At 67.8% G+C, this 113,806-nt stretch carries 107 protein-coding genes, 1 tRNA gene and 4 pseudogenes (2 of these 112 running past the window's edge); 69 read left to right on the top strand and 43 right to left on the bottom strand.

From position 1 onward, the window contains the following. The 3 genes in view from qcrA to ctaE are tightly spaced (at most 11 nt apart) and all read right to left on the bottom strand, a layout consistent with a single transcriptional unit that may run on beyond the window. Positions 1-214 carry the start of a cytochrome bc1 complex Rieske iron-sulfur subunit gene (gene qcrA / locus K0O64_RS18180; RefSeq protein ID WP_071949738.1) on the bottom strand. 983 nt of this gene lie to the left of the window's left edge, so 214 of the gene's 1,197 nt are visible here — the first part of the coding sequence; it begins with the start codon at positions 212-214; its stop codon lies beyond the left edge, outside the window. Then, complete coding sequence (gene qcrC, locus K0O64_RS18175; RefSeq protein WP_071943549.1) at positions 211-1,056, bottom strand: cytochrome bc1 complex diheme cytochrome c subunit; 846 nt, start codon at positions 1,054-1,056, stop codon at positions 211-213. Before qcrC ends, qcrA begins: the two co-directional genes overlap by 4 nt. An 11-nt stretch (positions 1,057-1,067) precedes the next feature. Beyond that, positions 1,068-1,679, bottom strand: a complete 612-nt coding sequence (gene ctaE / locus K0O64_RS18170) for an aa3-type cytochrome oxidase subunit III (RefSeq protein WP_071943551.1) — start codon at positions 1,677-1,679, stop codon at positions 1,068-1,070. A 112-nt stretch (positions 1,680-1,791) separates the two neighbouring features. On the opposite strand from ctaE, the gene trpD reads away from it, so the two are divergent. Then, positions 1,792-2,874 (top strand): anthranilate phosphoribosyltransferase, encoded by a 1,083-nt coding sequence (trpD, locus tag K0O64_RS29945; RefSeq protein WP_071943553.1) that lies wholly within the window; start codon positions 1,792-1,794, stop codon positions 2,872-2,874. Here trpD and K0O64_RS18165 read toward each other — a convergent pair. Continuing rightward, a pseudogene (locus K0O64_RS18165) lies at positions 2,812-4,614 on the bottom strand (DEDD exonuclease domain-containing protein); the annotation flags it as partial. The gene trpD and the pseudogene K0O64_RS18165 overlap by 63 nt on opposite strands. A 104-nt stretch (positions 4,615-4,718) precedes the next feature. Here K0O64_RS18165 and K0O64_RS18160 point away from each other — a divergent pair. The 5 genes from K0O64_RS18160 (at position 4,719) to K0O64_RS18140 (ending at position 9,411) form a co-directional block, all read left to right on the top strand. Next, entirely contained in the window at positions 4,719-4,940 is a 222-nt protein-coding gene (locus K0O64_RS18160) for a hypothetical protein (protein WP_096312909.1), read from the top strand. A 165-nt stretch (positions 4,941-5,105) separates the two neighbouring features. After that, positions 5,106-6,260 (top strand): peptidoglycan hydrolase RipC, encoded by a 1,155-nt coding sequence (gene ripC, locus K0O64_RS18155; RefSeq protein ID WP_071943555.1) that lies wholly within the window; start codon positions 5,106-5,108, stop codon positions 6,258-6,260. A gap of 43 nt (positions 6,261-6,303) precedes the next feature. Continuing rightward, on the top strand, positions 6,304-7,104 hold the full coding sequence (locus K0O64_RS18150; protein ID WP_425574766.1) for a hypothetical protein: 801 nt from the start codon (positions 6,304-6,306) through the stop codon (positions 7,102-7,104). Between the two features lie 11 nt (positions 7,105-7,115). After that, complete coding sequence (locus K0O64_RS18145; RefSeq protein WP_096311704.1) at positions 7,116-8,255, top strand: glycosyltransferase family 4 protein; 1,140 nt, start codon at positions 7,116-7,118, stop codon at positions 8,253-8,255. A 31-nt stretch (positions 8,256-8,286) separates the two neighbouring features. Continuing rightward, a complete protein-coding gene (locus K0O64_RS18140) occupies positions 8,287-9,411 on the top strand; it encodes an acyltransferase family protein (protein ID WP_096311703.1) in 1,125 nt (374 codons plus the stop codon). Here K0O64_RS18140 and K0O64_RS18135 read toward each other — a convergent pair. Both K0O64_RS18135 and K0O64_RS18130 read right to left on the bottom strand, forming a co-directional pair. Then, the gene (locus K0O64_RS18135; RefSeq protein ID WP_174714132.1) at positions 9,382-9,834 is read right to left on the bottom strand and encodes a hypothetical protein; all 453 of its coding nucleotides are present in this window, start codon (positions 9,832-9,834) and stop codon (positions 9,382-9,384) included. The two genes, K0O64_RS18140 and K0O64_RS18135, sit on opposite strands and share 30 nt — an antisense overlap. 4 nt (positions 9,835-9,838) lie before the next feature. Continuing rightward, on the bottom strand, positions 9,839-11,638 hold the full coding sequence (locus K0O64_RS18130; protein ID WP_096311702.1) for an AMP-dependent synthetase/ligase: 1,800 nt from the start codon (positions 11,636-11,638) through the stop codon (positions 9,839-9,841). 65 nt (positions 11,639-11,703) lie between these two features. Here K0O64_RS18130 and K0O64_RS18125 point away from each other — a divergent pair, with 65 nt between their 5' ends. From K0O64_RS18125 to K0O64_RS18105, 5 genes are all read left to right on the top strand, one after another. Further along, on the top strand, positions 11,704-12,093 hold the full coding sequence (locus K0O64_RS18125) for a polyketide cyclase / dehydrase and lipid transport (protein ID WP_071943567.1): 390 nt from the start codon (positions 11,704-11,706) through the stop codon (positions 12,091-12,093). Positions 12,094-12,188: 95 nt separating this feature from the next. Beyond that, on the top strand, positions 12,189-12,623 hold the full coding sequence (locus tag K0O64_RS18120; protein WP_071943569.1) for an SRPBCC family protein: 435 nt from the start codon (positions 12,189-12,191) through the stop codon (positions 12,621-12,623). After that, positions 12,624-13,877: an ArsA family ATPase gene (locus K0O64_RS18115; protein ID WP_071943571.1), complete on the top strand. Its 1,254-nt coding sequence runs from the start codon at positions 12,624-12,626 to the stop codon at positions 13,875-13,877. It begins immediately after the preceding gene. Next, on the top strand, positions 13,874-14,248 hold the full coding sequence (locus tag K0O64_RS18110; protein WP_071949741.1) for a hypothetical protein: 375 nt from the start codon (positions 13,874-13,876) through the stop codon (positions 14,246-14,248). The genes K0O64_RS18115 and K0O64_RS18110 overlap by 4 nt, the downstream gene beginning before the upstream one ends. Before the next feature lie 77 nt (positions 14,249-14,325). Then, entirely contained in the window at positions 14,326-15,069 is a 744-nt protein-coding gene (locus K0O64_RS18105; protein ID WP_071943573.1) for a lysophospholipid acyltransferase family protein, read from the top strand. On the opposite strand, the gene K0O64_RS18100 is transcribed toward K0O64_RS18105, so the two are convergent. After that, positions 15,011-16,294, bottom strand: coding sequence for a glycosyltransferase 87 family protein (locus tag K0O64_RS18100; RefSeq protein ID WP_071943575.1), 1,284 nt, complete (start codon positions 16,292-16,294; stop codon positions 15,011-15,013). The two genes, K0O64_RS18105 and K0O64_RS18100, sit on opposite strands and share 59 nt — an antisense overlap. 147 nt (positions 16,295-16,441) lie before the next feature. Here K0O64_RS18100 and K0O64_RS18095 point away from each other — a divergent pair, with 147 nt between their 5' ends. The 3 genes from K0O64_RS18095 to K0O64_RS18085 are packed head-to-tail and all read left to right on the top strand — an operon-like array spanning position 16,442 to position 19,198. Continuing rightward, positions 16,442-17,257: a hypothetical protein gene (locus tag K0O64_RS18095; RefSeq protein ID WP_071949742.1), complete on the top strand. Its 816-nt coding sequence runs from the start codon at positions 16,442-16,444 to the stop codon at positions 17,255-17,257. 10 nt (positions 17,258-17,267) lie between these two features. After that, positions 17,268-17,777, top strand: a complete 510-nt coding sequence (locus K0O64_RS18090; RefSeq protein ID WP_071949743.1) for a polyadenylate-specific 3'-exoribonuclease AS — start codon at positions 17,268-17,270, stop codon at positions 17,775-17,777. A gap of 32 nt (positions 17,778-17,809) precedes the next feature. Then, the gene (locus tag K0O64_RS18085) at positions 17,810-19,198 is read left to right on the top strand and encodes a class II 3-deoxy-7-phosphoheptulonate synthase (protein WP_071943577.1); all 1,389 of its coding nucleotides are present in this window, start codon (positions 17,810-17,812) and stop codon (positions 19,196-19,198) included. Here K0O64_RS18085 and K0O64_RS18080 read toward each other — a convergent pair. Then, the gene (locus K0O64_RS18080; protein WP_071949744.1) at positions 19,154-20,788 is read right to left on the bottom strand and encodes an FAD-dependent monooxygenase; all 1,635 of its coding nucleotides are present in this window, start codon (positions 20,786-20,788) and stop codon (positions 19,154-19,156) included. The two genes, K0O64_RS18085 and K0O64_RS18080, sit on opposite strands and share 45 nt — an antisense overlap. A 67-nt stretch (positions 20,789-20,855) precedes the next feature. Beyond that, a complete protein-coding gene (locus K0O64_RS18075) occupies positions 20,856-22,076 on the bottom strand; it encodes a protein kinase domain-containing protein (protein ID WP_071943578.1) in 1,221 nt (406 codons plus the stop codon). Between the two features lie 37 nt (positions 22,077-22,113). Between K0O64_RS18075 and K0O64_RS18070 the strand changes: the two genes are divergently transcribed. Continuing rightward, positions 22,114-22,518, top strand: a complete 405-nt coding sequence (locus K0O64_RS18070) for an Rv2175c family DNA-binding protein (RefSeq protein WP_071943580.1) — start codon at positions 22,114-22,116, stop codon at positions 22,516-22,518. Here K0O64_RS18070 and K0O64_RS18065 read toward each other — a convergent pair. The 4 genes from K0O64_RS18065 to K0O64_RS18050 form a co-directional block, all read right to left on the bottom strand. Beyond that, entirely contained in the window at positions 22,436-23,995 is a 1,560-nt protein-coding gene (locus tag K0O64_RS18065; protein ID WP_071943582.1) for an alpha-(1->6)-mannopyranosyltransferase A, read from the bottom strand. The genes K0O64_RS18070 and K0O64_RS18065 overlap by 83 nt on opposite strands. 4 nt (positions 23,996-23,999) lie before the next feature. Continuing rightward, entirely contained in the window at positions 24,000-25,058 is a 1,059-nt protein-coding gene (idsA2, locus tag K0O64_RS18060) for a bifunctional (2E,6E)-farnesyl/geranyl diphosphate synthase (protein WP_198044408.1), read from the bottom strand. Positions 25,059-25,156: 98 nt separating this feature from the next. Then, positions 25,157-25,843, bottom strand: a complete 687-nt coding sequence (locus K0O64_RS18055; RefSeq protein ID WP_071943584.1) for an LppM family (lipo)protein — start codon at positions 25,841-25,843, stop codon at positions 25,157-25,159. Between the two features lie 23 nt (positions 25,844-25,866). Further along, positions 25,867-26,445, bottom strand: coding sequence for a GNAT family N-acetyltransferase (locus K0O64_RS18050; RefSeq protein ID WP_071943586.1), 579 nt, complete (start codon positions 26,443-26,445; stop codon positions 25,867-25,869). Between the two features lie 273 nt (positions 26,446-26,718). Between K0O64_RS18050 and K0O64_RS18045 the strand changes: the two genes are divergently transcribed. The 21 genes from K0O64_RS18045 to K0O64_RS17945 all read left to right on the top strand — a co-directional run bounded on the left by K0O64_RS18045 (position 26,719) and on the right by K0O64_RS17945 (position 49,587). Continuing rightward, on the top strand, positions 26,719-27,129 hold the full coding sequence (locus K0O64_RS18045; RefSeq protein WP_071949746.1) for an SCO2097 family morphological protein: 411 nt from the start codon (positions 26,719-26,721) through the stop codon (positions 27,127-27,129). A gap of 311 nt (positions 27,130-27,440) precedes the next feature. Beyond that, a complete protein-coding gene (gene mraZ / locus K0O64_RS18040; RefSeq protein WP_071943588.1) occupies positions 27,441-27,872 on the top strand; it encodes a division/cell wall cluster transcriptional repressor MraZ in 432 nt (143 codons plus the stop codon). Then, positions 27,847-29,007 (top strand): 16S rRNA (cytosine(1402)-N(4))-methyltransferase RsmH, encoded by a 1,161-nt coding sequence (rsmH, locus tag K0O64_RS18035; RefSeq protein WP_071943590.1) that lies wholly within the window; start codon positions 27,847-27,849, stop codon positions 29,005-29,007. Before mraZ ends, rsmH begins: the two co-directional genes overlap by 26 nt. Next, positions 29,007-30,062 carry a cell division protein FtsL gene (gene ftsL, locus K0O64_RS18030; protein WP_071943592.1) on the top strand — a complete coding sequence of 352 codons (1,056 nt, stop codon included), beginning with the start codon at positions 29,007-29,009 and terminating at the stop codon, positions 30,060-30,062. Before rsmH ends, ftsL begins: the two co-directional genes overlap by 1 nt. After that, complete coding sequence (locus tag K0O64_RS18025) at positions 30,059-31,978, top strand: peptidoglycan D,D-transpeptidase FtsI family protein (RefSeq protein ID WP_071943594.1); 1,920 nt, start codon at positions 30,059-30,061, stop codon at positions 31,976-31,978. Before ftsL ends, K0O64_RS18025 begins: the two co-directional genes overlap by 4 nt. A gap of 37 nt (positions 31,979-32,015) precedes the next feature. Beyond that, complete coding sequence (locus tag K0O64_RS18020) at positions 32,016-33,554, top strand: UDP-N-acetylmuramoyl-L-alanyl-D-glutamate--2,6-diaminopimelate ligase (RefSeq protein ID WP_071943596.1); 1,539 nt, start codon at positions 32,016-32,018, stop codon at positions 33,552-33,554. Continuing rightward, positions 33,551-35,032: a UDP-N-acetylmuramoyl-tripeptide--D-alanyl-D-alanine ligase gene (locus K0O64_RS18015; protein ID WP_071943598.1), complete on the top strand. Its 1,482-nt coding sequence runs from the start codon at positions 33,551-33,553 to the stop codon at positions 35,030-35,032. Before K0O64_RS18020 ends, K0O64_RS18015 begins: the two co-directional genes overlap by 4 nt. Then, positions 35,029-36,108, top strand: coding sequence for a phospho-N-acetylmuramoyl-pentapeptide-transferase (gene mraY, locus K0O64_RS18010; RefSeq protein ID WP_071943600.1), 1,080 nt, complete (start codon positions 35,029-35,031; stop codon positions 36,106-36,108). The genes K0O64_RS18015 and mraY overlap by 4 nt, the downstream gene beginning before the upstream one ends. 1 nt (position 36,109) lies before the next feature. Next, positions 36,110-37,570, top strand: coding sequence for a UDP-N-acetylmuramoyl-L-alanine--D-glutamate ligase (gene murD, locus K0O64_RS18005; protein WP_220045644.1), 1,461 nt, complete (start codon positions 36,110-36,112; stop codon positions 37,568-37,570). Positions 37,571-37,576: 6 nt separating this feature from the next. Beyond that, a complete protein-coding gene (gene ftsW, locus K0O64_RS18000; RefSeq protein ID WP_220045643.1) occupies positions 37,577-39,232 on the top strand; it encodes a putative lipid II flippase FtsW in 1,656 nt (551 codons plus the stop codon). Further along, complete coding sequence (murG, locus tag K0O64_RS17995) at positions 39,208-40,329, top strand: undecaprenyldiphospho-muramoylpentapeptide beta-N-acetylglucosaminyltransferase (protein ID WP_425574765.1); 1,122 nt, start codon at positions 39,208-39,210, stop codon at positions 40,327-40,329. The genes ftsW and murG overlap by 25 nt, the downstream gene beginning before the upstream one ends. Further along, the gene (gene murC, locus K0O64_RS17990; RefSeq protein WP_071943605.1) at positions 40,326-41,789 is read left to right on the top strand and encodes a UDP-N-acetylmuramate--L-alanine ligase; all 1,464 of its coding nucleotides are present in this window, start codon (positions 40,326-40,328) and stop codon (positions 41,787-41,789) included. Before murG ends, murC begins: the two co-directional genes overlap by 4 nt. Further along, complete coding sequence (locus K0O64_RS17985) at positions 41,783-42,751, top strand: cell division protein FtsQ/DivIB (RefSeq protein WP_220045642.1); 969 nt, start codon at positions 41,783-41,785, stop codon at positions 42,749-42,751. Before murC ends, K0O64_RS17985 begins: the two co-directional genes overlap by 7 nt. A 165-nt stretch (positions 42,752-42,916) precedes the next feature. Next, positions 42,917-44,086, top strand: coding sequence for a cell division protein FtsZ (gene ftsZ, locus K0O64_RS17980; protein ID WP_071943609.1), 1,170 nt, complete (start codon positions 42,917-42,919; stop codon positions 44,084-44,086). A gap of 30 nt (positions 44,087-44,116) precedes the next feature. Then, positions 44,117-44,821: a peptidoglycan editing factor PgeF gene (gene pgeF, locus K0O64_RS17975; RefSeq protein ID WP_220045641.1), complete on the top strand. Its 705-nt coding sequence runs from the start codon at positions 44,117-44,119 to the stop codon at positions 44,819-44,821. Continuing rightward, the gene (locus K0O64_RS17970) at positions 44,818-45,564 is read left to right on the top strand and encodes a YggS family pyridoxal phosphate-dependent enzyme (protein WP_220045640.1); all 747 of its coding nucleotides are present in this window, start codon (positions 44,818-44,820) and stop codon (positions 45,562-45,564) included. The genes pgeF and K0O64_RS17970 overlap by 4 nt, the downstream gene beginning before the upstream one ends. 64 nt (positions 45,565-45,628) lie before the next feature. Continuing rightward, the gene (locus K0O64_RS17965) at positions 45,629-46,297 is read left to right on the top strand and encodes a cell division protein SepF (RefSeq protein WP_071943615.1); all 669 of its coding nucleotides are present in this window, start codon (positions 45,629-45,631) and stop codon (positions 46,295-46,297) included. A 112-nt stretch (positions 46,298-46,409) separates the two neighbouring features. Then, positions 46,410-46,700, top strand: coding sequence for a YggT family protein (locus tag K0O64_RS17960; RefSeq protein ID WP_047331178.1), 291 nt, complete (start codon positions 46,410-46,412; stop codon positions 46,698-46,700). Between the two features lie 203 nt (positions 46,701-46,903). Continuing rightward, positions 46,904-47,722, top strand: coding sequence for a DivIVA-like cell division protein Wag31 (gene wag31 / locus K0O64_RS17955; RefSeq protein ID WP_220045639.1), 819 nt, complete (start codon positions 46,904-46,906; stop codon positions 47,720-47,722). Positions 47,723-47,748: 26 nt separating this feature from the next. After that, positions 47,749-48,132 carry a hypothetical protein gene (locus K0O64_RS17950; protein WP_220045638.1) on the top strand — a complete coding sequence of 128 codons (384 nt, stop codon included), beginning with the start codon at positions 47,749-47,751 and terminating at the stop codon, positions 48,130-48,132. A 102-nt stretch (positions 48,133-48,234) separates the two neighbouring features. Continuing rightward, complete coding sequence (locus K0O64_RS17945; RefSeq protein ID WP_220045637.1) at positions 48,235-49,587, top strand: TIGR01777 family oxidoreductase; 1,353 nt, start codon at positions 48,235-48,237, stop codon at positions 49,585-49,587. 1 nt (position 49,588) lies between these two features. Here K0O64_RS17945 and K0O64_RS17940 read toward each other — a convergent pair whose 3' ends face one another. Genes K0O64_RS17940 through K0O64_RS17920 form a run of 5 tightly spaced genes read right to left on the bottom strand, consistent with a single transcriptional unit; the run spans position 49,589 to position 55,469 of the window. After that, positions 49,589-51,403: a pyruvate kinase gene (locus K0O64_RS17940; protein WP_220045636.1), complete on the bottom strand. Its 1,815-nt coding sequence runs from the start codon at positions 51,401-51,403 to the stop codon at positions 49,589-49,591. A 57-nt stretch (positions 51,404-51,460) separates the two neighbouring features. Then, complete coding sequence (locus K0O64_RS17935; RefSeq protein WP_096311683.1) at positions 51,461-52,177, bottom strand: type 1 glutamine amidotransferase; 717 nt, start codon at positions 52,175-52,177, stop codon at positions 51,461-51,463. A 26-nt stretch (positions 52,178-52,203) separates the two neighbouring features. Then, positions 52,204-52,953 carry an SDR family NAD(P)-dependent oxidoreductase gene (locus K0O64_RS17930; RefSeq protein ID WP_220045635.1) on the bottom strand — a complete coding sequence of 250 codons (750 nt, stop codon included), beginning with the start codon at positions 52,951-52,953 and terminating at the stop codon, positions 52,204-52,206. After that, positions 52,950-54,152 carry an alkyl sulfatase dimerization domain-containing protein gene (locus K0O64_RS17925; RefSeq protein WP_071949749.1) on the bottom strand — a complete coding sequence of 401 codons (1,203 nt, stop codon included), beginning with the start codon at positions 54,150-54,152 and terminating at the stop codon, positions 52,950-52,952. The genes K0O64_RS17930 and K0O64_RS17925 overlap by 4 nt, the downstream gene beginning before the upstream one ends. Before the next feature lie 48 nt (positions 54,153-54,200). Continuing rightward, the gene (locus K0O64_RS17920) at positions 54,201-55,469 is read right to left on the bottom strand and encodes a sulfotransferase family protein (protein WP_071943627.1); all 1,269 of its coding nucleotides are present in this window, start codon (positions 55,467-55,469) and stop codon (positions 54,201-54,203) included. A gap of 40 nt (positions 55,470-55,509) precedes the next feature. Here K0O64_RS17920 and K0O64_RS17915 point away from each other — a divergent pair, with 40 nt between their 5' ends. Continuing rightward, the gene (locus tag K0O64_RS17915; protein WP_071943629.1) at positions 55,510-56,406 is read left to right on the top strand and encodes a helix-turn-helix domain-containing protein; all 897 of its coding nucleotides are present in this window, start codon (positions 55,510-55,512) and stop codon (positions 56,404-56,406) included. On the opposite strand, the gene K0O64_RS17910 is transcribed toward K0O64_RS17915, so the two are convergent. From K0O64_RS17910 to K0O64_RS17895, 4 genes are read right to left on the bottom strand one after another with little or no spacing between them, the layout of a single operon-like run. Continuing rightward, positions 56,403-56,801: a RidA family protein gene (locus K0O64_RS17910; RefSeq protein ID WP_071943631.1), complete on the bottom strand. Its 399-nt coding sequence runs from the start codon at positions 56,799-56,801 to the stop codon at positions 56,403-56,405. The two genes, K0O64_RS17915 and K0O64_RS17910, sit on opposite strands and share 4 nt — an antisense overlap. Continuing rightward, positions 56,798-57,832, bottom strand: coding sequence for an acetamidase/formamidase family protein (locus K0O64_RS17905; protein ID WP_071943633.1), 1,035 nt, complete (start codon positions 57,830-57,832; stop codon positions 56,798-56,800). The genes K0O64_RS17910 and K0O64_RS17905 overlap by 4 nt, the downstream gene beginning before the upstream one ends. 46 nt (positions 57,833-57,878) lie before the next feature. Beyond that, the gene (locus tag K0O64_RS17900; RefSeq protein WP_071943635.1) at positions 57,879-58,544 is read right to left on the bottom strand and encodes a response regulator; all 666 of its coding nucleotides are present in this window, start codon (positions 58,542-58,544) and stop codon (positions 57,879-57,881) included. Beyond that, a complete protein-coding gene (locus K0O64_RS17895; protein WP_425574764.1) occupies positions 58,537-60,150 on the bottom strand; it encodes a sensor histidine kinase in 1,614 nt (537 codons plus the stop codon). Before K0O64_RS17895 ends, K0O64_RS17900 begins: the two co-directional genes overlap by 8 nt. A gap of 84 nt (positions 60,151-60,234) precedes the next feature. Between K0O64_RS17895 and K0O64_RS17890 the strand changes: the two genes are divergently transcribed. The 5 genes and pseudogenes from K0O64_RS17890 to K0O64_RS17870 all read left to right on the top strand — a co-directional run bounded on the left by K0O64_RS17890 (position 60,235) and on the right by K0O64_RS17870 (position 64,672). Beyond that, on the top strand, positions 60,235-61,227 hold the full coding sequence (locus tag K0O64_RS17890; RefSeq protein WP_220045633.1) for a Bug family tripartite tricarboxylate transporter substrate binding protein: 993 nt from the start codon (positions 60,235-60,237) through the stop codon (positions 61,225-61,227). Beyond that, positions 61,224-61,742 (top strand): tripartite tricarboxylate transporter TctB family protein, encoded by a 519-nt coding sequence (locus tag K0O64_RS17885; RefSeq protein ID WP_220045632.1) that lies wholly within the window; start codon positions 61,224-61,226, stop codon positions 61,740-61,742. Before K0O64_RS17890 ends, K0O64_RS17885 begins: the two co-directional genes overlap by 4 nt. Before the next feature lies 1 nt (position 61,743). After that, on the top strand, positions 61,744-63,285 hold the full coding sequence (locus tag K0O64_RS17880) for a tripartite tricarboxylate transporter permease (protein WP_071943641.1): 1,542 nt from the start codon (positions 61,744-61,746) through the stop codon (positions 63,283-63,285). Further along, positions 63,282-63,667: pseudogene (locus K0O64_RS17875) on the top strand (universal stress protein). Before K0O64_RS17880 ends, K0O64_RS17875 begins: the two are co-directional and overlap by 4 nt. Before the next feature lie 18 nt (positions 63,668-63,685). Then, positions 63,686-64,672, top strand: coding sequence for a TerC family protein (locus K0O64_RS17870; RefSeq protein WP_071949750.1), 987 nt, complete (start codon positions 63,686-63,688; stop codon positions 64,670-64,672). 64 nt (positions 64,673-64,736) lie between these two features. On the opposite strand, the gene K0O64_RS17865 is transcribed toward K0O64_RS17870, so the two are convergent. The 3 genes from K0O64_RS17865 to K0O64_RS17855 are packed head-to-tail and all read right to left on the bottom strand — an operon-like array spanning position 64,737 to position 66,348. Next, positions 64,737-64,961 (bottom strand): anti-sigma factor family protein, encoded by a 225-nt coding sequence (locus K0O64_RS17865; RefSeq protein WP_071949751.1) that lies wholly within the window; start codon positions 64,959-64,961, stop codon positions 64,737-64,739. A gap of 11 nt (positions 64,962-64,972) precedes the next feature. Then, a complete protein-coding gene (locus tag K0O64_RS17860) occupies positions 64,973-65,611 on the bottom strand; it encodes an RNA polymerase sigma factor (RefSeq protein ID WP_071943643.1) in 639 nt (212 codons plus the stop codon). A 20-nt stretch (positions 65,612-65,631) separates the two neighbouring features. After that, positions 65,632-66,348 (bottom strand): flavodoxin family protein, encoded by a 717-nt coding sequence (locus tag K0O64_RS17855; protein ID WP_071943645.1) that lies wholly within the window; start codon positions 66,346-66,348, stop codon positions 65,632-65,634. A 137-nt stretch (positions 66,349-66,485) separates the two neighbouring features. Here K0O64_RS17855 and K0O64_RS17850 point away from each other — a divergent pair, with 137 nt between their 5' ends. Beyond that, entirely contained in the window at positions 66,486-66,974 is a 489-nt protein-coding gene (locus tag K0O64_RS17850; protein WP_071943647.1) for a YkgB family protein, read from the top strand. Here K0O64_RS17850 and K0O64_RS17845 read toward each other — a convergent pair. Together K0O64_RS17845 and K0O64_RS17840 are read right to left on the bottom strand one after the other, a co-directional pair. Continuing rightward, positions 66,971-67,900, bottom strand: a complete 930-nt coding sequence (locus K0O64_RS17845) for an alpha/beta hydrolase (protein ID WP_071943649.1) — start codon at positions 67,898-67,900, stop codon at positions 66,971-66,973. The two genes, K0O64_RS17850 and K0O64_RS17845, sit on opposite strands and share 4 nt — an antisense overlap. 18 nt (positions 67,901-67,918) lie before the next feature. Further along, the gene (locus tag K0O64_RS17840) at positions 67,919-68,941 is read right to left on the bottom strand and encodes an alpha/beta fold hydrolase (RefSeq protein ID WP_071943651.1); all 1,023 of its coding nucleotides are present in this window, start codon (positions 68,939-68,941) and stop codon (positions 67,919-67,921) included. Positions 68,942-69,024: 83 nt separating this feature from the next. On the opposite strand from K0O64_RS17840, the pseudogene K0O64_RS17835 reads away from it, so the two are divergent. Further along, positions 69,025-69,489, top strand: a pseudogene (locus tag K0O64_RS17835) (LysR family transcriptional regulator); the annotation flags it as partial. A 46-nt stretch (positions 69,490-69,535) separates the two neighbouring features. On the opposite strand, the gene K0O64_RS17830 reads toward K0O64_RS17835, so the two are convergent. Next, positions 69,536-70,771: an IS256 family transposase gene (locus tag K0O64_RS17830; RefSeq protein WP_071942665.1), complete on the bottom strand. Its 1,236-nt coding sequence runs from the start codon at positions 70,769-70,771 to the stop codon at positions 69,536-69,538. Between the two features lie 159 nt (positions 70,772-70,930). On the opposite strand from K0O64_RS17830, the pseudogene K0O64_RS17825 reads away from it, so the two are divergent. Beyond that, a pseudogene (locus tag K0O64_RS17825) lies at positions 70,931-71,386 on the top strand (LysR substrate-binding domain-containing protein); the annotation flags it as partial. Here K0O64_RS17825 and K0O64_RS17820 read toward each other — a convergent pair. Together K0O64_RS17820 and K0O64_RS17815 are read right to left on the bottom strand one after the other, a co-directional pair. Continuing rightward, positions 71,368-71,453 (bottom strand) — tRNA-Leu (locus K0O64_RS17820). The pseudogene K0O64_RS17825 and the gene K0O64_RS17820 overlap by 19 nt on opposite strands. 45 nt (positions 71,454-71,498) lie before the next feature. Further along, positions 71,499-72,188 (bottom strand): sensor domain-containing protein, encoded by a 690-nt coding sequence (locus K0O64_RS17815; protein WP_071943655.1) that lies wholly within the window; start codon positions 72,186-72,188, stop codon positions 71,499-71,501. Positions 72,189-72,248: 60 nt separating this feature from the next. Here K0O64_RS17815 and K0O64_RS17810 point away from each other — a divergent pair, with 60 nt between their 5' ends. Then, positions 72,249-73,628: a M20/M25/M40 family metallo-hydrolase gene (locus K0O64_RS17810; RefSeq protein WP_225933480.1), complete on the top strand. Its 1,380-nt coding sequence runs from the start codon at positions 72,249-72,251 to the stop codon at positions 73,626-73,628. Positions 73,629-73,649: 21 nt separating this feature from the next. Next, a complete protein-coding gene (locus K0O64_RS17805; protein ID WP_071943657.1) occupies positions 73,650-74,180 on the top strand; it encodes a YbhB/YbcL family Raf kinase inhibitor-like protein in 531 nt (176 codons plus the stop codon). 1 nt (position 74,181) lies between these two features. Here K0O64_RS17805 and K0O64_RS17800 read toward each other — a convergent pair whose 3' ends face one another. Genes K0O64_RS17800 through K0O64_RS17790 form a run of 3 tightly spaced genes read right to left on the bottom strand, consistent with a single transcriptional unit; the run spans position 74,182 to position 76,492 of the window. After that, entirely contained in the window at positions 74,182-75,240 is a 1,059-nt protein-coding gene (locus K0O64_RS17800) for a quinone-dependent dihydroorotate dehydrogenase (protein ID WP_071943659.1), read from the bottom strand. Then, positions 75,240-75,494, bottom strand: coding sequence for a DUF5703 family protein (locus K0O64_RS17795; protein WP_071943661.1), 255 nt, complete (start codon positions 75,492-75,494; stop codon positions 75,240-75,242). Before K0O64_RS17795 ends, K0O64_RS17800 begins: the two co-directional genes overlap by 1 nt. Further along, positions 75,491-76,492, bottom strand: coding sequence for a YncE family protein (locus tag K0O64_RS17790; RefSeq protein ID WP_071949753.1), 1,002 nt, complete (start codon positions 76,490-76,492; stop codon positions 75,491-75,493). Before K0O64_RS17790 ends, K0O64_RS17795 begins: the two co-directional genes overlap by 4 nt. 183 nt (positions 76,493-76,675) lie before the next feature. Here K0O64_RS17790 and K0O64_RS17785 point away from each other — a divergent pair, with 183 nt between their 5' ends. From K0O64_RS17785 to K0O64_RS17750, 8 genes are all read left to right on the top strand, one after another. After that, positions 76,676-76,963, top strand: coding sequence for a hypothetical protein (locus K0O64_RS17785; protein WP_071943663.1), 288 nt, complete (start codon positions 76,676-76,678; stop codon positions 76,961-76,963). 46 nt (positions 76,964-77,009) lie between these two features. Beyond that, on the top strand, positions 77,010-77,843 hold the full coding sequence (locus tag K0O64_RS17780; RefSeq protein WP_071949754.1) for an undecaprenyl-diphosphate phosphatase: 834 nt from the start codon (positions 77,010-77,012) through the stop codon (positions 77,841-77,843). Beyond that, the gene (locus tag K0O64_RS17775; protein WP_071943665.1) at positions 77,840-78,532 is read left to right on the top strand and encodes a histidine phosphatase family protein; all 693 of its coding nucleotides are present in this window, start codon (positions 77,840-77,842) and stop codon (positions 78,530-78,532) included. Before K0O64_RS17780 ends, K0O64_RS17775 begins: the two co-directional genes overlap by 4 nt. 47 nt (positions 78,533-78,579) lie before the next feature. Beyond that, positions 78,580-79,164 carry an Rv2134c family protein gene (locus K0O64_RS17770; protein ID WP_071943667.1) on the top strand — a complete coding sequence of 195 codons (585 nt, stop codon included), beginning with the start codon at positions 78,580-78,582 and terminating at the stop codon, positions 79,162-79,164. After that, on the top strand, positions 79,161-79,979 hold the full coding sequence (locus K0O64_RS17765; protein ID WP_071943669.1) for an Rv2133c family protein: 819 nt from the start codon (positions 79,161-79,163) through the stop codon (positions 79,977-79,979). The genes K0O64_RS17770 and K0O64_RS17765 overlap by 4 nt, the downstream gene beginning before the upstream one ends. An 18-nt stretch (positions 79,980-79,997) precedes the next feature. Further along, positions 79,998-80,759 carry a 3'(2'),5'-bisphosphate nucleotidase CysQ gene (locus tag K0O64_RS17760; protein WP_071943671.1) on the top strand — a complete coding sequence of 254 codons (762 nt, stop codon included), beginning with the start codon at positions 79,998-80,000 and terminating at the stop codon, positions 80,757-80,759. 100 nt (positions 80,760-80,859) lie between these two features. Further along, the gene (gene mshC, locus K0O64_RS17755; RefSeq protein ID WP_071943673.1) at positions 80,860-82,098 is read left to right on the top strand and encodes a cysteine--1-D-myo-inosityl 2-amino-2-deoxy-alpha-D-glucopyranoside ligase; all 1,239 of its coding nucleotides are present in this window, start codon (positions 80,860-80,862) and stop codon (positions 82,096-82,098) included. 17 nt (positions 82,099-82,115) lie between these two features. Continuing rightward, the gene (locus K0O64_RS17750; RefSeq protein ID WP_071943675.1) at positions 82,116-82,994 is read left to right on the top strand and encodes an SDR family oxidoreductase; all 879 of its coding nucleotides are present in this window, start codon (positions 82,116-82,118) and stop codon (positions 82,992-82,994) included. A gap of 11 nt (positions 82,995-83,005) precedes the next feature. Here the strand turns inward: K0O64_RS17750 and K0O64_RS17745 are convergent, their stop codons facing one another. The 3 genes from K0O64_RS17745 to K0O64_RS17735 all read right to left on the bottom strand — a co-directional run bounded on the left by K0O64_RS17745 (position 83,006) and on the right by K0O64_RS17735 (position 86,321). Continuing rightward, the gene (locus tag K0O64_RS17745) at positions 83,006-84,109 is read right to left on the bottom strand and encodes an acyl-CoA dehydrogenase family protein (RefSeq protein WP_071943677.1); all 1,104 of its coding nucleotides are present in this window, start codon (positions 84,107-84,109) and stop codon (positions 83,006-83,008) included. Between the two features lie 9 nt (positions 84,110-84,118). After that, positions 84,119-85,294, bottom strand: a complete 1,176-nt coding sequence (locus K0O64_RS17740; RefSeq protein WP_071943680.1) for an acyl-CoA dehydrogenase family protein — start codon at positions 85,292-85,294, stop codon at positions 84,119-84,121. Positions 85,295-85,430: 136 nt separating this feature from the next. Beyond that, the gene (locus tag K0O64_RS17735; protein WP_071949755.1) at positions 85,431-86,321 is read right to left on the bottom strand and encodes a PAC2 family protein; all 891 of its coding nucleotides are present in this window, start codon (positions 86,319-86,321) and stop codon (positions 85,431-85,433) included. 218 nt (positions 86,322-86,539) lie between these two features. On the opposite strand from K0O64_RS17735, the gene metH reads away from it, so the two are divergent. Further along, positions 86,540-90,280, top strand: coding sequence for a methionine synthase (metH, locus tag K0O64_RS17730; RefSeq protein ID WP_220045628.1), 3,741 nt, complete (start codon positions 86,540-86,542; stop codon positions 90,278-90,280). On the opposite strand, the gene K0O64_RS17725 is transcribed toward metH, so the two are convergent. The 3 genes from K0O64_RS17725 to gnd form a co-directional block, all read right to left on the bottom strand. Further along, complete coding sequence (locus tag K0O64_RS17725; RefSeq protein ID WP_220045627.1) at positions 90,262-92,145, bottom strand: MGH1-like glycoside hydrolase domain-containing protein; 1,884 nt, start codon at positions 92,143-92,145, stop codon at positions 90,262-90,264. The two genes, metH and K0O64_RS17725, sit on opposite strands and share 19 nt — an antisense overlap. Before the next feature lie 778 nt (positions 92,146-92,923). After that, positions 92,924-94,315, bottom strand: a complete 1,392-nt coding sequence (gene zwf / locus K0O64_RS17720) for a glucose-6-phosphate dehydrogenase (RefSeq protein ID WP_220045626.1) — start codon at positions 94,313-94,315, stop codon at positions 92,924-92,926. Next, positions 94,315-95,328 (bottom strand): phosphogluconate dehydrogenase (NAD(+)-dependent, decarboxylating), encoded by a 1,014-nt coding sequence (gnd, locus tag K0O64_RS17715; RefSeq protein WP_071943688.1) that lies wholly within the window; start codon positions 95,326-95,328, stop codon positions 94,315-94,317. The genes zwf and gnd overlap by 1 nt, the downstream gene beginning before the upstream one ends. A gap of 77 nt (positions 95,329-95,405) precedes the next feature. Here gnd and K0O64_RS17710 point away from each other — a divergent pair, with 77 nt between their 5' ends. The 3 genes from K0O64_RS17710 to K0O64_RS17700 all read left to right on the top strand — a co-directional run bounded on the left by K0O64_RS17710 (position 95,406) and on the right by K0O64_RS17700 (position 99,265). Continuing rightward, complete coding sequence (locus tag K0O64_RS17710) at positions 95,406-96,089, top strand: HAD family hydrolase (protein WP_071943690.1); 684 nt, start codon at positions 95,406-95,408, stop codon at positions 96,087-96,089. Positions 96,090-96,176: 87 nt separating this feature from the next. Then, positions 96,177-97,646, top strand: a complete 1,470-nt coding sequence (locus K0O64_RS17705; RefSeq protein WP_071943692.1) for a sugar porter family MFS transporter — start codon at positions 96,177-96,179, stop codon at positions 97,644-97,646. Between the two features lie 248 nt (positions 97,647-97,894). Next, a complete protein-coding gene (locus K0O64_RS17700; protein ID WP_071943694.1) occupies positions 97,895-99,265 on the top strand; it encodes a serine/threonine-protein kinase in 1,371 nt (456 codons plus the stop codon). Here the strand turns inward: K0O64_RS17700 and K0O64_RS17695 are convergent. Further along, positions 99,257-100,096, bottom strand: coding sequence for a serine hydrolase (locus tag K0O64_RS17695; RefSeq protein WP_156909737.1), 840 nt, complete (start codon positions 100,094-100,096; stop codon positions 99,257-99,259). The two genes, K0O64_RS17700 and K0O64_RS17695, sit on opposite strands and share 9 nt — an antisense overlap. A 92-nt stretch (positions 100,097-100,188) precedes the next feature. Here K0O64_RS17695 and K0O64_RS17690 point away from each other — a divergent pair, with 92 nt between their 5' ends. Next, the gene (locus K0O64_RS17690; protein WP_071943696.1) at positions 100,189-100,656 is read left to right on the top strand and encodes a hypothetical protein; all 468 of its coding nucleotides are present in this window, start codon (positions 100,189-100,191) and stop codon (positions 100,654-100,656) included. Between the two features lie 30 nt (positions 100,657-100,686). Here the strand turns inward: K0O64_RS17690 and K0O64_RS17685 are convergent, their stop codons facing one another. Then, complete coding sequence (locus tag K0O64_RS17685) at positions 100,687-101,790, bottom strand: AfsR/SARP family transcriptional regulator (protein WP_071949757.1); 1,104 nt, start codon at positions 101,788-101,790, stop codon at positions 100,687-100,689. A 95-nt stretch (positions 101,791-101,885) separates the two neighbouring features. On the opposite strand from K0O64_RS17685, the gene K0O64_RS17680 reads away from it, so the two are divergent. Further along, the gene (locus K0O64_RS17680; protein ID WP_225933479.1) at positions 101,886-103,157 is read left to right on the top strand and encodes a hypothetical protein; all 1,272 of its coding nucleotides are present in this window, start codon (positions 101,886-101,888) and stop codon (positions 103,155-103,157) included. A gap of 10 nt (positions 103,158-103,167) precedes the next feature. Further along, positions 103,168-103,815 (top strand): DUF3298 domain-containing protein, encoded by a 648-nt coding sequence (locus K0O64_RS17675; protein WP_220045625.1) that lies wholly within the window; start codon positions 103,168-103,170, stop codon positions 103,813-103,815. Here K0O64_RS17675 and K0O64_RS17670 read toward each other — a convergent pair. Then, positions 103,812-104,399, bottom strand: coding sequence for a hypothetical protein (locus tag K0O64_RS17670; RefSeq protein WP_220045624.1), 588 nt, complete (start codon positions 104,397-104,399; stop codon positions 103,812-103,814). The two genes, K0O64_RS17675 and K0O64_RS17670, sit on opposite strands and share 4 nt — an antisense overlap. Before the next feature lie 54 nt (positions 104,400-104,453). Between K0O64_RS17670 and K0O64_RS17665 the strand changes: the two genes are divergently transcribed. From K0O64_RS17665 to K0O64_RS17650, 4 genes are all read left to right on the top strand, one after another. Next, positions 104,454-104,735, top strand: coding sequence for a phosphoribosyl-ATP diphosphatase (locus tag K0O64_RS17665; protein WP_071943700.1), 282 nt, complete (start codon positions 104,454-104,456; stop codon positions 104,733-104,735). 11 nt (positions 104,736-104,746) lie between these two features. After that, entirely contained in the window at positions 104,747-105,601 is an 855-nt protein-coding gene (hisG, locus tag K0O64_RS17660) for an ATP phosphoribosyltransferase (RefSeq protein ID WP_071949760.1), read from the top strand. A 66-nt stretch (positions 105,602-105,667) separates the two neighbouring features. Then, positions 105,668-106,168 (top strand): DUF4126 domain-containing protein, encoded by a 501-nt coding sequence (locus K0O64_RS17655; protein ID WP_220045623.1) that lies wholly within the window; start codon positions 105,668-105,670, stop codon positions 106,166-106,168. Further along, a complete protein-coding gene (locus tag K0O64_RS17650) occupies positions 106,165-107,532 on the top strand; it encodes an FAD-containing oxidoreductase (protein ID WP_220045622.1) in 1,368 nt (455 codons plus the stop codon). The genes K0O64_RS17655 and K0O64_RS17650 overlap by 4 nt, the downstream gene beginning before the upstream one ends. Here K0O64_RS17650 and K0O64_RS17645 read toward each other — a convergent pair. Continuing rightward, positions 107,529-108,350, bottom strand: a complete 822-nt coding sequence (locus tag K0O64_RS17645) for a hypothetical protein (protein WP_096311668.1) — start codon at positions 108,348-108,350, stop codon at positions 107,529-107,531. The two genes, K0O64_RS17650 and K0O64_RS17645, sit on opposite strands and share 4 nt — an antisense overlap. 84 nt (positions 108,351-108,434) lie before the next feature. Here K0O64_RS17645 and K0O64_RS17640 point away from each other — a divergent pair, with 84 nt between their 5' ends. The 3 genes from K0O64_RS17640 to gltB form a co-directional block, all read left to right on the top strand. After that, entirely contained in the window at positions 108,435-108,830 is a 396-nt protein-coding gene (locus K0O64_RS17640; RefSeq protein ID WP_071943708.1) for a TM2 domain-containing protein, read from the top strand. After that, positions 108,823-109,233 carry a DUF2752 domain-containing protein gene (locus tag K0O64_RS17635; protein ID WP_220045621.1) on the top strand — a complete coding sequence of 137 codons (411 nt, stop codon included), beginning with the start codon at positions 108,823-108,825 and terminating at the stop codon, positions 109,231-109,233. The genes K0O64_RS17640 and K0O64_RS17635 overlap by 8 nt, the downstream gene beginning before the upstream one ends. Before the next feature lie 150 nt (positions 109,234-109,383). Beyond that, positions 109,384-113,806, top strand: the 5' portion of a protein-coding gene (gltB, locus tag K0O64_RS17630; RefSeq protein WP_220045620.1) for a glutamate synthase large subunit. 122 nt of this gene lie beyond the right edge of the window; the window shows 4,423 of its 4,545 coding nt (coding positions 1-4,423); its start codon is at positions 109,384-109,386; its stop codon lies beyond the right edge, outside the window.

Genomic DNA, 113,806 nt, shown 5'->3' with positions numbered 1-113,806 from the left:
GCCAGATCGACACCAATCGTGCGGCACGCTTCTCGGCCTTGGTTCCCTCAACCGGCCAGCGGGGCTCCTTGAGGATGGTCTCGACGCCGTCGATCCGGCCACCGAGGTCGACCAGTTGCTCGCGCGTCATCGTGGCCAGCTCCGCGTCGGTGGGCTGACCCGGCACGCCGGCGTGCTCGGGCACGTCGGTTCCCTTGTTCACGTCGTCACTCATGATGATCTTGCTCCGATCCACAGAGCCGCCGCGATGACGGCGACCATGCCGATGATCCAGGCCGCCATGCCCTCGGAGGACGGTCCGAAGCCGCCGAGGCCGTAGCCGCCGGGATCCGGCGCGCGGGTCGCCATCCGCACGTAGGCGACGATGTCCTTCTTCTCCTCGGGGGAGAGCTGGCGGTCACCGAACTTGGGCATGTTCTGCGGACCGGTCAGCATCGCGGTGTAGATCTGGGCCGGGGTGGCCGGCTCGAGCTCGGGTGCGTACTTGCCCGACGACAGCGCGCCGCCCTTGCCGGTGAAGTTGTGGCACGAGGCGCAGTTCAGCCGGAACAGGTCGCCACCGCGGGCGACGTCATTACCGAGCAGCGAGTGGTCGGCGATCTGACCGTTGGCATCCCGGGGAACCTCCGGGCCGCCGCCATTGGCCTGCACGTAGGCGCCGAGTGCGTCGATCTGGGCCTCGTCGAAGATCGGGTCCTTACGCGGAGCCTGGGCCTCACCGCGCATCGCCGGCATGCGACCGGTCGAGACCTGGAAGTACACCGCGGCCTCGCCGACGCCGATCAGGCTGGGCCCGCGGCCCTCGACACCCTGGAGGTTGGCGCCGTGGCAGGTAACACACGAGGTGTCGAACAGCTGCTTACCGGTGCGCAGCAGTGCGGACTGCGATTCGTCGGCCACCGCCACCTGGGGCGTGGGCGTCAGCGTGGCGGCCAGGCCACCGGCGACACCGAGGCCGACGAGCAGAAGTACCGCACCGGTCAGGCGGCGACGAAGCCGGCGACGCGACTTGTCGCTCCTCGGTGCCTTTCGCTCTTCGCCCGATCTCTTGAGCATCGAACCCCTTCTCATCGGATGAAGTAGATCGTCGCGAACAGGGCGATCCACACGATGTCGACGAAGTGCCAGTAGTAGGACACGACGATGGCAGCGGTCGCCTGGGCAGGCGTGAACTTGCTCATCGCGGTGCGCAACAGAAGCAGGATGAACGCGACCAGACCGCCGATCACGTGCAGACCGTGGAATCCGGTCGCGAGGTAGAACACGCTGCCGTAGGCACTGCCCGGGATCGTCGTGCCGTGGGTGACGAGGTGGTAGTACTCGTAGCCCTGGCCGAGGACGAAGAACAGACCCATCAGGAACGTGATCACGTACCAGCGGCGCAGCCCGTAGACATCACCACGCTCGGCCGCGAACACACCCATCTGGCAGGTGAACGACGACGCGATCAGCACCAGCGTCACCGGAACCGCCTGATACAGGTTCAGTTCGGTCGGCGGCGGCGGCCATACCCCGCCGGCCTGAGCACGTGCAGTGAAGTACATCGCGAACAGTCCAGCAAAGAACATCAGCTCACTGGAAAGCCATACGATGGTGCCAACACTGACCATGTTCGGCCGGTTCAGCGAATGTACGCGCGATGTGATCGCAGTTCCCGAAGTGCCAACAGCGCTCGTCACAACTAGAAGTATGACGCTTTGTAGTTGTCGAGGTACAGCCAGGGGGCCAATTGGTCACATCTGTCGGGAAACTGACGTGTGGAGATGCGCTGCGGCATGGGAACATCGGCGCGTGACTCACCCGCTTTCCTCGCCCGGCGCCGACTCGCCGGATACGTCATGGCCGCAGGTCCTGGACCGGTTGACGGCCAGCCTCGAACTCCTGCCCGGACAGGCGAGCTGGGCGATGGACCAGATCATGAGCGGCGTCGCGACCCCGGCTCAGATCGCGGCCTTCGGCGTGTCGATGAAGATGAAGCGACCGACCGCCGCGGAGGTGCGTGAGCTCGCCGACACGATGCTGCGGTACGCGCGCATGGTGCCCACCGATCAGATCGGCCCCGAGACCGTCGACATCGTCGGCACCGGCGGCGACAAGGCGAACACCGTGAACCTGTCGACGATGGCGGCGGTCGTGGTCGCCGCGGCCGGCGTGCCGGTGGTCAAGCACGGCAACCGCGCGGCGTCGTCCAAGAGTGGTGGCGCCGACATGCTGGAGGCGCTCGGCGTGCGCATCGACCTCGGTCCCGAGGAGGTGGCCCGCTGTGTGGCCGAAGTGGGGATCGGGTTCTGCTTCGCGCCGGTCTTCCACCCGTCGTACAAGTTCGCCGGGCCGCCGCGCCGCGAGATCGGCACCCCGACGGTGTTCAATCTGCTTGGGCCACTCACCAATCCGGCCAGCCCGCGGGCGGGCCTGATCGGGTGCGCGTTCGGCGATCTCGCCGAGGTGATGGCCGGGGTGTTCGCCGCCCGCCGCAGCAGTGTGCTCGTGGTGCACGGCGACGACGGTCTCGACGAACTCACCACCACGACGACGAGCACCATCTGGCGGGTGCAGGCCGGCACCATCGACAAGCTCACCTTCGACCCGATGGGGTTCGGTTTCGCTCGGGCCCGCATCGAGGAACTCGTCGGCGGCGAGGCCGAGGAGAACGCCGCGGAGGCGCGCGAGGTACTCGGCGGCGCCAAGGGGCCCGTGCGGGACGCGGTGATCCTCAACGCCGCGGGCGCGATGGTCGCCCACAGCGGCCTATCCAGCCACGCCGAATGGCTGCCGTCGTGGGAGGACGGGCTGGCCCGTGCCGCGGAGGCGATCGACTCCGGCGCGGCCGAGCAGCTCCTGGCGCGTTGGGTGCGGTTCAGCCAGCAACTCTGAGCTGACCTGCTCGGCCGCCAGCCGGGCCGATCGAGCCGTCGCCGCCCACTGGGCCCACGGGCCCGCCGAGGCCAGAGGGGACGCCAAACCTGTTGTGGCGCCGACGATTCGCACGCCTTGCGCGTTGAGCCAGCGGGCGATCAGGGCGGTCTCTTCGACCAGCGCGCCGCCCAGGGGTGCAGCCCGGGGGAGCACCACCTGCGCGCCGGCCTGCAGGGCCTCGACCACCGGCATCGGTGGGACGCGACGGGGCGCCACTCCGGCTGCGGCGAGCTGCCCGTGCCGGATCACCGCCAGCTGCCAGCCGCCCGCGCCATCGGGTGCGGCGGCAACCAGCTCCTCGACAGCGCTGAGCGAGCGCAGGCGCTGGCCCCGCCACAACACGTCGACGGCCGCGGCGATGTGGTCGCGCAGCCGCGCCGCGCTCTCGTAGCGGGACTTCTGCGCCAGCTCGCCGACCTGATCGACCGCTGCGCCCAGCGCATCGTTGTCCAGGCCCTCGATGAGCGCGGCCGCCCGCTGCGGGGCGGCCGCATAGTCCGCCGCGGTGATGCCGCGCGGTGCCGGACAGGGGGAGACCTCGCGGTCGGGACAGGCGGGCCCGTGCTCAGCGGCGCGGCCGATACGGCTGGTACAGGTGCGCACCCCGGTGAACCGCGCGATCAGGTCGGCGGTGTCCACGGCGTCGGCCCGCGACCGGAACGGGCCGATCGCGCGGTCGTGACGGGGCTCGCGAACCACCGACAGCCGCGGGAACGCCTCGTCGGTCAGCACCACCCACCACCACCGATGCGGGAAGCGGGACCGGCGGTTGTACGGCGGCGCGTGCGCGGCCAGCAGCCGCAGCTCGCGCACCCCGGCCTCCAGCGCGTGGGCGCATTCGACGTGGTCGACCGCCGTCGCCAGCGCCACCATCTCCTTCATCCGTCCGCGCGGATCCGCGCCGTTGAAGTACTGGCCCACCCGGCGGTGCAGATCCGTAGCGGTGCCGATGTAGAGCACCTCGGCGGCAGGTCCGCGAAACAGGTACACCCCGGGCCGGCGCGGCAGGTGGCGGGCCAGAACCCGCTTGCCGCGTTGGGCATTCGAGATGTTGGGCAGATACCCGCGCAGATCGGAGTAGGTGTGCACGCCCTGATTGCCGACGCGCTCGATCAGCGCGTGCAGCACGTCGACGGTGGCGCGGGCGTCGTCGAGGGCGCGGTGGGTCGGTGTGGTGGCTGAGCCGACGAGTGCGGCCAGCGTGGACAGCCGCACGCTGGGCGCCTCCTCGCGGGTCAGCACGCGGCGGGCCAGCTTCACCGTGCACAGCACCGACGGTCGGGGCCAGGGGATGCCGCACTGTTCGGCGGCGGACTTCAGAAAGCCGATGTCGAAACCGGCGTTGTGGGCGACCAGCACTGCGCCACGGGCGAATTCGAGAAACATGGGCAGCACCGAGGCGATCGTCGGCGCGTCGTGAACCATCGCGGTGGTGATCCCGGTGAGCCGGACGATCTGCGGTGGGATGGACCGCCCCGGGTCCACCAGGGTGGCGAACTCGCCGAGCACCTCGCCGCCGCGGACCTTGACCGCGCCGATCTCGGTGATCGCGTCGCGGGAGCCGTCCGCCGACGCGGTGGCCCGGCCGCCGGTGGTCTCCAGGTCGACGACCACGAACGTGGTGTCCCGCAGCGATACGTCGGCGGCCGGATCGACGTCGGCGAAGCTCAGCTGCGCATCGATCGGTGAGCCCGCCACAGCGATTGACGGTAAGCAGACCCACCGACAGCGTGGCGGCGACACTCCGGACTTGTCGGTGGCCGGCGATAGCGTGCGGCCAACTCGATGAGAGGAGTCCCGAGATGGGAATGGAGCCAGCCGAACCGGTCGTCATCGACTGTGACGACTGTGCGGTTCGCGGCCCGGGGTGCCGTGACTGCGTGGTGAGCGTGTTACTCGGCGTCCCGGAAACTTTGCTGGAAGACGAACGAGCCGCGTTGGAGGTGCTCGCTGAGGTGGGCTTGGCGCCGAAGTTGCGGCTGGTGCCCATCCACCGCGACGGCGGACGGGGGCTGGCTAGCTAGTTCCTGCTAGGTTGGTTGGCAGGTTGTGACTGGTGTGGCTGACGTGCCTGAGATTCTGCTGAATTTCCGCCCCACGTTTGGACAACGCCGATGCCATTTCGTAACCTATTCGAGACCTAAGGCACTCGATGCAACAACGTCGACGGCACTTAAAGGAACGCAATTTTGAGCTCTGACCGCAGATACCTGACTAAACGCGTTCTTAAACGTCCTCTAGTTGGTGGGATTGCGGGTCTGACCCTCCTGTCCGCCGTTATCTCCGGGGCCTCGCATGCCGACCCTGCCGAGGACGGCGTCGCCAAGCTGAATGAACTGTCACGACAGGCAGAACAGCTCACCGAGGCGATGCATTCCGCTCAGCTTGATCTTGACCAGAAGCTGCGCGCCGAGAACGTTGCCGAGAAGAAGCACACCGACGACCTCGCCGCAGCTGACAGCGCTAAGGCCCAGCTGGCGACCTACCAGGGTGCGGTCGACAAATTTGCTGCCGCGGTCTACATGGGTGGCCGCACCGACGGCCTGAACGCCATCCTGACCGCCGAGTCGCCGCAGGGCCTGATCGACAAGATGGCCGTGCAGAAGGTCATGGCCGCCGAGATGGCCGCCCAGATGCAGAGCTACCGACGAGTGACCGACGAGCTGCACCAGGCGGAGGCCGAGTCGGCCAAGTCCGCGGCTGACGCCAAGACCGCCGCCGAGCAGGCCGCGGCGGTGCGCGCCGACCTGCAGCGCAAGCAGTCCCAGCTGCAGGTGCAGATCGCGGTCGTGAAGTCGCGTTACCAGACCCTCACCCCGGATCAGCGCACCGCGCTGGCCGCTCCCGGACCGGTGCCGCCGGCCGAGATCCTGGCCGCGCCCGCGCCCGAAGGGCTGCCGCCGCTGAACGACGTGCCGCCGCCCGATGCGCCGCCGCCTACGCCGGACGCCGCCCAGGTGATCCCCATGGCCGCCGTTCCGACGCCGGGCTCCGGTAGCGAGCAGGGTGCCGTCGCCGTGCAGGCCGCTCTGACCCGGATCGGCGATCCCTACGTGTGGGGTGGCTCGGGTCCGAACCAGTTCGACTGCTCCGGCCTGGTGATGTGGGCCTTCCAGCAGGCCGGCATCTTCCTGCCGCACTCCAGCCAGGCCCTGGCCCACGGCGGCCAGCCCGTCTCCCTGGACCAGATGCAGCCCGGCGACGTCGTGAACTACTACTCCGACGCCTCGCACACGGCGATCTACATTGGCGACGGGATGATGGTTCACGCCTCGACGTTCGGCCGGCCGGTGATGATCTCTCCGGTCAACAACGCCCCGATCTACAACGTCCGTCGCTACTGACCCACCGCGGCGGCGCGCACTCGCCGCCGTCCTCTCGGTCGTTCTGATCGCCGAACTTCTCGGTGGCTCGGCGCTGATCGCCGCACCGTCCGCGCCGGTACCGCCTCGCTCCGCCGTGCCCGCCCCGGCCCCACTCGTGGTCGGTGACGGTCGGACCGTGCGACTGATCAGCCTGGGCGGGGAGCTGACCGACGGCTTGCTCACCCGGGTCGCCGGCGATATCGGCGATGCCGTCGCCGCCGTCGAAAAATTCTGGGGCACCGACTGGGATCGCGAGATCGTCATCATCGCCACCGGTTCCCAGCAGGAATTCCTCGCCCAGGCCGGCCTCGATCCGAACCGCCAGTGGCAGGACATCGCCGCGGTGTCGGTCGCCGACCACGTCGACCTGGCCCACCACCGCGCCAGCGGGCAGCGCATGGTGTTCGCCCCCGGTGCGGCCGCCATGAGCGATCAGTCGCTGCGAATCGTGTTGACCCACGAGCTTTTTCACCTCGCCGCCCGCGCCGACACCGCCCTGGACGCGCCGCGCTGGCTGGTCGAAGGGGTAGCCGACTTCGTGGCCCGCCCGGCTACGCCACTACCGCCGGGGGCCGCCGCGGACACCGCACTGCCCACCGACGCCGACCTGGACGCCGCCGGGCCGCAGCGGGTGCGCGGCTACGACCGGGCCTGGTGGTTCGCCCGATTCGTCGCCGACAGCTACGGCGTCGACGCGTTGCGCCGGCTCTACGTCGAGGCCTGCGGACCCGGCCACGGCGACTTCGAGACGGCTGTGCATCGCGCGCTGAACACCGACACCGCCGCGCTACGTGCCCGCTGGGCGCAGTGGCTGACCGGCTAGCGTGTACGGCGATGACGCGAGTCCTGCTGGTCACCAATGACTTTCCGCCCCGGCGCGGCGGTATTCAGTCCTACCTGGAGCAGTTCGTCGGACGGCTCGCGGACAGCGGCGAACACCAGCTCACCGTCTACGCCCCGAAATGGAAGGGCGCGCCGGAGTACGACCGGGCGGCCGGCTATCGCATCGTGCGCCACCCCGGCACGCTGATGCTGCCCGAACCGGGTGTGGACCGCCGGATGCGCGAACTGATCAGCGACCACGACATCGAAACGGTGTGGTTCGGTGCGGCCGCGCCGCTGGCGCTGCTGGCCGGCCGGGCCCGCGGCGCGGGTGCGCGCCGGGTGCTGGCCAGCACCCACGGCCATGAAGTGGGCTGGTCGATGCTGCCGATCGCCCGTTCAGCGCTGCGGCGCATCGGCGACACCACCGACGTCGTGACATTTGTCAGCCACTACACCCGCGGACGGTTCGCCTCTGCCTTCGGTCCGAACGCCGCCCTCGAGCACCTGCCGCCCGGCGTCGACGCCGACCGGTTCCGTCCCGACCCGGCCGCCAGGGCCGACCTGCGCGCCCGCTACGACCTCGGTGAGCGACCGACTGTGGTCTGTGTGTCCCGGCTCGTTCCCCGCAAGGGCCAGGACATGCTCATCAAGGCGCTGCCGGGCATCCGTGCCCGGGTGCCTGACGCCGCGCTGGTGATCGTCGGCAATGGGCCCTACGCCGACGATCTGCACAAGCTCGCCGACCAGGTCGGTGTCGCTAGCGACGTCGTGTTCACCGGTGCGGTGCCCAGCGCCGAGCTGCCGGCCCACTACGCGATGGCTGATGTCTTCGCAATGCCTTGCCGCACAAGGGGTTCCGGTCTGGATGTGGAAGGACTCGGCATCGTGTTCCTCGAGGCGTCGGCGGCCGGGGTGCCCGTGGTCGCCGGCAACTCCGGCGGTGCCCCCGAGACGGTGCGGGACGGTGAAACCGGCCGGGTGGTCGACGGGCGCTCGATCGAGGAGATCACCGACGCGGTGTCGGGCATTCTCGGTGACCCGGAGCTGGGCGCCCGGATGGGTGAGGCCGGCCGGCGGTGGGTCGAGGTGGACTGGAACTGGGCGGCGCACACCGCACGGCTGTCCGAACTCCTACGCACGACTCAGTAGTTTCACGGGTTAGTTAGCTACCCTCGCCAACGTGCTGGCCGGCCCCGCTCTCGACCGACGCAGCGGCCAGTCGCAGCCGGTGCGTGGGCGGCTGGCGTCCCTGACCGGGTTACGCGCCGTGGCGGCGCTGCTGGTGGTCGGCACCCACGCGGCATTCGCGACGGGCAAGCTCAGTCACGGCTACCTCGGGCTGGTGTGGGCGCGCCTGGAGATCGGGGTGTCGATCTTCTTCGCGCTGTCGGGCTACCTGCTGTTCCGCCCGTGGGTGGTCGCGGCGGCCGACGGGGCGGCGGTGCCGTCGACGCGGGCCTACGCCCGACGGCGGCTGCGACGGGTGATGCCCGCCTACGTCGTCACCGTGCTGGTGGCCTACGGCGTCTACACCTTCTATTCGACCGGGCCCAACCCCGGACAGAGCTGGTCCGGCCTCATCCGCCACCTCACGCTGACGCAGATCTACACCGACAACTATCTGCTGACCTACCTGCACCGTGGGCTGTCGCAGACCTGGAGTCTGGCCGTCGAGGCAGCGTTCTACGTCGCGCTGCCGCTGCTGGCCTATGTGCTGCTGGTGGTCGTGTGCGGTGATCGGTGGCAGCCGGCGCGGTTGCTGGCCGGGCTGGCGGGTCTGGCCGCGATCAGCCCGCTGTGGCTGTTCGTGCTGACAACGACCGACTGGCTGCCCAACTCGGCGGGTATGTGGCTGCCCGCGCAGCTGGCTGCCTTCGCCGGCGGGATGGCGGTAGCGGTGCTGCAGATGATGGGGGTGCGCTGGCGGGCGGGCCTGGTCGTCCCGGTTGCGGTGGCGCTGTTCTCGAGCACGGTGTCGGTGGCGGAGCCGCTGAGCAAGGCAGTGCTCTACGCCGTGATCGCGATGCTGGTTGTGGCAGCGCCGACGCTGGCCGCGGGTGGCCTGTCCGACCGGCTGCTCAGCAGCAGGCCGATGGTCTGGCTCGGCGAGATCTCCTACGAAATCTTCCTGGTGCACGTGCTGGTGATGGCCGTCGTCCATGGCGCGGTGCTCGGCTGGCCGTTGTTCACCGGCTCGCTGGCCGGTCTGTACCTGCTGACGCTGGCCGTCACGATCCCACTGGCCTGGCTGCTGAACCGGCTCACCGGTCGGCGGCTAGGTGCCGGGGCAGCCGGCCCACGCTGAGGAATTCCAGTCCGGGTGCGCCTTCATGTTCTCCGCGCACCACTGGGCGCCCTCTTCGGTCGTGCTCTTCCACTCATACGCCCGCTCGTCTTTGAGCGCCTGCTGACCTTCCGGGCTGGCCGCGGAGTTACCGGGCTTGCCCGCCGACGCGACGGCCTGGTTGCAGTTCAGGAACAGCAGCATGGTGTTGTTCACGGGTTGGAAGCTGTCTCCCTTCACCCACGGCGCCTTCTGCGAGCGGGTGACGGTGCACTTCTCGGTGGGCAGGTCGGAGCCGACCCGACCGCCGACGACGACGGTCATCCCCGCACCGCTCAGCGAGCTGGCGGCGTCGCCGTAGGTCTCGCCGGCATACGGATCGGCCGACGCGACCCCGGAGTCGAAGACCGACGCCGCGAGCACGCCCACGGCACCGGCAACCACACACCTATTTCGCATAGATCGCTCCGATCTCGTCGGCGAACCGTTCCGCCACCACATTGCGCTTGACCTTCAAAGTCGGGGTCAGCTCACCGGTCTGCACGGTGAAGTCACACGGCAGGATCCGGAACTTGCGGATCGATTCCGCATGGGACACATGCTGATTGGCGTCCTTGACGGCGAGCTCGATCTCGGCGATCAGATCGGGATCCTCCCGCAGGTCACCGACGGACGCGCTGGCGGCCTTGCCGTGCTGGGTCTTCCATCCGTCGAACGCCTCGGGATCGATCGCGATCAGGGCGCCGATGAACGGCTGGTTGTCGCCGACGGCCATCGCCTGGCTGATCAGGGGATGGGCGCGCAGCGCGTCCTCGAGCACGGCGGGGGCGACGTTCTTACCGCCCGCGGTGACGATGATCTCCTTCTTGCGGCCGGTGATGGACACGAACCCGTCGGCGTCCACGCTCGCCAGATCGCCGGTGTGGAACCAGCCGTCGATGATCGCCTCGCTGGTCGCCTTCTCGTTGCGCCAGTAGCCGTGGAACACGACGCCGCCCTTGACCAGTAACTCGCCGTCCTGGGCGACCGCCATGCTGTTGCCCGGCACCAGCTTTCCGACGGTGCCGACCTTGAGCTCGCCGATCCGGTTCACCGTGATCGCCGCGCTGGTCTCGGTCAGCCCGTAGCCCTCGTAGATCGACAGCCCGGCCCCGCGGTAGAAGTGGCCCAGCCGCTTGCCCAGCGGCGCGCCGCCGGAGATCGCGGCATGGCAGTCACCGCCGAGGGCGGCCCGCAGCTTGCCGTAGACCAACCGGTCGAACACGGCGTGGCCGAGCTTCAGCAGCAGGTTGGGCCCACCGTTCTCCAACGCCTCGCTGTAGGCGATCGCGGTCTTGACGGCCAGCTCGAAGACCGGCGCCCGCCCGCTGTTGCGGGCGTTCAATTCGGCTGTGTTGTAGACCTTTTCGAACACCCGGGGTACCGACACCACAATGGTCGGCTTGAAGGCCTGCAGCATCGGCACCAGGTTCTTGATGTCGCTGGTGTAGCCGAGCGTCACCTTGTTGGCGAACGCCGTCATCGACAGGGCGCGGGCCAGCACGTGTGCCAGCGGCAGAAAGACCAGCAGCCGTTCGTGCTGGCGCAGCAGCGTCGGGAAACACGCTGTCGTGCCGCGGGTTTCGTAGAGCAGGTTGGCGTGGGTGAGCTGGACACCCTTGGGCCGGCCGGTGGTGCCCGACGTGTAGATCAGGGTCGCCGGGTCGGCCGACCGCAACGCCGCCAGTCGGCGCTCCAGTTCCGCCGGATCAGTGCCTTCGGCGGCCTGCGCCAGCTCGTCGAGCGCGCTCATGCCCGCGGACTCGATCCGCAGCGTCTTGCGCAGGGCGGGCAACTCGTCGTGGAGTTCCTTGACCATCTGCGCATGCGCCTCGGTCTCGGTGAAGACCAGCACGGCACCGGAATCCTCGAGCACCCAGCGGACCTGATCGGTCGACGACGTCTCGTAGATGGGCACGGTCACCCCGCCGACCGACAGGATCGCGTAGTCGAGGATCACCCACTCGTAACGGGTTGCCGACAGGATCGCCACCCGGTCACCGGGCTGCACACCTTCGGCGATCAATCCCAGCGCCGCCGAGCGGATCTGGGCGGCGACCTCGGCGCACGTCACGTCCGTCCAGCCGCCGTCGACTTGCCGCTGGGCGATCACATAGGTCGGGTCCGTGCGCTCGTGGTCGTACACCGAGCTGACGACATTGTCGTGCTCACCGACGGTGAACGCCGCCGGAACGCTGTACTCACGCATGTCAACAGCCTAGTCACCGGCGGGCAGGCGGCCCGCGCTTGGACCCGATATGTGAAGCTGTTGGCATGAACAGCATCCAGGTCGCCGACGAGACGTTCGTCGCGGCTGATCCGGCGGCCGTCGGGCGTGCGGTCGCGGACCGGGCGAGCTGGCGGCGGTGGTGGCCGGACCTGCGGCTCGAGGTCGTCGAGGACCGCGCCGACAAGGGCGTGCGCTGGACGGTCACCGGCCCCCTGACCGGCACCATGGAGATCTGGCTCAAGCCGGTGCTCGACGGCGTGCTGCTGCACTACTTTCTGCACGCCGAGCCCTCCGGGGTGGCGGCCTGGCAGCTGGCCAAGATGAACCTCGCCAAACTGACGCATCAGCGCCGGGTGGCCGGAAAACGGATGGCCTTCGAAGTGAAATCCACGCTGGAGGCGTCCCGTCCCGTGGGCGTCGCACCCGGCATCTGATATCAGGTCAGACCCTTCGGCGGGAGGGTACCTTTGTGGCCGAGGGAGCGGACCCTCACGAGGTCACGCAGTGCAAGCGATGGGAATGGGCAACAGTGGCGGACAAGACGGCGCAGACCATCTACATCGACGCGGATCCCCGCACCGTGATGGACGTCATCGCCGATATCGGGTCGTATCCGCAGTGGGTGTCGGAATACAAGGAGACCGAAGTTCTCACCTCCGACGATTCCGGTTATCCGCTGACCGCCAAGCTGGTTCTGGACGCCGCCGTCCTCAAAGACACCATGGTGTTGTCCTATGACTGGCCGGCCGATCGCAAGTCGGTGCGCTGGTCCCTGGTTTCGAGCTCGCTTTTGCGGGCACTCGATGGCGCATACACGTTGCAACCCAAAGGTTCTGGTACCGATGTCACCTACGAGCTGTCCGTGGATCTGATGATCCCGATGATCGGGCTGCTCAAGCGCAAGGCCGAGCGACGGCTGACCGACACCGCGCTCAAGGACCTGAAGAAACGGGTCGAGGGCTGAGTGACTGATCGGGCACGGATCAGTTTCTTCGTCGGCAAAGGCGGCGTGGGTAAGTCGACGCTGGCCTCGGCGACGGCGGTCCGGGCGGCCTTGGCCGGGCAGCGGGTGCTGGCCGTGTCCACCGATCAGGCTCATTCGCTGGGCGATGTGCTCGGCGTCGCCGTCCCGCCGACCGGCACCCGAGAGCCGGTCCGGATCCTCACCGAGGAGGGCACCGACGACTCCGCGGGCGGCCATCTCGACGCGCTGGCTCTGGACACCCTGGCGCTGCTGGAGGACCGTTGGCGCGCGATCGCGCCGGTATTGGCCGCCAGATTCCCCGACTCTGACCTCAAAGATGTTGCTCCCGAAGAGCTTTCGGCACTGCCTGGAATCCAGGAGGTGCTCGGGCTGGCCGAGGTTGCCAAGCTGGCCGACTCCGGCCAGTGGGACTACGTCGTCGTGGACTGCGCCTCGACCGCCGACGCGATGCGGATGCTGACCCTGCCTGCGACCTTCGCGATGTACGTCGAGCGGGCCTGGCCCCGGCATCGCCGCCTCAGTGCCGCCGTGGACGGGGTGCACGCCGCGGCCACCGTGGCGGTCGTCGAGGGCATCAGCGGAGCCGTCGAAGGACTGTCCGCCCTGCTCACCGATGCGGAGCGGGTCAGCGCCCACCTGGTGCTGACCGCCGAACGGGTGGTGGCCGCCGAGGCGGTCCGCACGCTCGGCTCGCTGGTGTTGATGGGCGTGCAGGTCGCCGAACTGATCGTGAATCAGGTTCTGCTTCAAGATGATTCGTACGAGTACCGCAACCTGCCGGACCATCCGGCGTTCGGCTGGTATGCCGAGCGGATCTCCGAACAGCAAACGGTGCTCGACGAACTCACCGCCGCGATCGGTGACGTGCAACTGGTGCTCGCGCCGCATCTGGCCGGCGAGCCGATCGGACCCAAGGCGCTCGGACAATTGCTCGACAGTGTCCGGCGCCGCGACGGTTCGGCGCTGCCCGGGCCGTTGAAGCCCGTGGTGGACCGCGAATCGGGCTCGGGACTCGAAGCCGTCTACCGCATGCGGCTAGAGTTGCCGCAAATCGATCCGGGCACGCTGACGCTGGGCCGGGTCGACGACGACCTGATCATCGGCGCCGCGGGGATGCGACGCCGGGTACGGCTGGCGTCGGTTCTGCGGCGGTGCATCGTGGTGGATGCGGCGCTGCGCGGCACCGAACTCACCGTGCGCTTTCGACCCAACCCGGAGGTGTGGCCCGCGTGAATGGCCCGCATCCCGATCTGGGGCCCGAACTGCGCGCGCTGGCCCAGGCCATTCTGGACCGGCTCGACCCGGCGGTGCGGGCCGGCGCCGCGATGGCGTCCGGTGGCGGGCAGGGCAAGTGCCAGCAGGTCTGGTGCCCGGTGTGTGCGCTGGCCGCGCTGGTCAATGGTGAGCAGCATCCGCTGCTGACGGTGGTTGCCGAGCACAGTGTGGCGCTGGTCACGATGATCCGGGCGGTCATCGCCGAGGACGGGGCTGGGGCAGGGCCCCCGCCCGGGCCGGACGGCCCATCGCCGACTCCGCCCGATCCGGATTCGCCGGAACGCCCGACCAGCCGCTATCAACACATTCCGGTCAGCGTCGAGGACTGAGGCCACCGCGACCTGTGGTCGGTCTCCGCTGGCCTGGGTACAGTTGCACGAAAGCGCGTAGGTGATCGGGAGGCTCCATGTGGTACTGGCTGTTCAAGTACATCTTCATGGGGCCGTTGCTGTCACTGCTGGGTAGGCCCAAAGTCGAAGGGCTGGAACACGTTCCGACCAACGGCCCGGCGATCTTGGCCAGCAACCACCTCGCGGTGGCCGACAGCTTCTACCTCCCGCTGGTGGTCCGGCGGCGGATCACCTTCCTGGCCAAGGCCGAATATTTCACCGGCACCGGCATCAAGGGCTGGTTCACCCGGTGGTTCTACACGGTGGCCGGCCAGGTCCCGATCGACCGCACCGACGCCGACGCCGCGCAGGCGGCGCTGACCACCGCCCAGCGTCTGCTGTCGCAGGGCAAGTTGATGGGGATGTATCCCGAGGGCACCCGGTCACCGGACGGCCGGCTCTACAAGGGCAAGACCGGGCTGGCCCGTCTGGCCCTGGAAACCCAGGTTCCGGTGATTCCGGTCGCGATGATCGGAACCGACGTCGTCAACCCGCCGGGATCGAAGATGTGGCGCTTCGGCCGCGTGACGGTCCGCTTCGGCAAGCCGATGGATTTCTCCCGGTTCGACGGCCTGGCCGGCAACCGGTTCATCGAGCGGGCCGTCATCGACGAGGTCATGTACGAGCTGATGGAACTGTCCGGTCAGGAGTACGTCGACATCTACGCCGCGACGCTGAAGAACAGCGAGGCCCCCGCGGACCCTAAGCAGGGTGGACCAGGTCAGCCACCGGCGCGGATCCCGGAGACCGCCGCCGGTTAGCGATCGGGGTGATCACCGTCAGCCCCGCGACGATGATCACCGCCAGCGCCCACCAGACGTACGACATCCCGAGCAGCTGGCGCCACCACGACGCCGTCTCCTCGTGATGCTGGGGCAGCAGTTCTAGCGGAATCCACACCATCAGTGCCACGCCGACGGCGGTCGCCAGGCCCAGGGCCATATTGCGCCGTCGATAGGCGGCCACGGCGGCGGTGAGCACCGTCGGCAGGGCCCACACCCAGTGGTGGGACCACGAGACCGGCGACACCACCAGCCCGAACAGGGCCACGCACATCAGCGCCAGCGTCGGTTCCCCCGCGGCCAACACGCGGCGGACCGCCCAGACGGTTAGGGCCAGCACCGCGAAGCAAGCCAGCGTCCACAGGATGAAGTGGGTGCTCTTGTCCAGGCCCAGCCGGGCCAGCGCCCCGGCGATGTTCTGGTTGGTGTTCAGTGCGGCGCTGCCGATGCGGTCGGTGTGCCGGATCGTGGTGGTCCAGTACTCCAGCGAGTCCCGCCAGGCCAACGCGCAACCCAGCAGGCTGGCCGCGACGAAGGTGCCTGCCGCGGTCAGGGCGGCGCGGCCGTCGCGGCGCAGCACGAAGTACAACAGGAACACCGCTGGGGTCAGCTTCAGCGCGATCGCCACCCCGAGCAGCATCCCGCGCGGCCACGGCGTCCGGCGCGGTACGCAATCGGCGATCACCAGCGTCATCAGCACGACGTTGATCTGACCGAACGCGAAGTTGGCGTCGATCGGTTCCAGGTACATCACCGCCAGCGCCACGATTCCCGCTGACAGCCAGGCCCGACGCAGCCACGCCGGCTCCCGGGTGAGCGCCGAGTCCTGCCACACCTCCAGGCGGGTCAGCACGATCCAAGTACTCACCAGCACCAGCACCAGGGTGATGACCGTGATGATCACGCTGGCCGCCGACAGCGACACCCAGGCGAACGGACTGAACATGATCGCAGCGAGCGGGGGATAGGTGAACGGCAGGCCCAGCCCGATGGTGGTGCGGAAGGTCGCGTCGCCGGAATACAGCGACTGACCGTGCAGCCACGCCTGGCCGCCCATCCGGTAGACCTCGATATCGATGCGGTAGGGGATATGGCCGAACAGCAACCAGCCTGCGTAGACGCCCAGCGCAACGATCGCGACCTGGGAAACCCGCCACCCGGCGACCAGCCAGGGCCGCGTCGTACTGCCCACGTCGCTACTCATCTCGCAAACCAGACTATCGGGGCGCTGCGACGCGCCGGGGGATATCCCGGCCGTGCCGGGCCCATCGGCGTGCGTCGGCGCGTATCTTCACGTCCCGTGTCCTACCACCTGCACTTCGACGTCGTCGCCCCCGGGCGCGTGCCGCTGATGTGGTGTCTGATCGCGTTCATCTGCACGTTCTTCGTGACCCGAACGATCGTCCGCTATATCCGGCACAACGCAGGCAACGACGCTCCCCGCAAATGGTGGCAGCCGCGCAATATCTCCGGTAGCGGCGGACTGCACATCCACCACGCGGTGTTCGGCGTGGTTTTGGTGATGATCTCCGGGGTGGCGATGGTGACGATGGCCACCGAGGGTGGCAGCGGTGAGTTCACCGCTGCCGCAATCGTTTTCGGTATCGGCGCGGCCTTGCTTCTCGATGAGTTCGCGCTCATCTTGCACCTGCAGGATGTGTACTGGGCCGAGGACGGCCGGGCATCGGTGGATGCGGTGTTCGCCGCGATCGCCGTCGCCGGGCTGTTGATCGTGGGATTCAACCCGCTGTCGTTCTTCGATATCGGGATCTGGCGGGCTGACGATTCGTTCGGCGCCCGCACGCTCGTCGTGGTGCTGGCCGTGTTGACGCTGGCCTTGGCGGTGGTGGTGTTGCTCAAGGGCAAGGTGTGGACCGGCCTGATCGGGATGTTCATCACGCCGCTGTTGTTCATCGGCGCGATCCGGCTGTCCCGGCCGCACGCGCCATGGGCGCGCTGGTTCTACCAGGACCGCCCCCGCAAAATGCACCGCTCGCTGGAGCGGGAGCGCTATATGCGGCGCCCGGTCGTGCAGGCCAAGCTGTGGCTGCAGCACATCATCGCCGGTGAGCCGAGCTTCCCCGCCGACGCCGAGGTGGACGCCGAGTTGGACAAGGAGATCCACGCCGCTCCCGCGCCGCCGCACCGCATCGAGGCGAAGGGATAGGGTGCGGCCGGTGCGGTTCTTCTACGACACGGAGTTCATCGACAACGGCCGAATCATCGATCTGATCTCGATCGGTGTGGTGGCCGAGGACGGTCGCGAGTTCTACGCGATCTCCACCGAGTTCGACCCGGACTCCGCCGGAAAGTGGGTCCGCACCAACGTCCTGCCGAAGCTGCCGAGCCCATCGTCGAAGCTGTGGCGCTCCCGCAGGCAGATACGGGAGGGCCTGGAGGAGTTTCTCGGCATCGACGGCGACGAGCCGATCGAGCTGTGGGCCTGGGTGGCCGCGTACGACCATGTCGCGCTGTGTCAGTTGTGGGGCCCGATGACCAGCCTGCCGCCGCAGATCCCACGGTTCACCCGCGAGCTGCGCCAGTTCTGGGAGGACCGCGGCAGCCCGCGGATGCCACCGCGACCCCATGACACCCACGACGCCCTGGTCGACGCCCGTCACAACCTGCGCCGGTACGTGCTGATGACCACCGGCGTCGACGTGGGTGCGGCCCCGGTCAGCCGGTAAAAGGGAGTGCGCGGCCCGGTTACCATGGACGGGTGAACTGGACCGTTGACGTACCGATCGAGCAGCTGCCGTCGCTGCCGCCGCTCCCGGCTGACCTGCGCGGACGGCTCGATGCGGCGCTGACGAAGCCGGCCGTGCAGCAGCCCAGCTGGGATCCCGAGCAGGCCGCCGCCATGCGGACCGTGCTGGAGAGCGTGCCGCCGGTCACCGTGCCGTCGGAGATCGAGAAGCTGAAGGCGCAGCTGGCCGATGTGGCCCTCGGCAAGGCGTTTCTGCTGCAGGGCGGCGACTGTGCCGAGACCTTCGTCGACAACACCGAGCCGCACATTCGTGCCAACATCCGCACGCTGCTGCAGATGGCGGTGGTGCTGACCTACGGCGCGAGCATGCCGGTGGTCAAGGTGGCCCGCATCGCCGGCCAGTACGCCAAGCCGCGCTCCTCGGACACCGACGCGCTGGGGCTGAAGTCCTACCGTGGCGACATGGTCAACGGTTTCGCCCCCGATGCCGCGGTGCGCGAACACGATCCGTCGCGTCTGGTCCGCGCGTACGCCAATGCCAGCGCCGCGATGAACCTGGTGCGGGCGCTGACGTCGTCCGGGCTGGCGTCGCTGCACGCGGTGCACGACTGGAACCGCGAGTTCGTCCGCACCTCGCCCGCCGGTGCTCGCTACGAGGCCCTGGCCGGCGAGATCGACCGTGGCCTGCGCTTCATGACGGCCTGCGGGGTCAACGACCGCAACCTGGACACCGCCGAGATCTACGCCAGCCACGAGGCTCTGGTGCTGGACTACGAGCGGGCCATGCTGCGGATGGACGCCGAAGCGGTCGGCGGCCCGAAGCTCTACGACCTGTCGGCACACTACGTCTGGATCGGCGAGCGCACCCGCCAGCTCGAAGGCGCGCATGTCGCGTTCGCCGAGGTGATCGCCAACCCGATCGGCGTGAAGATCGGCCCGACCACCTCACCGGAACTGGCGGTGGAATACGTCGAGCGCCTGGACCCGAACAACGAGCCGGGCCGCCTGACGCTGGTCAGCCGGATGGGCAACGGCAAGGTCCGCGACGTGCTGCCCGCCATCATCGAGAAGGTGCAGGCCTCCGGCCACCACGTGATCTGGCAGTGCGACCCGATGCACGGCAACACCCACGAGTCCTCGACGGGTTACAAGACCCGCCACTTCGACCGCATCGTCGACGAGGTGCAGGGCTTCTTCGAGGTGCACCGCGCGCTGGGCACCCATCCCGGCGGTATCCACGTCGAGATCACCGGCGAGAACGTCACCGAATGCCTTGGTGGCGCGCAGGATATCTCGGATTCGGACCTGGCCGGCCGCTACGAGACGGCCTGCGATCCGCGCCTGAACACCCAGCAGTCACTGGAGCTGGCGTTCCTGGTAGCGGAGATGCTGCGCGACTAGCTCGACGGGCCTGCCGCGGTAGCTGATGTACTTGTCCGGTCTGACCACGAAGGCGCTGGGCGCGCTGACACCGTACTGACGGTGTGCCGATCGAGTACTGACCACGTGGGCTTTCACCAGCCCGGGGTGATCTTGCTCGAATTGGTCGGCGAGTCCTCGTAATTCGACCTCGGGCCGGGCGTCGTCGTCGAGTCCGGTGAAGAGCAGCACCGTGTGGTGCGTGCCGCGGAACAGGTCGTAGAGGCGTCCCGGCTGACCGTCGATCAGGACGTCGGCCTCCCGGGCGCGGTCGCCCGGCGCGGGCGCGTCGTGCCAGCCGGAACCGTCCTCGGCATTGAGCGGGCTGTCCGGATAGTGCAGACGCAGTTGCGCCAACATGCCGATGAACCTTCTGCGCACCCACTCGCGGGTCAGCACTTGGCCCGCGAGCACCGGCGCGACTCGGCCACGGGCCAAGCGCGCCAACGGATTCTGGCCGCCGAAGACCGAAAACAGCCGGTCGGTGGTCTTGAGAAGTTGGACGCCGATCGGATGGCGTTCGGCGTTGTAGCTGTCGACCAGTGATTCGTCGGCGAGCCCTCGCAGCACGTAGGCCAGCTTCCAGCCGAGGTTGTACGCGTCCTGGATGCCGGTGTTCATGCCCTGCGCACCGGCGGGGCTGTGCACGTGGGCGGCATCGCCGACCAGCAGGATCCGGCCGTCGCGGTAGCGCGGCACCGTGCGGCTGTGCACCCGGTAGCGGGTGACCCAGAACTCCTTGATCACCGTGGCGGGGAACGGAACTCGTTCGTCGACCATGGCCTGGAACTCGTCGTGCGTCGGCTCGCTGTATTCCGCGCTCGGACCGTCCGGGCCCGGAGCCGCCGGGCCGGCGACATCGGACTGGGGCGGGAAGTTGCCGAAGATGCGGTAGCGGTTGGTGCCCGGCATCGAAAATGCCGCGAAAATGCCTGCCGGACTGGGGAATCCGTAGAGTCCGCCGTGTGGCAGCTTCCAGTCGAGTTCGGCGTCGGCCATGATGAACTCGTCGCGGTAGGTGTCACCGGAGAACGGGATGCCGCTGGATTTGCGCACCGCGCTGTGCGCGCCGTCGCAGCCGACGACCCAGTGGCAGCGCTCCGTTTCGGTCGAGCCGTCGGCGTGCCGCAGGGACGCGGTGACCGTGTCGCCGTCCTGAGTCAGACCGGTGAGTGCGACGCCGCGTTCGATCTCGACGCCGTGACTGGTCAGCAGGTCGGTGAGGATGCGTTCGGTTTCGTGCTGGGAGAGGATGCGCGGCTCGGAATAGGCGGTGTAGTTCTGCGGCCCGGTCAGCTGGCCCGCGAAGTCGAGGTCGATCGTCTTGTCGGCGAAGGTGATCGTCAGCTGCGAGGCCGGCGTGCCCGCCGCGAAGGCCTGCTCGATCACACCGAGGTCGTCGAAGATCTCGAGCGTTCTCGGTTGGACGACGAGCGCGCGGGAGGTGGTCGCCGGTTGCTCCGCCCGGTCGATGATGCGCGGTGTGACGCCGTGTCGCGCGAGTTCGTTGGCCAGCAGGAGTCCGGTCGGGCCCGCGCCGACTATCAGGACGCCGAGATCGGATGTGCTCATGTCCATCACCTCACAATTCATCACGAGATGAATTGAGTATCACTACGATCGTAGTGACTGTCAAGGGCTAGAGCAGACCCTGCAGATTGCTCCCCAGCGTCCAGCCCGCGGCCGCCATGCCGCCGGTGAGCAGCAGCACGATCAACATCCAGAACATCAGAGACCGCCTGGCGCGCTGCCGCTCCCAGATGAATTCACCGATGTCGATGCCGGCGAATTGGCTTGCCATCTCGTGGGTTTCGTCATCCTCGTCGGCGGGTTGCCAGTCCTGTGGGTCGCGGATGAGCTGACGGGTGGGATTCTTGACCGGGGCCGGCGCCGGTATCGGCCCCGGGGCCGGGGCGGGCACGGCGGCGCGGTGCTCGACCGTCGGCCGACTGTGCACAGCGGTGGCCGCGGCGTGCTGCGCGGAGTTCCTCGGCGCCGGCACCCGGAACTTCGGCAGCCCCAACTCCATAGCGATCGCGTCCAGGTCGCCGGCCATCTCCTCGGCGTCGGCGAAGCGCGCGTCGGGGTTGCGGGCCGTCGCGCGGCCGATGAACTCGTCGAACTGGGGCGGCACACCACTGATCGCCGCGCTGGGTGGCGGGACGTCGTGGTCCATCCGCTGATAGGCCACGGTCAGCGGATTGTCACCGGTGAATGGTGTTGCCCCGGTGAGCAATTCGTAGGCCAGGATGCCGACGGCGTAGACGTCGCTGCGCGCGTCGGCGGCGCCGGTGCTGACCTGCTCGGGCGACAGATAGGCCGCGGTGCCCAGGATCACGCTGGTGGAGGTGATCCCGGCCTCGGCCACCGCGCGGACCAGACCGAAGTCGACGAGCTTGACCTCGCCGTCGTCGGAGATCAGCACGTTCTCCGGCTTGACGTCGCGGTGCACCAGCCCGGCGCGGTGCGCGGTGGCCAGCCCACCCAGCACCGGGCGCAGCACCGCCGCCGCGGCGTGCGGGGGCATCGGGCCGCGCTCGCGCAGCAACTCGCGCAGGGTTCCACCCTCGATCAGCTCCATGACGAGGAACGGATGGCTGCCGTCCAGACCTTGGTCGTACACCGCGACGAGACCGGGATCCTTCAATCGCGCCACCGCGCGGGCCTCCCGCTGGAAGCGGGTCAGGAACTGGGAGTCGTTGGCGTAGCGCGCGTCCATCACCTTCAGCGCGACCGGGCGGTCCAGGCGCACGTCCAGACCGCGGTACACCGTGGACATGCCGCCGGTGGCGATCCTGGCCTCGACGCGGTACCGGCCTTCCAGCAACACGCCGTTGAGTGGGTCCGACGTCACCGACACATGGTATGCCGAGGCGCAGGAGTTCTAGACTAGGCCGGTGAGCAGCATCCCCGCCGGCGAGGACGTATTGGATCCCGACGAGCCCGTGTACGACCTGCCTGCAGTCGCCCAGCTGTTGGGTATCCCGGTGACCAAGGTGCACCAGCAGTTACGGGAAGGTCACCTGGTCGCGGTCAAGCGCGGCGGCGTGCCGATGATTCCGAAGGCCTTTCTCACCGAGCGTGGCGAGGTGGTCAAGAGCCTGCCCGGCCTGCTGGCGGTGCTGCGCGACGGCGGCTACAAGGACACCGAGATCCTGCGCTGGCTGTTCACCGCGGACCCGTCACTGACGATCACCCGCGACGGGGCGCGCGAGGCGGTCAGCAACGCTCGCCCGGTGGATGCGCTGCACGCTCACCAGGCTCGTGAGGTGGTTCGGCGCGCTCAGGCGATGGCCTACTGACCTTCAGCGAATACCAGGCCGCCAGCGCACAGGCGGTGGCCAGCAGCACGTGGATCCACGAGTACATCCCGTGTGAGCCATCGGGCTTGAAGATCACCATGATCCACGTCGAGAACCCGGCGATCAGTGCGATCGCCGCCCGCGACTGTGCCAGCGCCGAGAGCACCGCGAGCGGCCAGGTGTAGTACCAGGGCAGCGCGGCGGGAACGAACAGCACCACCACCAGCATCGCCCACGCGATGCCGAGGAGCGCCTCGCGGTCGTCGTGCCGAAATCGCCACCACAGCAACGGAAGTGACACCGCGATGATCACGATCCCGGCGATCCGGGTGGCGTCGAGGACCGCGTAGAAGTTCACCGGCATGAACAGTCCGCCGATCGCGTTGGTGAGGTTCGCGATCGCGGTCGGAATGGTCAGCCAGTTGATGATCTTCACCGACCCGGCTAGCGCCGTCAGCCAGCCCAGCCCGACCCCGGCGACCCAGGACAGCACCGCGAAGACCGCGACGAAGATCGCCACCGACGCAGCCGAGGCTGTCGCGAAAGCCCTTATCGCCCCGATTTTCTCGCGCTCACGGAGATGTCGCATCCACACCCACACCATGAACGGCAGCGCCAAGACCGCGGTGGCCTTGACCGCGACGGCGATTGCGATCAACGCAGCGCCGGCCGTGTGATGACGGGCGAACGTCAGCGCGATGCCGGCCATCATCAACCCGACCATCAGCATCTCGTTGTGCACGCCGCCCATCAGATGGATGATCACCAGCGGGTTGAGCGCGCAAATCCACAGTGCCACCGCGCCGTTGGCGCCGATGTGGCGGGCCACCCGGGGCGCGGCCCAAATCAGCAGCGCCAGACCGGGGAGCATGCACAGCCGCAGCAGCATCGTGCCTGCCACCACATGGTCGCCGACCAGAGTGGTGACGAACCGGGCAACCAGGATGAACGCCGGCCCGTAGGGGGCGGTGGTGGTGGTCCAGATCGGACTCACGTTGTCCAGCAACGAGTTCTGGTTCTCCACCGGCCCCACGGCGTACGGGTCGAGGCCGTCGCGCAGCAGCGCACCCTGAGCCAGATACGAGTACGTGTCGCGGCTGAACAGCGGAACGCTCAACAGCAGGGGAGCCAACCAGAACCCGGCGGTCGCGATCATCGTGAACTCGCTGACCTCGGCGTCCGGATCGACAACCCGCCGGCCCACCCACAGCCACGCCACCAGCATCAGCACGACACCGACCCACAGCAGCACCGACGAGACCACCAGGCCGTGGCCGAACCGCAACCAGGACAGGTGCATCGTCTCGAGCAGCGGGTCGTGCTGACGTGTGCTGCCCGCGCCCAGCCCGCCGAGCGTCAGCAGGATCGCGCCGAGGAAACCCAGCAGGGCCGGGCGGCCCTCATCGGCGGCGGTGAACGCCGTCAGGCGCGCGAGGCCGGCCCGGCTGGTCGATGTGGTGGGTGTGGTGGCGGACATGGGCCTAGGCGGACCGGTTGGCGGCCAATCTGGCGAGTTCGGTCAGCCCGGCCTTGGCAGGCGCGTTGATCGGCGCGCTCTCCAGCAGGCTCAGCGCGCGGTTGGTCAGCAGTTCGATGCGGCCCTCCACCGCGGCCAGCGCGCCTACCGACTCGATCACGTCGCAGAGTTGACGCACGTCGGCGTCGGACAACTCGGTGCCGATCCCGGCGCGCAGCCGGTCCGCGGCGGCCGGATCCGAGGCGGCCGCCCGCTCGACGGCCTCGGCGAGCAGCACGGTCCGCTTGCCGGAGCGCAGGTCATCGCCGGAGGGCTTGCCGGTCACCGCGGGATCACCGAACACGCCGAGGACGTCGTCGCGCAGCTGGAATGCGACACCGAGGTCGGTGCCCAGTTCGTAGAAGATGCGCTGCACATCGGGACGGTCGGCGGCGGCCGCGGCGCCCAGCTGCAGCGGCCGCGAGATCGTGTACGACGCGGTCTTGTAGGTGTTCACCTTCATCGCGGACTCGATCGACTCGGCGCCGCTGGATTCGTTGACGATGTCGAGATACTGGCCGCCGAGCACCTCGGTCCGGATGTCCGACCACACCCGCCGCACGCGCCGCCGGCCGTCGGCGTCCAGATCCGCCGCGGCGACGATGTCGTCGGCCCACACCAGCGAGAGGTCACCGAGCAGGATCGCCGCGGACCGGCCGAACTGCTCGGACCCACCGCGCCAGCCGCCGCTGCGGTGCAGGTCGGTGAAGTGGACGTGGACCGTCGGCCAGCCGCGCCGGGTCGCCGAATCGTCGATGACGTCGTCGTGGACCAGCGCGCAGGCGTGCAGCAGCTCCAGCGCCGAGAACAGCAGGAACATGTCGTCGTCCACCGGCAGATCGGGATCGGCGGTCACCGCACGGTAACCCCAGTAGGCGAACGCGGGCCGCACTCGTTTACCGCCCCGCAGCACGAAATCCTCGAGGGTCGCGATCAGACCGTCGTAGTCGGTGCCGATGTAGGCGGCGTCGGCGCGGCGGCCGGCCAGATACTTCCGAAGTTGATCGGTGACGGCGCCGGCCAGCTGGACGGCAGACGGAGCTGCTTCGACGCTCAGCGCAGCGCCCCTTTCTGTGTACGACCCGCCGGGGAGATCCGGGTGCAACCAGAGTAGAACGTCTGCTAGCTGTCGGCCTGATCGGAGCTGGCGAACCGCGGAGACCGGTCCCGGCTGACCCAGGCCAGGCTGCCGATGACACCGCAGACCACCAGCGCGCCGAGGCCCAGCCACAGCGCCGCGCCGGTGAAAGACCTGGTACTGGGGTCGGTATAGCGGGCCTGGGCGCTCATCGTCGAGACCACACCCGGCTTGAGCTTCCACTCGACGACGTCGGTGTCGAGGCGATCGCCGTTGGTCGACGTGACCTCGCCGGGAAAGGAGACCGTCAGGGAAACGTCAGCGTCGGTATCGGTGACGCTGGTCAGGTCGACGCGACCTTCGAGGATCACCAGGTTGCCGGCGCGCCGCAGCGAGATGTCCACCCCGGCGGCCTCGCGGTTGAGGTTGGCCAGCTGGGGCACCTCGGAGAAGCTCAGGTTCGAGAACACCGCCTCGGAGCCGACGAAGTCGTCCGATTTGTACTTCGACACCGAAATCTTCTGGCTGAACGGCACATTGAGGTCGAACTGCGGCCCCTGGTCGTCGGAGTCGCGAGCCTTCGCCGCGGCGATGATCTGCCCGGATACCTGGTCATCCGGCGACACCGTGATCGAGGCGTGCACCCGCACACAGCCGACCGCCAACGGCGCAACGAGGAGCAGCAACAACGCCAGGGCGCGTAAGCGCAGGCGGCGGGAACGGTCGCGCACGTGGGTATCGTGCCAGATCCGCCTCAGAGCGGGAGGCTGCGACCCAGAATGGCGAACGCCCGCGGATCGCCGGCGAAGTGGTAGCCGCGGATGACGTCGGTGAAGCCGAGCCGCCGATACAGCCGCCAGGCGCGGTTGGCCTCGCCGATGATCTCGGGGGTCGACAGCAGGACGTGCGACTCGCCGCGGCCGTCCAGCAGCCGCCGGGCCAGCGCCTCGCCCAGCCCGCGGCCCTGGGCGCTCGGATGGATGTGTAGCTCGGTCAGCTCGAAATAACTGCTGGTCAAGCGGCTGATCTCCTCGGCGGGCACGCCGATCCGGTGCAGCCCCGACACCACCTGCTGCTGCCACCACTGGTCCGGGGCCCCGCAATACCCGTAGGCGATACCGAGCAGGGGAGCGCCGTCCAGCTGCTCCGTGCTGTCGGTCTCGACGGCGGCGACGGCCTTCCAGCCGTGCCTGCGGGTGTGCTCGAGCCACATCGCCGCACGCTGACCCTCGGTGCCACGCGGGTAGCGCATAGCGTCGACATACACGCTCAAAGCGTCGTGAAGGCGCTGCGCCATGTCGGTGGGCGACAGATCGATGAGGAAAGTCGCCAACGCCTAGATGCCCTTCTCGTCTGCGGATCGGTCCTTGTAGGTGCATGGCCATTATCAGTGCAGTCGCGGCCCATGCTCGCCGGCGCCGGGTGACCAGGCCATTACGCGGTGATGGCGGGGACTGAACAACGCCTGGACACAGCTACAATCGGGTGGACCAACTAGGTGGTACGCGGCAACTTCTGCTCGTATCATTTGGTTAGTTGCCCCGTAATCGCTGGGCAGCCAAGTTCTATCGGAATCGTGACCGGCCGTGTCGGCAAGGAGGGACGAATGCCACTCTCCGATCATGAGCAGCGCATGCTCGATCAGATCGAGAGCGCTCTCTATGCCGAGGACCCCAAGTTCGCCTCCAGTGTGCGGGGCGGAACTCTGCGGGCCCCCTCCACGCGCAGACGATTGCAGGGCGCAGGCCTGTTCGTGATCGGTCTGGCGATGCTGGTTGCTGGGGTTGCGTTCAAGGCCACGATGATCGGAAGCTTCCCGATTCTGTCGGTGGTGGGTTTCGTGGTGATGTTCGGCGGTGTCGTGTTCGCCATCACCGGCCCGCGCGTTGCCGGCGGCCGGGACCGCTCGGGCCCGTCCTCGTCGGCGGGCGGCCAGCGTCAGCGCCGGCCGAAGGGCGGCGGGGGTTCGTTCACCAGCCGGATGGAGGATCGCTTCCGGCGTCGTTTCGACGAGTGACCGCCTGCGTCTCGCATACGGGGTAGCCGTTTCGGCTGCCCCGTTTTTGTTTGCCGGGGGCTTCGGCGTGGCGCGACCGATACGTGCTGCCGTCGGCCGCGGCCCTATGCCCGCCCCACAACGCCCCACCCCCGGCTGAGCTGCGCTTTTGCAGGCCACGGCGGCCCTGGCAGCGGTCCAGAACTGTTTTCGGTGGCAGAAAGTGGTGGAGCATTGCCAAAATCAAGCCAATCGGTGGAGCAAAGTGGGGGATTGTGGGGTATTGTGGCGGCTAACGGAGCGACGGCTCCGGGGGCGTAGGAGGTGCAGCCGTGTTTCTCGGCACCTACACGCCCAAGCTCGACGACAAGGGGCGGCTAACACTGCCCGCCAAGTTCCGCGACGCACTGGCAGGAGGGTTGATGGTCACCAAGAGCCAAGATCACAGCCTTGCCGTCTACCCGCGTACGGAATTCGAACAGCTGGCCCGGCGGGCTTCGCAGACCTCGCGCAGCAATCCGGAGGCGCGTGCATTCCTGCGCAACCTGGCGGCCGGCACTGACGAACAGCATCCCGACTCCCAAGGCCGGATCACGCTGTCGGCCGACCACCGGCGCTACGCCAACCTGTCCAAGGAATGCGTGGTGATCGGCGCCGTCGACTTCCTCGAGATCTGGGACGCCCAGGCCTGGCAGGACTACCAGGAGACCCACGAAGAGAACTTCTCCGCGGCCAGCGATGAAGCACTCAGCGACATCATCTGAGCTGGCCGCCCAGCCGGAGGTAGCCCGTGCATCGTGGTCTCTGCCCGAACCGACCCTGACGTACTTCCCCAACGCCAGGTTCGCGCTTTCGGACAGGGACCTCGATGCAGGGGCACACCCTGATTCACCCGGAGGTCCCGTCGTGGTTGACGAATCCGACCACGGGCACATCCCCGTCCTGCTGGACCGCTGCGTCGAGATCCTCGGCCCGGCGCTGACCCGGCCGGGCGCCGTCCTCGTCGACGCGACGCTGGGTGCCGGTGGGCATTCCGAACGCTTCCTGACCGAATTCCCCGAGTTGCGCCTCATCGGCCTCGACCGCGACCCCGGCGCGCTGGCCGGCGCCCGAGCGCGGCTGGCCCCCTTCGCGGACCGGATCACCCTGGTGCACACCCGCTACGACGGCATCGCCGACGCGCTCGTCGAAGCGGGTTGCGGGACAACCGAATCCATCGACGGCGCGCTGTTCGACCTGGGTGTCTCGTCGATGCAGCTCGATCAGGCCGAGCGCGGATTCTCCTACGCCAAAGACGCGCCGCTGGATATGCGGATGGACACCGATGCCCCGCTGACCGCCGCGCAGATCCTGAACACCTACGAGCGCGCCGAACTGACCGACATCCTGCGCCGCTTCGGTGAGGAGAAGTTCGCCCACCGCATCGCGGGTCTGATCGTCGAGCGCCGCCAGAAAGCGCCGTTCGCCACCACCGGTGAACTCGTCGAGATCGTCTACAAGGGCATCCCGGCTCCCGCGCGGCGGACCGGCGGACACCCCGCCAAGCGGACGTTCCAGGCGCTGCGGATCGCCGTCAACGCCGAGCTGGACTCGCTGACGGCTGCCCTGCCCGCGGCGCTGGCCGCGCTGCGCGTCGGCGGCCGGATCGCGGTGATGTCGTATCAGTCGCTGGAGGACAGGATCGTCAAGACGACGTTCGCCGCGGCCACCGCATCTCGGTCACCGGAGGGCCTGCCCTTCGAATTGCCCGGCTACGAGCCCGAATTCAGTGCGATCACCCGTGGTGCCGAACGTGCCGGCGCCGAGGAGATCGAACGCAATCCACGCAGTGCGCCGGTTCGGCTCCGGGCACTACAGCGCGTCATGTCGGTGAACCCGGGACGGGGAGGGAAGAACTGATGAAGGTGGGGCGCAAGCCAGCCGGTCCGGTTGATCGTAAAGAGGCCAAGCGGGACAAGAAGGAACCGATGAAGTCGGCCAAGAAGCGCGGCGCCGAGGCGCCGGCACGGGGCGCACGCGCATCGGCGCGTCGGCCGCACGAGCCGCGCAGTTCACGGCAGGGGCCGCAGACCGCGCCCGTCGCCAGACCCGCCGAACGCCCGACCCGGGCCAAGAACGTCAGTCAGGCCAAGGCGCGCGCCAAGGCGCGGAAGGCCAAGGCGCCCAAGGTCATCCGGCCGCCACTGCGCGAGCGGCTGATCGCCCGGCTGGCCACGATCGACCTGCGCCCACAGACCCTGGTGGCGAAGGTCCCGTTCGTGGTCTTGGTGATCGGAGCGCTGGGCCTGGGCCTGGGCGTCACGCTGTGGCTGTCCACCGACGCCGCGCAGCGGTCCTACCAGTTGGGCACCGCTCGTTCCACCAATGAGGCGCTGTCGCAGCAGAAGGAAGCGCTCGAGCGCGATGTGCTGGAGGCCGAGTCCGCGCCTGCGCTGGCCGAGTCCGCGCGCAATCTGGGCATGATCCCGTCCAAGGACACCGCCCATCTGGTGCAGGATCCGACGGGTAACTGGACAGTGGTGGGCAAGCCGAAACCGGCCGAAGGCGTTCCGCCGCCGCCGCTCAACAGCAAGCTGCCTGACGCGGTGCCGCCGCCACCGGCCGCACCGGCGCCGGCCCCGGTGGCCGCACCGAAGCCGGGAAGTTCGCCCGAGGTTCCGGTGCGTGTCGCGCCGACTCCACTCGGTGGCGTGCCGTTGAATGGTGCGATGCCCTTTGGCGTTCCACTGGCAGCGTTGCCAGGCACCGTTCTCGCACCCGGCGCTGTCGCTGTGCCGCCCGCCGCGGCGCAGGCCCCGCTGCCCGGCACCCTGGCGGTCCCGGCCCAGGCGCCGGCACCCGCTCCGGCTTCCGGTCTGGTGCTCGCACCGGTGCCCGCGCCGGCTGACGTCCCACCGCCGGTGGTGCCCGCACCGCCCGCGCCCGATGTTCCGCTGCCCGGAGCCGGGCAGTGAGTCGCCGCGAACCCAAGCGGCAGCGCACGAAAGCGGTCAAGGGGCAACCGGATAGCGGGCCGGGTCGCCCGGCCAAGGCGCGGCGCACCCGCGAAATCATCGAAAGCGGTTCACGCACAGCTTCATTCGTGTTCCGGCACCGCGCAGGCAATATCGTCATCTTTCTCGCGCTCGGGGTGGCCGCCACCCAGCTGTTCAACCTTCAGGTGCCGCAGGCCGCCGGCCTGCGCGCCGAGGCCGCCAGCCAGCTCAAGGTGACCGACGTCGAAAAGGCGGTCCGCGGCAGCATCGTCGACCGCAACTTCGACAAGCTGGCGTTCACCATCGAGGCCAGGGCGCTGACCTTCCAGCCGGCCAAGATCCGCAAGCAACTCGCCGAGGCGAAGGAAAAGTCGCCCGCCGCACCGGATCCCGACACGCGGCTCACCCAGATCGCCACCGAGGTGGCCGGCAAGCTGGGCAACAAGCCCGACGCGGCCACCTTGCTGAAGAAGCTGCGCAGCAACGAGACCTTCGTCTACCTCGCGCGTGCGGTCGATCCCGCGATCGCCAACGCCATCATCAAGAAGTTCCCCGAGATCGGCGCCGAACGCCAAGACCTGCGCCAGTATCCCGGTGGCGCGTTGGCGGCCAACATCGTCGGCGGCATCGACTGGGACGGCCACGGTCTGCTCGGCCTCGAGGACTCGATGGACTCGAAGCTGTCGGGCACCGACGGCTCGATTACCTATGACCGCGGTTCCGACGGTGTGGTGATCCCCGGCAGCTATCGCAACAAGCACGACGCCGTCAACGGCGCCACCGTGCAGCTGACCCTCGACGACGACATCCAGTTCTACGTTCAGCAGCAGGTCCAGATGGCCAAGGACGCCTCCGGCGCCAAGGACGTCTCGGCGGTGGTGCTGGACGCGAAAACCGGTGAAGTGCTGGCGATGTCGAACGACAACACCTTCGACCCCAGCCAGGACATCGGGCGCCAGCAGGACAAGCAGCTGGGCAATTTGCCCGTCACCTCGCCGTACGAGCCGGGATCGGTGAACAAGATCGTCACCGCCTCCTCGGTGATCGAGTACGGGCTGTCGAATCCCGACGAGGTGCTGCAGGTACCCGGCTCGATCAACATGGGCGGCGTCACCGTCGGCGACGCGTGGAGCCACGGCGTGATGCCATACACCACCACCGGCGTGTTCGGGAAGTCGTCGAACGTCGGCACCCTGATGCTCGCGCAGCGGATCGGGCCGGAGCGCTACTACGACATGCTCGGAAAGTTCGGTCTCGGGCAGCGCACCAATGTGGGTCTGCCGGGCGAGAGCTCGGGCCTGGTGCCGCCGATCGACCAGTGGTCGGGCAGCACGTTCTCCAATCTTCCCATCGGGCAGGGCCTTTCGATGACCTTGCTGCAGATGACCGGAATGTACCAGGCGATCGCCAACGACGGCCTGCGCATTCCGCCGCGGATCGTCAAGGCCACCGTCGCCGCCGACGGCACCCGCACCGAAGAGCCGCAACCCGCAGGCATCCGGGTCGTGTCGCCGGAGACCGCCCGCACGGTGCGCAACATGTTCCGCGCGATCGTCCAGCGTGACCCGATGGGCTACCAGCAGGGCACCGGCGCGCCGGCGGCCGTCGACGGCTATCAGATCGCAGGCAAGACGGGAACCGCCCAGCAGATCAACCCGGCGTGCGGCTGCTACTACAGCGACGTCTACTGGATCACCTTCGCCGGCATGGCGCCCGCCGACGACCCGCGCTACGTCATCGGCATCATGATGAACAACCCGCAACGCAATCCGGACGGTTCACCGGGGCACTCCGCCGCGCCGCTGTTCCACAACATCGCGGCCTGGCTGTTGCAGCGGCAGAACGTCCCGCTGTCGCCCGATCCCGGCGCGCCGCTGATCCTTCAGGCCACATAGCCGGGCCGCCCAGCTCGCTGGGTAGGGTGACAATCCAATGACCAACCCCCTCCGGCCCCGCACCACGCCGGCGCTGCCCCTGCCGATGCTGGCCGCTCGGGTCGGCGCGGTGCCCGTCGCCGGTGGTACGGCGCCCGACGTGCGGATCACCGGAGTCAGCCTGCGCGGCCAGGACGCGGTGGCCGGTGATCTGTTCGCCGCGCTGCCCGGCTCGTCGGCGCACGGCGCGCAGTTCACCGACGCGGCCATCGAGGGCGGCGCCGCCGCCGTGCTCACCGACGCCGAAGGTGTGGCCGTCATCCACCGCCTGCTGGGCGACTCGGCGCCCATCCCAGTACTGGTGCATCCGCAGCCGCGCGCCGTGCTCGGCCAAGTCGCCGCCGCCGTGTACGGCCACCCGTCGGACCGCGTCGTGGTTCTCGGCGTCACCGGAACCTCCGGCAAGACCACCACGACTCATCTGGTCGAGGCGGGCCTGCGCTCGGCCGACCGCGTCCCGGGCCTGATCGGCACCGTCGGCGTCCGGATCGCCGGGGAGGATGTGCCCAGCGCGCTGACCACTCCAGAAGCCCCCGCACTGCAGGCGCTGCTGGCTGTGATGGCCGAGCGCGGCGTCGACACCGCGGTCATGGAGGTCTCCAGCCACGCCCTCGAACTCGGCCGCACCGACGGCATCCGGTTCGCGGTGGGCGGGTTCACCAACCTCTCCCGCGACCATCTCGATTTTCATCCCACGATGGAGGCCTACTTCGAGGCCAAGGCCCGGCTGTTCGACCCGGCCTCCCCGGCGCATGCCGCCGTCTCGGTGATCTGTGTCGACGACGACGCGGGCCGCGCCATGGCCCGCCGCGCCGACGATGCGGTGACGGTGTCCGCCGACGGCCACCCGGCGAACTGGCGGGCCGAGGACATCGAGATGCTCGACGGCGGCGCCCAGGAATTCACCGCGGTCGACCCGGCCGGGGTGCACCACCGGCTGCGGATCCGGCTGCCCGGGCGCTACAACGTCGCCAACGCGCTGCTTGCGCTGGCAATGCTCGACGTCGTCGGGGTGTCACCCGAACAGGCCGCACCCGGGCTGCGGGACGCGTCGGTGCCCGGCCGGCTGGAACCCGTCGAACGCGGGCAGGACTTTCTCGCCGTCGTCGACTACGCGCACAAACCCGGTGCGCTGCAGGCGGTCTTGGAGACGATGAAGCCCGCGCACGGCCGGCTGGCGGTGGTCTTCGGCGCCGGCGGCGACCGCGATCCCGGCAAGCGAGAAGCCATGGGCCGCACCGCCGCCGAGCTCGCCGACCTGGTGATCGTCACCGACGACAACCCCCGCGGCGAGGACCCCGCCACGATCCGGGCCGCGATCGTGGCCGGCACTCGTGCCGGTTCGGCCGACGTGGTCGAAATCGGGGACCGGCGCGACGCGATCCGGCACGCGGTGGCCTGGGCCCGCGGCGGTGACGTGGTGGTGATCGCGGGTAAGGGCCACGAGAAGGGGCAGACCGCGGGCGGGCAGACCCGGCCCTTCGACGACCGCGCCGAGCTTGCGGCCGCCCTCGACGCGCGTGGAGCGGGCGCATGATCGCGCTGTCCGTCGCCCAGATCGCCGAGATCGTCGGCGGTGAGCTCGCCGACATCACACCCGACGAAGCCGCCGAGCGGATGGTCACCGGCACCGTCGAATTCGATTCGCGCGCAGTCGGTCCCGGCGGGCTGTTCCTGGCGCTGCCGGGCGCCCGCAGCGACGGACACGACTTCGCCGAGGCCGCCGCCGCAGCGGGTGCGGCCGCGGTGCTCGCGGCGCGACCGGTCGGGGTGCCCGCGATCGTGGTGCCACCGGCGGCCGCCGCGGACGCCGGAGCCGGGGTGCTCGAACACGACGTCGACGGTTCCGGAGCCGCCGTGCTGGCCGCGCTCGCCAAGCTTGCCAAAGCGGTCGCCGCCGAACTGGTGGCCGGGGGGCTGACGATCGTCGGGATCACCGGATCCTCGGGTAAGACCTCGACTAAGGATCTGATCGCCGCGGTGCTGCGGCCGCTGGGCGAGGTGGTCGCCCCGCCCGGTTCGTTCAACAACGAACTCGGCCATCCGTGGACCGTGCTGCGCGCGACCGAAGACACCGATTATCTGGTGCTGGAGATGTCGGCCCGCCATCTCGGCAACATCGCCGCCCTGGCCGACATCGCGCCGCCCTCGATTGCGGTGGTGCTCAATGTCGGCACCGCGCACCTCGGCGAGTTCGGTTCCCGCGAGGTGATCGCGGCCACGAAAGGTGAACTGGTAGAAGCGGTTCCGGCCTCCGGCGTGGCGATTCTGAACGCCGACGATCCGCTGGTGTCGGCGATGGCGCAGCGGACCGCCGCGCGGGTGGTGCGGGTCGGACAGTCCGAGACCGCGGACATCCGCGCGGTGGACATCGAACTCGACGAGCTGGCCCGGCCGCGCTTCACTCTGATCTCGTCATCCGGTCGCACCGAGATCCAGCTCGCCGTGCACGGCGAGCACCAGGTCGGCAACGCGCTGTCCGCGGCGGCGGTGGCGCTGGAATGCGGGGCGACGCCCGAGCAGGTGGCTGCCGCGCTGGCCGCCGCGGGTCCGGCCTCACGGCACCGGATGGAGGTGCGCACCCGCGCCGACGGGATCACCGTCGTCAACGATGCCTACAACGCCAACCCCGACTCGATGAAGGCCGGTCTGCAAGCGCTGGCGGTGATGGCGCGCTCCGGTGAGCCCCGCCGGAGCTGGGCGGTGCTCGGCGAGATGGCGGAGCTGGGGGAGGAGTCGATTACCGAGCATGATCGCGTCGGCCGACTTGCCGTGCGCTTAGATATCAGTCGACTCGTCGTCGTCGGAACCGGGAGGCCCATGAGCGCCATGCACCACGGTGCGGTCATGGAGGGATCCTGGGGTTCGGAATCCACCATGGTCGCCGACGCCGACGCCGCACTGGCGTTGTTGCGCGCCGAACTGCAGCCCGGTGACGTCGTCCTGGTGAAGGCCTCCAATTCGGCGGGCCTCGGCTCGCTGGCCGAAGCCCTGCTCGACGAGGGCGCCTCATGAGACTGATCCTCATCGCCGTCGCGATCGCGCTGGCGGTCTCGATCCTGCTGACCCCGGCGCTGATCAAGCTGTTCACCCGTCAGGGTTTCGGCCACGAGATCCGCGAGGACGGTCCGCCGAGCCACAAGACCAAGCGCGGCACACCGTCGATGGGCGGCGTCGCGATCATCGTCGGGATCTGGGCCGGCTACTTCGGCACCCACCTGGTCGGTCTCGCGCTCGACGGCGACGGCCCGTCGGCCTCCGGTCTGCTGGTGCTGGGCCTGGCCACCGCGCTCGGTGCGGTCGGCTTCGTCGACGATCTGATCAAGATCCGCCGCTCCCGCAACCTCGGCCTGAACAAGACCGCCAAGACCGTCGGGCAGATCACCGCCGCCGTGCTGTTCGGCATCCTGGTGCTGCAGTTCCGCAACTCCGACGGACTGACACCGGGCAGCCCCGAGCTGTCCTACGTGCGCGAGATCGCCACCGTCACGCTGAGCCCGCTGCTGTTCGTGCTTTTCGCCGTCGTGGTGGTCAGCGCATGGTCCAACGCGGTGAACTTCACCGACGGGCTCGACGGACTGGCCGGCGGCAGCATGGCCATGGTCAGCGCCGCCTACGTGCTGATCACGTTCTGGCAGTACCGCAACGCCTGCGCCACCGCGCCGGGACTGGGCTGCTACAACGTGCGCGACCCGCTGGATCTCGCGCTGCTGGCCGCGGCCACCGCAGGCGCGTGCATCGGCTTCCTGTGGTGGAATGCCGCACCGGCCAAGATCTTCATGGGCGACACCGGGTCGCTGGCGCTGGGCGGCATGATCGCCGGGCTGTCGGTGACCAGCCGCACCGAGGTGCTGGCGGTTGTGCTGGGCGCGCTGTTCGTCGCCGAGGTGACCTCGGTGGTGGTGCAGATCCTGGCCTTCCGGACGACCGGGCGTCGGGTGTTCCGGATGGCGCCCTTCCATCACCATTTCGAGCTGGTCGGCTGGGCGGAGACGACGGTGATCATCCGGTTCTGGCTGCTCACCGCGATCGCCTGCGGGCTGGGTGTGGCCCTGTTCTACGGCGAGTGGCTGTCGGCCATCGGGGCCTGAGATGCCCGGGCTCGAGGCGCTGACATCGGGTGCGCAGGTGCTGGTGGCCGGCGCTCGGGTCACCGGGCGCGCGGTGGTGTCCGCTCTGGCCTCCTTCGACGTGCACATCTGGGTCTGCGACGACAATGAAGAGTCGCTGAAGGCGTTGGCCGACAACGGCATTGACGCGATCACGCCCGCCGACGCGGTCCTGTCGATCAGCGACTTCGCCCTCGTCGTCACCAGCCCGGGCTTCCCGCCGACCGCACCCCTGCTGGCGGCGGCCGCCGCGGCCGGGGTGCCGATCTGGGGTGACGTCGAGCTGGCGTGGCGACTGGACGCTGCCGGGCATTACGGCCCACCGCGTCGCTGGCTGGTGGTCACCGGCACCAACGGCAAGACCACCACGACCTCGATGCTGCACGCCATGCTGGTCGCCGACGGCCGCCGCGCGGCGCTGTGCGGCAACATCGGCGACCCGGTACTCGACGTGCTAGGCGAGCCAGTCGACGTGCTGGCCGTGGAACTGTCCAGTTTCCAACTGTTCTGGGCCCCGTCGCTGCGCCCGGAGGCGGGCGTGGTGCTCAATATCGCCGAAGACCACCTCGACTGGCACGGATCGATGGACGCCTACGCCGGCGCCAAGGCCCGGGTGCTCGACGGTCGGGTCGCGGTCGTCGGGCTCGACGACCCGGTCGCGCGGAGCCTGCTGCCAAACGCCGCCGCGCCGGTGAAGGTGGGCTTCCGGCTGGGGGAGCCGGCCGCCGGAGAGCTCGGCGTCAAACACGGCATGCTCGTCGACCGGGCCTTCGCCGGCCACCTCGACCTCGCGCCGGTCGCCTCGATCCCGGTCGCCGGCCCGGTCGGAGTCCTCGACGCGCTCGGCGCGGCCGCGCTGGCCCGCGCCGTCGGCGTCGCACCCGCCTCGATCGCCGACGCGCTGGCCGGCTTCCAGGTGGGTCGCCACCGCGCCGAACGGGTTGCTGTCGTCGACGGCGTGACGTACGTCGACGACTCGAAAGCCACCAACCCGCATGCCGCGCACGCGTCGATCACCGCGTACCCGCGGGTGGTGTGGGTGGCCGGCGGCCTGCTCAAGGGCGCCTCCGTCGACGAACTGGTCATCCAGGCAGCGGATCGCCTGGCCGGCGCGGTGCTGATCGGTCAGGACCGTGCGGTGGTTGCCGAGGCGTTATCGCGACACGCGCCCGATGTCCCCGTCATCGAGGTGGTGACGCGGGAGGATGCTGTGGTGCATGAGACCAATGAGTCAGGTGTTACTCATGAGACTCGAGTGGTCGACGCCTCCGCTCCGGGCCTGGGCGCCCGGGTGATGACCGAGGTCGTTGCCGCCGCCGCCAGCCTGGCTCGCGCCGGCGATACGGTGCTGCTGGCCCCGGCCGGCGCGTCGTTCGACCAGTTCGCCGGCTACGCCGACCGGGGCGACACGTTCGCCGCCGCCGTGCGCGCCGCGGTCCGGTAGTCGCGCATGTCCTCGATCCTGTCCCGGCTGCGCCGTCGCGGCGCGGCCGACACCACCGACACCACCGTCGAGCCCGACACCGACGCGGTCGAGGCCACCGACGACACCGATGCCGAGGCCACCACCGCGCCGGTCGCCGCCGCGGAGGCGCCCGCCAAGCACCGGTTCGAGGTGCACCGCCGGTTCGGCGCCTGGCTGGGCCGGCCGATGACGTCGTTCCACCTGATCATCTCGGTGGCCGCGCTGTTGGTCACCCTCGGTCTGACGATGGTGCTGTCCGCGTCGGGCGTGCACTCCTACGACGAGGACGGCTCACCCTGGGCGATCTTCGGCCGCCAGGTGATGTGGACCGTGCTCGGCCTGTTCGCCTGCTGGGTCGCGCTGCGGGTGCCGGTGAACTTCTTGCGCCGCACCGCCTTCGCCTCGTTCGCGATCACGATCGTGATGCTCGTGCTGGTGCTGATCCCGGGCATCGGCCACGAATCCAATGGCTCCCGTGGCTGGTTCGTCGTCGCCGGCCTGTCGATGCAGCCCTCGGAACTCACCAAGATCGCGTTCGCGATCTGGGGCGCGCACCTGCTGGCAACTCGCCGCCTGGAACGCGCCTCGCTGCGTGAACTGCTGATCCCGCTGATCCCGGCGGCAGTGGTCGCACTGGTGCTGATCGTCGCGCAGCCCGACCTCGGCCAGACCGTGTCGCTGGGCATCATCCTGCTGGCGCTGCTCTGGTACGCCGGCCTGCCGCTCAAGGTGTTCGTCAGCTCACTCGGGGCGGCCGTCGCCGCCGCGGCCGTGCTGGCGGTCTCCGAGGGCTACCGGTCCGATCGGGTGCGGTCCTGGCTGGACCCCGGCGCCGACGCGCAAGGTTCGGGATACCAGGCCCGGCAGGCCAAGTTCGCGCTGGCCAACGGCGGTGTCTTCGGAGACGGGCTCGGTCAGGGCACCGCGAAGTGGAACTACCTGCCCAACGCCCACAACGACTTCATCTTCGCGATCATCGGCGAGGAACTCGGCTTCGTCGGCGCGTTCGGACTGCTGGCGCTGTTCGGGTTGTTCGCCTACACCGGCATGCGGATCGCCCGGCGCTCTGCCGATCCGTTCCTGCGGCTGCTGACCGCGTCGGCGACCATGTGGGTGGTCGGCCAGGTCTTCATCAACACCGGTTACGTCATCGGCCTGCTGCCGGTCACCGGTATTCAGCTGCCGCTCATCTCTGCGGGCGGGACATCAACGGCGACAACGCTTTTCATGATCGGGCTGATGGCCAACGCGGCCCGTCACGAACCCGACGCGGTGGCCGCGCTGCGCGCAGGCAGCGACGACCGGATGAACCGGATTTTGCGCTTGCCGCTGCCCGAGCCCTACGCACCCTCGCGGACCGAGGCGCTGCGCGACCGGCTGCGCACCAAGCCGGCGGCCCCGAAGTCCGCCAAGCCGGCGAAGGCCGCGCGGCCGGAGAAAAAGCCGGCCAAGAAGTCGGCCCGCAAACCCCAACCCACCCGAGACCGTGCCGCAGTTCCTGCAAAAACCCGGACGGCCCAGCGACCCACCCGGCGCTCAGGGCATCATGGTGACGCTCCGCGTAACAGCGCGCAGCATCCGAATCCGGGAAGCAGCCGCGCACGGCGGTCGCGCACATTGGAAGGTCAGCGTTACGGGTGAGTGTCTCGGTGTCGGTCGTTCTTGCTGGTGGAGGCACCGCGGGGCATGTTGAACCGGCAATGGCGGTGGCTGACGCCCTGAGGACCCTGGATGCCGACGTCCGGATCACCGCGCTGGGGACCCCGCGCGGGCTGGAGACCCGGCTGGTGCCCGACCGGGGTTACGACCTCGAACTCATCACTCCCGTGCCGTTGCCGCGCAAACTCAACGGCGACCTGGTGCGCCTGCCGCTGCGGGTCCGTCGGGCGGTGCGGGAAACCCGCGCGGTGCTCGACGACGTCGCGGCCGACGTGGTGATCGGTTTCGGCGGCTACGTGAGCGTTCCCGCCTACCTGGCGGCACGTCACCGCGTCCCGGTCGTCGTGCACGAGGCCAACGCGCGCGCCGGTATCGCGAACAAGCTCGGCGCCCGCAGCGCGCGCAAGGTGCTGGCCGCGGTGCCGGACTCCGGGCTGCGGCATGCCGAGGTGGTGGGTATGCCGGTGCGCGCGTCGATCACCTCGCTGGATCGCCTCGCGCTGCGCGCGCAGGCCCGCGAGCATTTCGGCTTCGCCGAGGATGCGACCGTGCTGCTGGTGTTCGGCGGTTCGCAGGGTGCGGCGTCGATCAACCGTGCGGTGTCGGCCGCCGCGGGCGAGTTAGCCGCCGCCGGGATCTCGGTATTGCACGCTCACGGCCCGAAGAACACCCTCGACCTGCGCAGCCCGCAGCCCGGCGATCCGCCCTACGTCGCGGTGCCCTATCTGGACCGGATGGACCTGGCCTACGCCGCGGCCGATCTGGCGATCTGCCGGTCCGGTGCGATGACGGTGGCCGAGGTGTCCGCGGTCGGCCTGCCCGCGGTGTACGTGCCGCTGCCGATCGGCAACGGCGAGCAGCGGCTCAACGCGCTGCCGGTGGTCGACCCCGGCGGTGGTCTGCTGGTCGAGGACGCCCAGCTGACCCCGGAGTTCGTCGCCAATGAGGTGACCGGCCTGCTGACCGATCCGTCGCGGCTGCAAGCGATGACGCTGGCTGCCGCGCGCGTCGGGCACCGCGACGCCGCGCAGCGGGTGGCCGAGGTGGCCCTCGACATCGCCCGCAAGGGCCGCCGATGAGCGCGCCGAAGGGACCCCGGGAGCTGCCGCCCGAACTGCAGCGGGTGCACATGGTCGGCATCGGCGGCGCGGGGATGTCCGGCATCGCGCGGATCCTGTTGGACCGCGGCGGCCTGGTGTCGGGATCCGACGCTAAGGAGTCACGTGGTGTGGTCGCGCTGCGCGCGCGTGGCGCGGTGATCAGCATCGGGCACGATGCGGCGAATCTCGATCTGCTGCCGGGCGGTCCGACGGCGGTGATCACCACGCATGCGGCGATCCCGAAGACTAACCCGGAGCTGGTGGAGGCGCGCACGCGGGCGATCCCGGTGATCCTGCGTCCGGTGGTGCTGGCCAAGTTGATGGACGGCTCCCGCACGTTGATGGTGACCGGCACGCACGGCAAGACCACCACGACGTCGATGTTGATCGTCGCGCTGCAGCATGCCGGGCTGGACCCGTCGTTCGCCGTCGGTGGCGACCTCGGCGAGGCAGGAACCAACGCGCACAACGGAAGTGGTGACTGCTTCGTCGCCGAGGCCGACGAGAGTGACGGCTCGCTGCTCGAGTACACCCCCGACGTCGCGGTGGTCACCAACATCGAGGCCGACCATCTCGACTTCTTCGGCAGTGCCGAGGCCTACAGCGCGGTGTTCGACGCGTTCGTCGAGCGGCTGGCGCCGGGCGGTGCGCTGGTGGTGTGCGTCGACGACCCGGGTGCGGCCGCGCTCGCCGAACGCAGTGCGGCACTTGGGGTTCGGGTGCTGCGTTACGGCGAGGGCCCGCAGGACGGACTGGCCGGTGCGCTGGTCGGCTGGGAGCAGCACGGCACCGGTGCGGTGGCTCATATCCAGCTGGCCGGCGAGGCGCACCAGCGAGTGATGCGGCTGGCCGTCCCGGGCCGGCACATGGCACTCAACGCGCTGGCGGCGCTGCTGGCCGCGGTCGAGGCGGGCGCCCCGACCGACGAGGTGCTCGATGGCCTGGCCGGCTTCGAAGGCGTACGGCGGCGGTTCGAGCTGGTCGGCACCGCGGCCGGGGTGCGCGTCTTCGACGACTATGCCCATCACCCGACCGAGGTCAGGGCCGCGCTGACGGCACTGCGCACGTTGGCCCGCGAGGGTGAGAACACCTATGCCGGGGCCGGTCGGGCGATCGTCGTTTTCCAGCCGCACTTGTATTCGCGCACAAAGACTTTCGCGAACGAATTCGGGGACGCCCTCAGTGGCGCCGACGAGGTCTTCGTTCTCGACGTCTACGCCGCGCGTGAGCAACCCATCGCCGGGATCAGCGGAGCGACGGTGGCCCAGCACGTCAGCGTCCCGGTGCATTACGTCCCCGATTTCTCGGCGGTGGCCGCGCAGGTCGCGGCGGCGGCCCGTCCGGGTGATGTCGTGGTGACCATGGGCGCCGGGGATGTGACGATGCTGGGCCAGGAGATCCTGACGGCATTGCAGACCAAGGCAAATCGGTCATGGTGACCGAGGATGGGGCCGACGGGCCGCCGGAGGCGCCCGCCGAGGATGCCCCCATCCTGCCCAAACCGACGACTGGCAGCGAAAGTGCGAGTGACGACGCGCACAGTGCCGATGCAGCCGAGCCCGATGGCGAGGAAGAAAACCAAGTAGTAGAAGGCCCCCGCATGCGGGAACGCCGCGAGCGGGCTGAGCGCCGCGCCGCGCAGGCCCGTGCGACCGCCATCGAACAAGCCCGCCGCGAGGCCAAGCGCCGGGTTCAGGGCCAGGCGGTCGAGGCCCCGAAGGCCTTGGGTAAGAGGACTGTTCGGGGCCTGAGGCTGTTCGTCTGGCTGATCGTGCTGACGATCATCAGCGTGGGTCTAGGGCTGATCCTCTATTTCACGCCGGTCATGTCGGCGCGCAACCTGGTGATCACCGGGATCGGGGCGGTGACCCGCGAGGAGGTCGTCGACGCCGCGAAGGTCACGCTCGGTACGCCGCTGCTGCAGATCAACACCGACCAGGTGGCCGATCGGGTGGCCGGCATCCGGCGAGTGGCCAGCGCGCGGGTGCAGCGCGAATATCCGTCGACGTTGCGGATCACGATCGTCGAGCGCATCCCGATCGTGGTGAAGGACTATCCCGACGGCCCGCATCTGTTCGACAAGGACGGCGTGGATTTCGCGACGGCTCCGCCGCCGCCCGGGCTGCCGTACATCGACGTCGACAAGCCCGGCCCGAGCGACCCGCCGACCCGGGCGGCGCTGGAGGTGATGACGGCGTTGCGTCCGGAGGTCGTGTCTCAGGTGAGCCGGGTGGCCGCGCCGTCGGTGGCGTCGGTGACGTTGACGCTGACCGACGGCCGCACGGTGGTGTGGGGGACAACGGACCGCACCGACGAGAAGGCGGAGAAGCTCGCGGCGCTGCTGACCCAGCCGGGCAAGGTTTACGACGTCTCGAGCCCGGATCTGCCGACGGTCAAGTAAAAATTCGCCCGCGACACCCCGGCGCGCCTCCCACATCCAGCTCCCACCGGCCATACCGTTCTGGTTGCACGGCGCTACTTGACATAACTCTAAATCTCTGGTTGAGGTTTAGGGTTTGCCGGAAGAGCCGCAGGACCCGATCCCCACCTGGGAGGAAGACAGACGATGACCCCCCCGCATAACTACCTCGCCGTTATCAAGGTCGTTGGCATCGGCGGCGGCGGCGTCAACGCCGTCAACCGCATGATCGAGCAGGGACTCAAGGGCGTGGAGTTCATCGCGATCAACACCGACGCCCAGGCGTTGTTGATGAGCGACGCCGACGTCAAGCTCGACGTCGGCCGTGACTCCACTCGTGGTCTGGGCGCAGGCGCCGACCCCGAGGTCGGCCGCAAGGCCGCCGAGGACGCCAAGGACGAAATCGAGGAGCTGCTGCGCGGCGCCGACATGGTCTTCGTCACCGCAGGTGAAGGCGGCGGCACGGGCACCGGCGGCGCTCCCGTCGTGGCCAACATCGCCCGCAAGCTGGGCGCGCTGACCGTCGGTGTGGTGACGCGGCCGTTCTCCTTCGAGGGCAAGCGCCGCTCCAACCAGGCCGAGAACGGTATTCAGGCGCTGCGCGAGAGCTGCGACACCCTGATCGTCATCCCCAACGACCGCCTGCTGCAGATGGGCGACGCCCAGGTCTCGTTGATGGACGCCTTCCGCAGCGCCGACGAGGTGCTGCTCAACGGCGTGCAGGGCATCACCGACCTGATCACCACCCCGGGTCTGATCAACGTCGACTTCGCCGACGTCAAGGGCGTCATGAGCGGGGCGGGCACCGCCCTGATGGGCATCGGCTCGGCCCGCGGTGACGGCCGCGCGCTCAAGGCCGCCGAGATCGCGATCAACTCGCCGCTGCTGGAAGCCTCGATGGAAGGCGCGCAGGGCGTGCTGCTGTCGGTGGCCGGCGGCAGCGACCTCGGCCTGTTCGAGATCAACGAGGCCGCTTCGCTGGTGCAGGACGCCGCGCATCAGGACGCCAACATCATCTTCGGCACGGTCATCGACGACTCGCTCGGTGACGAGGTGCGCGTGACGGTGATCGCCGCCGGTTTCGACTCCGCCGGACCGAGCCGCAAGCCGGTCGTCGGGGGAGCCGCGGGTGCGACCACCGGCGCCCAGCCGATCGCACCGGGCGCGGCCGGCAAGCTCAGCTCGTCGCTGTTCGACCCGATCGATGCCGCGAGCGTGCCGGTGCACACCAACGGCGCGACGGTCAGCATCGGCGGTGGCGACGACGGCGGGATTTCCGACGACGACGTCGACGTGCCGCCGTTCATGCGGCACTGACGTCCTCCGCTCTGCCGCAATACTGGTTTTGTGACAGTCATCCGCCGCGTGACCACCACCCGCGCCGGTGGCGTCTCGGCGCCGCCGTTCGACACCTTCAACCTCGGTGACCATGTCGGCGACGACCCGAAAGCCGTTGCGGCCAACCGGAAACGGCTGGCCGCCGCGATCGGACTGGCCGAGGACCACGTGGTGTGGATGAACCAGACCCACAGCGATCATGTCGCCGTCGTCGACGGGCCCCGCGCCGACGCCGTCGACGACACCGACGCGCTGGTGACCACCGAGCGCGGGCTGGCACTGGCCGTGGTCACCGCCGACTGTGTGCCCGTGCTGATGTCCGACGCCCGTGCCGGGGTCGTCGCCGCCGTCCACGCCGGGCGGGTCGGCGCCGCCGACGGTGTGGTGCTGCGGACCTTGGAGACGATGCTGGCCAACGGCGCGCACACACACGACATCACGGTGCTGCTTGGCCCGGCCGTCAGCGGCGCCAACTATGAAGTGCCCGCCCAGATGGCCGCCGATGTCGAAGCGCGGCTGCCGGGCAGCCGGACCCGGACCGCGAAAGGCACACCGGGACTGGACCTGCGGGCCGGAATCGCCAGGCAGCTGATCGATGCGGGCGTCAACGCGATCGATGCCGACCCGCGCTGCACGGTGGCCGACACGAAATTGTTCAGTCACCGGCGCGATGCTCCGACCGGCCGGCTCGCCTGTTTGGTGTGGATGGAATGACCAGCGCGACCGACCGGGAAGCCGAACTCGCGACCGCACTGGCCGCGCTGACCGACCGGCTCGCGGCGGCGGCGCGCGCCGCGGGCCGCGACGTCGCCGAGATCGAGCTGCTGCCGATCACCAAGTTCTTTCCGGCCACCGACGTCGCGATCCTGTGGCGGCTGGGCTGCCGGGTGTTCGGCGAATCCCGCGAGCAGGAAGCGTCGGCCAAGATCGCCGAGTTCATCGATCTCACCGGAGCCGGCGACGTCCGCTGGCACATGGTCGGCCAGATTCAGCGCAACAAGGCCAAAGCCATTGCGGCATGGGCGGATACGGTCCACTCACTGAGCACCGCCAAGGTAGCCGCCGCTCTGGATCGCGGCGTCGCACTCGCGATCGAGAACGGCACGAGGACCGCACCGATCACGGTGTTCGTCCAGATCAGCCTCGACGGCGACACCTCGCGCGGCGGTGTGGACATCGGCGATCCCGAGGCCGTGGACGAGCTGTGTGCCCAGGTGGACGAGGCCGGTGGGCTGCGGCTGGCCGGTTTGATGGCCGTGCCGCCGCTGGGCGCCGACCCCGACACGGCGTTCGCGGCGTTGGCCGAGGAACACCGCCGGGTATTGCGCAATCACCCTCAGGCGACAGCGTTGTCGGCGGGGATGTCCGGCGACCTGGAAGCAGCGGTGCGACACGGTTCGACGTGTGTGCGTGTCGGAACCGCGCTTATGGGACAACGTCCTCTAACGTCTCCCTGAGTAGTCACTCCAGTCACATCTTCATCACAGACACCGAACTTCACGCTTTCAGAAGGGTCCAGCGATGAGCACTCTCCACAAGGTCAAGGCCTACTTCGGTATGGCTCCGATGGACGACTATGACGACGAGTACTACGACGATGACGACCGCGGCGCTCACCGCGGCTACGCCCGCCGTGAGCGCTTCGCCGACGACGAGTACGAGCGCCCGGGGCGCTACGACGACCGCGAGCCGCGGATGGGTCGCGAGTACGACGACCCGCGCGACGCCGACTACGCGCCGACGGGCGGCTTCCGCGCCCAGTACGGCGACGAGCCGCGGTTCCGTCCGCGCGAGTTCGACCACGCCGATATGGGCCGCCCGTCTCGCTTCGGCTCACTGCGCGGCTCGACCCGCGGCGCACTGGCGATGGACCCCCGCCGGATGGCCGAACTGTTCGAGGCCGGCAGCCCGATGTCAAAGATCACCACGCTGCGCCCCAAGGACTACAGCGAGGCCCGCACCATCGGTGAGCGCTTCCGCGACGGTCAGCCGGTGATCATGGACCTGGTCTCGATGGACAACGCCGACGCGAAGCGGCTCGTCGACTTCGCCGCCGGCCTGGCCTTCGCCCTGCGCGGGTCCTTCGACAAGGTGGCAACCAAGGTGTTCCTGCTGTCGCCGGCCGACGTCGACGTCAGCGCCGAGGAGCGCCGGCGGATCGCCGAAGCGGGTTTCTACAGCTACCAGTGAGCAGGTCGGCGTGGGACGTCACCAGACTTAGGTAGGCTGACGGCGTCGCGCTGGCCTCAAACCAGCGATGTCGGCAATGTCACATCCGCTGTTGATTAAGGACCGGCTCTAGTTGTCGCTGTTCTTCGAAATCCTGGGCTTCGCGCTGTTTGTGTTCTGGCTGCTGCTGATCGCCCGGGTCGTCGTCGAGTTCATCCGCTCGTTCAGCCGGGACTGGCACCCGCGGGGCGTCACCGTCGTGATCCTCGAATTGATCATGACGATCACCGACCCACCGGTGAAGCTATTACGTCGACTTATCCCGCAGCTGACGATCGGCGCGGTCCGCTTCGACCTGTCGATCATGGTGCTGCTGCTGGTGGCGTTCATCGGAATGCAGCTGGCATTCGGCGCTGCCGCCTGAGGGCGGGAAACTACCTCATTGAGACGAGAATCGCGATTAGCCACGCCGAGCGGGTGGTATCGAAAGATTGAAATTAGCTCTTAATTATCGGAGCGACGGTTCTGGTGTGACAGGATGGACGCCAGTTACAGTACGGAACGAACGCGCTGGCCGCGTTCTACACTTTGCAGACGGTTAACCGCCCAGACCCGAGGGGGCAGATGATGCCGCTTACACCGGCCGACGTGCACAATGTGGCATTCAGCAAGCCGCCCATCGGCAAGCGAGGCTACAACGAGGACGAGGTCGACGCCTTCCTCGACCTGGTGGAGAACGAGCTGACCCGGCTCATCGAGGAGAACTCGGATCTGCGTCAGCGGGTCTCCGAACTCGACCAGGAGCTTTCCGCCGCCCGCTCCGGTGGCGCGGTCCCGCAGCCCACGCAGGCGATCCCGCTCTATCAGCCCGAGCCGGAGCCCGAGCCCACGCCGGCGCCCGCGCCGCAGGCCGCCCCGCAGCCCGCGCCGAGCCCGGCCGCCAGCGAGGAGCAGGCCATCAAGGCGGCTCGCGTGCTGGCCCTGGCCCAGGACACCGCGGACCGGTTGACCGGCACCGCCAAGGCCGAGGCCGACAAGCTGCTCTCGGACGCGCGGACCAACGCCGACCAGATCCTCTCGGAGGCCCGCCACACCGCGGAGACCACGGTCGCCGACGCCAAGCAGCGCGCCGACGCCCTGCTCAGCGACGCGCAGAACCGCTCGGAGACCCAGCTGCGGCAGGCGCAGGAGAAGGCCGACGCCCTGCAGGCCGACGCCGAGCGCAAGCACACCGAGATCATGGGCACCATCAACCAGCAGCGCACCGTTCTCGAGGGACGGCTCGAGCAGCTGCGGACGTTCGAGCGCGAATACCGCACCCGGCTCAAGACCTACCTGGAGTCGCAGCTCGAGGAGCTCGGCCAGCGCGGATCTGCCGCACCGGTCGACTCGGGTGCCGCCAGCGATGGTGGTGGGTTCAACCAGTTCAACCGGGGCAATAACTGACCTTTGCGCCCGCTGGAGGTTGACCGATGCTGATCGTTGCGCTGGTTCTGGCGGTGATCGGCCTCGCGGCCCTGGTCACCGCCGTCGTCACCAGCAATGAGTTGGTCGCGTGGGTGTGCATCGCGGCCAGCGTCATCGGGGTGATCCTGCTGATCGTCGACGCGATCCGGGAGCGCCAGCACCGTCGCCTCGACGAGGCGGAGGCGGCGACGCCGGCAGCGGCCGAGGAGCCCGTGGAGTCGTCGGCGACCGCCGAAACCACCGCGTACTCCGAAACCGACGAATCCGTCGATGCCACATACTCGACGTTCGACGCCGACTACCCCGAGGACGACACCCCGGCCGCCGAGGAGACGTCGGCCGAGACGGTCGACGAGCCCGTCGAGGAGCCGGAAACACCGAAGCAATAGCCGGAAGAGCAGAAGTCCGGCGAGTCCGGCGCACGCTGACCTTTTCGTGACCGCTGCGGCGCGCTCACTGGATCTGTCGCCCGCGCGGGTAAAAGAGACACCATGAGCATCGAGTACGCCAGTGTCGTCGACCATCCCATCGCCGAGGTGTTCGCCTGGCACACCCGTCCCGGCGCGATGCGGCGGCTAATCCCGCCGTGGCAACCGATGCGTGCGGTGGCCGAGACCGAGTCGCTGGCCGACGGACGCGCAGTCCTCGGCCTGCCGGGCGGCCTGCGTTGGATCGCCCAGCACGATCCGGCCGGTTACGACCCGCCGCGCCAGTTCGTGGACGTGTTGTCCTCGGACGGTCTGATGACCTTGCCGCCGCGCATCATCGGGTGGTGGCGGCACACCCACCAGTTCAACGACATGGGTGACGGCACCACCGAGGTGCACGACGAGGTGGACACCACGGTGCCCGGCGCCGCTCTGCGCTCGACGTTCGTCTACCGGCACCGCCAGCTCGCCGACGACTTGGCCGCGCACCGCGACGCCAGGCAGGCGGGCGCCGGCCTGCTGTCCGTCGCGATCACCGGTTCGTCCGGTCTGGTCGGCAGTGCGCTGACCGCCCTGCTGAGCACCGGCGGACATCGGGTGATTCGGCTGGTGCGGAGTGATCCGGCCAGACCCGATGAAAGACGTTGGGATCCAAGCAGTCCCGCGGCCGACTTGTTCGAGGGCGTCGATGCGGTCATCCATCTGGCCGGCGCCTCGATCGCCGGGCGGTTCACCGACGCCCACCGCCGGGCGATTCGCGACTCCCGCATCAAGCCGACCCGGCGGCTGGCGGAGCTGGCCGCGTCGGCGGGGGTGCGGACGTTCGTGTCGGCCTCGGCGATCGGGATCTACGGTTACGACCGCGGCGACACCGTACTGTCCGAGGACAGCGCCCGCGGTGACGGTTTCCTCGCCGACGTGGTCGCCGACTGGGAGGCCGCCACCGAGCCTGCCGCACGGGCCGGGGTGCGGACGGTCGCGGTGCGCACCGGAATCGTCCAGGCCGCCCGAGGGGGGACCCTTCGGCTGATGCGTCCGCTGTTCGCGGCAGGGCTGGGCGGCCGGCTCGGCAGCGGCGAGCAGTGGTTGTCGTGGATCGGCATCGACGACCTGCTCGACATCTACTATCGCGCGCTCTACGACGAGAGACTGACCGGTCCTGTCAACGCCGTCGCGCCAAACCCGGTGCGCAACAAGGCATATACCGAGGCGCTGGCCTCGACTCTGCACCGCCCCGCGGTGCTGCCGGTGCCCTCGATCGGGCCCCGGCTGCTGCTCGGCAAGCAGGGTGCGCGTGAATTGGCCGAGGCCGACCAGCGAGTCCTGCCGGCCAAGCTGCAGGAGGTGTGCCACCGGTTCCGGCATTCGCGGGTCGAGGAGGCGCTGGCTCACCAGCTCGGGCACGAGCCCGGCTAGTTCAGTCGGCGGCCCGCCACGAGTGCAGACTGCGCAGCAGCGCACTCTTCTTGTGCTCGTGGCCGGCCATCCGCCCCAAGACATCGTCGAGCGTGATGACCGCATCGGTGATGTAGGGGCCCTTGTTGAGCATCACGCATTCGGCGCGTTCCGCCATTGCGGCATCGCTGATTTCGGCGCGCGAGGGCAGTCCGGTGGTGGCGAGTTGCTCGAGCACCTGGGTCGCCCAGATCACCGGCAGGTGCGCGGCCTCGCACAGGCACAGCGTCTCTTCCTGCAGCTCGGCCATGCGTTCGTAGCCCACCTCGACGGCCAGATCGCCCCGGGCGATCATCACTCCGACGCGGCGCCGGCGCATCGCGGTGAGCAGCAGCCGCGGCAGATGTTCGAAGGCCAGCCGGGTCTCGATTTTGAGGACCACCCCGAGATCGCGGTCGCCGAGCCGGTCCAGTTCGTCGAACAGCCGGATGACGTCGGCAGGTTCACGGACGAATGAGAGCTCGACGAAGTCGGCCAGCTCGACGACGGCGGCCAGGTCTTCGATGTCCTTGTCGGTCAGTGCCGAGATGGGTAGATCCGTGTCGGGCACGTTGATTCCCTTGGCGGCGCGCAACTTTGCCGTGCCGTGCGCGGGGCGCTCGATGCGGACGTCGATGGTGTCGGCGGCCACCGCGATCACCACGCCACCGAGCTTGCCGTCGTCGAAGAACACGCGTTCGCCTACCTCGGCGGTGTCGAACACCTCCGGCAGTGTGCATCCGATCCGCGGCGGCTGGCCGTCGTCGACGGGCGCCGGTGTGCAGTCGCGGGTCAACCGCACGACGTCCCCGGCGGCCAGTCGCAGGCTCTGTTCGATGGCGGGCAACTCTCCGACCTTGGTGGAGTCCTTCCGTCCGGCCTTCAGAACTGTTCCGCTGCCCACGTAGGTGGTCTTCTCGGCGGTCACGATGAATCCACCGGGTGCCGCGGCGGCCAGCAGCAGCCGTCGCTTCGAGCCGCGGGTATCGCGCAGCACCAGTTCGTCACCCTCGGTGCGGTCGGCCAGCCAGTCGGCCTTGACCGGCAGGGTGGTCAGGCCGGGCTCCGGCGGCCGGGCCGGGCGCCGCGCCGATGTCAGCCAGCCGCGTCCGGCCGCGACCACCTGCCCTCGGGCGTTTCGGGTCGGCCGCAACCGCACCACCTGGGGGCCTGGCTCCAGCGGGCCGGTGCGCAGCTTGGGACCGCCCAGATCCATCGCGATCAGGCACGGGCGGCCGGCCGCTGCGGCCGCGGCACGGACGTTGGCCGCCATGGCTTTCCATGCGGTGGCGTCGTCGTGGGCACAGTTGATCCGCGCGATCCGCATTCCGGCGTCGATGAGCGTGCGTGCCAAACCGGGATCGGTGGCGGCCTCCGACGGCAGGGTCACCATGATCCGGGCAGCGCGGTCCTCAGGCGCCGGCCCCAGCAGCTCGGTGGCATTGCGCTCGAGTAACCGGGTGCCCTCGGGGACCTTCACACAGACCTGATCGCTCGGGGTCCAGCCCTGCCCGCGCAGGGCGGCGATCGCCGAGGACACCAGCTGCAGCGTGGCTTGCACGTGTGCCTCGCTGCGCCCCAGCGACGACAGCCCGAGTTCGGTGAGCTGCTGCTGCACGTCGCGCAGGTCTACTTGCCGAAGCGCCCAGTAGTGCACCAGATTTGTTGCACTGCAGCGGTTCTCCGTGTGAACCGGATCGGTCCACGGCTGCCACCTGAGTTCGGCGTCGGCGAGTTGGGCCAGCAGGGCGTCGACGTCACTCTGCAGCTGGGCGAGCTGCTGCGCGTCGGCGGACATGACCCGGCACGCTAGTCATCTCAGGTTGCGATCAGGTGAACGATCGGCCGCGGGCAGTTAGCGGGCGACCTTGTCCAAGAAGCCGCGGACCAGCAGCCGGAGCCGGCGGGCGGCGTCGTCGACGTGTGTGGTGGTATCGGCGCGCACATCGTCGGCCCGCAGCCCGAGTTGGGCCAAGTCGCCCTCGCCGTCACGGTTGCGGTCGTCATCGATCCACAGTTCCAGCAGCTTGTGGTCCAGCTCGGGGTGGAACTGCAGGCCCATCGCTCGGCCGTGGACGAAAGCCTGTGTGGCGCGGTCGTTTCGGGCTATCACAGTTGATCCGGCCGGGGGAGTGAACCGGTCGAAGTGCCATTGGAACCATGGCCCGTCGTCCGGCACCAGTTCCGGATCACTGCTGGACACCCGGTGCCAGCCGATCTCGGGATCTGTCGACCGCGCCACCGTGCCGCCGAGTGCCGTGGCCACCAGCTGGCCGCCGAAGCACACCCCCAGGACACCGACGCCGGCGTCGACGGCGTGGCGCACGGTGTCGATCTCGGTGGCGACCCATGGTAGCCGTTCGTCGTAGACCGCCCACCGCGAGCCCAGCGGCACTATCACGTCGTAGCGGGTGGGATCGGGGAAGGTGACGTCGACGGCCGGGTCGGCTGCTCGCTCGGCCGGGACCACCTCGAATGTGTCGACGTCGAAGCCCAGTTCGGTGAACGTCTCGCCGAGCAGCGCTTCGGGGGCGATCGGATCGTTGTAGATGAACAGGACCTGACGGGGCACCCGCATACGGTACGGCAGGTGTGCGGCTACACGCAGTCCGAGGCGCCGTCGACGACCAGCACCGCGCCGTTGATATAGCTGCTCTGCGCCGTGCACAGGAACGCGATGGCCGGGGCGACCTCGTCGACGGTGCCCATCCGCCCGGCCGGGATGTGCGCGATCTCGGTCGCCACGATCTCCGGGGCCGCGTGCATCGGCGCGGTCATCGCGGTCTCGATGGTGCCCGGCGCCACGGCGTTGACCCGGATCCCGTACTTGGCCCACTTGACCGCCAGGTTGCGGGTGACGTTGACGATCCCGGACTTGGCCGCACCGTAACCGGGGACCATCGTGACCGCACGCAGCGCCGACATCGACGCCAGGTTGACCACGCTCGCGCCGCCCACCGCGGTAGATGCCTTCAGCGCGCGGCGCAGTCCGACGGTCAGCCGGTACGGTCCGGTGAGGTTCAGCGCGACGGATGCGGCGAACCCGTCGGGGGCGGACTCGTCGAGGCCGCCGGGAAAGTTGGCGCCGGCGTTGTTCACCAGCACGTCGAGCTCGGTGATCCCCTCGGCCAGGCTGTCAATGGATGCATTGTCGGTGAGCACAAGTTGCCGGTAGGTCATTCCCGACAGGTCGGTGTCGTAGTCGGCGGCGGCGGGTTTGGTGCCGGTGACGGTGACATCGGCATCGGCGTCGCGCAGCAGCACGGCCACGGCGTGCCCGATGCCGCTCGTCGCGCCGGTGACCAGAGCGCGGGTACCGGTGAAGTCGAAGCTCAGCTGGGCGGTCATGTGTACCTTTCGATCTGCTTGGTCAGCCAGGCGCTTTCCCAGAAGTTGACGCTGCCCGCCAGGAGCTGCTCGTGGGCCGCTTTGAGCACCGCGCGGGCCGCGGGGTCCTCGGGCCTGGTGTGGGTGACGAGCTCGGCGAGGTGGATGGCCTGCAGTGGGCGCCCGCCGGCGAGGTGGGCTCCCGCGCGTTCGGTCAGCGCCGCGGCGCCGGCCAGTTCCACCAGATCCGCGCTGACGGCGTCCGCTCCGATCGGGTACAGCTCGGTGGTCGAATTGTGGTGGAACCAACCGGAATAGTTCTCCCAGATCGCCCGGACGTCCCAGGCGACTTTGCCGTAGCCCTGTCCGACCTCGAGATCCTCGGGCAGGGTGATCTCGCGCATGAGGGTGCGAACGTCCTTGCCTGCGTTCATGCCCGCCACGGTCTGGTCGTGCAGGTATTGCACGGCATCGCGCAGCCTGGTCAGTTCGGCGTCGATCAGGTCAGCTCCACGGATGGGCTCGAAGTGGCCGGTGAGCAGCACCTCGGGTTGCAGGGCCCGCACCCGCTCGATGGTGTCGACCACGGTCAGCGCATCCCGGTAGCGGTCGCCGCGGATGGTGACCAGGTTGGGGATGTGGCCGAAGATCGGACCGAAGGTGTTGCTGCACAGGCAGACCCGCTCGTCAGGGAGCCAGACCACCATCGAGTCGGTGGTTTCCCCGCCGGGCGTGGCGATCAGTTCGAAGCGACGGTCGCCGACGGTCAGCGACAGCCGGTCGTCCACGACGAGGTCGGCGCATCCGGCGCTCTGCGGCGGCAACTTCTTGCCGAAGCGCGCCTGGATGTGGGCAATGCCATCGGCAAGTCGGCCCGAGAATGCGAATGCGCTGCGATTGGCGCGGTAGGGCAGCAGTCGTTCGTTGTCGTCGCGCCACTGCGCCCAATTGGCCTGTGCGACAACCGTGGTGCCGGGGTCGCGCAGGGTGTCCAGACCGCCGACGTGGTCGTAGTGTCCCTGGGTGATGACGATGTAGCGCACCGGTGAGGAGTCGACGGCGTCGAAAACCGCGCGGTGCACCGGACTTTCGAAGCCCATGCCGGTGTTGACGACCACGCGCCCGTCCGAGGTGGTCAGCAGGTAGGAGTTGGTCAGCCCGGGGGAGCACCAGATGCCGGGGGCGACTTCCTCGGCGCGTTCGGCGCATGCCGGTGCCATCGCGTCGGCGCCGGGACGGCTGCGGTAGATGGGATCCACTGAGTACCTCTAGATCTCGGGGCGGACATCGAAGCGGTCGAAGTAGAAGGCGAACGTCGAGCGCAATTCCTCGGGGTCGACGCCGAAGTGGCGTCTGATGTCGTAGGGGATGCGGCCCTTGGCGCCGCGGCGGTTGTCGTCGATATAGGCCGCAAACCGCTTGGCCACCTTGGGCGGAATGTCGATGCCCGCGCGTTGGTAATAGTCGCTCAGTACCGGCATCTCGTTGCCGTTGAGGTGATGGAAGCCGATGTCGACGCTGCGCTCGGGGGCCACCAGATCCCGGTCTCGCACGCACGCGGTCAGAAGTCTCCTGATTCGGTCGCTCCAGTAATCGACCAGCCAGTCGGGATCGATACTGGTGCGGCGCAACCGATCCGAATACGCCATCATCGTGATGGCCGACTGGATCACCGCGACCGGATCGCGGTGGGTGAACGCGACGGTGGCATCGGGGAACGTGGCCATCAGCGGGCCGAGCTGTTCGGCGTGCTGCGGCGATTTGAGCACCCAGGTCCGCGGACCGCGCAGGAAGGTCAACGCTTGCAGGATCTTCTTCAGGTAGGCGTAGTGGCGGACGTGGTCGAGGCCGAGGTAGTAGTCCCGCCAGCCCGGGACCCGGGCGTGCCACTCCAGGACGTAGCCGGCCATATCCAGGTCGAGAAGCTCGACCTCTTCCTCGATGGCCTCGGGGAACCGGTCGTGCATTGCCGCGACGTAGGGCGTGGTCGCCATCAGCGCCTCGTGTTCGGCCTTGACGCGGGTGTAGCGGGGATCGACGCCGAACACGTCGGGTCCCTGTCCGAGGGCGGGAATCGGATCCTCGGCTTCCCAGTACGGCAGGGCGCGCCGGCGCGGATCCTCGGCGATCAGGTTGACCAGGTGGGTGGTTCCCGAACGCGGCATGCCCACCACGATCAGCGGCCGCTCGATGGGGATTGCTTCGATTTCGGGATACCGCTTCAGCAGATCGGTCAGTGACAGGCGGTTGCGGACCTTACGAATCACCCTGGCCCGCAGGCTGCTTCGGATGAGCTGGCGCAGGCCGGTGTCGGACTCGATGGCGGCGACATGCGCCGCCAGGTGGTCGGCGAACCCGTCGTCGTCGGCCAGGTCGTCGGCGCCGGCCTGGTGCACGGCTTCGGCCATCATCTCGTCGATGTCGAAGGTGACTTCGCGGGCCTCGGTGTAGTCGAGGATCTGTCGCTGGGTGTCGGTGAGGACGGGATTGGTCAGGTCGTCGAGGTTCAGGGTCTCCATTGATGACTTCGTCGTCATGACTTGTTCCTGTCGAATATTCGACGTACCGTTCGGCAATATGACGCTGAACCTAGACCCTGCCAAGACGGCGGGTCAAGCGTCGCCTCCCACCGAGCGGGTGATCGCCGTGATGGAGATGCTCGGCGCCGACCCGGGCCGCCAGTTCACGCTGGCCGAGATCTCCCGCGGCCTCGGTATCAGCCGGGCCACCGGGCACGCGATCCTCGCAACGCTCGTCGCGCACGAGTGGGTCACCCGGGATCCGCAGTTGGCCCGTTATGCCTGGGGGCCGGCCATCGCCGGCCTGGCCAAGCCCGCCGACCTGTTCCGCGACGAGCTGGCCGAACTGGCCGCGGCCACCGGAACCCAGGTCTATCTCGCCCGTCGTGACGCCAGCAGCTTGGTGATCATCGACGTCGCCGGCGAGACCCTGACGGCACCGCGCATCGGGCGGGGGACCAAGACGCCGTTCGTCGCCCCGTTCGGTCGCGATTATGTGGCGTGGTCGACGCCGGAGGCCCAACAGGCCTGGCTGGAGGCGATCGGCCAGCCCAGTCCCGCGCTACGCAAGCGAATCTCGGCTGTATTGACCGAAACTCGTAGACGCGGCTTCGTCGTCGAGCGACTCACCCGGGAGTATCTGCGGGTCTACTCCGCGCTGCAGGCGCTGTCCGGGGATGGCGAGGTGGATGCGATCACCGCGCAGCTGGCCCGGGCGTTCGCCGATCTCAGCGTGATCGACGTGCTGCCGGGTGAATTGAGCGCCGGCGCCACCCACAGCATCGCGTCGGTGTCGGCGCCGATCACGACTGCCGACGCAGTGGTGACCATGTCGGTCACCGCGGCTCCGTTCGCCACGCTGGATGCGTCGGCGATCAGCGGCCTGGGGCAACGGGTGTGCGCCACCGCCGCTGCCATCGGCGACCGGCTCAACCGCTACGGCGATCAGGCCTAGCCCCAGCCGCCTTCGCGCCAGCACACCCAGTCGATCTCGACCAGTGCGCCCACGGCTAGGCCGGTGGTACCCACGCAGGTTCGGCTCGGCAGCCGATCGGGGAACCACGGCGCATAGGCGGCGTTGAAGGCGGCGTAGTCATTCCAGTCGAGAAGGAAAGCCCGCACCGAGACCACATCGGCCAGACCGCCACCGCAGAGCTCGGTCACCCGCAGCAGGTTGGCCAGCACCTGATCGGTCTGGGTCGCGACGTCGTCGCCGATGACAGCGCCCGTCGTGTCGGTCGGCATCTGACCGGTGACGTACAGCGTCTGGCCGGCGGCGGTCGCGTGGGCGAACGGCGCCACCGCAGGCGGGACACCGTCGGCCGGGGTGAACGTGAACGCCCGAGTCATGCAGCAGGATTCTGCCACCGCGGGAAGCAACGCTTGTCGATTCGGCCGTGGACGCCCTGGCGTTGGTCGACCACCTGGGTCACGGTGAAATCCACCGCCACCGACAGGAACGAGTAGGCGTCCGCCCGTGACAACCCGAAGTAGCACTGCAGCAGCTGAAGAGTCCGCAGCGTCGCGCACTTCATCGCGGCGTCCAGGCTGTCACCGAAACCGTGCACCAGCAGCTCGGTCGACGTCTCCAGCACCGGCACGGTGAATGGCAGATCGCGGCGAATCGTCAAGCGCAGCAACCCGTTCAGCGACGACTCCAGCGCGGTGCCGCTGACCTCGCCGTCGCCCTGCGAGACATGCGGGTCACCGACCGACAGCAGCGCGCCCGGCACCTGGACGGGGTAGTACATCCGGCCGCCGGCGCCGATGCGCCAGTTGTCGACGTTGCCGCCGTGATCACCCGGCGGTACCGAGGAGACCCGCACCGGGTCGGCGGGTGCGACGCCCATGGTGCCGAAGTGCGGGCGCAGCGGCACCACGGTGCCGGGCAATGCCGGTTCGCGGCTCGCCGGGTCGGGCGCGACGATCGTGCCGGGCTCGTTGGCCAGCGGGGTGGCGGTCCAGTCGTAACCGAACAGCGCGCGTCCCAGCAACGCATCGGTGTCGAGTTCGTAGACGGTGACCCGCTCGACGGGAATCTCGTCGTACAGGTAGCCCCAATGTCCGGCGAGGTTGGATCCGTAGGGCAGCCGAGGGGTGGCTTCCAGGATGTCGACCTGCAGCACGTCACCCGGCCGGGCTCCGGCGACGGCGATCGGGCCGGTGAGGATGTGCGGTCCGGGTCCACGGTCGTCGACCTCGGCGAATACCTCCTCGATGCGCTCATCCATCAGTAGGTCGGGGGCGTCACCGGCGTGATGGGTGAGCGTCTCGATCGACACCAGATCACCGGATTCGACGGTCACCGCGGGGGTCTGCCGCGGGTCGAAATAACCCCACTGCACCGTCTGCGCTGTCGCCGGAAGATGGTGCAGTGTCATAAGCGTCAGATCATGCCAGCAGCCCCGCCGGGGCGCGCGTCGAGAATTACACCGTGTGGTAGCGGCGTTCGGGGCGGCCCGCTCCGTACTGCAGTCGCAGACCGAGCACACCCGCGGTGAGGAAGTACTCGAGGTAGCGGCGCGCACTGACCCTGGAGATGCCCACCCGGTCAGCACATTCGGCCGCCGACAGCTCGCCGGCCTCACGGACCGCCTCCAGGACGAGCTGTGCGGTCTCGGCACCGAGACCCTTGGGCATCGGCGGAGGTTCGCCGGTTGCGGGGGAATGCCCGAACAAGCTGTCGACGAAGGTCTGATCGATGCCCACCGCGGCACCCAGCGCGTCGGCGCGGGCGGCGAAGGCTGCCAATTTCGTTCGGAGCTGGTCGAATTCGAACGGCTTGATGAGGTAGTCCGCGGCGCCGCCGTCGAGCGCGCCGGTGACGGTGTCGAGCTCTCGGGCCGCGGTGATCATGATGACTCCCACGGTGTCGCCCTCGCCGCGCAACTGCTGCAGCACCTGCAGACCGGTCATATCGGGCAGATACACGTCCAGCAGGATCAGATCGGGGTGCAACGTTCGAGCGGCATCGAGAGCGGCGGCGCCGGTGTGGGCGACCTCGACGGTGCGGAAACCGTCGATGCGGTCGACGAAACGGCGGTGGATGTCGGCGACCATGAAGTCGTCGTCGACGACCAGCACTTCACGCATGAGTCACCGACTTGATTCTGGGCAGCCGGGCGACGAACAGGGCCCCGCCGTCAGCGGCATCGCGGACCTCGGCGGTGCCACCGTGTTGGGCGGTGATCAACCGGACCAGCGCAAGCCCGATGCCCCTGCCACCGGGAACGTCGGGCTTAGACGTAACACCACGAGAGAAGATTTCGCTGCGTTGTGCCTGCGGCACACCAGGTCCGGAGTCGGCGACCTCGATCGTCAGGCCGTCGCCGTCGTCGATGTGCACGGTGACTCGGGAGGCGAGAGTTCCCTCCGACACGTCGACCGCATTGTCGATCAGATTTCCCAACACCGTGATCACGTCGGTAGCCATGGCGGGGCTCAGCGCCGCCAGGTGTGAGTCGTCGGTCAACTGCAGCGAAACACCGCTTTCGGCAGCCAGCGTCGTCTTGGCGATCAACAACGCAGCCACCGCCGAATCTGAAATATGTTGTGTGACTGCCGCATTGATCTCCGCGCGGCGGCGGGTCAGGGCACCGACCAGATCCCGTACCGAGTCGTACTCGCCGAGCTGAACCAAGCCGGAGATCGTGTGCAGCTGGTTGGCGAATTCGTGGGTCTGCGCCCGCAGGGTGTCGGTAACACTCTTGTGCGACGAGAGCTGGCCCTGCATCGACGCCAGTTCGGTGCTGTCGCGCATGGTGGTGACGGTCCCGATGCGCTGGCCCTGACTGGTCGCCGCCCGGCGGTTGAGCGCCAATACCCGGGTGGGCGTGGCGATGACGACGTCATGCCCGTTCTCGCCGGACACCAGGAAGTCTGCTACGGCTGGGTCGATGCCGGCGTCGCGAACCGGACGGTTGACCACCTCTGGGCCGATGCCCAGCAGTTCCTGGGCGCTGTCGTTGACCACCGTGATCACGCCGTCGGTGTTCACCCCGATGACGCCTTCACGGATGCTGTGCAGCAACGCTTCTCGGTGCTCGGCGAGTCCGGCGATCTCGGCGACCTCCAGTCCCCGGGTATGCCGTTTGATCCGTCGGGACAACAGCCAGGAGGCGAGCAAGCCCAGCGCGGCGCCGAGACCCAAATACACCAGGAGTCGCTCGCCTGCGCCGCTGAGCAGTTGCCACACCGAAGGGTAGGGCTCGCTGACCGACACCACCGAGAGAACGCGCCCGTCGCTGGACAGGATCGGGACCTGGCCGGCCATCGCGTGTCGCCCGTCAATGTCGAGGTCGCCGAACCAGGCCCTGCCCTCCACGACGCGGCTGGGTCCGAAGCCGACGGTCTTCCCGACCCGGGACGGATCCGAGGAGGCCCGCACCACGCCCGTCCGATCGATCAGTTCCGCGAGCCCGGCACCGGAGAGGGCGACAGCGCGATCGACGTCGGGAGCGAGCAGACGAGCGGCAAACGGGTCCGCGTATCGGTCTCGCACGACTGGAGTCGAGGCGACGTTCTCGGCGACCGCGATCATTCGTTGCCCGCGGACGTCGCGAAACTCCTTGGTCGACTGGGCCACCGACACTGCGGCCACCGCGATCAGCACGACTCCGACGACCAAAACCTGGAAGGCCAGAAACTGACCCGCGAGGCTTCGGCTGCTACGTGCCAGCGATGACCACAACGACCACAACTTCCTTTACGTCCCAAAGAGTGACCCGCATCACTCTATCGGCCAGTATTGCTGAGCATCACAACAATGCGAAGGGGCACGACGATGTGGCGGCGTAGCCGACGACCATACCTCCGGCCGGTTGCGGCCGCGCTCGCCGTGGCGCTACTGCTCGCCGGCTGCGGCGTGACGCGCGGCGACGATCCATCCGGGCTGCACAGGTTGCGAATGATGGTGCCCAACAGCCCCGGTGGGGGTTATGACCTGACCGCACGGACGGCGGTGAAGATCATGGAGGACCAGGACATCACCGGCCGCGTCGAGGTGTTCAACGTGCTCGGCGCCGGTGGCACGGTCGCGATGGCCCGGCTGATGAACGAGCGCGGCAACGACGATCTGATGATGACCATGGGTCTGGGGGTGGTCGGCGCCACCTACACCAACGGATCCAAGATCAAGGCTTCCGACGCCACCGCCATCGCCAAGTTGATCGAGGATCCCGGGGCGATCTTCGTCCCCGCCGATTCACCGTTCAAGACGGTGGCCGACTTTGTCGCGGCGTGGAAGGCCGACCCGAGCAAGATCACGATTGGTGGCGGCTCGTCACCGGGCGGCCCGGACCATCTGTTCCCGATGGAGGTCGCGAAGAAGGTCGGCGTCGACCCGAAACAGGTCAACTTCATCACCTACGACGGCGGCGGTGACCTGCTGACCGCACTGCTGGGCAAGAAGATCACGGTGGGAACCTCCAGCCCGGGCGAGCTGATCGACCAGATCGAGGCGGGTCAGCTGCGGGTACTCGCGGTGTCCAGCAAGGAACGTGTGGAGGGCATCAATGCACCGACGCTCACCGAATCCGGTATCGACCTGACCTTCGCCAACTGGCGCGGAGTCCTTGCGCCACCGGGCATTTCGGACACTGCCAAGAACGAGATGGTCAATGCGCTCGAAAAGATGCATGGTACAAGCGAGTGGAAAGACGCGTTGGCCAAGAACGGCTGGACCGACGCCTTCATCACCGGTGCGCAGTTCGAACAATTCCTCAAAGACCAGGACAATCGGGTCTCGTCGACCCTGACCGAATTGGGGCTGTTGTGAGCATTGACGACACAGTGGCGGAAGAAACCCGCACCGTCGACTACGCACAGTACGTCGTGGTCGCCGTGCTGCTGCTCGTCGGCGGATTCCTGATCTACACCGGACTGACGCTTGACGAGGGCTTCGCGAAGGTGGATCCCGTTGGGCCCAAGTTCTTTCCGTTGATCGTCGGTGTCGCGGCGCTGGTACTCGGGGTGGTCCTGGCCGTTGCGATACCGCGGGGCAGCAAGGGCGAGGCCGACGCCGGCGAGGACATCGACCCCGAAGCGCCGGGAGACTGGCGCACCGTCGGGTTGCTGATCGCACTGTTCGTCGCCATGATCCTTCTGGTCAATCTGCTGGGCTGGGTGATCATGAGCGCGCTGTTCTTCGCCGGTGCGGCAACGATTCTGGGCAGCAGGCACTACGTGCGCAACCTCGTCATCGGCGTCGTGCTCGCACTGGCCAGCTTCTATGCGTTCTACTCCGGGCTCGGAATCCCGCTGCCCGCAGGCATCTTGGACGGGATTCTCTAGAATGGACAACTTCAACTGGCTGCTGCAGGGCTTCGCCGAGGCGGCGACCCCGATGAACCTGTTGTACGCCGTGATCGGGGTGCTGTTGGGCACCGCCGTCGGCGTGCTGCCCGGAATCGGGCCCGCCATGACAGTGGCTCTGCTCCTTCCGATCACCTACAACGTCAGCCCCAGTGCTGCTTTCATCATGTTCGCCGGTATCTTCTACGGCGGCATGTACGGCGGGTCCACCACGTCAATCCTGCTGAACACGCCGGGGGAGTCGTCATCGGTGATCACCGCCATCGAGGGCAACAAGATGGCGAAAGCAGGCCGAGCCGCGCAGGCGTTGGCGACGGCGGCCATCGGTTCGTTCGTCGCGGGCACCATCGGTACCGTACTGCTCGCGGCGTTCGCGCCTGCGATCTCGCGATTCGCGGTCACCCTCGGTGCGCCGTCCTATCTGGCGATCATGCTCTTCGCGCTGGTCGCGGTGACCGCGGTGCTCGGCTCGTCGAAGTTACGCGGCGCCATCTCGCTGGTGCTCGGCCTGGCGATCGGCATCGTCGGCATCGACTTCCTGACCGGTCAGCCACGGGCCACGTTCGGCATTCCGCAACTGTCGGACGGGATCGACATCGTGGTGATCGCGGTCGCGATTTTCGCTGTGGGAGAGGCACTCTGGGTGGCCGCGCACCTGCGCCGGCGGCCGGCCGACGTGATTCCGGTCGGCAGGCCGTGGATGGGTCGCGACGACTGGCGGCGGTCGTGGAAGCCGTGGCTGCGCGGTACTGCTTTCGGGTTCCCGTTCGGTGCGCTACCCGCCGGCGGTGCTGAGCTGCCGACCTTCTTGAGCTACATCACCGAGAAGAAGCTCTCCAAGCATCCGGAGGAGTTCGGCCGCGGTGCCATCGAAGGGGTGGCGGGGCCGGAGGCTGCCAACAACGCCTCTGCCGCAGGCACTTTGGTACCCATGCTGTCGCTGGGGCTGCCGACCAACGCCACCGCGGCGGTCATGCTCACCGCGTTCGTCTCCTATGGAATTCAGCCTGGGCCAACACTGTTCAGCAAGGAGCCGCTGCTGATCTGGACGCTCATCGCGAGCCTGTTCATCGGCAACCTCTTCCTGCTGCTGCTCAACCTGCCGCTGGCGCCGCTGTGGGCCAAGCTGCTGCGCACGCCGCGACCGTACCTGTACGCCGGCATCCTGTTCTTCGCGATGCTCGGGGCGTTCGCGGTGAATATTCAGCCACTGGATCTCGCCTTGCTGCTGCTGTTCGGGCTGCTCGGTTTGATGATGCGCCGGTTCGGCCTTCCGGTACTCCCGCTGATCATCGGTGTCATCCTGGGGCCGCGTATCGAGCGCCAGCTGCGCCAGAGCCTGCAGCTCGGCGGCGGCGACTGGTCGAATCTGTTCACCGAGCCGGTCGCGATCGTGACGTATGTGTGCATGGCGGTGCTGCTTGCCATCCCGCTGGTGCTGCGACTCCTGCACCGGGACGAGGAGACCCTGCTGATCGTCGAGGACGATAAGGATCAACGAGAGAAGGCGCAGACAACATGATCGTCGTGGGATACACCAACGACCAGTTCGGCGAGGCGGCGGTGGACGCCGGCATCGCCGAGGCCGCTCTGCGCGATACCGATCTGCTGGTGATCAACTCGACGCAGGGAGACTCCTACGTCGACGCCGCGTTCGCCCACACCCGGCAGGTGCGCAATATCGAGGAACGCTGCGGGACTGCGGGCTGCGGTACGAGCTGTCCCAACCAGTCGGGGTGTACGCCGCCGACGCGCTGCTGGAGGCGATGGAGCGCCCCGAAGCCGAGCTGTTGGTGATCGGCCTCAGGCACCGCAATCCGGTCGGCAAACTCCTGCTGGGCAGCGTCGCGCAGCAACTGCTGATGGAATGCCCAAAACCTGTGCTCGCGGTGAAGCCTGGCTAATTACGAATAATGGATGTCATGGACATCACCGGAGCGGTCTGGTTCATCACGTGCGCCGTCATTCTCGGCCTGTTTGTGTTCGACTTCTTCGCTCACGTCCGGGTGCCACACGAACCGACATTCAAAGAGTCGGCGATCTGGTCGTCGGTGTACATCGGTCTCGCGGTGGCCTTCGGCTTCGTCGTGTGGGCGCTGTGGGGCGGGGAGTACGCGGGTGAGTACTTCGCCGGGTATGTCACCGAGAAGGCACTGAGCGTCGACAACCTGTTTGTCTTCACGGTCATCATGAGCACTTTCGCGGTGCCACGGGCGTTCCAACAGAAGCTGCTGCTGATCGGGATCGTGCTGGCGCTGGTGATGCGCGCCGGTTTCATCGCCGTCGGTGCCGCGGCCATCAGCGCGTTCAGCTGGGTGTTCTACCTTTTCGGAATCTTTTTGGTGCTCACCGCGATCAAGCTCGCGAAGGAGGCCGGCCACGAGAAGGAGGTCGAGGAGAAACGCGACAGCCGGATCATCGCGCTGGTGCGGCGCGTCGTCCCGACGACCGATGACTACCACGGCGACAAGTTCCTCACCACGCTCGACGGCAAACGGACTGTCACGCCGATGTTGTTGGCGCTCATCGCCATCGGCTTCACCGATGTGCTGTTCGCACTGGACTCGATTCCGGCGATCTATGGTCTGACCGAGCAGCCCTACATCGTGTTCACCGCCAACGCGTTCGCGTTGATGGGGCTGCGGCAGCTGTACTTCCTGATCGGGGGACTGCTCGACCGGCTGGTGTACCTGTCCTACGGGCTGTCGGTGATCTTGGCGTTCATCGGCGTCAAGCTGGTGTTGCACGCGCTGCACGAGAACAGCCTGCCGTTCATCAACGGTGGCCAGCATGTTGCGGTGCCGGAGATTTCGACCGGGATGTCGATGGGCGTGATCGGCGTGGTGCTGCTGGTGACCACGGTCGCGAGCCTGGTCATGACACGGGGCCGGGTCAAGCAGACGCCTTGACGACATCGGCGGCTGAGCCGCTGGTGGGAGTGATTCACGAAAGACCAAGCGTTACAGCGCGATCTCAGTTCCAGTCGCGGAAGGCGGCCAGGAGCTTGCTCCGAAATTCTGGGTCGAGATGCTCGTGATCGATCTTGCCGAGCGTGTCGATGGTGGCCTGGAACTGTTGGAGGTACGACGCGCAGCCGTCACAGTCGAGCAGGTGCAGATCGAAGCGCGATCGCGACGTCAGGTCCAGGGATCCGTCGAGGTAGGCGGTGACCAGTTCGACCAATTCGTTGCAGGACATCGGTTCAGGGGTCACGGCGCCTCCCGCACGTAGTCCTCGAGTGCTTGCCGGATGGCCGCGCGTCCACGGTGGAGCAGGACACGCTGGTTGGCGACGCTGATGCCCAGCAGTTCGCACACCTCGCTGGAGTCGAATCCCAGCATGTCGCGCAGGGCCACGACCGTGCGTTGGCAGTCGGGGAGTTTGTCCAACTCGCGGCGTGCGACAGCGATGAATTCGGTACTGAGCACCGACCCCTCGGGGGTGTCGGGAAAGGGTGCCGGTGCGCGCTCATCTCGCCAGTGCCCGGGCCAGTCCGGGTCGCTTGCGGAACGGAACCGCGCCGGGTCGACGGTGCTCCCGCCAGACGCCGCCAGTTCCGCGTCGGCGGTGCGCTGATCGCGGATACCGCGGGCTTTTGCGATGTTGATCATGACCGTGAAAAGCCATGTCCGAAGCGAGGATCGGCCCTCGAACTTGTCGATCCCCTTGATCAGCGCGATCCAAGTCTCCTGGACGACCTCTTCGGCGGCCTCCGTGGTTCTGACGTAGCCGCGCGCAACCCTCAGCAGCGCAGGCGTATGACGGTCGACCAGGGCGGCAAACGTCTGCTCGTCGCCGGCCCGCAATGAAGCGACCGTCGCCGACTCGTCGTTCTCCGTCCCGATCATCGAGACGAAATACTATCCGCTCAGCGGTATTCCGGATTGGCAAAATCATAGCGACAGTCGGCGTCCCACCCCGATCGAACATTGCCGTAGGCCGGTATGCCGCCGGCGCTGCGCAGCAGTTGCGCCAGGTGCATCAGATTCCACGTCATGAAGGTCGTGTTGCGATTGGTGAAGTCGTTCTCCGGCCCACCCGAACCCGGATCCAGGTAGGACGGTCCGGGACCTGCTTCTCCGATCCACCCGGCGTCAGCCTGTGGTGCAATGGTGTAGCCGATGTGCTGCAGCGTGTACAGCACATTCTGCGCGCAATGCTTCACCCCGTCCTCGTTGCCGGTGATCAGACACCCGCCGACGCGGCCGTAGTAGAGGTACTGGCCGGCATCGTTGAGCAGATGCGATCCACCGTAGAGTCGCTCGTGTACCTGCTTCATGACCGAGCTGTTGTCGCCGAGCCAGATCGGCCCGGCGAGCACCAAAATGTCTGCGGCGAGCACCTTTTCGAACAACTGCGGCCAATCGTCGGTAGCCCAGCCATGCTCGCGCATGTCGGGCCACACGCCGGTGGCGATGTCGTAATCAACGGCGCGTACCACGTCGACCGCGACGCCGTGCGCTGCCATGATCGAGCTGCTGATGTCGATCAGCCCCTGGGTATTGCTTGTCTCGGGCGACCTTTTCAGGGTGCAGTTGATGAACAAGGCGCGCAGACCGGTGAAGTCAAAGTTCGGATGATTCATCGGGGCGTTCTCCCTTTCCGTGGTGCCGCCTCTGTAGTGGTGTGAGCCGCCATAACCGTTACGCCGTCCCGCCGATGTAACGCAGCGTGCTCAGAACCGCACCAATCGGTGGAACGGACCACAGAAAGGGTTTCGCAATGACCACCATCCAGACACCAACTCGTATCCACGTAACCGATTCGGCGGCAGGCACAGTGGGCGCGCTGGCAGCGCGCTACGGACTCGTGATCGTGATCGGCTGGATTGGCGCGTTGAAGTTCACCGACTATGAGGCGCACGGCATCCAGCCGCTGGTCGCCAACAGCCCGTTCATGAGCTGGGTGTACGGCATCTTCTCGGTGACCGCATTCTCGACGGTGTTGGGTGTCGTCGAGATCGCGACCGCGCTGCTGCTCGCCGTCAAGCCGTGGTGGCCGAAGGTATCGGTGCTGGGCAGCGTCATGGCGGTAGGTCTGTTCCTCGCCACGATCAGTTTCCTGGTCACCACGCCCGGCATCTGGGAAGCATCGGCAGGCGGCTTTCCGGCGCTGTCGTCGACCGGTCAGTTCCTGATCAAAGACGTCGCGCTGATCGGGCTCGCGGCGTGGACGCTCGGCGACGCACTGCGTGCCATCCGCCGCGTCTAGGGCGACTCTCGCGGTGGATCGTCGCTTGCGATGGCACACCGGACGTACTCGACGATGTGGGCGTAGCTACGCCGGGTGATGTCAGCGGCGTCGCTCATGATGTTGTACCCGTGGTCGACGCCGGGCACCTCGTAGTACTCCACCAGTGCGCCGACAGCATCGAGGCGGGCGGCGTACCTGCGGGCCTCGTTGCGCAGCCGATCATGCTCGGCGGTCACGACCAAAGCAGGTGCGATACCAGCAAGGTCGGCCGAGTCGTCAGCCCATGCCGGCGAAGCCAGCCGGTCCCTGCGCTGGGCCGGGTCAGGGATGTACGCGGTGTCGAAGACCGCACCCATCCACGGCTTCATCACCGCGCGCGGGCCGATCACCGAGGGTTTGTCGCGGGTCGGCGTCACCAAGTCCAGCGGGGCGTAATGCAAGACCTGCAAAGCGATCTCGGGCCCGCCGTTCTCGAGGGCCAGCCGTGCCACCGCGGCGCTGAGGCTGCCGCCCGCGCTCTGACCCCCGACGCAGAGTCGAGTTCCGTCCCAGTCCCGACCGGGGTCGGCGGCCCAGCACGCGATGTCGTAGAGCTGGTGCGGGGCGGCGGGAAAGCGGTGGCCGGGCGCGAGCACGTAGTCGGTATTGATCACGACCGCACCGCTGTTGGCCGCCAGGTATCTGCACCACGGATCGTCTTGTTCCCGGTGTCCGACCACGAAGCCGCCGCCGTGGACGTTGACGTACGCGGCGGGCCGGCCCGCGCCGGCTGGTGGGTGATAGACCGTTGCGGGCGTCGGCCCGTATCGCGTGGGAATGGTGATCTCCGACGTGTGGCCGGCGATCTCCGGGAAGCGTACGGCGCGCTTCGGGGCTGGATTGACCGTCGCAGCGAACACGCGCGCTAGCGTGTCGGCGACCAACAGAAGGGACAGCAACGACATTCGGTAACGGTCCTTCGGTTAGCGGTTGAGCATCCGGGCGACGTCGACGACGGCCGCCGCGAATTGCTCCGGCGCCTCCTGTGGGACATTGTGTCCGATCTTGTCGAGGATGCGGTGCTGGTAGGGGCCGGTGTAGATGGCGCGGTACGCGGCGCCATCTTTGGCGGCGCCGTCGAAGTCGCTCGCGATCGTGATGGTGGGCACGGTGATGCGGGGCTTCGTCGCCAGCCGTTGTTCGTCGGCGTCGTAACGCGATTCGCCCATGGCGAGGCTGAGGCGCCAGCGGTAGTTGTGAATCACGATGTCGACATGATCGGGGTTGTCGAACGCCGCAGCGGACAGAGCGTAGGCGGCGTCGTCGAAGTGCCAGAGGGGCGAGGCAGTCGACCAGATCAGCCGATTGAACGCGGTGGTGTTGTGGCGGTAGCCGAGTTCGCCGCGCGGCGTGGCGAAGTAGTACTGATACCACCAACCGCGTTCGGCATCGGGAGGCAGCGGTTGGCGATTGGCGGCCAGGTCGACGACGATGTAGCCGCTGACCGCGACGAGTCCGCTAACCCGCTGAGGCCACAGCGCGGCGACGACGTTGGCGGTACGGCCGCCCCAGTCGTAACCGCCGAGGATCGCCTTGTCGATATGCAGAGCATCCATCAGCGCGATCACATCGTCGCCCAGGGCGGCCTGCTGACCGTTGCGGAATGTGTCGGTCGACAAAAATCGGGTCGATCCGAAGCCGCGCAGGTACGGCACGATCACGCGAAACCCTTGGCCGGCAAGGATTGCCGCGGCATCGGCGTAGCTGTGGATGTCGTAGGGCCAGCCGTGCAACAGGATGACCGGTCGTCCGTCGGCCGGCCCTGCTTCGGCGTAGCCGACATCGAGCAGACCCGCCTTGATCTGCTTGATCGGGCCGAGGGTGTGCCGCGGCGAGCTGGGCGGCGCGTCGGTGCGGGCCGGGGTGGTCGCACACGACGACAGGAGTGCCGCACCCCCGGCAATCGCCGTCAGTCGCCCGAGGCCTCGTCTGCTGATGCCGTTCATGCCTCCAGTTGACGCCATCCGGCTCATCGCGTCCAACGATTTTTGTCGATGACTGTCATCTGTGAAACAGATACGGTGGACGTGTGGAACTGCGCCAGATCGAACACTTCGTGTACGTGGCCGAAGAGATGAGCTTTACCCGCGGAGCCCAACGGGCGCACATCGTGCAGTCGGCATTGTCATCGTCGATCGCCAGGCTCGAACGTGAGCTGGATGTGCAGCTCTTCGATCGATCGCGGCAGCAGATACGTCTCACCGCCGCCGGCGAACGGTTCCGATCACACGCCTACGACGTATTGAGGGCGAGTCGACTGGCCGTCGAGTCGATCGGTGAGTTCACCGGAACTCTTTCCGGCACAGTCGAATTCGGGTCGCTGATTTCCTCAGGGCCATTGGATGTTGCCGCCGTGCTCGGGCGATTTCACCGCGCCCACCCGTTTGTTGGATTGCGGTTGCGGCTGAGCCAGACGGGAGCGTCGTCGTACCTGTCAGCGCTTCTCGAAGGATCGTTGGACCTGGCTTTGGTGTCGGTTCCGGGGTCAAGTCCAGGGGCGTGGTGTACGACGCCGTCGTGTGATTCTTCGTGGTGATGGTTCAGGCGGTCAGTACCGCGGGGGTGGCCTCCTGTTCGGTCGGGGTGTCGTTGATGGTGCGTGATTTGCTCAGGACGTCAAGGCCGAGGTAACGCCGGGACTCAGCCCATTCGTCGTGCTGTTCGGCCAGTACTGCCCCGACGAGGCGGATCAGGGCGTCGCGGTCGGGAAAAATGCCCACGACATCGGTTCGCCGACGGATCTCCTTGTTGAGCCGTTCCTGGGGGTTATTCGACCAGATCTGGCGCCAGATCTGCTTAGGGAACGCGGTGAACGCCAGCAGGTCAGACCGGGCCGCTTCCAGGTGGTCGGCCACCTTGGGCAGCTTGTCGGCCAGCGCGTCAATGATCCGGTCATATTGCGCTGCAACTGATTCCGCGTCGGGTTGATCGAACACCGAGTGCAGCAGGGTGCGCACCCACGGCCACGACGACTTCGGGGTGATGGCCATCAGATTGGTCGTGTAGTGCGTTCTGCAGCGCTGCCAGGCCGCGCCGGGCAGCGTGGCACCGATCGCGGCCACCAGACCGGCGTGCGCGTCACTGGTGACCAGCTTGACCCCGGACAGACCCCGGGCGGTCAACGACCGCCAGAACGTCAGCCACCCGGCACCGTCCTCGGCGGTGGACACGTCGATACCCAGGATCTCGCGGTAGCCCTCGGAGTTGACCCCGACCGCGATCAGGGCGTGCACGTTGACCACCCTGCCGCCCTCGCGGACCTTCAGCACCAGGGCGTCAGCAGCGACGAATGTGTACGGACCGGCATCCAGCGGTCGGCTCCGGAATGCCTCCACCGCGGTGTCGAGTTCCTTAGCCATCACCGAGACCTGCGACTTCGACAGGCTGGTAATGCCCAGGGTCTCGACCAGTTTGTCCATTCGCCGAGTGGAGACACCGAGCAGGTAGCAGGTCGCCACCACCGTTGTCAGGGCCCGCTCGGCTCGTTTGCGGCGTTCCAGCAGCCAGTCCGGAAAGTAGGAGCCCTGCCGCAGCTTGGGGATCGCAAGGTCCAAAGACCCTGCACGGGTGTCGAACTGGCGGTGCCGGTAGCCGTTGCGGGAGTTGGTCCGTTCGGTGCTGCGCTCGCCGTAACCGGCGCCGCACAGGGCGTCGGCTTCCGCGCCCATCAGGGTGTGGATGAACGTGGCCAGCAGTTCACGCAGCACGTCGGGATGAGCAGTGGTGAGTCGTTCGGCCAGCACGGCCGGCAGGTCGATATTGTGGGCAGCGGTCATCGCGTCGATTCCTTCTTTGCTCGAGTGACTTTGGACGGTCTCTCGAAGAATCACGCGATGACCTTCAATCACTCGGCTACGACACGCCGGTACCGCTGATCAGGTCCGACTCGTACACCACTCTGCTGGACGCAACCGGTTCCGGACCGCCACCCGCCTGCGCTGAACATGCAGTTGCTGTTCGAGGAGCCAATGGTTTTCGTGTGTCGGACTGACCACGTACTGGCCGGAAGGTCCCGGTTCCGCCTCGCAGATGTCGCGACCGAGGACCTTGTCGGTTTGCCGCCGGGCTTCGGACTGCGGACGCTGGTCGACGACGCACTGCACGCTGTCGGCGTCAGCGCGCGCACGCAGTACGAGGTCCCCGCCGGCTTCGCCGCGATTGCCGAATTGGTACGCAATGGGCTGGGTACCGCGTTCATGCCTCGTTCGGAGGCTCACCGGTTGGATGGACTGGCGTCGATCGCACTGACCGATCCGCTGCTGTGGCAGGTGTACCTGGCATCTCGGCCGATGGATCAGCTGACGGCGGCAACCAGCGTGCTGGCCGAGATGATTCTGGAGGCTGCCGTCGGCGCGCGGAAAAAGAGTAAAAGTGTCCGAGGGGGGACTTGAACCCCCACGCCCGTTAATAGGGCACTAGCACCTCAAGCTAGCGCGTCTGCCATTCCGCCACTCGGACTCAGTGAGCAGCTAAGGCTAACGGATCGAGGACCGCAGCCCAAAACTAGGCCGAGGGCAGCCGCCCGGCGATCTGCCCGGCGATCGCGCTGGCCGCCGCCGTCGGCCCGTTCAGGCTGCACGCCTCGACGTCCACCGCGACATTGCTGTGCACGGTCAGCGCCCGCTGACACGCCCATCGCTGCGGGCTCTGCTGTACCCGCGACACTGCAAGCACGTCGTGATCGGTGCTGGTCTGCCCGACCGACCACACCTGCGGCGGGCCGATCGGCTGCGCGTAGTTGAGCTCCCGGTTCGAGCAGGCCGCCCAGCCGCGCTGCGAGGCCGTGAAGAAGTCCGACGCGGCCTGCGCGGTCGGGAACGACACCACCGCCTGCACGGCGAAGTGCGACCACTCCGGCGCCGTCGGCGCCTCCCGCAGCACCTGGCCGTGAATGGCCGTCGATCCGCTGTTCGCGTACACGCCCTGCTGGGCAGCACCGGCGATGGCCAGGCAGTTCACGTCGGCGAAGTGGGCGCTGTCATTCCACGCCTTGTTCACGTCGGTGGTGACGACCACGTCGTCGCTGGCCAGCGCCGCGCCCACGTCGGGAGCCGACAGCAGCAGCGCCGGAAGGCCGTCCGGGCTGGTCAGCGGCGCACGTTCGGCGGGCTGCGCGGTACCCGCCGTCACGGCCGAGCAGCCGCTGACCGACAGGCACAGCAGCGCCGCGATCGCGGGCAGGCGGGGAGTCATCCGCTAAATCAAACCCTAAATCGGCGTGTTGCGCGAGTGGTTCTTGGGAAACATGTGGTAATGCCTGACCTCCGCAGCCACGGCCGCCCCGCGCCAGTGGTAGGAAAGGGGACTGTGACCCAAGCCGTCGACGAGGTGGTCGATCTCGTCAGTTCCCTGATCCGGTTCGACACGTCCAACACCGGCGAGTTGGCGACCACCAAGGGCGAGGCGGAGTGTGCCCAGTGGGTGGCCGAGCAGCTCAGCGCCGTCGGCTACACATGCGAGTACATCGAGTCCGGCGCGCCGGGCCGGGGCAATGTCTTCGCCCGTCTCCCCGGCGCCGACCCCAGCCGCGGCGCGCTGCTGATCCATGGTCACCTCGACGTGGTGCCCGCCGAGCCCGCCGACTGGAGTGTGCACCCGTTCTCCGGTGCCGTCGCCGACGGCTACGTGTGGGGCCGCGGTGCGGTCGACATGAAAGACATGTGCGGCATGATGATCGCGGTCGCCCGGCACTTCAAACGTGCCGGCATCGTGCCGCCCCGCGATCTGGTGTTCGCGTTCGTCGCCGACGAGGAGCACGGCGGCACCTACGGCGCGCAGTGGTTGATCAACAACCGCCCCGACCTTTTCGAGGGAATCACGGAGGCCATCGGTGAGGTGGGCGGCTTCTCGCTCACCGTGCCGCGCAAGGACGGTGGCGAACGCCGGCTCTATCTGATCGAGACCGCCGAGAAGGGGCTGTCCTGGATGCGGCTGACTGCGCGGGGCCGCGCCGGGCACGGATCGATGGTGCACGACGACAACGCCGTCACCGCCGTCGCCGAGGCCGTCGCCCGCCTGGGGCGGCACCAATTCCCCTTGGTGTTAACCGATTCCGTGGAACAGTTCCTCACCGCCGTCGCCGAGGAGACCGGTTATAGCTTCGATCTCGATTCGCCGGACCTGGACGGCACGATCGCCAAGCTCGGCGGCATCGCCCGCATCGTCGGTGCGACACTGCGCGACACGGCCAATCCCACCATGCTCAAAGCCGGCTACAAGGCCAACGTGATCCCGCAGACCGCCGAAGCGGTCATCGACTGCCGGGTGCTACCCGGGCGCAAGGAGGCCTTCGAGCGGGAGATCGACGAACTGATCGGTCCCGACGTCACCCGCGAGTGGGAGCGCGACCTGCCGTCGTACGAGACGACGTTCGACGGCGACCTCGTCGACGCGATGAACGACGCGCTACTGGCCGTCGATCCGGAAGCCCGGACCGTGCCGTACATGCTCTCCGGTGGAACGGACGCCAAAGCCTTTGCCAAACTTGGCATTCGGTGTTTCGGCTTCATCCCGCTGCGGCTGCCGCCCGAGCTCGACTTCGCGGCACTGTTCCACGGCGTCGATGAGCGGGTACCCGTGGACGCACTGCACTTCGGCACTCAGGTGCTCGAGCACTTCCTCAAGAACTGCTGACAACGAAAGGAAAACCAGCACATGGCATTTCCGTACAACCCCTACGACTTCCTGCCCGAGCTGCCCAGTTTCACACTGACCAGCACCGACTTCAACGACGGCGAGCAGTGGAAGAACGCTCAGGTCAGCGGAATCATGGGCGCCGGCGGTGAAGACGTCTCGCCGCAGCTGAGCTGGTCGGGTTTCCCGGAGGAGACTCAGAGCTTCGCCGTCACCGTCTATGACCCCGATGCGCCGACCGGTTCCGGCTTCTGGCACTGGGCGGTGGCCAACCTGCCCGCTACCGTCACCGAACTTCCCTCCGGGGTCGGCGACGGCTCGGTGCTTCCGGGCGATGCCCTGACATTGGTCAATGACGCCGGCATCCGCCGGTTCCTGGGTGCCGCCCCGCCGCAGGGGCACGGCTACCACCGCTACTTCGTCGCCGTGCACGCGGTGAAGGTGCCGAAGCTGGAGCTCACCGAAGATGCAAGCCCGGCCTACCTCGGGTTCAACCTGTTCATGAATTCCATTGCGCGCGCGGTCATTCACGGCACCTACGAGCAGAAGTGAGCTAGACCGCCGACCCGACTGCGTCGCTCAAGGATGAGAATCCGCCGGCATGCAGTCGGGCGGCGATGCCGTCGTGAATCTCCTTGGCCCACAAGCCGCCGCCGTAGATGAACCCGGTATAGCCCTGCAGCAGGGCGGCACCGGAGGTGATGCGCTCCCACGCATCGTCGGCGGTCTCGATGCCACCCACACTGATCAGCACCAGGTCCTTGCCGACCCGCCCGTACAACCGGCGCAGGATCTCCAGGGACCGCCGCGCCACCGGCGGCCCGGAAATACCGCCCGGCCCGAGCTCGTCGACGCCGGGCGTCCGCAGGCCGGCCCGCGAGATCGTGGTGTTGGTCGCGACGATCCCGGCCAGTCCCAATTCCACGGCCAGATCGGCGACGGCGTCGACATCCTCGTCGGACAGGTCCGGGGCAATCTTGACCAGAACTGGCGTCGACGTCTCGTCCAACACCGCCGACAGGATCGGCCGCAGCGATTCGACCGCCTGCAGGTCGCGAAGCCCGGGCGTATTGGGGGAGCTGACGTTGACCACCAGGTAGTCGGCCAGCGGGCCGAGCAGTCGTGCGCTGGCGCGGTAATCGTCGGCGGCCTGCTCCGGCGGGGTGACCTTGGACTTGCCGATGTTCACCCCGACGGGCCAATCGGGCCGATAGCGGGCCAGCTGCAGCGCCAACTGCCCGGCGCCGTGATTGTTGAAGCCCATCCGGTTGAGCAATGCGCGGTCCTCGGGGAGGCGGAACAACCGCGGCAGTGGGTTGCCCGGCTGCGGCTGAGCCGTGACCGTGCCGACCTCCGCGTAGCCGAATCCCAGCGCGCCCCAGGTCTTCAGTCCCAGGCCGTCCTTATCGAAGCCGGCCGCCAACCCCATCGGTCCGGGGAACCGCACCCCGAACACAGTGCTGGCCAGCACCGGATCACGCGGTGCAAGCCGGCGGCGCAACGTTTCCCGGGTGGCGTTGGTCGCGGTTGCGGCGCGCAACGAGCCGAATACGAACGTGTGGATGCGTTCGGCCGGCACCAGGAAGAATGCCCGCCGCAGCGCGTCGTACATCACAGCTCGGGTTGGTCGGCGGCTTGGCCGTTGAAACGAGACTTCTTGCGCCGCAAGAGGACTCGACGGCTACCGTCGGTGTAGAGGCGAACGCGGGTCAGTTCCCAGCCCCGGTACTCGGCTTCGATCGACAGCCGGGTGGAGGCGCTGATGCGGGTCACGTCCGGTGGTAGCCGTAGCGGGATCCACTCGTAGTCGTCGGACAGTTCGACTTCCCAGCTCGCCGGCATTCCGCCGCGGTGCGCCGCACTCATCGGCCGCCCGCCGCGTTGCGGATCACCTGCACCCCGGCACCGGCTGCCGACACCACGTAGAGCGTGTCGGACTTGTCGTCGAAAGCCAGCGAGTTCGGTTGCTGCACGGTCGGGTAACGCACCTTTTCCACAGGGATACCAGTCGTTAAATCGTAACCAACAACCATGTTCGACGCGGTTTGCGAAACCCAGGTCAGATTCCGGGACCCGGCCAGTCCGTACGGCGCCTCCGGCACCGGGTAGGCCTGCCGCTCGATCAGCGGATCGACGCCGAACACCAGCAGCTGGCCGGCGCGGGTATCGGTCACCAGCACCCGGCCCAGCGGATCGGCCACCATCGTGGTGGCGCCTTCACCGGCGCGCAGCGCCTGCTGGGTGCGGCCCTCGCTGTTCAGTGAGGTCACCGAGGTCTGCCCGCGATCGAGGACCACCGCATTGTTGCCCTCGGTGACCACGGCGTCGACCCGCGCGAACATCTTCACCTTCTCCGCCACGGCGGTGTCCGAACCCAGGGTGTAGGCGGTTCCGTCGGCGCTGCCGAGCACCAGCCGGCCGTCGGCGCGGCGCGCGATCGCGGTGAAGTCGGTGCCGGCCTCGTCGTTGATGGACACCGGGGTGGCGGTCCCCGCAGTCAAGTCGACGGTGACGTAACCGCCACGGGTGGACAGGTACGCCGCGCCCTGGCCGTCGCCGGCGATCGCCGTGGCCGGGCCGGGCAGGCTGAGTTCGCGGGGAACACCCGATGAGTTGAACAAGGTCAGGGTCGCGGGGGCCTGCGGCTCGGCGCCGGGGGTCAATACCGCCAGCGACCCGGTCCGCTCGTCGAAGACCGCGGCATCCGGGTTCCCGCCCAGCGGGAGGATCTCACCGGCGGGACGGGTGGCCGGTGGCGGGGACACCGCGGGGCCGGCCGGTTCGATCGTCGGTGGCGGCGTGGCCAGCGGATTTGTCGAGCAAGCAGTCGAGCTAGCGCCCGTGACCAGGGCAAACGCCAGCAAAACAGCGGTGGACCTGCGCAAACCGATCCGGTTTACCACTTCTGCCAACGGGTAGCCCCCGGTTGTGTTCAAGATCGAGCGACCAAGTCGCCCCCTGTCGATCAGGAAGTCTAGGCGGGCACCGGGAAGACAAAATGACGTGATTGTCTTCTCTTGTCCCGTAACCCGCGTTATGGTGACCTCATGACGCTGGCCATTGACGGGCGAGAGTTCGCGATCGAGGACATTTCCACTGGCGTGTTCGCCAGCGGATTCGGTCACCTCGGCGATGGCCGCAGCTTCTCCTTCCAGGTCCACCGCGGCCAGCTTCTGGTGGAGGTCTACCACCCGCGCCTGGCCGGTCCCGTGCCGCACGAGGAGGACGTGGTCGCGACCGCGACCCGCAGCCTCACCGACTTCGACGTCGACGACGAGCGCAGCCTGACGGCGGCCGTGCGCGACGCGGTGGCGCACGCTCAGCCGGTGCGCTGAACCCCCAGGTCTATCCAGTACGGTCGGCGACGTGGATGTCGCGCCGATGTCGTGGTTGCAGGTCGTGGTCTTGTCGATCGTTCAGGGCCTGACCGAGTTCTTGCCGATCTCGTCGTCGAGTCACCTGGCGATCGTGTCCCGGGTCTTCTTCTCGGCCGACGCCGGCGCCTCGTTCACGGCGGTCTCCCAGTTGGGTACCGAGTTCGCCGTCGTGGTGTTCTTCGCCCGCGACATCTGGCGAATCCTCAAGGCCTGGTTCGACGGATTGTTCGTCAAGGCCCACCGGGACAACATCGATTACCGGATGGGCTGGTACGTCATCATCGGCACGATTCCGATCGTCGTAATCGGTGTGGCGTTCAAAGAGGTGATCCGCGGCGAGGTCCGCAACCTATGGATCATCGCCACCGCGATGCTGGTGTTCTCCGCCGTGATCGCCGCCGCCGAGTACTTCGGCAAGCAGACCCGCCACCTCGAGCAACTGACGTGGAAGGATGGCCTGACCGTCGGCCTCGCCCAATGTCTGGCCCTGATCCCGGGCGTCTCCCGGTCCGGCTCGACGATCAGCGCGGGCCTCTTCCTCGGTATCGACCGCCCGCTCTCCGCGAGATTCGGCTTCCTGCTTGGCATTCCGGCTGTCTTGGCCTCGGGGCTGTTCTCCCTTCCCGACGCCTTCCACCCGGTCACCGAGGGCATGAGCGCCACCGGGGCGCAATTGCTGGTGTCGGTGATCATCACGTTCATCGTCGGCTACGCCGCGATCGCCTGGCTGCTGCGCTTCGTCGCCAACCACGCGATGTACTGGTTCGTCGGCTACCGCGTAGTGCTGGCTCTGGTCGTGATGGCGCTGCTGAGCACCGGTGTGGTGGCGGCCAGTTGACCGTCATCCTGCTGCGGCACGGCCGCTCGACATCGAACACCGCGCACACGCTGGCCGGCCGGACTGAGGGCGTCGAACTCGACGAGAAGGGTCAGGCTCAGGCCGCCGCGCTCGTCGACCGGGTCAAAGGCCTGCCGATCAAGGCCCTGGTGCGATCTCCGCTGCTGCGCTGCCGCCTGACCCTCGAGCCGCTGGCCGCCGAGCTGAACCTCGAGCCGGCGGTCGACGAGCGGCTCGCCGAGGTGGACTACGGGCAGTGGACCGGGCGGGCGCTGAAGGATCTGGTGAAGGAGCCGCTGTGGGCGGTGGTGCAGCAGCAGCCCAGCGCGGCCGTCTTCCCGGACGGCGAAGGTCTGGCGCAGGTGCAGGCCCGCGCAGTGGCCGCGGTGCGCGAGCATGACCGCAGGCTCGCCGAGGAGCACGGCCACGACGCGCTGTGGATCGCCTGTACGCACGGCGATGTGATCAAGGCCGTCGTCGCTGACGCGCTGGGCACGCACCTCGACAGCTTCCAGCGGATCACCGCCGATCCGGCATCGATGAGCGTGATCCGCTACACGGCGATTCGCCCATTTGTGGTGCACGTCAACCACACCGGCGCCGAACTCGCCTCGGCGCTCAGCGCCCCGCCACCGGCCGAGGGCGACAAGACCGCCGACGACGCCGTCGTGGGTGGGTCGACGGACTGAAGCTCCAATTACAGCTCGGGTGTTCGAGCCGGTATTTTGGAAATAACATGGCCCGCGCAATTCACGTCTTCCGCACACCCGACCGATTCGTCGCCGGGACCGTCGGGCAGCCCGGAAACCGAACCTTCTATCTGCAGGCTGTTCACGACAGCCGGGTCATCTCCGTCATCCTGGAAAAACAACAGGTCGCCGTCCTGGCCGAGCGCATCGCGGCGCTGCTGGTCGAGATCAACCGCCGGTTCGGCACCCCGCTGCCGCCGGAGACCGACGTGGAAGACCTCAGCCCGCTGATCACTCCGGTCGACGCCGAGTTCCGGGTCGGGACGATGGGCCTCGGGTGGGACTCCGAGGCCCAGACGGTCGTCGTGGAGCTGCTCGCGGTCTCCGAGACCGAGTTCGATGCCTCGGTGGTGCTCGACGACGCCGAGGAAGGTCCCGACGCGGTGCGGGTTTTCCTCACGCCCGAGTCGGCCCGCCAATTCGCCTCCCGCTCGACCCGGGTCATCTCGGCCGGACGCCCGCCGTGCCCGCTCTGTGATGAGCCGCTGGATTCCGAAGGGCACATCTGCGTGCGCACCAACGGATATCGGCGCGGCGCGTTCGGCGAGGCCGACGACGATTTCGACTCGTGACGGGCGCCGACGAGGCGTTGGCCCGCGACGCGCTGCGCTGCGGTGAGCTGACGATCCTCGGGCGGATCCGCTCGGCGAGCAACGCCACCTTCCTGTGCGAAGCCGCCTGGTCGGACCGCATCGTGCACTGCGTGTACAAGCCGGTCGCGGGGGAGCAGCCGCTGTGGGATTTCCCCGACGGCACCCTCGCCGGCCGCGAAGTCGGCTCGTATCTGGTCTCGGCGGCGCTGGGCTGGAACATCGTGCCGCACACCATCATTCGCGACGGCCCGGCCGGACCCGGGATGCTTCAGATGTGGGTCGACCAACCCGGCGACAGCGACGACGCCGAACCGGACGGGCCCGACCTCGTCGACATCTGTCCGCCGGGATCCGTTCCGCCGGGCTATCTTTCGGTGCTGCGCGCCTACGACTACGCCGGCAATGACGTCACCCTGGTGCATGCCGACGACCCGCGGCTGCGGCGGATGGCGGTATTCGACGTGATCGTCAACAACGCCGACCGCAAGGGCGGGCACATCCTGGCCGGCGTGGACGGCCGGGTGTACGGCGTCGACCACGGCGTCTCGCTGCACGTCCAGGACAAGCTGCGCACCGTGCTATGGGGCTGGGCAGGCAAGCCCATCGACGACGAGACGCTGGAGTCGATCGCCGACCTCGGTGAGCAACTGGCCGGGCCGCTCGCCGAACAGCTTCGCGAACACATCACCCCGGCCGAGGTCGCGGCGCTGCGACGGCGGGTCCGGACCCTGCTGGCCGAACCCGTCATGCCCGGACCCGATCGGCACCGGCCGATTCCCTGGCCGGCCTTCTGACCGGAGATACTGACTCAGATGAGCATGACCGACGCGGCGCTGGCCGCCGACCTGGCCGAGGAGGCAGGCCGGCTGCTGCTGTCGGTGCGTGACGAGGTCGGGTTCGATTTTCCGCCTGCCCTCGGCGATGCCGGCGACGTGCGCGCCAATGCGCTGATCCTGCGCCGGCTGCGTGCCGAGCGGCCCGGTGACGCGGTGCTCTCCGAAGAGGCCTACGACGACCTGAAGCGGCTCCAAGCCGACCGGGTGTGGATCATCGACCCGCTCGACGGCACCCGCGAGTTCTCGATGCCGCGACGGACCGACTGGGCCGTGCACGTCGCCCTGTGGCAGCGGACCGGCGGACCGGACGGCAGCATCACCGACGCCGCGGTCGCGCTGCCCGCGATGGGCGAGGTGTTTCGCTCGGACACCGTGGCCGCTCCGCCGCCGGCGCCGCCCGGCCCGATCCGCATCACGGCCAGCTCCAACCGCCCCCCGGCCGTCCTGTGGCGGCTGCGCGACCGTCTCGACATCGAGTTCCTCCGGATCGGATCGGCCGGTGCCAAGGCGATGGCGGTGGTGCGCGGCGACGCCGACGCCTACATCCACGCCGGCGGCCAGTGGGAGTGGGACTCGGCAGCCCCGGCCGGGGTGGTGCAGGCCGCCGGATTGCACGCCACCCGAATCGACGGGTCGCCGCTGCGTTACAACAGGCCTGACCCCTACCTGCCCGACCTGCTGATGTGCCGGTCCGAGGTGGCCGACCTCCTGCTCGATGCCATGTGGCTGGCGAGCTAGGAATGAATCCACCCGTCCCGTTGTCACTGTCTTCGCAAGAGTCCGGGTCACCACACCACCTGAGAGCGCCGTGAACAGCGAAACCCTTAGAGTCGAGGCCATGCAGTCCTGGCCGGCCGTCGACATCCCACAGCTGCCCGGCCGCGGGCCGGCCCTGCGGTTGTACGACACCGCCGACCGTCAGATCCGCCCGACATCGCCGGGGGAGACCGCGACGATGTACGTCTGCGGCATCACGCCCTATGACGCGACGCACCTCGGCCACGCCGCGACGTATCTGGCGTTCGACCTCGTGCACCGGGTCTGGCTCGACAGCGGCCACCAGGTGCACTACGTGCAGAACATCACCGACGTCGACGACCCGCTGTTCGAACGGGCCAATCGTGACGGGGTGGACTGGCGCGAACTCGGCGCCCGCGAGATTGCGCTGTTCCGTGAGGACATGACCGCGTTGCGGGTACTGCCGCCACGCGATTACGTCGCCGCCACCGACACCATCGGCGAGGTTGTCGAGCTGGTCGAGAAGATGCTCGCGTCCGGGGCGGCCTACGTCGTCGACGACGCCGAGTACCCCGATATCTACTACCGCGCCGACGCCACCACCCAGTTCGGCTACGAGTCGGGCTACGACCACGACACGATGACCCGGCTGTTCGCCGAGCGCGGCGGCGACCCGGATCGCCCCGGCAAGGCGGATCCGCTCGACGCACTGCTGTGGCGGGCCGCCCGGCCCGACGAGCCCAGCTGGCCCGCCCCGTTCGGTCCGGGCCGACCCGGTTGGCATGTCGAGTGTGCGGCGATTGCCTTGAACCGTATCGGTTTTGGTTTCGACGTCCAGGGCGGCGGCAGCGACCTGATCTTCCCGCACCACGAGTTCTCCGCCGCGCATGCCGAATGTGTGGTGGGGGAGCGCAGATTCGCCAGGCACTACGTCCATGCCGGGATGATCGGCTGGGACGGGCACAAGATGTCCAAGAGTCGCGGCAACCTGGTGCTGGTCTCCCGGTTGCGCGAGCAGGGCGTGGATCCGGCTGCCATCCGGCTGGGCCTGCTGGCCGGACACTACCGAAGCGATCGGTCGTGGAGTGACGCTGTGCTCGACGAGGCCAACGCCCGGCTGCACCGGTGGCGGACCGCCGCCGCGCTACCCGCGGGCCCGGCCGCCGCCGACGTGATCGGCCGGCTCCGCCAGTATCTGGCCGACGACCTCGATTCCCCCAAAGCGCTTGCCGCCGTTGATGGTTGGGTTACCGACGCGCTGGAGTACGGTGGCCACGACGAAACCGCGCCCGCCGCGGTCGCGGCCGCTGTCGACGCCCTGTTGGGTGTGCCGCTGTAGGTGTACTTTTGACGGCCATGGGTTCCGTCAACGACAAAGTCGTCTTCATCACCGGTGCCGCCCGCGGGGTCGGCGCCGACGTCGCGCGCCGGCTGCGGCGCAAGGGCGCCAAACTCGTCCTGACCGATATCGACGCCGAACCGTTGGCCGCCTTGGCCGCCGAACTCGGCGAAGACCATGTGCTCACCGCCGTCGCCGATGTGCGCGATCTGTCGGCCATGCAGTCGGTGGCCGATCAGGCTGTCGAGCGGTTCGGCGGTATCGACGTCGTGGTCGCCAACGCCGGCATCGCGACGTATGGGTCGGTGCTGCAGGTGGATCCGGACGCCGTCAAGCGCCTGCTCGACATCAACGTGCTGGGGGCCTTCCACACCGTGCGGGCCACGTTGCCCTCGATCATCTCCCGGCGCGGTTACGTGTTGATCGTGTCGTCGTTCGCCGCCTACGCCGCTTCCCCGGGGCTGGCGCCGTATCACGCGGCGAAGGCCGGCGTCGAACACTTCGCCAACACGCTGCGCCTCGAGGTGGCCCACCACGGTGTCGCTGTCGGCTCCGCGCACATGTCGTGGATCGACACCCCGATGGTCCAGGATGCGAAGAAGGACCTGGCCAGTTTCCGGGAGATGCTCACCCGGGTGCCCAAACCGCTCGGCAACACCACCAGCGTGGACAAATGCGGCGAAGCCTTCGTCAAGGGCATCGAGGAGCGCAAGCGTCAGATCAACGTGCCCGGCTGGGTGGGCGCGTTCCGCTGGCTGAAGCCGCTGCTGTCAACACCATTGGGAGAGCGGCCGATCGCGGCCCTTGTCCCGCGCATCCTGCCCAAGATGGATGCGGAGGTGGCCGCGCTCGGCCGCTCGACCAGTTCCCGGTTGGAGGAGCTGGAAAGTCCCTGAGCTACCGCGCCTTACAGCGCGACAGCGCCGTAATTGCCCACCTGCGAAGACAGGAATCGCAACTGGTCGGTGGCCGAGCCCAGGGTCTGGTCGATCGCGGTGAGCCGGGCGGCGTAGTGCGCCACCGGGTATTCCGCGGTCACGCCGATCCCGCCGTGCATCTGGATCGACTCCTGAGAGATGTGCTTGCCCGATCGTCCGATCTGCAGCTTGGCCCGCGCCGCGACAACGGGATCGAGCCGGCCGTCGGTGATGCACATCGCCGCGTAGTAGTTCATGCTGCGGGCGAGCTCCAGCGAGACGTACATGTCGGCAGCGCGTTGGGTGAGCGTCTGGAATGTCTTGAGCGGCACACCGAATTGCTTGCGGGCGTTCAGGTATTCCGTGGTCAGACGCAGCGACTCGTCCATGGCGCCAACCGCTTCGGCGCACAGCGCCGAGGAGTACCGGATCAGCGTCGCGTGAATCCGCTCACTGGCATCGCCGCCGTCGCCGAGCGGTTGTGCCGGGGTGTCGGCGAAGTCGATCTCGGCGCCGCGCTGCCCGTCGAACGTCCGGTAGCCGCGTCGGGTGGTGGCGGCAGCGTCGACGAGGAACACCCCGACGCCACCGTCGGGCAGGCTCGCGGTGACGACCAGGGCATCAGCGCTGTCACCGGCAAGCACCGGATTCTTGCGGCCGGTGATTGTCCACGAGTCGCCGTCTTTGGTTGCGCGGGTGGACAATTCGTCCAGGCCGCGCAGCCCCTTCTCGGTGTGCGCCAGTGCCAGCAATCGCTCGCCGGCCGCGACCTCGTCGAGCTGAGCGCGCTGTTCGTCGTTGCCGAGCTCGGCGATCAGGCCGCCCGGGATCAGTGCGGCGGCCGCGACCGGTTCGGGTGCCAGCCGGCGCCCGAGCTCGGTCATCACGACGATGATCTCGATCTGGCCGGACTCTTCGGGCTCGAAACCCAGTCCGAGGATGCCGATTTCGGCCAGTTGGCGCCACACATCGCGGCTCCAGCCGAGCTCGGAGTCGACGGTCTTGTTGCGCGTCTCGATGTCGTAGGTGCGGGCGAACACCTCGCGAGCGGTGTCGCGCAGGAGTTCTTGTTCGTCGGTCAGGTCAAAGTTCATGGCCGGTCCTCACAGTCCCAAGATCGTCGAGGAGATGATGGTGCGCTGGACCTCGTTGCTTCCGCCGTAGATCGAGGTCTTGCGGTAGTTCAGGTACTTCGGCGCCGCATGCTGCGCCCACAGCGGAGAGTCGATGTCGGCGCCGCCGTCGAACGGCAGTGCATCCGGTCCGGCGACCTCCACGGCCAGCTCGGTGACGGCCTGCTGCAGCTGGCTGCCCCGCAGCTTGAGGATCGACGACGCCGGGTTCGGCTTGCCGGTGCCCTCGTCGCCACTGACCCGCAGTTGCGTGAGTTCCAGTGCCAGCAGCTCGTTTTCGATCTCGGCGACCTTGGCGGCGAACAGCGGGTCCTCGAGGAGAGTGCCCGTGCCGACCTTGGTCTGCGCGGCGTTCTCCTTGACGTCGGCGAGCCACAGCTTGGTGGTGCCGATGCGGGCGATGCCGGTGCGCTCGTTGGACAGCAGGAACTTGGCGTAGGTCCAGCCCTGGTTCTCCTCGCCGACGAGCTGGTTGGCGGGCACCCGGACGTCTTCGAAGAAGACCTCGTTGACCTCATAGCTGCCGTCGATCAGCTTGATCGGCCGCAGCGTGATGCCCGGGGTGTTCATCTCGACGAGGATGAACGAGATGCCGGCCTGCTTCTTCGGGGCATCGGGGTTGGTGCGGGCCAGCACGAAGATCCAGTCGGCGAACTGGCCGAGCGTGGTCCAGGTTTTCTGGCCGTTGATGACGTACTCGTCACCGTCGCGCACGGCGACGGTGCGCAGCCCGGCCAGATCGGAGCCGGCTTCGGGCTCGGAAAACCCTTGGCACCACCAGATGTCGAGGTTCGCCGTCGGCGGCAGGAAGCGTTCCTTGATCTCCTGCGAGCCGAAGTGGGCGATCACCGGTCCGACCATGCTGGCGTTGAAGGCCAGCGGTTCGGGGACGCAGGCCATGCGCATCTCGTCGGCCCAGATCTGGCGCTGCAACGGGGTCCAGTCCTTACCGCCCCACTCGACCGGCCAGTTGGGCACGCCCAGGCCGGCCTTGTTCAGGATCCGCTGGGTCGTGATCGCGTCATCGGGGAAGTTCAGACTGTCCGTCCGGGCCCGTTCGCGGATCTCGGCAGGGATCTGGGTGGTGAAGAACTCCCGCAACTCGTCGCGGAACTTCACGTCCTCGTCACTGAGTGCCAGTTTCACGAGAGCAACCTCGATTCTTGTTACTCGGCAGTATCCATTGCACGGTAGCGCAGCCCTACCAACTGGTCGGCAGGACCACCCCTGACGGCGCCATTCTCGTCAGCGCTCCGTCAGAGTATTCGAACGTGAGTTCGGGCTAGCCGCGGAAGCCGGGACCCCGCCGGCGCAGGTAGCGCTCGAACTCGGCGGCCAGCGCGTCGCCGTCGACCTTCGACAGCGCCTCGTTCATGTCCACCTCGGCGTCACCGCGCTGTTCGAGGGAGGCCACGTACTCGGCGATCTCCTCGTCCTCGGCGGTCATCTCGGTGACGGCCTGCTCCCACTCCTCGGCCTGGGCGGGCAGGTCGGCCAGCGGCACCTCGATGTCGAGCACGTCCTCGACGCGGCGCAGCAATGCGACGGTGGCCTTCGGATTGGGCGGCTGCGAGACGTAATGCGGCACCGCGGCCCAGAACGTCACCGCCGGGATGCCCGCCGCCACGCACGCGTCCTGGAACACCCCGGCGATACCGGTCGGGCCCTCGTAACGTGTCTCCTCGAGGCCGAAGAACTTCGCCGATTCGGGGGAGTAGGCCGCGCCGGACACCGGCACCGGCCGGGTGTGCGGTGTGTCGGCCAGCAGCGCGCCGAGGATCACGACGGTGTCCACGTTCAGCTTGTCGGCGATCGCCAGCAGCTCGGCGCAGAAGGTGCGCCACCGCATGTTGGGTTCCACCCCATGCATCAGCACGATGTCACGGTCGGAGCCGGGCGGCCGGCAGTGTGAGATCTGCATCGACGGCCACACCAGTTCGCGGGTCACCCCGTCGACCTGCCGAATCACCGGACGGTTCACCTGGTAGTCGTAGTACGCCTCGTCGTCGATCTCGATGATCGTGTCGGCCTCCCAGATCGCGTCCAGGTGCTCGAGCGCGTCACTGGCGGCGTCACCGGCGTCGTTCCAGCCCTCGAAAGCCGCGACGATGATCGTGTTCTGCAGTTCGGGCAGATCCGGGCCTTTCCCGCCGATGAAGTTCGAGGCTGTCACCACCTCAGCCTAAGGCTTGCTCGGCTCCGATGAGCCGTCTCGGACCGACTGCGGCCCCGGCGTGTGGTGCTCTTTGGCCGAGCCGAAAAGGGCGTCCGGAAGTCGATTGCAGGACCACGTAGACTTTTCACCGTCGAGAGGCGTTGCAACGGGTCGCCGAATCTGAGCCGGTACCCGCCACGCTCGGCAGAGTTAAGGACGCCTTCCGCGACGGAAGGATGCACGTGAGTTCTTTTGAGCCGCAAATCCGGCCTGACTGCACCGACGAACTGACGGCTGCGTTGCGCCAGCGGATCGTGGTGATCGACGGCGCCATGGGCACGGCGATCCAGCGCGACCGGCCCGACGAAGCCGGGTACCGCGGCGAGCGGTTCAAGGACTGGCCGAGCGATCTCGTCGGCAACAACGACCTGCTGACGCTGACGCAGCCGCACATCATCGAAGGCATTCACCGCGAGTACCTCGATGCGGGTGCCGACATCCTGGAGACCAACACGTTCAACGCGAACGCGGTCTCGCTCTCCGACTACGGCATGCAGGAGCTGGCCTACGAACTGAACTACGCCGGCGCCGCCCTGGCCCGCACGGCCTGCGACGAGTTCAGCACGCCCGACAAACCGCGCTACGTGGCCGGCGCGCTGGGGCCGACGACGCGGACGGCGTCGATCTCGCCGGACGTCAACGACCCGGGTGCCCGCAACGTCTCCTATGACCAACTGGTCGCCGCGTACTTCGACGCGGCGAGGGGCCTGGTCGACGGCGGTGCCGACCTGCTCATCGTCGAGACGATCTTCGACACGCTGAACGCCAAGGCCGCGATCTTCGCCATCGAGACGCTGTTCGAGGAGCGCGGCCGCCGCTGGCCGGTGATCATCTCCGGCACCATCACCGATGCGTCGGGGCGGACGCTGTCCGGTCAAACCACCGAAGCGTTCTGGAACTCGATCCGGCACGCGAAGCCGCTCGCGGTCGGACTCAACTGTGCCCTGGGTGCCCCGGAGATGAGGCCCTACCTCGCCGAGATGTCCCGGATCGCCGACACCTTCGTGTCCTGCTACCCGAATGCCGGTCTGCCCAACGCTTTCGGCGAGTACGACGAGTCGCCGAAGCGTCAGGCTGGCTACGTCGCCGACTTCGCCGAGGCCGGTCTGGTCAACATGGTCGGCGGCTGCTGCGGCACGACGCCGGCGCACATCGCCGAGATCGCCAAGGTGGTCGAAGGCGTGCCGCCGCGTGAGGTGCCGGAAATCGAGGTGGCCACCCGGCTTTCCGGCTTGGAGCCGCTCAACATCACCAAGGACTCGTTGTTCGTGAACATCGGTGAGCGGACGAACATCACCGGTTCCGCCCGGTTCCGCAATCTGATCAAGGCCGAGGATTACGACACCGCGCTCTCGGTCGCCCTGCAGCAGGTCGAGGTCGGCGCGCAGGTCATCGACATCAACATGGACGAAGGCATGATCGACGGCGTCGCCGCGATGGACCGGTTCACCAAGCTGATCGCCTCCGAGCCGGACATCAGCCGCGTCCCGGAGATGATCGACTCCTCCAAGTGGGAGGTCATCGAGGCCGGCCTGAAGAACGTGCAGGGCAAGCCGATCGTCAACTCGATCTCCATGAAGGAGGGCGAGGAGAAGTTCGTTCGCGAGGCCCGGCTGTGCCGCAAGTACGGCGCCGCCGTCGTCGTGATGGCGTTCGACGAGCAGGGGCAGGCCGATAACCTGGAGCGCCGCAAGGAGATCTGCGGGCGGGCCTACCGGATCCTGACCGAAGAGGTCGGCTTCCCGCCCGAGGACATCATCTTCGACCCCAACTGCTTCGCGCTGGCCACCGGTATCGAGGAGCACGCGACCTACGGGATCGACTTCATCGAGGCCTGCGCCTGGATCAAGGAGAACCTGCCCGGGGTGCACATCTCCGGCGGCATCTCGAACGTCTCGTTCTCGTTCCGGGGCAACAACCCGGTGCGCGAGGCGATCCACGCCGTCTTCCTGTTCCACGCCATCAAGGCCGGGCTGGATATGGGCATCGTGAATGCGGGCGCACTGGTGCCCTACGACTCGATCGACCCCGAACTGCGGGACCGGATTGAGGATGTGGTGCTGAACCGCCGCGAGGATGCGGCGGAGCGACTGCTCGAGATCGCCGAGCGGTTCAACAGCAAGGACAAGGGCGAAGATCCCAAGGCCGCCGAGTGGCGCAGTCTCCCTGTGGGGGAGCGCATCACGCACGCGCTGGTCAAGGGCATCGACGCCCACGTCGACGACGACACCGAGGAACTGCGTGCCGAGATCGCCGGCGCGGGTGGTCGCCCGATCGAGGTGATCGAGGGCCCGCTGATGGACGGCATGAACGTCGTCGGTGACCTTTTCGGCTCCGGCAAGATGTTCCTGCCTCAGGTGGTGAAGTCGGCCCGGGTGATGAAAAAGGCCGTCGCCTACCTACTTCCGTTCATCGAGGCGGAGAAGGCCGAGAACGGCACGGCTGATTCGAAGGACACCAATGGCACGATCGTGATGGCGACCGTGAAGGGCGACGTCCACGATATCGGCAAGAACATCGTCGGAGTCGTGTTGCAGTGCAACAACTTCGAAGTGATCGACCTCGGTGTGATGGTGCCCGCCCAGAAGATCCTGGACGCGGCCAAGGAGCACGACGCGGACATCATCGGGCTTTCCGGGTTGATCACCCCGTCGCTGGACGAGATGGCCAACTTCGCCGTCGAGATGGAGCGCGAAGGCCTGCAGATCCCGCTGCTGATCGGTGGTGCGACTACGTCGCGTGCGCACACGGCCGTGAAGATCTCGCCGCGCCGCAGCGGCCCGGTGGTCTGGGTCAAGGACGCGTCGCGCTCGGTGCCGGTCGCCGCCGCGCTGCTCGACGACAAGCAGCGGCCGGCCCTGCTGGAGGCCACCGAGAAGGATTACGCGTCGCTGCGCGAACGGCACGCTCAGAAGAACGAGCGGCCGATGCTGACGCTGGAGAAGGCCCGCGCCAACCGGACGCCGATCGAGTGGGAGGGCTACACGCCGCCGGTGCCCGCGCAGGGTCTCGGTGTGCGGGAGTTCTTGGACTACGACCTGTCCGAGCTTCGCGAGTTCATCGACTGGCAGCCGTTTTTCAACGCCTGGGAGATGAAGGGCCGGTTCCCCGACATCCTCAACAACCCGGCGTCCGGCGAAGCCGCGCGCAAGCTGTACGACGACGCCCAGCAGATGCTGGACACCGCGATCAAGGAGAAGTGGCTGACCGCCAACGGCGTCATCGGGTTCTTCCCGGCGAACGCCGTCGGCGATGACATCGAGGTGTACACCGACGAAAGCCGCAGCGAGGTGCTGACCACGTTGCACAACCTGCGTCAGCAGGGCGAGCACCGCGACGGCGTCCCGAACCGGTCGCTGGGTGACTTCATCGCACCGAAGGAGACCGGTCTCGCCGACTATATCGGTGCCTTCGCCGTGACCTCCGGGCTCGGCAGCAGCGAAAAGATCGCCGAATTCAAAGCGGCTCTGGACGATTACAGCGCGATCCTGCTGGAGTCGGTCGCCGACCGGCTGGCCGAGGCGTTCGCCGAACGGATGCACCAGCGGGTGCGCAAGGAGTTCTGGGGATACCAGCCCGACGAGCAGTTGGACAACGATGCGCTCATCGGGGAGAAGTACGTGGGTATCCGCCCGGCCCCCGGCTATCCGGCGTGCCCGGAGCACACCGAGAAGGTCACGCTCTGGAAGCTGATGGATGTCAAGGAGCGCACTGGCATCGAGCTGACCGAGTCGATGGCGATGTGGCCCGGTGCGGCGGTCAGCGGCTGGTACTTCTCGCATCCGCAGTCGCAGTACTTCGTGGTCGGCCGGCTGGCCCAGGATCAGGTCGCCGACTACGCCAGGCGTAAGGGCTGGACCCTGCAGGAGGCCGAGCGCTGGCTGGCGCCGAACCTCGGCTATAACCCGGAGGACTGAGCGGTCCGCGCTCGGAAGTGCAGGCTGCCCCGGAACTGAAGCAGCACAGCGACAGTCGCGGTCCAGCCGGTCTGGTGGCTGGCGCCCAGCCCGCGCCCGGTGTCGCCGTCGAAGTACTCGTGGAATGGGACCAGGTCACGCCAGTGCGGGTCGGTCTGGAAGTACTCGTTGTCGCCGAACACCGCTCGCCGGCCGTTCTCGTCGCGGACCAGAAGACCGGTCAGTTGGCGGGCCAACCGGTCGGCGACCACGTGCAGGGTCACCTCGTCGGCCGACCCCGCCGGATCGGGAACGCGGTAGGTGTCGCCGAGGAACCGGGCATAGGAGTTGAGCGCCTGCACCAGAAGGAAATTGGTCGGCAGCCAGATCGGACCGCGCCAGTTGGAGTTGCCGCCGAACATCCGGCTGCGTGATTCGGCCGGCTGATAGTCGACGACGTAATCGGCGCCGTCGGTGTGGTAGGTGTACGGGTGGTCGCGATGGAACCGCGACAATGAGCGGATCCCGTTGGCAGACAAGAACTGTTCGGGGTCCAGCAGCCGCTGCAGGATGTGGGTGAGGCGGTCTCGGTGGATGACGCCGATCATCAAGTGGGTGCCGTCGCCGCCGGTCATCACCAGCTGCACGTCGTCGTCGGTGTGCTCGTAGGTCCGTGCCAGCGCCCCGAGGCAGTCCGTCAGGATCGTGGTGACCTCGGTCGCGCTGGTCGGTATGGCGATCGCGGCGAACAGCGGGACGATCGCCTGGATGGAGAACACCTCCAGCGATCTGCTTGTGCCGTCCGGCATTTCGATGACATCGTGATAGAAATTCGTGTCGTCGTTCCAGAAGCTGACCTGGTAGGTGCCCTTTTCCAGCGAGTTGGCGACCAGCCATGCATCCCACACCCACCGGCTGAACATGTCGGTGTAGCTGGGATCGGTCTGCGACAGTTCGATCGCCATCTCCAACAGATGGAAGATCAGTGCCGCCATCCACGCCGTGCCGTCGACCTGGGCGAGCTGACCACCGGTGGGTAGCGGCTCGTCGCGGTCGAACACCCCGATGTTGTCCATGCCGAGGAAGCCGCCGCCGAACACGCCGCGGTTGGTGTCGTCCTTCTGGTTGAGCCACCACATCGCGTTCAGGGTGGCCGACCGGTACGCACTGGCCAGGAAGTCGAAGTCGCCGACACCGGTGCGTAGTTGATCCAGTTGGTAGACCTGCCAGGCCGCCCAGGCATGCACGGGTGGATTGGTGTCACCGAACTTCCACTCGTAGGCCGGGATCTGGCCGTGCGGATGCTGGGCGGTCGAGTTGTGCAACACCAGGACCTGGGTCTTGGCGAACTCGGGATCGATGAGCGCCAATGCCACGCAGTGAAAGGCCAAGTCCCAGGCCGCAAACCACGGGTACTCCCACGCGTCGGGCATCAGGATGACCTCGCTGACTGCGAAGTGTTGCCAGTCGTGATTGCGCGCACCCCAGCGTTGCCGTGGCGGTGCCGGTTGTTCGGGATCGCCCTTGAGCCAGCGCCGTACCGCGTAGTTGTAGAACTGTTTGCACCACAGCAGCCCGGCGAACGCCTGGCGTTGGACGAGCCGCTCGTCCTCGCTCAGGTCCGCTGCCGCGACGGCGTGATAGAACTCGTCGGCCTCACGTTTGCGGTCGGCGAGCACCGTGTCGGCGTGGCCGGGCGGGTGTCTGGTATCGGTGGCCGCGAAATACACTGTGATCGTTGAGGTTTCGCCGGGTTGCAGGATGGCCGCGACAATCGCGGCGACCTTGCTGCCCTCAGTCGGGTCGATGGCGTCGGCGATGCCGTCGACGACGAAGTCGTTGATGCCGTCCTTGGTGGTGGCCGAGGCGTTGGGCGAGGAGAACAACAGGCGATTGTTGGTTTCATTCTCGCAGAACACCAGTCGCGGAATCTCCCCGTCGGAGGCGGTGACCGTGAACCACCGCTGCCCGAGCTTGGGGTGGGACGTGCGTGCCGCGGATCACCGCAGGCGGTGATCCGCGGCCGTTCCTGGTCTGGGTCCCACGACCAGGTGTTGCGATACCACAGCTGTGGCAGCACGTGGATCGGCGCGGCGTCCGGCCCGCGATTGGTCACCGTGATGCGGCAGTAGACGTCCTCCGGGCCGTCCTTGGCGTAGGCCACCTCGACGTCGAAATAGCGCTGCTGAAGCCATTGTTCGCGCAGTGCGTCGAATAGTTCGTACTCGTCGTCCTCGGGACCCCGCTGCTGATTGGTGTGCAGCAGATCGTCGTAGGGGAAAGCGGCCTGCGGGTACTTGTAGACCATGGACGCATAGGCGTGCGAGGGCAGGTTGTCGGTGTAAAACCAGTAATCCTTGACGTCCTCGCCGTGGTTGCCCTCCTCGTTGGCCACCCCGTAGGGCCGTTCCTTGAGGATGCGGTCGTGCCCATTCCACAGGGCCACGCCGAGGCAGATGGTCTGCTCGTCATCGCACCAACCCGCCAGACCGTCGTCGCTCCACCGGTAGGCCCGGCTGCGCGCATGGTCGAACGGAAAGTATGCCCAGGCATCGCCATCGGCGCTGTAGTCCTCTCGGACCGAACCCCAGGCACGCTCACTCAGATACGTTCCCCAACGCCGCCAGGGCGCGGCCTCGTCGAGGCGGTTCTGCTCGGCCGTGCTCACTGGTGGGCGGGCAGCCAGGGCTGACGCCAGCCCGGATATCCGGCGACGAGTTTGTCGGCTCCCGACGGTCCCCACGAGCCCTGCTCGTAGACCTCCACCGGCGGCGGTGAATCAAGCAGCGGCTGCACGATCCGCCAGGTTTCCTCCACGCCGTCCTCGCGGATGAACTGGCTCGAGTCACCGTGCATGGCGTCGCCCAGCAGGCGTTCGTACGGTTCGGGAGCTTCGGCCATTTCGTCGGCAAACACCAGGCAGAGGTTGACGGCGCGGGTGGTGTCGGCGCCGGATTCCTTGGCCTGCAACACCAGGTCCACGCCGGGGTTCGGGTCGATCCGGAAGATCAGCTCGTTCTGTTCGTGGATCTTCGGCAAGAACGGCAGCTCTGGCGGGCGCTTGAAGATCACCCGAATTTCGGTGGCGCGCACCGGCAGAGCCTTGCCTGCCCGGATGAAGAAGGGCACACCCGACCAACGCCAGTTGTCGATGTACAGCTTCAGCGCCGTGAAGGTCTCGGTCTGCGAGTCGGGCGCGACACCGTCGACCGCCAGGTACCCGGCGTACTGGCCGCGCACGTAGTGCTTGGGGTCGGCCGGACGAATGCTTTTGAACAACTCGACCCGCTTGTCGCGGAAGCCGTCCGGGCCGCCACTGGACGGTTCGGCGGCGATCAGCCCGATCAACTGCAGCAGATGGTTCTGCACGACGTCGCGCAGCGCCCCGACCGGGTCGTAGAAGTGGCCGCGGTCCTCCACCCCGAAGTTCTCGGCCATCGTGATCTGCACGGCCTCGATGCGGTCGCGATTCCACAGCGGCTCAATGATCGAATTCGAGAACCGGATATAGCGGATGTCCATCGCCGGCTCTTTGCCCAGGAAGTGGTCGATGCGGTAGATCTGCCACTCCTGCAGGTGAGCACTCAACTGGTCGTTGAGCGCCTTGGCCGACGAAAGATCATGTCCGAACGGCTTTTCCACCACGACCCGGGCGTTCCCGGTCAGGCCGGCGCCGGCGAGGCCGTCCACGACCCGGCCGAACAGCGAGGGCGGGATCTCCAAATAGAACACCGGGTTGCTGCGTCCACTGATGGCTGCGGCGACCTTCTGATAGGTCCCCGCGTCGGCGAAATCGCCGGACACCATGGACAACCGAGCAGCGAACCGGGCGAACACGTCGTCGTCCACCGGTTCGCCGGTGGCCTCGATGGCGGCCCGGGCATGCTCGCGCAGGGTGTCGGCGGACCAGTCGTCGAGAGCGACGCCGACGATCGGGCAATCGAGCAGACCGCGCCGCTCCAGGCGGTACAGCGACCGGAACGTCATCTTCCTGGCCAGGTCTCCGGTGATGCCGAAGATCACCAAAACATCTGCGGCAGAGGCGTTCACCGGCATCACTTCTTCTCCGCGTGGCCGCCGAACTCGCTGCGCATCGCCGAACAGATCTGGTCGGTGAACTCGCCGAGCTGTCGGGATTGGAAACGCTCGTAGAGCGCGGTCGTGATGACCGGGGCCGGAACGCCTTCGTCCACTGCGGCCAGCACCGTCCACCGTCCCTCACCGGAATCCGATACCCGCCCGGAGAACTGGGCGAGGTCGGGCGACGCGGCGAACGCGTCCGCGGTCAGGTCCACCAACCAGGAGCCGACCACCGACCCGCGGCGCCAGACTTCGGCGACCTCGCCGACGTTGATGTCGTACTGGTAGGCCCACGGATCGCGCAGGGGAGTGGTCTCGGCATCGACCACGCGATCGACCGTGCCCGCGTTGGCGTGCTTGATGATGCTCAGCCCTTCGGCGATCGCCGCCATCATCCCGTACTCGACACCGTTGTGAACCATCTTCACGAAGTGCCCGGCGCCGTTGGGTCCGCAGTGCAGGTAGCCCTCCGGTGCGGTTCCGGGGGCGTCCGCCGGCCGGCTCGGGGTGGGTTCGGCGGTACCGACGCCCGGTGCGATGGTCTTGAAGATGGGATCGAGGCGCGCGACCACGTCCGTCTCGCCGCCGATCATCAAGCAGTAGCCGCGGTCCAGCCCCCACACGCCGCCACTGGTGCCGCAATCGACGTAATGCAGATCACTTTCGGCGAGCTTCTGAGCGCGGGTGATGTCGTCGCGGTAGTACGAGTTACCCCCGTCAATCACGGTGTCCCCGGCTGACAGCAGCGGGACGAGGGTGTCCAGGGTCGAGTCGACGATTGCGGCGGGCAGCATCAGCCAGATCGCCCGCGGGCCATCGAGTTGTGCGACGAATTCCTCGATGCTGGCCGCGCCGGTGGCGCCTTCGGCTTCCAACTGGCTGACCGCGGCCGGGTTCACGTCGTAGACAACGCAACTATGGCCGCCCCGCATCAGCCGCCGAACCAGATTCGCTCCCATACGACCCAAGCCGACCATTCCCAGTTGCATAGCGCCACCCTAGTGATCCGGCGCAGCAAACTCGCCGGATTCGAAGTCATCGCCGCTCCCATGGCACAATCGGTGGCGTGCGAGCGGTCTTGTGGGACATGGACGGCACTCTCGTCGACTCCGAAAAGCTGTGGGATGTCGCGATCAACGAGCTGTACTCCCGCCACGGCCGGGTATTGCCACCCGAAGTCCGCGACGCCACGGTGGGCGGGTCGGCCGATGGGGTGATCCGCATCGTGTTCGCCGACCTCGGTCTGGAGCCCGATCCGGAACACATGGCCGAGGTTGCCGACTGGATGCACGACTATGTCGGAGAACTGTTCACCACCGGGCTGCCGTGGTGTCCGGGCGCTCAGGAACTGCTCGACGCGCTGCTGGCCGCGGGGGTGCCGATGGCACTGGTGACCAACACCCGCCGGGGGCTGACCGAGAATGCGCTCAATAGCATTGGCCGGCACTACTTTTCAGTCACCGTCTGCGGTGACGAGGTGCCCGAGGGTAAACCCGCGCCGGATGTCTACCTGCGCGCGGCCGAACTGCTCGGCGTGAGCGCCGAGGATTGTCTGGCGATCGAGGATTCGACCACCGGCACGGCGGCCGCCGAAGCGGCGGGCTGCCCAGTGCTGGTGGTGCCCAACGAGGTCGAGGTGCCGGTCAGCGTCCGTCGCCGCCACGTTTCGTCGCTCGCCGGCTTGGGCATCCCGCAGCTGCGACAGATCTACACAGAGCTGCAGTTGGGGCTGCGCGAGCGCTCAGCGTGAACGGCTGACCGATATCGGCGTGGGGCGGCTGCGACTGTGCAATCGTAGTTGCCACCAGGTTTCGCAGTGCTGCGGAAAGGACGCCTCATGGCCGGCCAAGGACCCACCAGCGACTCACCCACGGGATTAGAGGATGCGGAATTCTCGTCGGGTGGTACGGCGGTACGGATAGCCTCGGTGGCCGCCCTGGGCGGTCTGCTGTTCGGCTACGACAGCGCGGTGATCAACGGCGCCGTCGACTCGATCCAGGAAGACTTCGGCATCGGGAACGCCGAGCTCGGCTTCGCCGTCGCGTCGGCGTTGCTCGGCGCCGCCGCCGGTGCGATGTCCGCAGGCCGGATCGCCGACCGCATCGGCCGCATCTCGGTCATGAAGATCGCGGCGGTGTTCTTCCTCATCAGCGCCATTGGCACGGGCCTGGCGCCCAACGTCGCGACCGTCGTCATCTTCCGGATCGTCGGTGGTATCGGCGTCGGCATCGCCTCGGTGATCGCCCCGGCCTACATCGCCGAAACCTCCCCGCCGCGCATCCGCGGCCGGCTCGGCTCCCTGCAGCAACTGGCCATCGTGTCCGGCATCTTCTTGTCGTTCGCGGTGAACTGGCTTCTCCAGCACGCCGCCGGTGGCCCGAACAAGGAACTGGCGCTCGGGCTCGACGCGTGGCGATGGATGTTCCTGGCGATGGCCGCGCCTGCGATCCTCTACGGGGCGTTGGCGTTCACGATTCCGGAATCCCCGCGGTATCTGGTGGCCAGCCACAAGATTCCCGAGGCGCGCCGCGTGCTGACCATGCTGCTGGGTGAGAAGAACCTCGAGATCACCATCAGCCGCATCCGCGAGACGCTCGAGCGCGAGGACAAGCCGTCGTGGCGGGATCTGCGCAAGCCCACCGGCGGGCTGTACGGCATCGTGTGGGTTGGCTTGGGCCTGTCGATCTTCCAGCAGTTCGTCGGGATCAATGTGATCTTCTACTACTCGAATGTGCTGTGGCAGGCCGTCGGATTCGACGCCGACCAGTCGGCCATCTACACCGTGATCACCTCGGTGGTGAACGTGGCGACCACGCTGATCGCCATCGCGTTGATCGACAAGATCGGGCGCAAGCCGCTGCTGCTGATCGGCTCGTCGGGCATGGCCGTCACGCTCATCACGATGGCGGTCATCTTCGCCAACGCGACTCTCGTCGACGGAAAGCCCAACCTGCCGGGCGCATCCGGGGTCATCGCCTTGATCGCTGCGAACCTCTTCGTGGTGGCGTTCGGCATGTCCTGGGGGCCGGTCGTCTGGGTGCTGCTCGGTGAGATGTTCCCGAACCGCATCCGTGCGGCCGCGCTCGGCCTGGCGGCGGCGGGGCAGTGGGCGGCGAACTGGTTGATCACCGTCACGTTCCCCGGTCTGCGCAACCACCTGGGCCTGGCGTACGGGTTCTACGGGCTGTGCGCGGTGCTGTCGGGATTGTTCGTGTGGAAGTGGGTCCAGGAGACCAAGGGTGTCTCGCTTGAGGACATGCACGCCGAGCTGCTGCACGAGGACAAGCCGCCCGCGCACTCCGGCTAGCTAGCGCGAGCGCACCGGCCGCGGGTGTGCGATCCGATACGCCGCGATTGGCGAGTCGCGTACGAAACCGCACAACCAGTGGTCTCGCCGGTCGAAGGGCGCCGAGCGTGTCGGTTTTCGACGCGATAGCGCGATTGTTCGACGACGAGTTACACGCTCGGCGGGGCAACGGTTCGGGAAGGCTCTCGTCGAAAAGGTCTCGCCCGATTACCGCGGCAAAGAACGGTCCGTCAGGACATACTGCGTCTGTGGAACCGCGCGATGGGACGTCGTTCGGCACGTACACGATCACGCGTTTGCTCGGCCGCGGCGGCATGGGCGAGGTGTACGAGGCCTATGACACCGTCAAGGGCCGTACCGTCGCGTTGAAGATCCTGTCCGACGGGGTTTCTCACGATCCGGCTTTTCGTGCCCGGTTTCAGCGGGAATCTCAGGCCGCGGCCATTCTGCAAGAACCGCATGTCATTCCGATCCACGACTGGGGTGAGATCGACGGTAGGCTCTACATCGACATGCGTTTGGTGCAGGGGCACACCCTGGCGGAGCTGATCGCAGAGGGGCCGCTGGCGCCCGCGCGGGCAGTCGGCATCATCACGCAGATGGCCGCCGCTCTCGATGCCGCGCACGCTGCCGGCCTGATCCACCGGGATGTCAAGCCAGAGAACATCATCGTCACCCCGGCCGATTTCGCCTACCTGGTCGACTTCGGCATCGCCGAGACCAAGGGCGCCACTCGGCTCACCGAGGCCGGCAGCCAGATCGGCACCCTGAAATACATGGCGCCCGAGCGGTTCAACGGCGAACCGGCCACCCCCGCGGTCGACGTCTACGCGCTGACCTGCGTGATGTACGAGATGCTGACGGGCGAGACACCGTTTCCCGGCGACAGCCTCGAAAGTCAGGTCGGGGCGCACCTCACGGCGTCGCCGCCACGGCCGTCGACGGTGAATCCGCGGATCCCCGCGGCGTTCGACGACGTGGTCGCCCGCGGAATGGCCAAGGATCCCGACGATCGGTATGGAACCGCGGGTGGTCTCGGCCGCGCGGCCCAGCGCGCCCTGCAGTACGCGGTGACCGCGCCGCACACGACGCCGACGGCCACCTCGCCGCCGCCCGCCGAAGCGACCACCACGACCACGCCGGAGCGCGGGCGTCGCTCCTGGCTGCTGCCGACCGCGATCGCCGTTGCGGCAGCGCTGATTCTGGGTGGCATCGGCGTGATCATCGGGCTGCTGGCCCGGGACAATTCGGGGCAGGCGATGGGTCCGGTCGCCAAGACCGCCGAGGTGGTGCCCGGACCGGACCAGAGCGCCCTGCACCAGTCGTGCGACGACGGGTTCACGTTGCCGAATGCCGGCGGGTTCGGCACCCACGCCGGGCGCGGAACCGCCGAAACGACATGCCTTTTCACCAAGAGTGTGCTGACGTCGTACTGGGCTCAGTATGGCAACGCCAATGGCATCCCTCGGGCGGTGTCGGCGCCGGGTGCAGTCGATTGCCGCAGCGTGCCCGGCGCGCAGTGCAATGGCTCGAACTTCGTCGTGCAATGCCAGCAGTACCCGGGCGACAACTGGATCACGTGTACCGGCGGAAACAACGCCCGCGTTTACCTATGGTGAGGCGCAGCTGCCGGTGGGCAGCGCCGCGCGATGCGACATCAGCCAGTCGGCGATCGTCGACAGGTCGGCGGTACCGTCTTCGAACCGACCCGAATCTGGTTGTGCGGCAAGCGCAATCGCGGTCGCTCCAGCGGGTGTGACCAGCACCCCCACTTGGCGCACCAGGTAACCGCCGGTCACCGACGGACCCCAGCCACCCTTGAACCGGGCACCGTCGACCACGCCGATACCCCAACGCTGCGCGGCGTCGACCTGCCCCATCAACGCGAAGACCGGAGCGTTCGACCTGTCACACCACGCCGCCGAGACGAACCGGACCTGGTCGGCCAACGCCCACTCTGTCTGGCCGAAAGCGCTGAACTCCGGCCGGATTCGTCGCGACTCAACCGAGGTCGGATCACCCGCCTGTCGCAGCACCGCGTCCACCGCCTGCGCGGCCCCGGTGGGATCACCGAGCCCGGTCCACAAGGATTCCGCTGCCGCATTGTCGGATTCGGTGATCGCGGCGGTCATCGCGGGCGTCACGACGGGCGGATTCTCGGCACGCAACGCCGCGATGACCAGCGGGACCTTGATCGTCGACCACGCTGCCCCACTGCGAAAGTCACCCAATACCAGCGGTTCCTGACCACTACCGACGGGACCGATCGCGATGCCGACCGTCGCATGCAGCGACGCTTGCAGCCGAGCGAAAGCGGCGGCCAGTGAGTCGTCCGGCGCGCGACGCGGCACGTGCGTGCCGATGACGATTCCCGCGGCCAGCGCCAGCGTGCCGAACAGCGCGATACCGGCGACCAGCCACACCCGGTGTCGGCCGCGAGCAGCTGTCATGGGTCGACCATCCGGTACGCGCCGTCCGGCTGTCAACGACACCGAGAGATCCTTTGAGAATCCTCCAAGGCCTCCGCCGGAAGCTTGCCGACATGATCACCAAGAGCACAGCCGCGATGGGCGTCATTGTGGCGGCCATGACCTTCAGCCCTGCGGGGCACGCGTGCCCCGACGATTCCGTGGTGAACCTGCCGATGACCGACGCTGTCCGCGCCGAGCTGATCCAGGCCGGTGCCGCGCTGACCGGACGGCCGGCCTCGGAGTTCCGAGAACTGCGGCCGGGTTACACCTACTACGCGTTCGACCCCAACCCGGTGAACACCTACTACTGGGCGGCTGCGCAATTGTGGAATCCCACCACGGAAGAGGCCGCGATCCAATTGCAGGACCAGAACAGCTACATGGTCTTTCGCAAGGGCGCCCAACCGGGAACGACATGGCTACCCATCGCTGTCGGCTACGGCCCCATCCGGGCGGGCAAGCAACCCTGCCCGGTGCCGCAAGCGGTGCGCGACGTCTGGGCCTGGCCTGCCGGGACGTGCTACCCGGGCACGAACTGAAGGATCGAATCGGCAAGCGAGCCCGTCAGTTCACCGATCGATTTCGATGGTGAACTCGTGGCCGCAGATCACGATTCGGTCGCCGTCGGCGAGCGTCGTGCTGGGCCGCAGCCGCTGACCCTGTACGTGCACGCCGTTCGCCGACCGCACGTCGGTGATCACGAAACTGCTGCCGGTGTCGACGATCACCGCGTGATGCCGGCTGACGTCGGGATCGTTGAGCACGATGTCGTTGTCGGGCAGGCGACCGATGCGAGTGACCGCCCCGTGCAGCACATGTCGCTGACCGGTGCCGTCGCGCAGGGCGGCGACGGCAGACTCGGCGCTGCCCGACGTGGTCAGGGTGTGCACCGCGGTCGCCCTGGCCGCCTGGCCCACATCGAGGCGCTCCTGGCGCAGGATTCGCTCGTTGAGCTCGTTCACCGTCGGCCCGGGATCGATACCCAAATCGTCGGCCAGCAGCCGCTTCAGCCTGCGATGGGCGGCGAGCGCATCCGATTGACGTTCGCTGATGTAGTACGCGGTGATCAGCTGTACCCACAGCGGCTCGCGATACGGGTGTTCGCCGACCAGGGCCTCCAACTCGCCGATCACCGAAACGGCTCGGCCGCAAGCGATCTCGGCCTCAGCGTGCGCGGTCTGCACCAGGACCCGGTCTTCGGTGAGGGCGGCGGCGAACGCCTCGGTGAAGGCGAAGTCCCGCAGATCGTCGAGCACCGGTCCGCGCCACTGCGCCAGCGCCGCGGACAGCCGCGTACCGGCCTCGCCGAAATTGCCCGCCGCGGCGGCCTGAAGTCCAGCGGTCTTCTCGGCGAGGAAGCGGTCGAGATCGCAGTCACCGTCGGCGACGGTGAGCCGATAGCCCGGCGGCGAGTTCGCCCACACATCCTGACCACCGCCGAGCAGGCGACGCAGATTCGACACATAGGAGTGCAGGCTCGCCCGGACCGCGGCCGCCGGCGACTCCTGCCACACGGCGTCGATCAGCCCGTCGGCACTGACCGTGCGGTTGCGGTTGATCAGCAGCATCGCCAATATCGCGCGCTGCTTCGGTGTGCCCGGCGCGACTGACGCGCCGCCAACGGTCAGGTGCAACGGACCCAGTAGGCCGAAACCCAGATCCGCCGTCGCCATGGGCACATTGTGACGCCATTTGAGAATCCTCCAAGCGCTCCGCTCGAAACTCGTCTCGATCGGCCGCAGCAGCGGCCCGAAGAACGGAAAACGCCATGACCGCACGAGTCACCCCCAGCCTCCACCGGGCATTGGCCGGCGCCGCGGTGATCGCCGTCGCGACCGGCCTGATGACCTGCTCGGTGGCGCCCAGTCCGGCCGACCCCGGCGCCGAGATGACCGCCGCCCAGGTCCCGTGGGAGAAGGTCGGCGCCGGTTGGATGCTCGCCGCCTGGAACCCGGTCCCGGGGCGGCGGCCCGGCGAGCAAGTGCCCGACGGCGAACCCCGCGTCGCACCGTCCACGCTGTTCCTGCTCGACCCGAACGGGAAGCGCTACGCCGTCGGCAGTCTCCCCGTCGTCGGTGCCGACCCCGCCAGGGACAACCCCGGGCATCCCGTCGGCCTGGCGGACTGGTCACGTGACGGCCGGCACGCCCTGCTCCAGGAGGTCGACAGGTGCCCGCAAACGCATGACGCACAGGGTTGGCACTGCGCCGATCCCAGCGCGCCCGAGGTGCGAACCACCTTCACCGATATCGACCTGACCACGGGCGTCCACGTCGCCTTTGAGGTTCCCGCCGCCGTCGCCGGGGAGTACGCCGGGCCGACCGATCGATCGGTCCTGCTAGCGCCCGGGTTCACCGAGAAGTCCGCGCTGCGGCGGGTCGACCTGAACGGTGCCGAGCAGGTGCGCTATCCCACCGATCTCGGTGCCGCAGGCAGGTTCACCGGCAGCTTCCTGTCCTCGTCGGACCGCACCCAACTGGTGGCCAGCGGCGACAAGGGCATGGTGATGCTCGGCGAGGACGGGGTCGTGAGCCGGACGCTGCCGGTGCCGGACTCGATCACCTCATGCCGGCCGGTTCGGTGGTGGACCCCGTCGGTGGTGCTCGCCGATTGCACCGACGTGGCCGCCAAGGGCGACCAACTCTGGACTGTTCCTACCGACGGCGGCCAACCGGCCGCGCTGACCGCACCCAACACCGGTCAACAGGATTCCGGATTCGGCCGCGACCTGCACGATGCGGCTGCCTGGCAGTTGCCCAGCGGTACGTATCTCCAGTCGCTGGGAGCGTGCGGCACGGTCTTCGTTTCGAAGCTGACTGCTGACATGCACACCACGCCGGTGACAATTCCAATCCTCGGCAATTCCAGCGTGGGCGTCGTCGGTGCGACCGGCGACAAGTTGATCGTCGAAGGCCACGCCGGCTGCGGCCCGGGCACATCCCTGCTCGCCTTCGACCCGGCGGCCAACACTGCCGAAGTTCTGCTCGGGCCGAAGGTCAACGGCGGCTCCGTTCAACGCGCGATCATCTACCCGGGATAAGGAGACCGTCATGATCAAGTGGACGGCAGTCGCTGTACTGCTCGCTGGGGTGGCCGGATTCGGCATGGTCCCCGCGGTCGCGGCGCAGTCGGCGTGCACAGATCTCGGTGGCACGGTGGACGCCTCGGCGCAGTGCCATATCGACCGCGCCGACGCCGGTTTCCGGTTCCACGCCAGTTTCCCGGTCGGCTATCCCGACCAGCAGGCGGTTGCGAGCTACCTGACCGGTGAACGCGACCGGATGGCCGACTACGCGGCGACGTTTCCGCCCACCGGCAGAGAGTCGGGCTACGAGCTGACGATCACCGGCAAGCCCTACCAATCGGCGGGCACCGAAAGCGTCGTGTTCGCCGCCCAGAACGATTCGGGCGCGGCCAACGAGGGCCGTCCGGCCACCTCGTACACCGCGTTCAGCTACGACCTGGGCCGCGGCGCTCCGATCACGTTCGCGTCATTGTTCAAGCCGGGCACGACGCCGGCCGACGTGCACGCCGCGGCGCCGAATCTGCCGGCGCCGGACGACTTCGGTGTGCACGGCTACCGCAACTTCGCGCTCACCGACGACGCGGTGGTGATCTTCATCGATCAGGATTTCCTGCATGTGGGCCCGCGCTCGGTGTCGGTACCCCGGTCGGAGCTGGCCGCGCTGTTGGCCTAGGGGACGTCGGTGTACTGCCAGCTGGCCCCGGTGGTGGAGAAGGTGAAGCCCTTGCCGGTCTGTTCGCTCATGCACGAGATGCCCGTCTGCTGCGAAATGTTGCAGCGGAATCCCGCAGCCGCGAGAATCTTGTTGAACGGCAACGTCTTCGGTGTTCCCGACGGCTGCTTGAATTGCTCGGCCGGCAGCGAAGCGAACTGCGGATCTTCTTGTGTGCCCACCACGATCGAGTTGGGGGCGGCGCTTTGCCCATCGGCGTCGGTCACCGTGTCCGGTGCACCCGTGACGCCGATCCGCCCGGTTCCCGAACTCGACTGGCAACCGGCCCAGGTGCGGGGGACGATCACGCAGCGCCAGCTGCCGCTCGGGCTGGCGAAGTAGTAGCCCGAGCGGACGTCGTCGGTCCTGGTGTAGAAATCGAACGCGTTGACCAGCTTGTCATTGCTGGGGCGAGCCGACGTTGTGGCAGCGACCGGTGGAGCGGTTTGCTCGCTGGTCTCCTTGGTGGTGACGATCGGGTTGGAACAGCCGGCCAGGGCCACCACCGCGGCGCCCAGGACGAACAGTGGCCGGGATCCTCGCACGAGACGTCAGAGTAGTACCGCACCGGAAACCGCCGTGACGGCGCATCGGCCCGCATGGAACAATCGCAGGCCGTGAAGACCTTCGAGGAACTGTTCGCCGAACTGGGGGAGCGAGCCCGGACCCGGCCCGCGGGCAGCGCCACCGTCGCCGCCCTCGACGGCGGTGTGCACGCCCTCGGTAAGAAGATCCTCGAAGAGGCCGGCGAAGTCTGGCTGGCCGCCGAACACGAATCCGACGAGGCGCTGGCCGAGGAGATCAGCCAGCTGCTGTATTGGGCGCAGGTGCTCATGGTGGCCCGCGGACTGACCCTCGACGACATCTACCGGAAGCTCTGACCGTGGCTGCCATGTTGCGTGTTGCCGTCCCGAACAAGGGAGCGCTGTCCGAATCGGCTGCCGAGATCCTGTCGGAGGCCGGCTACCGCCGGCGCACCGATCCGAAGGATCTCACCGTCATCGACCCGGTCAACGGCGTCGAGTTCTTCTTCCTGCGGCCCAAGGACATCGCGATCTATGTGGGGTCCGGGCAGCTCGACTTCGGGATCACCGGCCGGGATCTGGCCGCCGAATCCGACGCCCCGGTGACCGAGCGGCTGGCCCTGGGCTTCGGTTCGTCCACCTTCCGGTACGCCGCCCCGGCGGGGAGGCAGTGGACGGTCGCCGACCTGGCGGGCAAGCGCATCGCCACCGCCTACCCGAATCTGGTCCGAAAAGACTTGGCGGGCAGGGGGATTGAAGCGACGGTGATCCGGCTGGACGGTGCTGTCGAGATCTCGATCCAGCTGGGTGTGGCTGATGCGATCGCCGACGTGGTGGGTTCCGGACGGACGCTGCGGCTACACGATCTGGTCGCTTTCGGTGAGTCGCTGTGTGATTCGGAAGCGGTCCTGATCGAGCGGGCGGGCAACGGCGACGACGCGAACCGGGCCGCGCGTGATCAACTGGCCGCTCGCGTCCAGGGCGTGGTGTTCGGCCAGCAGTACCTGATGCTCGACTACGACTGTCCGCGTTCGGTGCTCGAACGAGCCACCGAAATCACGCCCGGCCTGGAGTCGCCCACGATCGCGCCGCTGGCCGACCCGGACTGGGTGGCGGTGCGCGCCCTGGTGCCGCGTCGCGACGTCAACGCGATCATGGACGAGCTCGCGGCGATCGGGGCCAAGGCGATTCTGGCCTCCGACATCAGGTTCTGCCGCTTCTGATTCGTTCCGCGGCGGACAGTCGGCGGTGTTAGCGTCCTTTACGACACCTCCGGTCGAAGGGCTGCCATGAATTACGTGCTTCTCGCACTGTTGTTCGCACTACTCATCGGCATCGTGGCAGGTGTGCGCGCGATGACGCCGCTCGCAGTTCTGGCCTGGGGCGCGATGCTCGGCTGGATCAATCTCGCTGATGCCCCGCACGGCCAGTGGTCGTCGTGGCTCGGCAACATCATCGCGGTGATCGTGTTGAGCCTTCTCGCGCTCGGCGAACTCGTCACCGATCAGCTGCCCAAGACGCCCAGTCGCAGGGTGCCCTCGCAGTTCGGTGCGCGCATCGTGATTGGCGCGCTTGCCGGTGCGGTGATCGGCACCCCGTTCGGTCACATCTTCAGCGGCATCGGCGCCGGCATGATCGGCGCGGTTCTCGGCACCATGGGCGGTGCTGCCGCGCGTGGCGCGCTCGCCGCGAAGTTCGGCAAGGACCGTCCGGCCGCTCTTCTTGAGGATGCGGTGGCGATCATCGGCGGGTTCCTCATCGTCTACTTCGCCGGCGTGAGCCTGGCGTGACCCATTTCGATGCGATCATCGTCGGTGCGGGCCAGGCCGGTCCGCCGTTGGCGGGAAGGCTGACCGACGCGGGCCAGACCGTCGCGGTGATCGAACGCAAACTCGTCGGCGGAACGTGCGTCAACTCCGGTTGCATTCCCACCAAGACTCTGGTGGCCAGCGCGCACACCGCCCACGCCGCGCGCCGCGGCGCCGACTATGGGGTGTTCACCGGTGACATCTCGGTCGACATGGCAAAGGTCAAGGCGCGCAAGGACGGAATCGTGCTCGGCGATCGCAGCGGCGTGGAGTCGTGGATCGAGGGTATGCCGGGATGCACGCTGATCCGCGGCCACGCCCGGTTCTCCGACCCGCACACCATCCGCGTCGGCGACGACGTCCTGACCGCCGGCCGGATCTTCCTCAACGTCGGTGGCCGGGCGGTGGCGCCCGACCTGCCGGGGCTGGCCGACATCGACTACCTGACCAATGTCGGCATCCTCGAACTCGACACCCTGCCCGAACATCTGGTGATCGTCGGCGGCAGCTACATCGGCCTCGAGTTCGCCCAGATGTATCGCCGGTTCGGCGCGCGCGTCACCGTGCTCGAGCGGGGACCTCGGCTTACGCCACGTGAAGACTCCGACGTCTCCGCGGCCATCGAGGAGATTCTCACCGACGAAGGCATCACGGTCGTCACCGGCGCATCGGACCTTCGATTCAGCAAGCGCGACAACGGCTTCGACGTGGTTCCCGCTGCGGGGGCGCAGCCCATCGTGGGCTCACACCTGCTGGTTGCGGTGGGTCGCCAACCCAACACCGACGACCTCGGCCTGGACCGGGCGGGGGTCGAGGTGGACAGCCGCGGCTACATCGTCGTCGACGACCAACTGCGCACCACCGCCGAGCACATCTGGGCGATGGGGGACTGTAATGGCAAGGGCGCCTTCACCCACACCTCGTACAACGACTACGAGATCGTGGCGGCCAACCTGCTCGACAACGACCCGCGGCGGGTCAGCGACCGGGTGCCGACGTACGCGCTCTACATCGACCCACCGCTCGGTCGGGCCGGTATGACCGTCGACCAGGTGCGCAAGTCCGGACGGCGGGCTTTGGTGGGCAAGCGGCCGATGACCAGGGTCGGCCGGGCTGTGGAAAAAGGTGAGACCCAAGGCTTCATGCAGGTCGTCGTCGACGCCGACACCGAAGAGATTCTCGGCGCCGCCATCCTCGGCGTCGGCGGTGACGAGGTCATCCATTCGATCCTCGACATCATGTCCGCCAAGAAGCCCTACACGGCGATATCGCGCACCATGCACATCCACCCGACGGTCAGCGAGCTGGTACCCACCATGCTGCAGGAGATGACCCCGCTGACCTAGGCGTGCTTGCGCTTGCTGCCGGCAAGCCCTTTGGCCGCAGTGTGTTTGGCGCCCGTTGCGGCCGGCGGCGGTGTGGCGGCGGCGCCGCCTGCCTTGACGCCGTTGATGTTGAAGCCAGGTCCGGACTTCAGGAGGAACTGGTTGCTGGCGAACAACGAGCCGGCGACGGCGAGGGGGCCGTCGCCCGCCTGGACCTTATTGTTGTAGCCCAGAACGCTGAAGACAGAGTTCGCCGTGCCTTGTGTTGTCGTCACCAAGAACGCGTTGTAGGTCCCGAGGTTGGTCGCGCTGCTGAGCGTGCCGAATGCGTGGACAAAGCTCTGGTCGCCGGTGTTGAAGGCGGCATTGCCGGAGCCGAAGCTGAGCACCTCCGAGCCGCCACCGAACAGATTCACAGCGACGTTGCCGACCCCCAGTGCTTCGGCGTTGGAGCTTCCGATGGAGACCGCGAGGTTCAACACCTCGGACGGGGCAGCGCCGGCGTGAGTGTCGGCGTTGGGCCCGGCCGAGAGCGCCAGACCCAGACTGGTGGTGACCGCTTTACTGCCGTTGCCGAGCGCAGTCGCAGATCCAAACCAGCCGAACGCGCCGGCGAAGGCGCCGTCGCCGAGGGCGAGCGCGGCACCGAGGGCGCCCTCGGCGCGTGCTGACGCCCCCGACCCGAGCGCGATCGCGATCGTGGTGGGACTGCTGGTGCACTGGGCGCTGTTGCCGAAGCCGAACAACGATGCGCAGCTGGCATGGGCCGTGGGGGCGCCGGCGAACCCCATGGCGCCGGCCGTCACTGCGCTGAGCGCGATCGAGAAGTACCGGTTCATAACGGGAGAGATTATTGCCCCGCCGTACGGGTAACTGACGGAACCGACAAATTCGTACTCTTCTGGGTTTGCGCCCGCTCTGGCATGCTGTTGGGCATGACTGAGCCGCAGTTCGGAGGCACCGAGGGCGTACCGCCGCCCAACTACCAGGCTCCGCCGAGTTACCCGATGCCGCCGCAGTATCCGGGCCCGGGTGGCTACGTCGACCCCTCGGCCCCGTTCGGGCGTCATCCGGTCACCGGCGAACCGCTGTCGGACAAATCCAAAGTCGTCGCCGGCCTGCTGCAACTGCTCGGGTTGTTCGGCCTCGTCGGGATCGGCCGCATCTACCTCGGCTACACCGGCCTCGGTATCGCCCAGCTGCTTGTCGGCCTCGTCACGTGCGGGATCGGTGCGGTCGTCTGGGGCATCGTGGACGGCATCCTGATCCTCACCGACAAGGTCCGCGACCCGCAGGGGCGCCCCCTGCGCGATGGATAACGTTCACCACCGTCGCACAACCCGGCTCTACACCGGGATCGGTACGGGCGCGCTGGCCGTCGGTGCGCTCGCCTACGTCGGCTTCGCCGACCCGCACCGGCCCGGCTCGCTGTTCCCGCCGTGTCCGTTCCGGCTGCTCACCGGCTGGAACTGCCCCGCCTGCGGCGGCCTTCGGATGACCCACGACCTGCTGCACGGCGACGTCGGCGCGGCCATCGTCGACAATGTCTTCCTCCTGGTCGGCCTACCCCTGCTGGCGATCTGGGCCATCTGGCGGATCCGGCGAGGGGAGCGGGCCTTTCCGCCGTCGGCGATCGTGATGGTCGCGGTCGCGGCCCTCAGCTGGACAGTGATCCGGAACCTGCCCGGCTTTCCGCTGGTGCCCACATTAATTGGGCAGTAGCGCTGTAACCGCGCTGATACACTGGAGCCTGAAATTCATCGGGCCGGTGCAGTCCTGAGACATCACACGTCAGACTGCGGCAAGGCCACACATCCTGCGCAACGCGCACCCCACCTTCCCGCCGCATGACCGACCGCGGAGGAGCGTGGAATGCTGTTCTCAGCACTTCCCGAAGCGCAGGGTCTCTACGACCCACAACACGAGTCCGACTCGTGCGGTGTGGCGATGGTGGCCGACATCAAGGGCCGGCGGTCGCACCAGATCGTCGCTGACGGACTGACCGCGCTGGAGCACCTCGAACACCGCGGCGCCGCGGGCGCCGAACCCAACAGCGGAGACGGCGCAGGCATCCTGCTGCAGTTGCCGGTCGAATTGCTCACCGACGTTGTCGACTTCGAGCTGCCCTCACCAACACCCAACGGGTGCAATACCTTTGCGGCCGGTATCTGCTTCCTGCCCCAAGACCCGGCGGATCGGCGGGCCGCCGTCGAACGCATCGAGGCCATCGCGTCCGAGGAGGGCATCGAGGTCCTCGGCTGGCGCACCGTTCCGGTCGACCCCGACGGAGCTGAAGTCGGCGCGACCGCGCTGGGCTGTATGCCGCACATGTCGATGCTGTTCGTCGCCGCGCCCGCGCGAAATGGTGCCCGCCCCGGCGGGATCGACCTCGACCGCCTGGTGTACCCGCTGCGCAAGCGGGCCGAACAGGGCAGTGTCTATTTCCCGTCGCTGTCCAGCCGTACGATCGCCTACAAGGGCATGCTCACCACAATGCAGCTGCCGCAGTACTTTCCCGATCTGCGAGACGAACGCTGCCGCAGCGCGATCGCGATCGTGCACAGCCGCTTCTCCACCAACACCTTCCCGTCGTGGCCGCTGGCGCACCCGTTCCGGTTCGTCGCCCACAACGGCGAGATCAACACCGTGCGTGGCAACCGCAACCGCATGCACGCGCGGGAAGCTATGCTCGCCAGCGCCACGATTCCCGGTGACCTGAGCCGACTTTCGCCGATCTGCACACCCGATGCCTCCGACTCCGCGTCCTTCGACCAGGTACTAGAGCTGCTACACCTCGGCGGCCGCAGCCTGCCACATGCGGTGATGATGATGATCCCCGAGGCGTGGGAGAACAACGCGAGCATGGACCCCGCCCGCCGGGCGTTCTGCCAGTACCACGCGTCGCTGATGGAGCCGTGGGACGGCCCGGCCTGCGTGACATTCACCGACGGCACCGTCGTCGGAGCGGTGTTGGACCGCAACGGGTTACGGCCCGGGCGGTGGTGGCGCACCATCGACGACCGGGTGATCCTCGCCAGTGAAAGCGGCGTACTCGACATCCCGCCGGGTGAAGTGGTGGCCAAGGGGCGCCTGGAACCGGGCAAGATGTTCCTCATCGACACCGCCGCCGGGCGGATCGTCAGCGATGACGAGATCAAGGATCAGCTGGCCGCCGAACAGCCGTACGCCGAATGGCTGCACGCCGGCCTGCTCGACCTGGCCACCCTGCCGCCCCGGACCCGGGTATCGCCGAACCACGAATCCGTGGTGCGCCGCCAGATCGCGTTCGGTTACACCGAAGAAGACCTGCGGATCATGCTCACGCCGATGGCGGCCGCGGGTCAGGAGCCGCTCGGCTCGATGGGTACCGACACCCCGGTGGCCGTTCTGTCGCAGCGACCGAAGCTGATCTACGACTACTTTGTCGAACTGTTCGCCCAGGTGACCAATCCGCCGTTGGACGCCATCCGCGAGGAGATCGTCACCTCGATGGCCCGCGTCATGGGTCCCGAGCAGAATCTGCTCGAACCCACCGCCGCCTCCTGCCGCCAGATCCTTCTGCATGGCCCGGTGCTGGACAACGACGAGCTGAACCGGATCGTCCACATCAACGACGACGGCGAGCAGCCGGGTCTCAAAGCCGCTGTGCTGCGGGCACTTTACGATGTGGAGCGCGGCGGGGAAGGCCTGGCCGAGGCCATCGAGGAGTTGCGGCACAAGGCCTGTGACGCGATCGCCAAAGGTGCTCGCACCCTGGTGATCTCCGACCGCGACTCCGACCACACCCGGGCGCCGATCCCGTCGCTGTTGGCCGTCGCCGCGGTGCACCACCACCTGGTGCGCACCAAGCAGCGGACCATGGTCGCGCTGGTGGTGGAAAGCGGAGACGCCCGCGAGGTGCACCACATCGCACTGCTGATCGGTTACGGGGCGGCCGCGGTCAACCCGTATCTGGCCTTCGAGTCGATCGAGGACCTCATCCGCGAAGGCGAGCTCACCGGAATCGATGCCGGCACCGCGGTGCGCAACTACCTCAAGGCGCTCGGCAAGGGCGTGATGAAGGTGATGAGCAAGATGGGCATCTCCACCGTCGGCTCGTACACGGGCGCACAGGCTTTCGAGGCCATCGGACTGTCCAAAGACGTGGTCGACGAATATCTGACGGGCACCGTCAGCCAACTCGGCGGCGTCGGGCTCGACGTGCTGGCCGACGAGGTCAAGCAGCGGCACCGCCGCGCCTATCCGGAGAATCCGACCGAGCGGGTGCACCGCAGGCTCGAGGTCGGCGGTGAGTACCAGTTCCGCCGCGAGGGCGAACTGCACCTGTTCACCCCGGAAACCGTCTTCCTGCTCCAGCATTCGACGCGCACCGGGCGAAACGACGTCTTCGCCAAATACTCCGAGGAGGTCAACCGGCTCTCCCGCGAGGGCGGAACGCTGCGCGGCCTGTTCAGCTTCAAAAAAGGGCTGCGGCCGCCGGTTCCGCTGCACGAGGTGGAATCCGTCGACGCCATCTGCGCCCGCTTCAACACCGGTGCGATGAGCTACGGCTCGATCTCGCAGGAAGCCCACGAGACCATGGCGATCGCCATGAACAACCTTGGTGGCCGGTCGAATAGTGGCGAAGGCGGGGAGGATGAAGACCGGCTCTACGACCCGCGCCGGCGCAGCGCCGTCAAGCAGGTGGCGTCCGGCCGTTTCGGTGTCACCAGCGACTACCTGGTCAACGCGACGGACATTCAGATCAAGATGGCCCAGGGTGCCAAGCCGGGAGAGGGCGGCCAGTTGCCCGGCTTCAAGGTGTATCCGAACATCGCCAAGACCCGGCACTCCACGCCGGGTGTCGGCCTGATCTCGCCGCCGCCACACCACGACATTTACTCCATCGAGGACCTGGCGCAGCTGATCCACGACCTGAAGAACGCCAACTCGCAGGCGCGGATTCACGTCAAGCTGGTCAGCTCGGTCGGGGTCGGCACCGTGGCGGCCGGGGTGTCCAAGGCACACGCCGACGTCGTGTTGATCTCCGGCTACGACGGCGGCACCGGTGCGGCGCCGTTGACCAGTCTCAAGCATGCCGGGGCGCCATGGGAGATCGGCCTGGCCGACACCCAGCAGACGTTGATGCTCAACGGGCTTCGCGACCGCATCACCGTGCAGTGTGACGGTGGCCTGCGTACCGCGCGCGACGTCATGGTTGCCGCACTGCTGGGTGCCGAGGAATTCGGTTTCTCCACTGCACCGCTGGTGGTGGCCGGCTGCATCATGATGCGGGTCTGCCACCTCGACACCTGCCCGGTCGGAGTGGCCACCCAAAACCCGGAATTGCGAGCACGTTTCAACGGCAAGCCGGAATTCGTGGAGAACTTCTTCAGGTTCATCGCCGAGGACGTGCGGGCGATGCTGGCCGAACTCGGCTTCCGCAGCATCGACGAGGCGGTCGGCCATGCCGAGGTGCTCGACACTGCCGACGGGGTGGCGCACTGGAAGGCCAAGGGTCTGGACCTGAGCCCGATCTTCGCGGTGCCGCAGACGTCGCACAGCGAGCGTCGGCGCGTGCGCGACCAGGAGCACGGCCTCGAGCACGCCCTCGACCAGACCCTGATCGCGCTGGCCGAGGGAGCGCTGGAGGATGCCCACCCGGTTCGCCTGGAACTGCCGGTGCGCAACGTCAACCGCACCGTCGGCACGCTGCTGGGCTCCGAGGTCACCCGGCGCTACGGCGCACAGGGTCTGCCGGATGACACCATCCACATCACGCTCACCGGCTCGGCCGGCCAGTCGATCGGGGCGTTCCTGCCGCCCGGTATCACGCTCGACCTCATCGGTGACGCCAATGACTATGTGGCCAAGGGGCTTTCCGGCGGCCGGGTGATCGTCCGCCCGCCGGACGACGTGCTGTTCCTGCCCGAGGACAACGTGATCGCCGGCAACACCCTGCTGTACGGGGCGACGTCGGGCGAGGTGTACTTGCGCGGCCGGGTCGGGGAGCGGTTCGCCGCCCGTAACTCCGGTGCGCTCGCGGTGACCGAAGGCGTCGGCGACCACGCCTGCGAGTACATGACGGGCGGGCGCGTCGTCATCCTCGGCCGCACCGGCCGCAACATGGCGGCCGGAATGTCCGGTGGTATCGCCTATGTGCTGGGGCTCGACCCGGCGATGGTCAACACCGCAATGGTCGAACTCCAGGTCCCGGATCCCGACGACCTGGTGTGGCTGCACGACGTGGTGACGCGCCACGCACGCCACACCGGCAGCACGCTGGCCCGCTCGGTGCTTTCCGACTGGCCAAGGC

Origin of the sequence: Mycolicibacterium pallens (assembly GCF_019456675.1) — a bacterium.
Lineage (GTDB): Bacteria > Actinomycetota > Actinomycetes > Mycobacteriales > Mycobacteriaceae > Mycobacterium > Mycobacterium crocinum.
Note: the sequence above shows the minus strand (reverse complement) of the source record. Positions and strands in the feature narration are given on the sequence as shown.

Excerpts from the sequence above, each read along its gene's own strand:
- K0O64_RS17655 (WP_220045623.1), top strand. The coding sequence starts at position 105,668 with ATGAATTACGTGCTTCTCGCACTGTTGTTCGCACTACTCATCGGCATC.
- K0O64_RS17905 (WP_071943633.1), bottom strand. The coding sequence starts at position 57,832 with ATGACACTGCACCATCTTCCGGCGACAGCGCAGACGGTGCAGTGGGGT.
- K0O64_RS17800 (WP_071943659.1), bottom strand. The coding sequence starts at position 75,240 with ATGTACGACGCGCTGCGGCGGGCATTCTTCCTGGTGCCGGCCGAACGC.
- K0O64_RS17845 (WP_071943649.1), bottom strand. The coding sequence starts at position 67,900 with ATGTCGTTGCTGTCCCTTCTGTTGGTCGCCGACACGCTAGCGCGCGTG.
- ftsL (WP_071943592.1), top strand. The coding sequence starts at position 29,007 with ATGAAGGTGGGGCGCAAGCCAGCCGGTCCGGTTGATCGTAAAGAGGCC.
- K0O64_RS17900 (WP_071943635.1), bottom strand. The coding sequence starts at position 58,544 with ATGCGTGAAGTGCTGGTCGTCGACGACGACTTCATGGTCGCCGACATC.
- K0O64_RS18020 (WP_071943596.1), top strand. The coding sequence starts at position 32,016 with ATGACCAACCCCCTCCGGCCCCGCACCACGCCGGCGCTGCCCCTGCCG.
- qcrC (WP_071943549.1), bottom strand. The coding sequence starts at position 1,056 with ATGCTCAAGAGATCGGGCGAAGAGCGAAAGGCACCGAGGAGCGACAAG.
- K0O64_RS17890 (WP_220045633.1), top strand. The coding sequence starts at position 60,235 with ATGTGGCGGCGTAGCCGACGACCATACCTCCGGCCGGTTGCGGCCGCG.
- murC (WP_071943605.1), top strand. The coding sequence starts at position 40,326 with ATGAGCGCGCCGAAGGGACCCCGGGAGCTGCCGCCCGAACTGCAGCGG.
- K0O64_RS17910 (WP_071943631.1), bottom strand. The coding sequence starts at position 56,801 with ATGACTCGGGCGTTCACGTTCACCCCGGCCGACGGTGTCCCGCCTGCG.
- K0O64_RS17870 (WP_071949750.1), top strand. The coding sequence starts at position 63,686 with ATGGACATCACCGGAGCGGTCTGGTTCATCACGTGCGCCGTCATTCTC.
- K0O64_RS17985 (WP_220045642.1), top strand. The coding sequence starts at position 41,783 with ATGGTGACCGAGGATGGGGCCGACGGGCCGCCGGAGGCGCCCGCCGAG.
- K0O64_RS17915 (WP_071943629.1), top strand. The coding sequence starts at position 55,510 with ATGACGCTGAACCTAGACCCTGCCAAGACGGCGGGTCAAGCGTCGCCT.
- K0O64_RS17850 (WP_071943647.1), top strand. The coding sequence starts at position 66,486 with ATGACCACCATCCAGACACCAACTCGTATCCACGTAACCGATTCGGCG.
- K0O64_RS17705 (WP_071943692.1), top strand. The coding sequence starts at position 96,177 with ATGGCCGGCCAAGGACCCACCAGCGACTCACCCACGGGATTAGAGGAT.
- K0O64_RS17940 (WP_220045636.1), bottom strand. The coding sequence starts at position 51,403 with ATGTCCGCCGACGCGCAGCAGCTCGCCCAGCTGCAGAGTGACGTCGAC.
- K0O64_RS17830 (WP_071942665.1), bottom strand. The coding sequence starts at position 70,771 with ATGACCGCTGCCCACAATATCGACCTGCCGGCCGTGCTGGCCGAACGA.
- K0O64_RS18160 (WP_096312909.1), top strand. The coding sequence starts at position 4,719 with ATGGGAATGGAGCCAGCCGAACCGGTCGTCATCGACTGTGACGACTGT.
- wag31 (WP_220045639.1), top strand. The coding sequence starts at position 46,904 with ATGCCGCTTACACCGGCCGACGTGCACAATGTGGCATTCAGCAAGCCG.
- ftsZ (WP_071943609.1), top strand. The coding sequence starts at position 42,917 with ATGACCCCCCCGCATAACTACCTCGCCGTTATCAAGGTCGTTGGCATC.
- K0O64_RS17780 (WP_071949754.1), top strand. The coding sequence starts at position 77,010 with ATGTCGTGGTTGCAGGTCGTGGTCTTGTCGATCGTTCAGGGCCTGACC.
- K0O64_RS18145 (WP_096311704.1), top strand. The coding sequence starts at position 7,116 with ATGACGCGAGTCCTGCTGGTCACCAATGACTTTCCGCCCCGGCGCGGC.
- hisG (WP_071949760.1), top strand. The coding sequence starts at position 104,747 with ATGTTGCGTGTTGCCGTCCCGAACAAGGGAGCGCTGTCCGAATCGGCT.
- K0O64_RS17865 (WP_071949751.1), bottom strand. The coding sequence starts at position 64,961 with ATGTCCTGCAACGAATTGGTCGAACTGGTCACCGCCTACCTCGACGGA.
- K0O64_RS17695 (WP_156909737.1), bottom strand. The coding sequence starts at position 100,096 with ATGACAGCTGCTCGCGGCCGACACCGGGTGTGGCTGGTCGCCGGTATC.
- K0O64_RS17760 (WP_071943671.1), top strand. The coding sequence starts at position 79,998 with ATGAGCATGACCGACGCGGCGCTGGCCGCCGACCTGGCCGAGGAGGCA.
- gnd (WP_071943688.1), bottom strand. The coding sequence starts at position 95,328 with ATGCAACTGGGAATGGTCGGCTTGGGTCGTATGGGAGCGAATCTGGTT.
- K0O64_RS17640 (WP_071943708.1), top strand. The coding sequence starts at position 108,435 with ATGCTGTTGGGCATGACTGAGCCGCAGTTCGGAGGCACCGAGGGCGTA.
- K0O64_RS17675 (WP_220045625.1), top strand. The coding sequence starts at position 103,168 with ATGATCAAGTGGACGGCAGTCGCTGTACTGCTCGCTGGGGTGGCCGGA.
- K0O64_RS17860 (WP_071943643.1), bottom strand. The coding sequence starts at position 65,611 with ATGATCGGGACGGAGAACGACGAGTCGGCGACGGTCGCTTCATTGCGG.
- K0O64_RS17970 (WP_220045640.1), top strand. The coding sequence starts at position 44,818 with ATGACCAGCGCGACCGACCGGGAAGCCGAACTCGCGACCGCACTGGCC.
- K0O64_RS18100 (WP_071943575.1), bottom strand. The coding sequence starts at position 16,294 with ATGAGTAGCGACGTGGGCAGTACGACGCGGCCCTGGCTGGTCGCCGGG.
- K0O64_RS17815 (WP_071943655.1), bottom strand. The coding sequence starts at position 72,188 with ATGACTCCCCGCCTGCCCGCGATCGCGGCGCTGCTGTGCCTGTCGGTC.
- K0O64_RS17925 (WP_071949749.1), bottom strand. The coding sequence starts at position 54,152 with ATGGCACCGGCATGCGCCGAACGCGCCGAGGAAGTCGCCCCCGGCATC.
- K0O64_RS17645 (WP_096311668.1), bottom strand. The coding sequence starts at position 108,350 with ATGAACCGGTACTTCTCGATCGCGCTCAGCGCAGTGACGGCCGGCGCC.
- K0O64_RS17750 (WP_071943675.1), top strand. The coding sequence starts at position 82,116 with ATGGGTTCCGTCAACGACAAAGTCGTCTTCATCACCGGTGCCGCCCGC.
- K0O64_RS17930 (WP_220045635.1), bottom strand. The coding sequence starts at position 52,953 with ATGACCGCCCAGCTGAGCTTCGACTTCACCGGTACCCGCGCTCTGGTC.
- K0O64_RS18130 (WP_096311702.1), bottom strand. The coding sequence starts at position 11,638 with ATGCGTGAGTACAGCGTTCCGGCGGCGTTCACCGTCGGTGAGCACGAC.
- K0O64_RS18105 (WP_071943573.1), top strand. The coding sequence starts at position 14,326 with ATGTGGTACTGGCTGTTCAAGTACATCTTCATGGGGCCGTTGCTGTCA.
- K0O64_RS17920 (WP_071943627.1), bottom strand. The coding sequence starts at position 55,469 with ATGACGACGAAGTCATCAATGGAGACCCTGAACCTCGACGACCTGACC.
- K0O64_RS17855 (WP_071943645.1), bottom strand. The coding sequence starts at position 66,348 with ATGAATCATCCGAACTTTGACTTCACCGGTCTGCGCGCCTTGTTCATC.
- K0O64_RS17665 (WP_071943700.1), top strand. The coding sequence starts at position 104,454 with ATGGAACAATCGCAGGCCGTGAAGACCTTCGAGGAACTGTTCGCCGAA.
- K0O64_RS17785 (WP_071943663.1), top strand. The coding sequence starts at position 76,676 with ATGACGCTGGCCATTGACGGGCGAGAGTTCGCGATCGAGGACATTTCC.
- K0O64_RS17690 (WP_071943696.1), top strand. The coding sequence starts at position 100,189 with ATGATCACCAAGAGCACAGCCGCGATGGGCGTCATTGTGGCGGCCATG.
- rsmH (WP_071943590.1), top strand. The coding sequence starts at position 27,847 with ATGAAGCACTCAGCGACATCATCTGAGCTGGCCGCCCAGCCGGAGGTA.
- zwf (WP_220045626.1), bottom strand. The coding sequence starts at position 94,315 with ATGCCGGTGAACGCCTCTGCCGCAGATGTTTTGGTGATCTTCGGCATC.
- ftsW (WP_220045643.1), top strand. The coding sequence starts at position 37,577 with ATGTCCTCGATCCTGTCCCGGCTGCGCCGTCGCGGCGCGGCCGACACC.
- K0O64_RS17840 (WP_071943651.1), bottom strand. The coding sequence starts at position 68,941 with ATGAACGGCATCAGCAGACGAGGCCTCGGGCGACTGACGGCGATTGCC.
- K0O64_RS17685 (WP_071949757.1), bottom strand. The coding sequence starts at position 101,790 with ATGGCGACGGCGGATCTGGGTTTCGGCCTACTGGGTCCGTTGCACCTG.
- K0O64_RS17770 (WP_071943667.1), top strand. The coding sequence starts at position 78,580 with ATGGCCCGCGCAATTCACGTCTTCCGCACACCCGACCGATTCGTCGCC.
- K0O64_RS18080 (WP_071949744.1), bottom strand. The coding sequence starts at position 20,788 with ATGAGCACATCCGATCTCGGCGTCCTGATAGTCGGCGCGGGCCCGACC.
- K0O64_RS18045 (WP_071949746.1), top strand. The coding sequence starts at position 26,719 with ATGCCACTCTCCGATCATGAGCAGCGCATGCTCGATCAGATCGAGAGC.
- K0O64_RS18125 (WP_071943567.1), top strand. The coding sequence starts at position 11,704 with ATGAACAGCATCCAGGTCGCCGACGAGACGTTCGTCGCGGCTGATCCG.
- K0O64_RS17805 (WP_071943657.1), top strand. The coding sequence starts at position 73,650 with ATGGCATTTCCGTACAACCCCTACGACTTCCTGCCCGAGCTGCCCAGT.
- K0O64_RS18015 (WP_071943598.1), top strand. The coding sequence starts at position 33,551 with ATGATCGCGCTGTCCGTCGCCCAGATCGCCGAGATCGTCGGCGGTGAG.
- K0O64_RS17945 (WP_220045637.1), top strand. The coding sequence starts at position 48,235 with ATGAGCATCGAGTACGCCAGTGTCGTCGACCATCCCATCGCCGAGGTG.
- murD (WP_220045644.1), top strand. The coding sequence starts at position 36,110 with ATGCCCGGGCTCGAGGCGCTGACATCGGGTGCGCAGGTGCTGGTGGCC.
- K0O64_RS17880 (WP_071943641.1), top strand. The coding sequence starts at position 61,744 with ATGGACAACTTCAACTGGCTGCTGCAGGGCTTCGCCGAGGCGGCGACC.
- K0O64_RS17680 (WP_225933479.1), top strand. The coding sequence starts at position 101,886 with ATGACCGCACGAGTCACCCCCAGCCTCCACCGGGCATTGGCCGGCGCC.
- K0O64_RS17745 (WP_071943677.1), bottom strand. The coding sequence starts at position 84,109 with ATGAACTTTGACCTGACCGACGAACAAGAACTCCTGCGCGACACCGCT.
- K0O64_RS18095 (WP_071949742.1), top strand. The coding sequence starts at position 16,442 with ATGTGGTGTCTGATCGCGTTCATCTGCACGTTCTTCGTGACCCGAACG.
- K0O64_RS17795 (WP_071943661.1), bottom strand. The coding sequence starts at position 75,494 with ATGAGTGCGGCGCACCGCGGCGGAATGCCGGCGAGCTGGGAAGTCGAA.
- metH (WP_220045628.1), top strand. The coding sequence starts at position 86,540 with ATGCACGTGAGTTCTTTTGAGCCGCAAATCCGGCCTGACTGCACCGAC.
- mshC (WP_071943673.1), top strand. The coding sequence starts at position 80,860 with ATGCAGTCCTGGCCGGCCGTCGACATCCCACAGCTGCCCGGCCGCGGG.
- K0O64_RS17965 (WP_071943615.1), top strand. The coding sequence starts at position 45,629 with ATGAGCACTCTCCACAAGGTCAAGGCCTACTTCGGTATGGCTCCGATG.
- mraY (WP_071943600.1), top strand. The coding sequence starts at position 35,029 with ATGAGACTGATCCTCATCGCCGTCGCGATCGCGCTGGCGGTCTCGATC.
- K0O64_RS18065 (WP_071943582.1), bottom strand. The coding sequence starts at position 23,995 with ATGTCCGCCACCACACCCACCACATCGACCAGCCGGGCCGGCCTCGCG.
- K0O64_RS17635 (WP_220045621.1), top strand. The coding sequence starts at position 108,823 with ATGGATAACGTTCACCACCGTCGCACAACCCGGCTCTACACCGGGATC.
- K0O64_RS17950 (WP_220045638.1), top strand. The coding sequence starts at position 47,749 with ATGCTGATCGTTGCGCTGGTTCTGGCGGTGATCGGCCTCGCGGCCCTG.
- K0O64_RS17810 (WP_225933480.1), top strand. The coding sequence starts at position 72,249 with ATGCCTGACCTCCGCAGCCACGGCCGCCCCGCGCCAGTGGTAGGAAAG.